Below are 113,684 nucleotides of genomic sequence, written 5' to 3' on the forward strand. Positions count from 1 at the left end.
CCGCCGATGGTGACACCGACATTGTCGATCAGGCGCGCCGGGCCGAGTCGAGCGGCGACGAGGAGCCGTCCCGGCCCCTTGACCGGGGGCTCCTCCAGATTGCGACCGCGCAGCACGAGATACTCGACCTCGATCTCCGGCACGGTGTCCAGAACCGCCTGCGCGGCGGCGACGATCGCGTCCCGGCCGCCCTCCGCGGCATGCGCACCGGCGACGAGCGCCGCCGACAGCGTCGTGGCGAGCGCCCGCTGCTCCTGCGAAAGGTAACGGTTGCGCGAACTCATGGCCAGGCCGTCGGCCTCGCGCACCGTCGGCACGCCGACGATCTCGACGTCGAGGTTGAGGTCGGTGACCATCTGGTTGATGAGGATGAGCTGCTGGTAGTCCTTCTCACCGAAGTACGCCGCATTCGGTCCGACGATGTTGAGGAGTTTGAGGACCACGGTGAGCATCCCGGCGAAATGGCCGGGGCGTGAGACGCCGTCGAGGATCTCGCCGGTGTCGCCCGGGTGCACCATCGTGCGGCGGCCGTTGGGATACATCTCGGCCGCGGACGGTGCGAAGACGAGTTCGACGCCCTGCGGTTCGAGCAGGGCGAGGTCGGCCTCGAGGGTGCGCGGATAGGCGTCGAGATCCTCGTTCGGGCCGAACTGCAGCGGGTTGACGAAGATCGACACCACCACCACCGTGTTGGCCTTCGCCTTGGCCATCTTGACCAGTTGCAGATGCCCCTGGTGCAGCGCGCCCATGGTCGGGACCAGCACGACCCGCTTGCCCGCGGACCGCAGGGCTCGGGTGACCCGCGACAGCGTCGCCGGGTCGTGGTGCACGGTCAGCCGACCGGGCTTGTAGGAGGGCGCCTCCTCGGACGGGACACTCACGGCATCTCCTTCGATCGCTGGTGTCATCACGGGGTTGGTCATCACGGGGTTGGTCGTCACGCCGACCGTCCTTCGAGGAGGTCGAGCAGGGCACGTGGGGCATCGGTGGCGTCGGCGGCGCGGCGCGCCATCATCCGGTAGGACTCGGCGATCCCGTGCTCGCCGTCGCCGCCGCGAATGGCCCGCAGGGCCGCGAGATGGCGCCGGACCGCCTCGGCGTCGCCGCGCGCGACCGGCCCGGTCAGCGCCGACGGACCGAGGTCGAGGACGTTGTTGAGCGACGCCCGCACGAGCGGGGCCAGGATGCGTTCGGCGAGCCGCCCGGCGTTCCCGTCGACGGTCGCGGCATCGCGCCCGGAGTGGTCGATCGCGGCATTCAGCGCGGCCACCGCATCGGAGATGAGGGCGATCAGATGGTTGGCCCCGTGTGCGAGGGCGGCGTGGTAGAGAGTGCGGTCGGACTCGGCGATCCGGACCGGCTCGCCACCCATCTCCAGGACCAGCGACGAGGCGATCGCCTCGCCCACCGGGTCGTCGGCGGTGACGGCGAAGCACGCGTTGGTGAGGCGGGCGGTGTCCTCGGCGGTGCCGACGAAGGTCATCGCGGGATGAAGCGCGAGCCCCAGGGCGCCACGCGCGGTGACCGGGGCGAGGATTCCGACGCCGTGCGCGCCCGCGGTGTGGGCGACGATCGTGCCCGGGCGCATCGCGCCGGAGTCCGCGACCTGCGCGACCACGCCCGGCAACTCGGTGTCGGGCACGCTGACCAGCAGCAACTCCGATCGTGCGATGACGGCGTCGAGGTCGCGGATCTCCGAGTCGGGCAGCCGCTCGGCGGCACGGGCACGCGACGCCGACGAACGGGCGACGACGGCGCCGACGACGTGGCCCGCCTTCTCCAGCGCCTCGCCGAGCGCGGTACCGACACGGCCGGCCGACACGATGCCGACGGTCAGGCGCGCGGGAGTGGGCAGATTCGACGTCCCGGGAAACGGGTCGACCCGTCGGCGCAGAGTGGCGCCGGAGTCGAGGTGCACGTCATCACCGAACGCGTCTCCGGCGTCGCTGCCGAAGGCGTCGTCGCCACCGGGGCGCCGAGCGAACGGCACGCCGGGATCGCCGGTCGGTGAGGTCACCGCTGTCCTCCGTGGGTTCGTTCCAGTCCCGCCTTCACCGGACCGCGTCACGGGGTCGATCTCTCCGCAGCGGCGCCGGCACGGGTACCAGACGTTGCAGAGCAAGGGTAGGACTCACCGCACCCGGTGCGGCAATTCTGTGACAGGTGTCACTGGCCGGTCCCTGCTCGTGGACGCCGAGGGGAGGCCGGTCCCGCCCCAACGCCATACCGCGCGGTCGCGATGACACAACCCGACGATCGAGGAGCCGGTTCGGCCCGGGGATGCCTGCTGTCCGGCGTACGCTGGGTCCGACAGCGATCCCCTCGCCGAACATCGAGCACAGGGAGCTGCAGATGAGCCTGGAACCGGGTACTCAGTTCGCCGGCTACACGATCGTGCGCAGGATCGGGGCGGGCGGGATGGGAACGGTGTACCTGGCCGAGCACCCGCGTCTCCCCCGGTTCGACGTGATCAAGGTGCTGGCCGAGCACGTCTCCAACGATCCGACGTTCCGCGCCCGCTTCACCCGCGAGGCCGACCTCGCCGCCCAGCTCGATCATCCGTGCGTCGTCAGCGTCTACGATCGCGGCGAGGTCGACGGACTGCTGTGGATCTCGATGCAATACGTCCCGGGCACCGACGCCGCCGAACTCCTCGAGGCCAATCCCGGTGGGCTCCCGGTCGACGATGCGGTGGCGGTGGGCGATTCGATCGGCGCCGCCCTCGATCACGCCCACCGGCATGGACTGCTCCATCGCGACGTGAAGCCGGCCAACATCCTGATCAGCTCGCCACAGACCACCGTCCCGGGTGCCCGCGGCACCGACGACGAACGCCGGATCCGATTGGCCGACTTCGGGATCGCGCGGCAGACCGACGGCGGCACGGCGCTCACGTCGGCGAATCTGGTGATCGGCTCGTTCCCGTATTCCTCACCGGAGCAGCTGTCGGCCGAACCGCTCGACGCCCGCAGCGACGTCTACTCCCTCGCCTGCACGGTGTTCGAATTACTCACCGGCACAGTGCCCTTCACCGCACGCACGCCGATGATGATGATCCATCACCATCTCTCCACCCCACCGCCCGATGCCGCGGCACTGCGCCGGGGCCTGCCGCGCGGGGTGTCCGACGCGATCCGCCACGGTCTCGCGAAGCGACCCGACGACCGCCCGTCGACCGCGGGGGCGTTCGCCGCCGAACTGCGCGCCGCGGCGGCCGCCACCGGATACCTCCCGGCCCCGTCGGGACTTCTCGCGGCCGGGGCGGCACCCCCGGTGACGGAGACCTTGCGGGCCCGCTCTCCCGTCACACCACCCACACAGGTGGCGCGGACCGAACAGGTCCCAACCGCACCCGCCTCCCGCCCCACCACCGTCCACCGGCCACCGACCCCGGCCGGGCCCGTCGGGTTCCCCACCGCGACGGCCTATTCCGCGCTGCCCGGGCACAGCGGCGGCGTCGCCGACCCCGGGTCGACGATGATCCGCGCGTCAGGCGATCTCCCGCTGGGCGGCCTCCCCTCCGGGGCTCACCCGTCGAGTACCCGACCGGCAAGCGCCCACCCGACAAGTGCCCGCCCCACCGGAGCCGAGGCGGCCCGCCTGACCACGGCATCGCTGGCCTGCGGTATCGCCGCGGTGCCCCTGAGCATCGTCGGCGGGTTCGGCCTGCCGGTGGGCGTGGCCGGGTGGTATCTGGCCGGACGCGGCCGGCATTCGTCGGCGGCCGTCCTCGCCCGCACATTGTGCGTCGTCGGCATGATTCTCAGCCTCGGCATCCTGTGTTTCGCGATCGGCCGTGCGGAGGCATTGCAGTTCTGAGCCGGCCCTGCCCGCGAGGCCCTACCGGCCGAACAGTCCGGAGGAGCCCCCGTACGACGGCTCGTCGTCGCCCTTGCCCTGCCGCGCCATCACTCGCAGCACGGCATCGACGAGCCACAGCGTGAGCACGCCCGCGATGATGTCGACGACATCGTCGAATGGCGACCGGAAACGCGGCGAGAACGGATCGAGGACCTCCGTCGCCGGGACCCCGAGCAATTGCCCGGTGCCGTTGACGATGGTGTCGACCGGATTCGCGGCCCAGCCCTCGTAGGCATTGACCGCGAGCAGGGCGATGACCGGAACCGCGAGAATCCACCAGAATTGGCGACGCCGCGCGATGGACCACGCGACGATCAACAGCACGACGAATGCGGGCATGTGGTCGGAACAGAAGTTGAGGATGCCGAACTCACCCGAGCGCACCAGGACGGGAACCTGTCCGCCCCAGAATCCCAGTGCGCCGACCGCACCGATGGGAACGGCGAAGGCCGCGCGGGTGACGCTTCGCGACCAGAATGCCAGTACCAGCACCATGTAGATCGGCATCAGGGCGGTGAGCGTCCAGATCAGGATGAGGCTCGTCGCCGGCCCGTTGGCGACGTAGTTCGCGTGGTACTCGGGGAACGGGGTCTCGTTCAACGGGTCGAAGGTGAAGAGCCACAACACCATTGGCCACCATGCGAGCACCGGCAGGAAGAACGCCGCACTGATGAGGGTGCGAGTGAGAGGCGTGCCCCGCTCGGTGTAACGGATCGCTGCGCGTGGTGAGCCCGCCCGGTCGGAGAGACCGGGAACACCGCCCGCCAACGCTCCGCTCATGAATGGCAGTGTAGGGCGATCGTCCCAGTCGCACGACTCGATTTCGAAAGCAACGTCACGGAACTGGTCCGAACGGATGACGAATCGATACGAATTCGAAGAATTCGTCGTAGACACGTCCGATTTCACGGCGCGGCTGTGGTATTCGGGCCCCGACCACGACGACACAATGCCGTACGCCGACCGCATAATTCGCAGGCAGAAATCGCAACCGGAAGACGATCCGAATGCAATCCGAGCGTGATTCCCCAGTGGTACCGGAACAGTGGTATCGGAACGGTGGTATCGGAACGCTGGATATCGAGGCCACTCGATCGCACCCGTGAAGCCCCGGTCACGCTCCGGGCATCGCCCCGGCGGGAATCCGACCGGGCGGCCGTTCAGCGGGTCAGTCTGCCCGACGCCGGCGTCTGCCGCCGGAGTTCTCGGATTCCTGGCGCAACTGGTTCAACAGTTCGGAGACCGGGAGGCCCGCCGAATGCGCCGATTCCTTGGACTCTGCCGCACGGCGCCGGCGGCCACCGCTGTAGGGGCTCGTCGGACGACCGGCCTCGTGCCGACCCTTGGCGCTCAGGAACGGCGGGGGTTCGACGTCGGCGTCGTCGGTCGACGGCACGTCGCTCCTCGCCGGCCCGCCGACCGGAGCTCCCTCGCCGCGCGATTCGGCGGAGCCCGTCGCGGTCGCCCACTCGTCGGTCGGGGTGTCGTCGGTGAAGTCCGTCGATGCGCCGGCGCCGTGCTCGGGGGTCTCCACGACCTCGGCATCGGACACGTCCTCGGACTCCGCCGGCGACGCGGCGGTCTCCCCGCCGGCCTCGGTGGCCGGGACATAGGGCGTCGGGCCGGCGCCCGGACGGTCCACGTCGTGCAGCGGGACCTCGGTCGCGATGCGGCCGGAGATCGGATCGTCGGTGACGACGGGGATGACCTCGGTCATCTCGTTGGGGTCGACCGAGTCGGAGTGACGGCCGTCGTCGGCGACGGGAGCGGTGGCCGCGAAGTCGCGTGCGGCGAGCACGCCGTCGTCGTCGTAACCGGGGCCGTACGGCGGCACCCCGCCGAACGCGCCCGCATGGGAGCCGGCGCCCGACCCGGACAGCCCCGAGGCGAGCTCGCGCAGCTTCTCGTTCGACAGCGCCGCCCGCTGATCCGGGAGCGGCTCGCCGAGCAGCATCTCCAGGCTCGACCGCAGCGCGAGAACCTGGGCCTTGAGTTCGGAGAGCTCCTCGTTGGCCTCCGCGGTGATCTCCTTGCGGATGGTGGTCTCGACGTCGAGCTCGTACTGGCGGCGGGCGGCGATCTCCCGCTCGAGCTGGAGTTCGTAGACGAGGCGCAGATCGCGGCTCTTCGCCTCGGCGCTCTCGGCCTGGCGGCGGAACTTGGTGACGAGGATCGCGCCGATGACCGCAGCCCACAGCGCCGAGATGACCGCCAGCGATCCGGTGATCGACAGGCGGTCGGTGAACACCATCAGCACACTCGCGGCCAGCGAGAGCACGATCAACAATCCGAGCAGCCACTGCGCCGCCGACCGCCTGGAGCGTCGCGTGTCGGCGGAACGGCCGTTCGAGGTCGTCATGATCGTGAACTTACCCGCTGTGAGTGCATTCGGACGCCAACCGGGTGCGGAGTTTTGCATATCGGCAACGTGTTATGCACTGCATTCGGACCGATCGGAGGGTGATTCAGGCCCCTTCGACCGGGGGTGGGTCGTCCGGTGCGCGACAGCAGTATTCGAGCCACATCGCGGCAGCGACGAGAATCACCCCGCCGACGAGGCCGACGATGGCGCCCGGGCGGTCGTGATCGGCGGCGGCGACATCGTGCTGGGAGAGCAGGAAGACCAGCAGCCCCGTCCACACGCCGACGGCGATGGCGCCGAGGATCGCGGATGCCTTGGCCAGGGCGAGGACTCGCGCCGCGGTGAGCGGATGCAGCTGGCCACGTGCTCGCCCGATCTGGCGGGATTCGACACGGGCGCGGACGACGAACGCGATGACGACCTCGAGCGCGGCGAGCACGTAGAGCACGACGCCGGCCAACAGTGGCAGCGGCGGGAAATCGGAGTAGTTGTAGCGCACCAGAATCCACGCGGCGATCGCGGTCACCACGGCGATCAGCAGCAGATCGCGCAGACGCGTGGGCCCGAGACCCGACTCCTCCTCGTCGTCCTGGCCGGGCTTGTGCGGATCCGGAAGTGTCATGCGCATCCTTCCCCGTCGAGACGCTCCACCACGCGCACCGCGTCACGCTCGGCCGGGTCGAGCGCGGCCACGAGGTCCCGCACCGGACGCTGTCCCGCCGGGGTCCACAGCTCGGCGTCGGAATCGATCTCCAGCCACGGCACGAGGACGAAGGCACGCTCGCCGGCCCGCGGATGCGGCAGGGTCAGGGTCGGGTCGTCGTCCACCACGACCCGACCACCGTCCTCGACGCTGATCACATCGACGTCGAGAGTGCGTGGCCCCCAACGGATGTCACGGGTGCGCCGGGCGGCTTGCTCGAGTTCGACGCCGCGCTCGAACCAGTCGCGCGCGGTCTGCGGGCCGTCGACGATCAGGGTGATGTTGAGGAAGTCGTCCTGCTGCACCCCACCCCACGGCGGAGTCGCGTAGACGGACGAGACGGCGACGAGTTCGCCGGCGAAGGCGTCGACCACCGAGCGCAGGTGCCCCAGGGAGTCACCCACGTTCGATCCGGCCGACAGCACCGCACGACTCATCGCATGCCCTCGCGTGTCATCGCATGCCCTTCCGCGACCGCCGGGTCACCACCGCGACGTCCTCGAACGTCAGCGGGATGGGCGCGGACGGTTTGTGCACCACCACCTCACAGGCGTTGATGCGCTCGTCGTCCATGATCTTCTCCGCGATCTCGGCTCCCACGGTCTCGATGAGATTGCGCGGCGGCCCGCCGACGATCTCGGCGGCCTGCTGCGCGAGGGCGCCGTAGTCGACGGTGTCGGCGAGGTCGTCCGACGCCGCGGCGGCCCGCAGGTCGAGCCACAGGGTGATGTCGATGAAGAAGTCCTGGCCGTCGGCACGCTCGTGGTCGAAGACCCCGTGATTGCCACGGACCCTCAGGCCGCGCAGTTCGATCCGGTCAGCCATGCGTTCCTCCTGACGGGGTGGTCGCGCGGGAGCCGCCGGTCCGCCACGCCGCCGCGACGGCCACCGCGTCGAAGCTGCCGGCCACGTCGTGCACGCGGACGCCCCATGCGCCCGCGGCCGCGGAGAGCGCGGAGATCGCCGCGGTGGCGACGTCGCGATCGGACGGCGGCCGGTCCACACCGTCGCGGGCCAGCAGGGTGCCGAGGAAGCGCTTGCGCGACGCTCCGACGAGCACCGGGAAACCGAGCCCGATGAGGGTGGGCAGCGCGTGCAGCAGCGCCCAGTTGTGGTCGGCGGTCTTCGCGAAACCCAGCCCGGGGTCGAGGATGAGGCGGTCCGGATCGACGCCCGCCGACACCGCGGCGTCGACCTGGGCGAGCAACTCCCCGCTCACCTCGGCGACCACGTCGCGGTAACCGCCGACGTCACCGATCCGATGGGTGAAGCGACGGTCGTCGCTGTCCCCTGTGGGACGCCAGTGCATGAGGATCCACGGCAGGCCGGCGTCGGCGACGACCCGGGCCATGTCCGCGTCGGCACGCCCGCCGGAGACGTCGTTGATGATGGCCGCGCCCGCCTCGATCGCCGCCGACGCCACGCAAGCTCGCATCGTGTCGACGGAGACGACGACCCCCTGATCGGCGAGGGCGCGGATGACCGGGGCGACTCGGGCCGCCTCGACCTCGGGGTCGACGCGGATCGCGCCCGGACGGGTCGACTCCCCGCCGACGTCGATGAGATCGGCGCCCTGCGCGACGAGTTCGAGACCGTGCGCGACCGCCGCCTCGGTGTCGAGATACCGCCCGCCGTCGGAGAAGGAATCGGCGGTGACGTTGAGGACACCCATCACGAGCGTCCGGTGGTCACCACCGCCGACCGGGATCGCCTTGTCCGGACTCACCGGGTGATCAGGTCGAGGGCTTCGCCGCGGGACACCGCACTGGTCTTGAAGATGCCGCGGACGGCCGACGTCGTCGTGGTCGCACCCGGCTTCCGGATGCCGCGCATCGCCATGCACAGGTGTTCGGCCTCGATGACGACGATGACGCCGCGCGGCTCGAGCTTGCGCATGATCGCATCGGCGATCTGGGTGGTGAGACGCTCCTGGACCTGGGGGCGCTTGGCGTACAGGTCCACCAGACGCGCGAGCTTGGAGAGGCCGGTCACGCGGCCCGACGCCCCCGGGATGTAACCGACGTGCGCCACACCGTGGAACGAGACCAGGTGGTGTTCGCAGGTCGAATACATCGGGATGTCCTTCACGAGGACCATCTCGTCGTGGTCCTCGTCGAAGGTGGTCGCGAGGACCTCGTCGGGGTCGGTGTAGAGACCGGCGAACATCTCACGGTAGGCGTTGGCCACGCGCGTGGGGGTGCGTCGCAGGCCCTCACGGTCGGGGTCCTCCCCGACGGCGAGCAACAGTTCCCGCACCGCGGCCTCGGCACGGGCCTGGTCGAACGTCGATCGGTGCCCATCCACTACGGCGTCCTGCCGCTCACTGATCGTCATCAGTCAACCTTACGAGCTTCGTCCGTTCTGACCGTCACCGGCACCTTCACCGTTCCCGCGGCCGTTCTCCCCGTGGTGGCCCCAGCCGTTGGCCCCGTTGCCGTTGGCGGCGGGACGATCGGCGGGCTGCTGCTCGGGCGGCCATCCGGGTGCCGACCAGTCGCGCGGCGCACCGTAGTCGGGACGGGTGCTCCCGGTGTAGGGGCCACCGGGCGGCGGGGTCTGATGCCCCGGGGCAGGGTACGGCCGGGACTCATACGGCGGCTGCGGGCCCGGGTACGGGGTCGGATACTGCGCAGGCGGGTACTGCGGGCTCGGGTATTGCGGGCTCGGATACTGATGGCCCGTGTACGGGGCCGCCGGCTTACCCATCGGGACCCCGCCGGTGTGGCCCGCCTCCGGGGCGGAGGGTCGGTCGGCGACCTGCGCGGTCTGGCTCGCGCCCACCGGCTCGGGAACCTTCGATTCCTCCGGCGGCCACGGCTCGCCGCGCTCGGCGGCCAGTTCGCCCGGGGTCTTCACCGGCGGCTTGTCGCTCGGGGTGCGCTCGCCGAAATCGTTGAACGCCGTGATGCGCGGGCGCTTCTCGACGTCGACGAAGATCTTCTCCAGGTCCTTGCGGGTCAGCGTCTCCTTCTCGAGCAGCTGGCTGGCCAGCACGTCGAGCGTGTCGCGGTACTCGGTGAGGATGGCCCACGCCTCGGTGTGCGCGGCCTCGATGAGACGGCGGACCTCGTCGTCGATCTCGCGGGCGATCTCGGCGGAGTACGCCGACTGGGTGCCCATCGAGCGCCCCAGGAACGGATCGCCCTGCTCCTGGCCGTAGCGGACCGCGCCGAGCTTGGCGCTCATGCCGTACTCGGTGACCATCGCACGCGCGATCTTGGTGGCCTGGTCGATGTCCGACGATGCACCGGTGGTCGGCTCGTGGAACACCAGTTCCTCGGCCGCCCGGCCACCCATCGCCATGACCAGGCGCGCGATCATCTCCGACCGCGTCATCAGGTCCTTGTCCTGCTCGGGCACGGCCAGCGCATGGCCGCCGGTTCGGCCGCGGGCGAGGATGGTGACCTTGTAGATCGGGTCGAGGTCGGGCATCGCCCACGCGGCGAGCGTGTGACCACCCTCGTGATAGGCGACGACCTTGCGCTCGTGCTCGCTGATGATGCGGCTCTTGCGGCGCGGGCCGCCGATGACGCGATCGACCGCCTCTTCCAGGGCCTCGGCGGTGATCACCTGCTTGTTCTCGCGCGCGGTCAGCAGCGCGGCCTCGTTGATGACGTTCGCCAGGTCGGCGCCGGACATGCCCGGCGTGCGCTTGGCCAGACCGTCGAGGTCGACGTCGGGGCCGATCGGCTTGCCCTTGGCGTGCACGCGCAGGATGGCGCGGCGGCCGGCCATGTCGGGGTTGCCGACCGGGATCTGACGGTCGAAGCGACCCGGGCGCAGCAGCGCGGGGTCGAGGATGTCGGGACGGTTGGTGGCCGCGATGACGATGATCCCGGAGCGGTCGCCGAAGCCGTCCATCTCGACGAGCAGCTGGTTCAGCGTCTGCTCGCGCTCGTCGTGCCCGCCGCCGAGTCCGGCGCCGCGCTGACGGCCGACGGCGTCGATCTCGTCGACGAAGATGATGCACGGCGCACTGTTCTTGGCCTGCTCGAACAGGTCGCGAACGCGGGAGGCGCCGACGCCGACGAACATCTCGACGAAGTCCGAGCCGGAGATGGTGAAGAACGGGACCCCGGCCTCACCCGCGACCGCGCGCGCCAGCAGGGTCTTGCCGGTTCCGGGCGGGCCGAACAGGAGGACGCCCTTGGGGATCTTCGCGCCGAGCGCCTGGTAGCGGGCCGGGTTCTGCAGGAAGTCCTTGATCTCGTAGAGCTCCTCGACCGCCTCGTCGGCGCCGGCGACGTCGGCGAAGGTGGTCTTGGGCATGTCCTTGGTGAGCTGCTTGGCGCGGGACTTGCCGAAGCCCATCACGCCGCCGCGGCCGCCGCCCTGCATGCGGCTCATCACGAAGAAGAACAGACCGAACAGCAGGATCATCGGCAGGACGAAGATCAGGATCTGCCAGAGGATCGACTGCTCGTTGACGTTGGTGGTGTACGGTGCGCCGGTCTTCTCGACCGCCTCGAAGATCTGCTCACCGGCCTGCGCGGGGTACTTGGCGCTGATCTTGCCGACGTCGGCGTCGTCGACCTTGACCGGGGTCTTCAGCTCGATGCGCAGCTGCTGCTCACGGTCGTCGATGCTGATGAACTTGGTGTTCTTCTTGTCCAGCTGCTCCAGCGCGACAGAGGTGTCGACGCCGCGGTACTCGCGGTTGGAGTCGCTCATCACGCTCCAGCCCCACAGGGCGAGCAGGACGAGCGCCAGGATGGCGAGGTTGCGGAAGACTGTCTTACGGTTCATGCCAGTTGGTGGGGGCCGATCCGGCACGCGAGAGGTCTTCCTGCGCGCCTACGCCGTTCCCATGTCCTTCCCATCGACGTACACATTGAGGCTACCGGTCAACGATCGCGCAGGTGAAACCGTTCCCGGCCGGTCAGGGCAGGTGTGGGTCAGCTGGAGTACACCGACGGCTTGAGCCGGCCGATGTAGGGCAGGTCGCGGTAACGCTCGGCGTAGTCGAGGCCGTATCCGACGACGAACTCGTTGGGGATGTCGAAGCCCACGTCGGCGACCCGGACCGGGGCCTTGACGGCCTCGGGCTTGCGCAGCAGGGTGCACACCTCGAGGCTGCGCGGTGAACGCGTGGCCAGGTTCTTCAGCAGCCACGACAGGGTGAGGCCGGAGTCGATGATGTCCTCGACGATCAGCACGTCGCGGCCCTCGATGTCGCGGTCGAGATCCTTGAGGATCCGCACGACGCCCGAGGACGAGGTCGACGACCCGTAGCTCGAGACCGCCATGAACTCCAGCTGCGACGGGATGGGCAGCGCCCGCGCGAAATCGGTCATGAACATCACCGCCCCCTTGAGGACGCCGATCAGGACCAGGTCCTCTTCGATGTCGGCGTAGCGGGAGGCGACGGACGCGGCGAGCTCGGCGGTGCGCTGCCGAATCTGCTCCTGGGTGATCAGAACAGCGTCGATGTCAGCGGCATAGGGGTCTGCGGACTGCACTGTTACAGCTTGTCATGCCCGGCGGCCCTCGTGGCCGACGGGTGCGAGATGGGGGTCGCGGACACGTCACGAATCTGTCGTTTGAACGAACTAGCCGCAGGTCGCGGGTCAGTAAGGTGGGTCACAGTGGCGTAACGAACAACAACTCGCGTCACTCCTGCAACAATTTCATACAACCGACTGCATTCTTTTGTGAACGTGGTTATTGCCCGGGTGATCCCGTGGCGCCGGGGGCGAATCCTTCTCCCCCGATCACGTTCCACCCCGATTCCCCAAATCCCTCTTGGGGAATACCCCTCCACGGAAAGAAATCCCCTCGATGACACTTGACCGACAGGACGGGGCATGGGCGCGGACTCGTACGCGCACATTGGTCACCGTAGTGTTTTCCCTTGCCGCAGTGGCGATTACGACACTTGCCGGAATCGCGCAGGCGGCCCCCAGGCCACAGTCGGCTGCGCCCACCTACGACGCGTCATGGAATGCGTCGTCGCTGACCCTCAACCTGCACAATGCGTCGGCGACAACCGAGAATGGCACACTGACAATTCGGGACAATTCGGGCAAGACGTTGTTCCAGATGCCGCTTCTGTACCGATCGGAATATCTGCAATTCCCCATCGACGTGCAGAATTCCGGCAGCCGGGTGACCCTCATCCCGTCGAAGAACGTCGCCCGGGCCGTGCCGGTGGACCCGGTGGAGGCGGAGAACCTCCGCGCCATCGCCCGCCATCAGGTGGCGGCGCCGGAGACCCGGCAGGAACGCGATGATCAGGCCCTCGAGCGCTTCAATTCGCAGTTGCGGACGGGCATGACGGTCTCGTCACTGATCGGGACCGTCGTGGGCGGCATCATCGGCGGGATCGTCGGCTGTGCACTCGGTGTGCCGGCCGCCGGAATCGGCTGCCTCGCGGCCATCCCCCTGGGCACCGCTGCCGGCGCTCTCATCGGCCTCACCCTCGGCGGTGGCGGCACGCTGATCGGCGCGGCGATCCACTACTTCCAGACGATCAACTCGCCGTTCGTCCCGCCCAAGAAGTAGTCGGCAGACAACGCACTCGGAAGACGGTCCGCCTCACCTCACGGTGGGGCGGACCGTCAGCTTTCCGTCGACTCGTTCGACGACCGTCCGCACCTGCGGGTCGCCGCCGATGGCGACCTGGGTGCCGGTCGGCGCCCCCACGACGAGCCGATCGACCGCCGCGATGACCCGCTGGGTCGGTTCGGTCGCACCGACCCCGCGTAGCCAGAGCCGGATGACCCGGGTGCGGATCGCGACCGGCGCGTCGTGCAGTGGAACGCACTCGAGGCCGTCGGGTCCGATCGCGGTCGCCGCGACGTCGTCGGCCCACCCGTCGAGAGCGTCGAGATCGTCCTGCAGCGCCACCGCGGTCCGGCCCAGCGCCTCGACGACCCCGCCCTGCAGGACCTCGTCGAGCAGCGGCAGCACCTCCGAGCGCAGGCGGACGCGGGTGAAGCGCGGATCCCGGTTGTGCGGGTCGTGGTGCACCTCCAGCCCGAGTTCGGTGCACACGGCCAGGGTCTGCACCCGGCGGATGCCGAGCAGTGGTCTCCCCCACGGCGCGCGCCACGCGCGCATGCCCGCGATCGACCGCGCCCCCGATCCTCGGGCGAGCCCGAGCAGGACGGTCTCGGCCTGGTCGTCGGCGGTGTGGCCGAGCAACACCGGACGCCCCGCGCGAGCGGAGTCCAGCGCGGCGTAGCGCGCCTCGCGGGCCGCGGCCTCGAGTCCCCCGCGCGACCCGACCTCGACCGTCAGGACGTGGGCGTCGGCACCGAGGCGTCGTGCGGCGTCGGCGGCGCGGGCGGCCACCGCCGCCGACCCCTGCTGCAAACCGTGATCGACGACGAGGGCGGTGACGTCGAGTCCCGCGCGCACCGCGCAGGCGGTCAGGGCGAGCGAGTCCGGACCTCCGGAGAGTCCGACACAGACCGGTGTCGCCGGTCCGTCGTCGAGACAGGCGGCCGCGAAGTCCGCGACCGCCCGGGTCACAGCACTCGTCGAATCCATGCCTGCGGGCTGTCGATCTCCTCGGGCAGCGGCATCGTCTCCGGCGAGGTCCACACGGTGTTGAACCGCTCCATCCCGACGGTGGCGACCACCTCGTCGACGAACGCCTTGCCCCGGATGTACTGCGCGATCTTGGCGTCCATGCCGATCAGCGCCCGGATGATGCGCTGCACCGGGTTCTGGGGAGCCTTGCGTCGCTTGTCGAATGCCGCTCGGATGGTGGCGACGGTCGGGACGTGTACGGGACCGACCGCGTCCATAACATGGTCGGCGTGCCCCTCGAGCAGGGTGCCGAGCACCATCATCCGCTGGAACGCCTGGTGCTGCTCGGGGCTCTGCAGCAACTGCACCGCGCCGAGGATGCCCTTCTCCCGGGGCTCGTCGCTCTTGAGCGCCCTGGTCAACCGGGCCACGATCTCGGACGTCGATTCCCCGGTCTCGGAGGTGAGCACGGCGACGTTGTCCCGCATGTAGTCGCGCAGCCACGGGTTGGCCGAGAACTGCACCCGGTGGGTCACCTCGTGCAGGCACACCCACAGGCGGAAGTCCGACGGGACGACCTTGAGCTGGCGTTCGACGTTGATGATGTTCGGGGTCACGACCATCAGCACGCCGGGTTCACCGGTCTCCGGATCGGGTGTGAACGGGTCGTACTGTCCGAGGATCGCGGTGGAGAGGAAGGCGAGCAGACCACCCGCCTGCACACCGCCGACCTTCGCACCGAACCTCGACGCGACGGGCGCGGTCGTCGCCTCGTCGCCCCCGAGCATCGACCGCATCGAGTCGGCGGCCGCGTCGATCCAGCCCGGACGGTCCAGCACCCGGGTGGTCGGGATGCGCAGTCCGTCGGCGAGGCCGGTGACCTCCCGGACCGGCGCCTCCGCACGCGTGGCGGCGTCGGCGAGTTCGGCCCGCGCGGCGTCGTAGGTGTACGCGGTGGTCTTCGGGCCCGGGCGCGCCAGGCGCTTGGCGGTCGACGCCGCGAGCGACCAGTCGATCTGCGACCCGATGGAGACGCGGTCGTCTCGCCGGGCCCCTGTTCCCGCGGTCTCGTCGACCTGTGTGGTCCCGGCGGTCTCGTCGACCAGTGTGGTCCCGGCGGTCTCGTCGACCGGTGTCGTCCCGGCGGTCTCGTCGACCGGTGTGCTGTCGGTTCCTGGCATGGTCATCGGCACCCGCATTCTCTGAGTTGCCCCGCCACCGCGTCGAGGGCGGGCCGGGCGTCCGCCGGCGAGGTGCCGCCGGACATCAGCGCGAACGACAGCACCCGACCGTCGATCGTCTGCACTATGCCCGTCAACGAACTGACCCCGGTCAGTGTTCCGGTCTTCGCCCGGACCCATCCGGCGCCGGGGTTGGTCGCGACCGGGAACCGGTCGGCGAGGGTGCCGGTGCCGGCCGCGATGGGGAGCCCTTCCAGCATCGGGCGGAGCCGGGGGTTCGACGGCCCGGCCGCCGCGTTCATCACCGCGTCGAGCAGCGCGGGCGTGGTGCGGTTGGCGTAGGAGATGCCGGAGGCGTCGGCGAGGGTGGTGCCCGTCCACTGGTCCGGGAAGGTCGACGACAGCACCTCTTCGACGGCGTCGACGCCGCCGGTGAGGGTCGCCGGACCTCCGCGGTACACAGACAGCTCGATGGAGAGCGTCTCGGCGAGGACATTGTCGCTGTGGCGCAGCATGTCGTTGACGCGGGTCACCAGCGGTGCGGATTCGACCTTCGCGATCACGCGGTCGCCCGCGGGTGCGGTGACCTCGGTGACCGGGGCGTCGACGCCCAGCGCCCTGGCCAGGGCCTCGCCGGCCATGATCCCGGGGGTCGCCGACCGCGGGGAGTACTCGTCGAGCGGATCGATCCGCGCGCCGTCGACCATCAGCGACTCGATCGGCGCGATGTCGCCGCCCGCGATGTCACGACGATCCCACGTGCGGTCCATCCTCGGCCCGCCGAACGCGCTCAGGTCGACCGCGACCGAGGTGACCGGGACCCCCGCCTGCTTGATCTGCTCGGCGAGATCGGCGATGCGCGCGGGCTCGGTGTAGAAGGTCTCGGCGTCCTCCGGCTGCGCCGACAGCGTCGGATCGCCGGCGCCCTTCAGGATCACCTGTCCATCGGCACCCGCGACGACCGTCGTCGTCAGCCGGGCGTCGTGCGGCATCGCCTGCAGGAGCGCCGCGGCCGTGAGCACCTTGTCGTTCGACGCCGGGATGCGTGGCCGGGTGGGGTTGGACGACCACAGCACCTCGCCGGTCAGCGGGTCGGAGATCTTGCCGGTCAGCTCGCCGAGTGCGGGGTTGCGGACCGCGGCGGCGATCGCCCGCCGCACGCCTTCCGGCGTCGGGGCGGGCGCGCTCGCGGCCACCGGGTCGATCTCCGGGTCGACCGCCACGGCGGCCGGCTGCGGCGGGATTCCCGGCGGCAACTCGGCCTCGGAGTCGAGCCGCAGCGCGACGACGACCGCGGCGGTGGACGCGAGCGCGAGGATCACGACCGCGGCGATCGTCCACCAGAGGAGCCTGCGGCTCCGTGTCCGTCCACGACCGGGTCTGGCGGATGCGCCCACGAAGCCTCCGGATCTCTCGCGCTGCACTGGCTCTGTCACGACCTGTCACACGACGCCGCTGGTCACGCGCCCGTGGCCGAAATGTCGGGTATGGGCGTCGCACCCCGTCGAACTGCGGGGGTACGAACTCCGAGGTCGTCGGACTAACAGTATCGTTGTTGCGGCGTGCGGCCGTCTCGGCCCGGCGCTGCAACCCCGATCCAGACTGCCAGGAGGAACAGTGGAATTCGATGTGACCATCGAGATCCCCAAAGGTGGCCGTAACAAGTACGAGGTCGACCACGAGACGGGGAAGGTCTACCTCGACCGCTACCTGTACACCTCGATGGGCTACCCGGCCGACTACGGCTACATCGACGGCACCCTCGGCGAGGACGGTGACCCGCTGGACGCGATGGTCCTGCTGCCCGAGCCCGTGTTCCCCGGCGTCATCGTGCGCGCCCGGGTCGTCGGCATGTACACCATGACCGACGAGGCCGGCGGCGACGACAAGCTGCTGTGCGTGCCCGCCGGCGACGTCCGCTGGGATCACATCCAGGACATCACCGACGTCTCCGAGTACGAGCTCGGCCCGATCGCCCACTTCTTCGAGCACTACAAGGATCTCGAGCCGGGCAAGGAGGTCCAGCCCGGCGGTTGGGTCGGCCGTGAGGAGGCCGAGAAGATCGCCAAGGCCGCCGTCGAGCGGCTCGCCCAGCACGCCGACGAGGCCAACGAGCCCTCGCGCGGCTGACACCCGGACGCAACGGACCGCCGACGACACCCGACGTCGGCGGTCCGCTTGTCTTCCGGGCACTTTCACTTCGCCACAGGCCGTTGCGACCCTGCCCCTCAGGCTTTCGCGGACGCACGGCCGCAAGCCCGGACTGCACGAATCGCACGCGCCGATAGGATCGGTTGTCGTGACCCCGATGCCGCCGCCGAACTCAGGTAACCGCCCGCACTTCATGTCGATGCCCGACCTGGCCCTGCGGGATCTCGGCGGCGCGGTCGTCTGGACCAACGACGAGCTGTTCGCCGAGTCGCAGAATCTCATCAAGACGCCACCGGCCGAATACCAGCCCGCGACCTTCGGCCACAAGGGACAGGTCTACGACGGGTGGGAGACCCGCCGCCGCCGCGAACCCGGGGTCGACCAGGCGATCATCCGACTCGGCGCCCCGGGCGTCATCTACGGCGTCGTCGTGGACACGTCGTGGTTCAAGGGCAACTACCCGCCGTTCATCTCGGTGGAGGCCGCCGCAGTCGAGGGCATCGTCCCGGCCGACGAGCTCGCCCACGAGACCGAGTGGGTGACCATCGTCGAGAAGAGCCCGGTCGACGGCGACACCCGCAACCCGTTCAAGGTCGACGCCAAGAACCGCTTCACGCACGTGCGCCTGACGATGTACCCGGACGGCGGTGTGGCACGGTTCCGCGTGCACGGGCGCGGCGTTCCGAACCCGCACTTCTTCCGCTACGGTCACTTCGACCTCGCGGCGCTGGAGAACGGCGGCCTCATCACGGCCTGCTCCAACATGTTCTACAGCTCCCCCAACAACCTGCTGATGCCCGGACGGGCGCGCAACATGGGCGAGGGCTGGGAGACCTCACGACGCCGCGACGACGGCAACGACTGGGTGCAGGTCCGCCTCGCCGGACAGGCGCGGGTCAGTCTCGTCGAACTCGACACCAGTTACTTCATCGGCAACGCGCCGGGCTCGGCGATGGTGCGCGGACGCGACGGCGACGGCGAGTGGTTCGAGGTGCTGCCCCGCACCCCGTTGCAGCCCGACACCCGCCACCGCTACGTCATCGACCTGGACCGTCCGATGACCGAGGCGCGCCTGGACATCTTCCCGGACGGCGGCATGGCACGACTGCGGCTCTACGGTCAGCTGACCGAGCAGGCCGAGGCGGAACTCATCGAGCAGTGGGAGCGCGGCGAGGCGTAGTCGCCCACGCGAACGCGGCCCGCTCGCCTCGTCCCGGCCGTCAGGCCACGCGGTGCCGCAGGTCTCCGCTCGCGTCGCCGTCGGCACCGAAGTGCGGCAGCACCTGTTCGCGGATACGGCTCTCGGTGGCCGGACCGTCGAGCGGGACGAGGATGACCGCGTCGGCGACCTCGGCGGCGTAGACGTCGCGCAGCAAGGTGATCAGGCCGTGCGTGGTGCCGATGTAGCGGATGGTGTCCGACTCGGTCCCCGCGACCTCGGCGACGGCGGCACGGGCCGTGGCCGCCTGCGGCGCGATCGCCACCTCGATCTCGAGGGCGACGACGAACCGCGCCTGATCGTGGGCGCCGGCCCGCAGCAGAGAGCGTGCACGCTGCGCCTCACGCAGCGTCTCCCGGCGGACGACGATCGGGAAGGTCTGGGCCACGGCATCCCCCGCGACGGCGACCCGGAAGGCGGGGCGTCCGATGCTCACGGTGCCCTGCGGGGCCGGGATCCGGGTGTCGGTGCGTGCTGTGTCGAGTTCGATGGTCATGCCGGGTACCCCTCGTCGAGGTCTGGTCGGGAAGTGGTGGAGCGGGCGGTCCGGCGACACAGCCGGCCGAGTGCGTCGAGCAGACGGTCGACGTCGTCCGAGGTGGTGCCGGCACCGAAGCTCGCCCGCACCGCGCCCTCGGGACGTCCGAGTCGCTTGAGCAGCGGGTGCGCACAGAACCTGCCGTCCCGCACTCCGATCCCGTGTTCCTCGCTGAGGTACTCGGCGACGGTCCGCGGGGCGACCCCGTCGACGGTGAAGCCGGCGATGCCGACGCGATCGGCCGAGTCGGAGAAGATCCGCAGCGGCTGCACACCGTCGATCTCGACCAGGCCTGCGTCGAGGCGCTCGCACAGCGCGGCCTCGTGGTGGCCGATGGCCTCTGGACCGAGCTCGGCGAGGGCCTCACACGCCTTCGCGATGGACAGCGCGCCCAGCACGTTCGGCGACCCGGCCTCGTGGCGCGCGGCTCCCGAATGCCAGGTGGTGCCCGACTCACCGAGGTCGACGTCGGCGGTCGCTCCCCCACCGGCCAGGTACGGCTCGGCGGCGTCGAACCAGTCCGAGCGTCCGATCAGCACACCGGCGCCGAACGGCGCGTAGGCCTTGTGCCCGGAGAACGCCAGGTAGTCGATGCCGTGGCTGACGATCGAGATCGGCCGGTGGGCGACGAGCTGCGCGGCGTCGACGAGGATGCGGGCGCCGTGGCGGTGCGCGATCGAGGCGAGCCTGCCGATCGGCAGGACCTCGCCGGTGACGTTCGACGCGGCGGTCACCGCGAGCAGCGATGCGGGTCTCGACGCGAGTTCGGCCTCGAGCGCGGCGAGGGTGTCCTCGATGGTGTCGCACGCGGTGACGATCCGAGCCCGGCTGCGACCGTCGCGCGGCGCGCACCAGGGCAGCAGGTTGGCATGGTGCTCGATGTCGAGGACCACGACGTCGCCCGGGGTGATGTGGGCGGCGAGGTTGATCGCGTCGGTGGTGTTGCGGGTGAAGACGACGGTGTCGTCGGTGCGGCCGCGGAGGAAGGCGCGCACGGTCTCGCGGGCCGCTTCGTAGCGGCGGGTGGTGACCTGGGACAGATGGCCCGCGCCACGGTGCACGCTCGCGTACTCGGCGAGGGCGCCCGCGACGTCGGTGGCCACCGAGCTCAGCGCCGGCGCACTCGCCGCGTAGTCGAGATTCGCGTAGGTGACGGTGCCGCCACCGGCGACCGGGACGCACGCGTCGGCGCCGACGACCGGCGCGAGGGCCGGGATGAAAAGCCCGCGATCAGCAACGGCGGAGACGTTGCAGACGGCGGGACGGACGGACTGGGAGACGGGTGCCGAGAGCACAGCAGTCATCGAAAGAAACTCCTCGAGAATCCACACTTGCCGCGTTCGGGTTCGAACTCGGCCAGGTCGTCACCCGGAGCACCCCACCGTGGAGGAGGGTTGCCGACCAGCTAGCCGGGGCTTGTCGCTGGCACTCATGACCTGCGTCAAGAGTCGCCGAAACCCTCAGGGGGTGTCAATTTGAAATCAGCGTGATTCGAAGTTAGGGCAGGCTTACCTGTACGCTGATCCCCGTGTCTTCGATCAGCGAGGTCTTCGTGTTGTCACGCCCGCACGGCACCGTGCGCGGCGAGGGGGTAGTCGAGGCGTTCACCGATGTCGACGAGGCGTCGGCGGCGTTGCGCGCGGGCAAGGTCACCGCGCTGACCGGAGCGATCCCCTTCGACCGGCGCGACCGCGCGGCGCTCGTCGCACCCGCCCGCCTCGACGTCAGCCCGACCCCACTGGTCGGCGGCCCCCCAACGGCACGACGCGCGATCTCGACGGTCTTCCATCCCGACACCGAGGAGCATCGCGAGCGCATCGCCCACGCGGTGAAGCGGATCGTGGCCGGCGACGTCGACAAGGTCGTCCTGGCGCGAAGCGTCGAGATGCTCCTCGACGAGAAGGTCGACCCGCTCGAACTGCTCGACGCGTTCGCCGGCGGCAACGTCGAGCACAACGCCTTCGGTGTGGACCTCGACGCCGCAACGGGATCCGGCTCCTGGCTCCTGGGCGCGAGTCCCGAAGTGCTGCTACGGAAATCCGGGGCCACGGTGACCTGCCACCCGTATGCGGGATCGGCGCCGCGCTCGGCCGACCCGGTCACCGACCGCGCCACCGCCGAACGGTTGACGGCCTCGACGAAGGATCTCGCCGAGCACGCGTTCGTCGTCGGCCATATCCGCGAACGACTCTCCCATCTCTGCGACGACGTCGACGCGCCATCCACGCCGCGGCTGCAGTCGACCGGCGAGGTGTGGCACCTGGCCACCCCGATCCACGCGACCCTGCGCGACCCGTCGACCACCGCCCTCGACCTGGCACTGCTGCTCGGGCCGACGCCTGCGGTGTGCGGAACCCCGAGTGACGTTGCGGCACAGATCATCCGCGACGTGGAGGGGGAACGCGGCTTCTACGCCGGATCGGTCGGATGGTGCAACGCCGACGGCGACGGGGAGTGGATGGTCGCCATCCGCTGCCTCGAACTCGCCGCGGACCGCCGAAACGTGCGCACCTGGGCCGGCGGCGGCATCGTCGAGCATTCGGACCCGCAGGCCGAACTGGAGGAGACCACGTTCAAGCTGCGGACCGTCCTGAATGCCCTGGGTCTCGGTGGTGACTGACGACTTCCTGATCGCCCGTCGCGGCGCGTCGCCACGATCGGGAGCACGGCCGGGAGAACCGAAGGGACGCATTCCGGCCTCGGTACGAGAGGCCGGGCAACGCCGCAACGGCTGACGGGTCAGCCCAGGGCCTGGTCGAGGTCCCCGAGCAGGTCGTCGATGCCCTCGAGACCGACCGACAGCCGCACCACCGAGTCGCTCAGGCCGATGGCCTCGCGACCCTCGGGTCCCATCGCGCGGTGGGTGGTGGTCGCCGGATGCGTGATGAGCGACTTCGAATCCCCGAGGTTGTTGGAGATGTCGATGACGCGCAGCGAGTTGAGCACCTCGAAGGCGCGCTTCTTGCCGTCGACGCCGTCGCGGTCGTTGAGCTCGAAGGTCACCACGGTTCCGCCGCCGGACATCTGGCTCGTGGCCAGGTCGTACTGCGGATGCGACTTCAGGAACGGGTACTTCACCCAGCGGACGCGCGGATCGGCCTCGAGGAACTCGGCGATGCGCATCGCCGAGTTCACCGAGGCATCGACGCGCAGGCGCAGCGTCTCGAGCCCCTTGACCAGCGTCCAGGCGTTGAACGGGCTCAGCGCCGGACCGGTATGGCGCATGAGCTGCTGCACCGGGCCGTCGATGTACTCCTTGGTGCCGAGCACCGCGCCGCCCATCACCCGGCCCTGGCCGTCGATGTGCTTGGTGCCCGAGTAGACGATGACGTCGGCGCCGAGGTCCAGACCGCGCTGCAGCAGCGGGGTGGCGAAGACGTTGTCGAGCACGACCTGCGCGCCGGCGGCGTGGGCCAGCTCGGACACCTTGCGGACGTCGACGAGGGTCTGCATCGGGTTCGACGGGGTCTCGAAGAACACCGCGGTGGCGGGCCTGGAGAGCGCGCGCTCCCACTGCTCGAGGTCCTCACCGTCGACGAACTCGGTCTCCACCCCCCAGCGGGGCAGGATCTCGTTGCACACGACGAAGCACGAGCCGAAGAGGCTGCGAGCCGCGACGAGCCGGTCGCCGGCCTTCAGCAGCGCGCCGAGTGCGACGAACACCGCGGCCATGCCGCTGGCGGTCGCGAAGCATGCCTCCGCACCCTCGAGTTGGCGCAGGCGCTCCTGGAACATGTGCACGGTCGGGTTGCCGTAGCGGGAGTAGACGAACCGCTCGTCCTCACCGGTGAACGCGCGCTCGGCCGCCTCGGCCGAGTCGTAGACGTAGCCGCTGGTCAGATACAGCGCCTCGGCGGTCTCGTAGAAACCCGAACGGGCCAGGCCGCCGCGCACTGCGATGGTGTCGGGCGAGACACCCTCCGGCAGTTCGCGACTCACGGGCACCTCAATACTCACGATTGCCTCCACGGCAGGTTCTCGGCACGCCATCCGGACGCACCACGATGGTCGTTCTCGTCGAGGGCACCCTCGAATCCGTCGAGCACGTTGTAGGCCTTCTTGATGCCGGCCGCGGTCGCCGCCTCGGCGGCGCCCATCGACCGGTGGCCCGAGCGACAGATGAAGATGACCTCGGTGTCGTCGGTGACACCGGCGTCACGGATCTGGGACAGGAAGTCCGGGTTGCGCTGCCCGTCCGGGTAGGTCGTCCACTCGGCGAAGATGGTCCGCTTGCCGAGGATCTCGAGATCGGGGACCCCCACGAACGACCACTCGGCCTGCGTCCGACAGTCCACCAGGACCGCGTCCGGGTTGTTCTCGAGCTTCTCCCACGCTTGACGCGGGGTCAGGTCGCCGGCATAGCTCATTCGGAACACACCTTCCATTCGCCGTTCTCGCGGACCACGATCGTGTCGGCGACCTGCTCGTCGCCGGACGATTTCTCATGGTGCCAATGAACCTTCGCGGTCGCCCGGTCGCCGTTCACCACCAGATCGGTGATCTCGGGGATCTCGATCTGGCCGTTCTTCTCCACCGAGGCCTTGCTGTCGGCCACGAAGTCCGCCTCCGACGGGAAATCGGGCTTCGCGAGGTCGGCGGCGCACGTGGCGCCGCGGAACTTCGCGTAGTCCGCACCGTTGCGGGCGCTGTAGAGGTCGTTGATCGCGTACTGGACCTTCGCGTCGTCGCTGACGCGTTCCTCGGCGGGACGCGAGATGTTCGACAGCACGATCCCGAGCACGAACAACGCGACGAGCCCGAACGCCACGAAGAACGGCCACGCCTTCGACCAATTCGAAGGTCCGTCCTCGACGAGGGCGGCGTTCACGTCGTCATTCGACACGTTCGCCTTCGACGATACGCCGCGCGCAGGCTTGTTCGATGCCGCGCCCCGGGACGCGGCGTTCTTCCCGCCGGGCTTGCCCTCGGGGCTCCCGCCTGCAGCTTTGGCCATGGCGCGAAGTGTATCGACCGCCCCAGTGTGACTTCCGTCCGGCCGCGAAGCGGACGGCGCAACAGTACCGTCCGGCCGCGAAGCGGACGGCGCAACAGTACCGTCCGGACGGCGCAACAGTACCGTCCGGCCGCGAAGCGGACGGCGCAACAATACCGTCCGGCCGCGGCGGGAGCCGTCGCATCAACCGGGACTGTCGCATCAACCGGGACTGGGGTCTCAGATGATCCGTAGGGTGGTTTCGACAGTGCTGTCCACCGGCGAGGACTCCCATGCGACTGCGAAACCCTCGGCTGTCGGGCGTGCTGCTGACCGTGTCGGCCGCCGCCCTGATCGCCACATCCTGCTCTGCTCCCGCGGAGGACTCCCATGACGATGCCGCGCGGGTCCCCGCCCCCGAGGCCGGTGCGATCCCGGTGACGGTGCAGCAGGTCTATGCGCCCGCCGTCGTCGAGCGCGCGCCGACGCGGATCGCCGCGATGGGCGTCGGCGACGGTGACACCCTCCTTGCCCTGGGCGTCGTCCCGACGACGATCGCGCCGTTCGCCGACCCGGATCAGGCGACCGCCCCGTGGAATGCGGAGCTCATCGGCGACAGCGAGCCGGTGGTGCTGCCGAACACCGCGTCGGCGTTCGGCGACGAGATCCCGAAGGCGCTGGCCACCGGCCCGGACCTGATCACCGCGGTGGGCGCCGATCCGACGCGCGACCAGTTCGACCTGCTCGGCAAGACCGCGCCGACGATCCTGCGGCCCGCGCAGTATCGGCCGTGGCAGGTGCCGTGGGATGCGCAGACGATCCAGATCGGTACCGCGATCGGGCAGCCGGCGAACGCAAAACGCAAGGTCGACGAGACGAACGACTTCCTCGCCGGGGTTCGCGCGGAGAACCCGATGCTGGCCGGCAAGACGGCCGTCGTGGTCACCGCGAGTCCGACCGGCGGGGTCTCGGTCTACGGTCCCGAGGACGGTCGCGGGCAGACCGTCGCCGGGTACGGTCTGCAGTTCCCGCCGGCGTTGAACGACGTGATCACCAATGGCTTCTACGGAGATCTCCCGGCCGAGAGCCTGAACCGGCTCGACGCCGCCGACCTGGTGATCGCGGTCGACTGGGAGGGCGCCAACGACAAGCTGCGCGCAAGTCCCGCCTTCCAACGGTTGGAGGTCGCACGTTCGGGCCGTGTCGTGTACCTGCCCCAGGATGTCGGGACCGCGATGTCGGTGCCCACCGTCCTCACCATCCCGTGGGTCGCGGATGCCGCGGTCGGCCCCATCGCGGAGGCCGCGACAAAACGCTGAAAACGCGCAGGGGCCGTCCTGAACCGCCCCGATCACGCCGAACTCGGAAAGTGAGGATTACCTCACAGGCAATTTTGGCCGGGGACACCGAACGCCTACCGTAGAAGAGATAGGCCACACCCAAGCGTGCCGACTTGCGAATCCGTCGAGTTTCGTGTCTGCGCGCGCCGACAACGGAAGACACCTACTCCATGAGCGACAACAGCCGCCCGCTTCGGGTTGCGATCGTCGGTGCGGGTCCCGCGGGGATCTACGCCGCCGACGCGTTGATGAAGTCCGACACCGCGAAGGATCGCGGCGTCAGCATCGACCTTTTCGAGCGTATGCCGGCTCCGTTCGGGCTGATCCGTTACGGCGTCGCACCCGACCACCCGCGCATCAAGGGCATCATCACCGCCCTGCACAAGGTCCTCGACAAGCCGCAGGTCCGCTTGCTCGGCAATGTCGATTACGGCACCGACATCACCCTCGATGAGCTCAAGCAGCACTACGACGCGATCATCTTCTCCACCGGCGCCACCGACGACCGCGCCCTGAACATCCCCGGCATCGACCTCGAGGGCAGCTACGGCGCCGCCCAGTTCGTCGCCTGGTACGACGGGCATCCCGACTTCCCGCGCACCTGGCCGCTGGACGCCGAGAAGGTCGCCGTCATCGGCGTGGGCAACGTCGCCCTCGACGTCGCGCGCGTGCTGGCCAAGACCGGTGACGAACTGCTGCCGACGGAGATCCCGCACAACGTCTACGAGGGACTCAAGGCCAACAAGGCCGTCGAGGTCCACGTATTCGGTCGGCGCGGCCCCGCCCAGGCGAAGTTCACCCCGCTCGAGCTCAAGGAGCTCGACCACTCGCCGAACATCGAGGTCATCGTCAACCCCGAGGACATCGAGTACGACGAGGGCTCGGTCGTCGCCCGGCGCGGCTCGAAGATCACCGACCAGGTCGCCACGATCATCGAGAACTACGCCATCCGCGAGCCCAAGCAGGGTGCGATCCACAAGCTGTTCCTGCACTTCTTCGAGAGCCCGGTGGAGATCCTCGGCGAGAACGGCAAGGTCGTCGGCCTGCGCACCGAACGCACCGAGCTCGACGGCACCGGCAACGTCAAGCCGACCGGCAAGTACACCGACTGGGAGGTCGGCGCGGTCTACCGTGCGGTCGGCTACCTGTCGGACAACCTGCCCGAGATCCCGTTCGACGCCCAGGCCGGCGTCATCCCCAACGAGGCGGGACGTGTCTTCGACGAAGGCGAGCAACTGACCGGCATCTACACCACCGGCTGGATCAAGCGCGGCCCGGTCGGCCTCATCGGCCACACCAAGGGCGACGCCAACGAGACCGTCGACTGCATCCTCAAGGACATGGAGGCCGGCAGGCTCCTCGAGCCCGCCGACCCCTCCGAGGACTCGGTCGTCGAGCTGCTCGAGGCCAAGAACATCCCGTTCACCACCTGGGACGGCTGGTACCGCCTCGACGAGCACGAGCGCGCTCTCGGCGCGGCCGAAGGCCGCGAGCGCATCAAGGTCGTCGAACGCGAGGAGATGCTCGCCGCATCGGAGCCGCACAAGGTCGCGCGCCCGACCGGCTAGTCCGACGGATCCGACAACAGAAGAGGGCGACCGGTTTTCGACCGGTCGCCCTCTTCGCGTATGTGCGTTGTCGGTGCGTCTTCGGCTCGAGGTCGTCGAGCCGTGCGCATGTCAGCGAGCCGGGATCTCCGGCGTCCCTGCGACATTCACGCCGCCACCCGACTGCGAGCCGGGCGAGAAGCGATTGAACGGATTGTCGATGCGGCGAACGTTCCACCAGAACCCTGCGTTGTCGAGCAGGTTCTCGGCGTAGTCGGAGATCGTGTAGCCGGAGATCGATGACGGGAAGCAGCCGAACCAGGTGGTCTTGATGGTCATCGACTTGTCCTTCTCCAGCTTCCTGGTGAACTTGGTCGCGCCGCCGATCTCCTGGAGCGTGACGTTCGGGAAGTCGGCGCCACGCGCGGTGACCGTCATGAAGCGGGTCATGCTCCATGCGTTCTTCCACTCGGTGCCCGGCTGTGCGAACTGGCAGTAGACGCCACCGGTCAACACGAGGTTGGGCGTTGCGGCCCGGGCCTCGGACACGCCCACGAGCGATCCAGCTGCCACACCTGCCGCGGCCAGCACCCCGACGACGGCTCGCTTGAACGATTTCATCGATCCTCCTTGTGTTGGAAGCCCCAGTGCGTGAAGCCCTGACGTCATCCGGACTATCGACCCGCACCGACCGCAGTGTTACCGCAGACACAGTCGCGGCCCGGCGACCACGGGTCTTTCGTTATGCGAACTTTATAACCGAGTGGGTGCCGAAGCCGCGATGACCTCGATTGGTAAGGTGACCCTTCGTGCGCCAACCCCTCCGTGTTCTCGGCATTCCCGTGCTGATCGCGGCACTCCTCGGGTTGGTCATCGCGTCGGTCATGTTCGGCACCCGCCCGGTGCCCCTGGGCGCGGTCTGGTCGAGCTTCTCCACCGGCCTCGGCGAGGTCTGGGACTCCGTCATCGGCCTTCGGATGCCGCACGTCCCCAAGGACACCGACATCGACGGCATCGTCTGGGACCTCCGCATCCCCCGCACCCTCCTCGGTCTCGCCGCCGGTCTCGCGGTCGGCGCGGCGGGCGCCATCACGCAGGGCCACACGCGCAACCCGATCGCCGACCCCGGCATGCTCGGTGTGAACGCCGGCGCTGCGTGCGCGGTCGTGAGCGGCATCTACCTGCTCGGGATCACCAGCCCGGTCGCCTTCATGTTCTTCGGGCTCCTCGGTGCGATCATCGCGGCGACCGTCGTGTTCGGGCTGTCCGCGCTGAGCGGTTCGAGTCCGCTCACCCTCGTCCTCGCCGGCACGGGGCTGACCGCGATGCTCACCGCCGTGACGTCGTCGATCGTGCTGGTCGACACCGCGTCGCTCGACCAGTGGCGGTTCTGGAGCGTCGGTTCGACGGCCGGGCGCGGCATCGACGTGTTCTGGGCGAGCCTGCCGTTCATCGCCATCGGCCTGATCCTGGCACTGGCCAGCGGGTTCTTCCTCAACGTCCTGAGCCTCGGCGACGACATGACCAAGGCGCTCGGCTCGCGCGTGATGCTCATCCGCGGCCTCGGCATCCTGACGATCACCCTGCTGATCGGCGCCGCGACCGCGGCATGCGGTCCCATCGTGTTCCTCGGGCTGGTGGTCCCGCACATCGCCCGGGCCATCGTCGGCGCCGACTACCGCTGGATCATCCCCTACTCGGCACTGTTGGGCGCCATCCTGCTGGTCGGCTGCGACATCCTCGGCCGGATCGTCGCACGCCCGGGCGAGGTCCAGGTGGGAGTGATGTTGGCGGTCGTGGGCGCGCCGTTCCTGATCGCGATGGTCCGCCGGCGGAGGTTGGCATCGGTATGAGCGCACTGAAGACCCCTGCCGTCGCACCGCACCCCGGCGGGTTCCGGATCGCCGGCGGGCCTGCGTCGTTCGTCGTCCGTCCGCGGATGCTCGTCGTCGCGCTGGTCGCGGCGATCGCCGCCGTCGTGCTGTTCCTCACCGGTGTCGGCGTCAGCGACTTCCCCCTCACCCCGGTCGACGTCGCACGGATCCTCCTCGGCGGCGGCACCCGGGTCGAGAACGTGGTGGTCTTCGACGTCGCGCTGCCGCGCGCCCTCGTCGGCCTGCTGGTCGGCATCGGGCTCGGGATGTCGGGCTCGCTCACCCAGCTCATCTCGCAGAACCCGCTGGCCACCCCGGACATCCTGGGCATCACCGCCGGGGCAAGCGCTGCGGCGGTCGCGGCCATCGCCTTCTCCACGACCGGCTGGGGCGGATGGCTCGGCGACCTCGGCGTCGCCACGTCGGCGCTGCTCGGCGGTCTCCTGACGGCAGTGGTGATGTACGTCCTCGCATGGCCGGGCCGCAAGGCCAACAGCGGCATCAACCCGTTCCGGCTGGTGCTGATCGGCGTCGGCATGACCTGGTTGCTGCAGGCCATGACGAACTTCCTGCTCACCCGCGCCGACATCCGCGACGTGGGCCGCGCCCAGGTCTGGCTGGTCGGCTCGGTCGCCAACGTCGGATGGTCCAACGTGTGGCCCGTGGTGGGCGCGGTCGTGGTCGGCGTCGTCGTGGTGGTGGTGCTGTCCCGGCAGATCGGGATGTTGAGTCTCGGACCGGATCTCGCCCGCGGGCTCGGCGTGCGTACCGGCGCGGTGTCGACGACCCTGCTGCTGACCGCGGTCGCGGTCAGCGCGCTCTGCGTGTCCGCGGCCGGTCCGATCGCCTTCGTCGCGCTGCTCGCCCCGCAGATCGCGCTGCGCCTGGCCGGGACCGCGGTGCCGACCCCGTTGCTGTCCGGGCTCGTCGGCGCGTCGCTGGTCCTCGGCGGTGACCTGCTGTGCCGCACGGTCCTGCCGGGTGGTCTCCCGGTCGGCATCGTGACCGCGGCGATCGGCGGCCCGTTCCTCATCTACCTGATGATCATGATGTCCCGGAAGGCGACCGTATGACCCTGCCCCGCACCGATGCGACCGGCTCGCCGGCCTCCCGCCTGCGCGGCGTCGGCCTGACCGTCGGCTACGACCAGCGTGTGGTGATCGACGGCCTGGACATCGAGATCCCCGACGGCAAGGTCACCACCATCATCGGCTCCAATGGCTGCGGCAAGTCGACGCTGCTGCGCTGCCTCGCACGCCTGCTGCCTCCGCGGTCCGGCACCGTCTACCTCGACGGCGAGGACATCACCCGCCTCCGGCCCAGGCAGGTCGCCCGGACCCTGGCGATCCTGCCGCAGAACCCCGTGGCACCCGAGGGCCTGACGGTCGCCGACCTGGTCGCCCGGGGCCGGCATCCGCATCAGCGCTGGTATCAGCAGGCCACCGCCGCCGACGAGGCCGCCGTCGCCGAGGCCATGGAGATGACCGACACCCTCGGCCTGGCCGACCGCACCCTCGACGCGCTGTCGGGTGGCCAGCGGCAGCGGGTGTGGATCGCGCTGACCCTCGCACAGGGCACCAACCTCATCCTGCTCGACGAACCGACCACCTACCTCGACCTCGCGCACTCCATCGACGTCCTCGACCTCGTTCGCAGGCTGCGCGACCGGCACGGCAAGACCGTGGTGATGGTGCTGCACGACCTCAACCTCGCGGCGCGCTACAGCGACTCGCTGGTCGTGATGAAGAACGGAGCGATCGTGACCTCCGGCGCCCCCTCGGACGTCATCGGCCCGGAGCTGCTCGACGAGGCGTTCGGCCTGCGCGCGCACGTCATGACCGACCCGGTGTCGGGTGGCCCGCTCATCGTCCCGTTGGACGCTCACACACGCGGCCTGTGACTCAGGGGGCGGCGCCCTCCCCGGAATCCCCCTTCCGCCGGGCATCGTCCGCGAGCATCAGTTCCCGCAGCGAGTCGTAGACCGGCGGCGTACCCGCCAGGTGCGCGACGAGCACCGCGGCCGCCGTCGCGGCGAGCATGGGGATCGCGACGGTGGTGGTCGCGCTCATCTCCATCACCACGACGATGCCGGTGAGGGGCGCCCGGACGACCGCGCCGAACAACGCCGCCATCCCGGTGAGGACCAGCGCGTCGCGCAGCGTCGAATCCGGTTGCGGGATCAGCGCATCGAAGCCCGCCGCGAACAACACACCCCACAGCGCACCGAGCGCGAGCATCGGTGCGAACAGTCCGCCGGGTGTACCCGCCGCATACGACAGCGGCCCCGCGAAGAACCGCACCACGAGCAGCAGCGCGACGACCGGGAGCACGATCGAACCGTCGAAGATCTTCTGTGCGAGGCCTTCTCCGCCGCCGGCCGCACCCGAGTCCATCACCATCAGGGCGCCGACCACAGCCCCGATGAGCGCGGCCTTCACGATCTGCGGGACGTGCGCGAACCTGCGGACCAGCGCGATCGCCGCGAGGACCGCGCGGCTGTAGACGATTCCCATCGCCCCGGTGACGAGGCCGAACACCGCGAAGACCGGCAGCAGCGTGATCGAGGGCGTGGACACCGGGCCGACGACGAAGTCCGGCCGGTCACCGAGGATCATGCGGGAGAAGGCCACCGCGACGGCGACCGCGAAGACGGTGGGGATGACCAACCGCATGCGGAAGGACTTGGCGACCTCCTCGAAGGCGAACAGCGCGCCGGCCAGCGGCGCGGTGAAGGCGACCGCGAGACCGGCCCCGGACAGCGCGGTCTGCATGACCCGCACGTCGTGTTCGTCGAGGTCGGCGCGCTTGGCCGTCTCGGAGCCGACGGCGGCGCCCATGTGGACCGTCGGCCCCTCACGTCCCAGGATGAGGCCGGAGCCGATCGCGACCAGGCCGCCGGCGAACCGCGCCGGGATCACCCGCAGCGGCGCCGGCCGCGCCTCGCCGCGCTCCACCGCCTCGACATGCTGGATGCCGCTGCCCGCCGACATCGGCACGAGGCGCGAGATGAACGCGCCGATGGCCGCCCCGGCCGCGGTGACCGCGACAGGGATGAGCCAGCCCGGAGCGCCGAGTCCGAGCGCCCAGTCGAGCATCTCGAGCCGCCACCGGTCGACGTGGTCGAGGCACCAGCGGAAGGCGCCGCCGAGCACGCCGGTCACGCAGCCCGCGACGACGGCCAGGACACACAGGCCGATCAGGTCGCGGTCGCCGGACTTCGGTGAGGTCACAGATGGAAAGCTACCGCGTCCGAGGGGCCTTAGGATGTGTCCACACCGAGAGGAGCGGCTGTGGCACAGAACCGTCCACCGGCCCCTCCCGCCGAACCGGATCACTGGCGACCCTCGGTCTGGTTGAGGGCGCTCGTGGCCACGGAACCCAGCCCGTGGCCGATCGGTGCGGGCGGGGGTCACACTCGCCGGTCCGCTCGTCGTCGGGGTGGCCGTCGACGAGCTGGTGATCGGCCTCTGGATCAGTCTGGGTGCGCTGATGCTCGCCGCCGGCGAGAAGCCTGCGACCTACCGGACGCGCTTCATGCAGTGCGCGGTCATCACACCGCTCGGGTCATCGGCGGTGCTGCTCGGCGCGCTGTCGGAGGTGCCCAGCCTGGTCGCCGTCGCGGTGATGACCGCGGTCGCGTTCGTCGCCGGCATCCTCAGCGGGTACTCGGCTGCGTTGTCGATGGGCAGCATGCAGGCGATGATCCTGTCGGCGGTCTCGATCGGGGTGCCCGCCGCGGACCCCTACTGGCGCTCGGCACTGCTGGTCGCGGCCGGCGGTGTGCTCTACACGGCGGTGCTGGGCATCGAGGCGCTCACCGATCGTCGACGCCCCGTCCGCGCTGCACTGGCGGACATCATGTCCGCTCTCACCGCACTGGCGGAGGCGCGGGCCGCCGGCTCCGACGATCTCTCCGAGCTGCGTGCGGCGGCGATGGAATCCATCGACGAGCTCACCTCGATGGCGGTGACGCACCGCGCGACGGCGTCCGGCCCGTCCGCCGACAGCTATCGTGCAGGCGCCGTCATCCGCACCGCCGACGCACTCATGGCACGACTGATGTCGACGGCGACCACGCCGCAGCAGGCCCGGCACGCAGCGGCCCGGTTGGCCGAGTTCGGGCAGGCCGTCGCGGCCGACCGCCGGCCGGGTCCCCGAACGGTAGGGCCCGACACCGACGAGACCCTGCACCGGGTCGATGCGCTGGAGGCGGCGATCTGGGGCGGGACGGTGGCCGGCACGGGAATGCCCGATCCCGGTCGACGTCGACTCACCTGGCCCGGCAACGAACTCCTCGGGTCCGCCGGACGTTTCGCGTTGTGCATCTGCGTCGCGTACGTCGTCTGCTTCTCCACGCCGGTCGGCCATCCGTACTGGGTTCCGCTGACCGTCGCCATGGTGATGAAACCGGATCTCGGATCGATCTTCTCGCGGGCGGTCAACCGGTGCATCGGGACGATCCTCGCCGCGCTCGGGGTGACCGTACTCGGCGTCGTCATCGACCGTCCGATCGAGATCGCATGCGCGGTGGGGGTTTTCGCCGCGTGTATGCCCTGGGCGATGGGGCGCTCCTACCTCTACCAGACGCTCTTCCTCACCCCGGTCATCCTGTTCACGCTCGACCTGGTGCGCAGCCACGACACGACGGTCCTCGACCTGGCGGCCGAGCGCATGATCAACACGTCCGCCGGCGCGCTCATCGTCGTCGTGCTCGGTTATCTCCCGTGGCCCTCGACGCGGCACGCGCGGATCGGCCCGACCTTCGTCTCCGTGCTGGGGTCGTTGGCGGAGTATGCCCGTGAGGTCGGGGCGCAGGCGCCCGAGGAGACCATCTCCGCGCACCGGTTGCAGACCTACCACCAGTTGTCCGATGCCCGGGTGACGCTGCAACGCACGCTGTCCGAGCCACCACCCGCGGGCGTCGAGTCGTGGGCGTGGATTCCCGTGGTGGCGACGGCGGAGAGCATCGCCGACGCCATCACCGCAGCATCGGCGACGTCGCTGGATTCCGCAGCAGCGGAGCGGTTTTCGGAGCTCGCCGGGGAACTCGAAGAGCTGAGTCGTGGGGAATCCACGCGCGCCGGTGTCGGGGAGCGGCACCTGCACGCCCCCGCCGACCCCTCTTCCCTCTCGGACGACCCGGCGGTGAACCGCCTCGACGACGCGATCCGGCACCTGCGTTCGATGCTGCGGCCCACCGAGACCGAGCAGTCGTCGACCGCCGGGTAGGCGGCAGGAATCAGGTGAGCTCCGCCACGACGTCCGCAGCCCGGCGGAGCTGGTCGAGGTCCGAACTGGTCGGGATGAGATGCACCTCGTCGGTGCCGATGTCGGCGAAGCGGCGCAGCACCTCGGCGAGTTCGGTCTCGGTACCCGCCCACCCGGTGGTGGGCGCGATGGCGTCGACGATCTCGCGCGGGATCCAGTTCATGTAGTGACGCAGGTGCCGGGTCACCTGGGCGCGCGGGGCGTCTCCCTCCCCGAGGGCGAACCAGAACGACGTCGCCAGGTGCGGAGCGTCCCGCCCCGCCTCGGCCCACGCCGACCGCGCGACGTCGAACAGTTCCGACTGCTTGCGCAGGTCGAGGTCCAGGGTGACGCCGGCGAGGCCGTCGGCCCACCGTGCGGCGCTGCGGATCGTCTTGGGCCCGGTGGTGCCTACGTGCAACGACGGACCGCCCTTCCGGTGCGGTGCGGGCCCGACCGGCAGCACCGACTCGGTGAGCTTCTCCCCCGCCCACACCCGCTTCATCGTCTCGGCGCGTTCGGCGAGCTGCCGCATGGTCTGCGTCGACGGGTCGGCGCCGACGGCGAGGTAGTCCTCGTGGCGTCCGCCGACGCCGAGCGCGACGGTGAGCCGTCCCTCCGCGAGCAGGTCGCCGGTGGCGAGGGACTTCGCGAGCATCACCGGGTCGTGGAGCTGCGGCACGACGACCGTCATGACCAGCGGGACCCGTCGCGTCCACGCGGCCGCGGCACCGAGGAAGGTCAGGCATTCCGGATTGTCGAAGGCGATGCGCTCACCCCAGCAGAGGGAGCTGAACGGGCCGTTGTCGATGGTGGTGGCCCATGAGCGGAGCGTGTCGGCGTCGAGGTCCGGCTCCATCACGGGCATCGTCATCCCGATGCGCACGGCCGCCATTCTCACACGAATCCCGCTGTGGCGAGCCCGTTTTCACGCAATCCGAGACAACCGGCGTCACCAGGCGAAAGCGCCGCCGATCCAGATGGCGGTCGCAACCAGCGCGAAGAGCAGTTCGATGCCGACGGTCTTCACCGCCGCCCGGAGTGCGGCGACCGCACCGCGCCACGCGCGGTCGAGGCTCTGGGTGCGGACGAGCTCCGACGCCATCGCCCCGACGACGAAGCCGAGGAGCAGACCGAGGACGGGCACCACGAAGAACCCGATGATGCCGACGAGCCCGCCGGCCACCACCGTCCGGTTCGGGATGCCGTCCGATCGCAGCGAACGCCCGGCGACGAGGTACTTGACGACCTCACCGACGGCCAGCGCGAACGACGCGGCCGCGAACACCGACCACGCCCAGCCGCCGACGGCCAGCGCCCACCCGAACAGGGCGACCGCGATCAGCAGGGTGCCCGGCAGGACGGGGACGACGATCCCGATCAGGCCGACGAGAACGACGGCCGCGACGAGCAGCTCCCCCCAGAACGGCACCGGTGCAGGTGCCCGTCAGCTGTGGGTGCCGGGCGCGCCGGCGTCGTCGGGGTCCCCGGACTTGGACAGCGAGGTCATCACCGGAGCCGGGCGCGGCGGGCCGGCCGGACGGGGCGGGACCCCGGGACGCGGCCCCGGGGGCACGGGGCCGCCGGCCGGTCCGGGGCGTGGCCCGGCGGCAGGACGGGGACCGGGCTGGGCCGGACCGGGAGGCGGCGGCACCGGACGCCCCGGCGGAGGAGGCGGCACGGGCCGCCCGGGTGGCGGCGGGACCGGTGGACCGGCGACGGGCGCGGGCGGCGGGCCGGCCGGGGCCACCGGGGGCGGACCCGGTCGGCGCGGCGGCACCGGCGGGGGCAGCACCGTGGCCCTGCGGACCGCGGGACGCCCCGACACCGGCTGCACCAGCGATGCGGCGCGCACCGCGCGCTCGCGGGCGGTCGGCACGTCGTCGGCCGTCGCGGTCACCACGCCCATCCGGCGGCGGTGGAAGCTCTCGGGCTTGCCGAAGAGACGGATGTCGGTCTCCGGCACCGCGAGTGCCGCGGCGACGTTCTCGAAACCGATCGCCTTCTCGTTCAGCTGGCCGTAGATCACCGCGGACGCGCCGGGCGACGCCAGGGTGACGTCGACCGGGAGGCCCAGAATGGCACGGGCGTGCATCTCGAACTCGCTCAGGCGCTGCGTCGCCATCGTGACCAGGCCGGTGTCGTGCGGGCGCGGGCTGACCTCGGAGAAGTAGACGTCGTCTCCCTTGACGAACAGCTCGACACCGAAAATGCCACGGCCGGCGAGCTTTCCGTCACCGAGCGCGGTCGCGATACGCGCGGCGATGGAGGTCGCCGAAGCGTGTGCATCGGGGCTCATCTCGTGCGGCTGCCAGCTCTCGACGTAGTCGCCGTCGACCTGACGGTGGCCGATCGGCGCACAGAAGTGCGACGTCAGCAGACCGGTCCGCGGGTCGATCGCGCGCACCGTGAGAAGGGTGATCTCGTAGTCGAATTCGATGAAGCCCTCGACGATGACGCGGGTGCCCTTGACGCGTCCGCCGGTGTTGGCGGTCTCCCAGGCGGTCGCGACGTCCTCGGGGCCGCGGACCACGGACTGCCCCTTGCCCGACGACGACATGACCGGCTTGACCACGCAGGGGAACCCGATCTGGCGGGCCGCGACGGTCAGCTCCTCGAGGGAGTCGGCGAACAGGTAGGGCGAGGTGGGCAGGCCGAGTTCTTCGTCGGCGAGGCGTCGGATGCCCTCGCGGTTCATCGTCGCGACGACCGCGGCCGCGGTCGGGATGACCTCCGCGACACCGCTTTCGGCGACCTCGACGAGAGCCTCGGTGGCGATCGCCTCGATCTCGGGCACCACGTAGGCGGGCTTGTGCTTGTCGATGACCGCGAGCAGCGCCTCCTTGTCGGTCATGTCGATGACCTCGGCGTGATGGGCGACCTGCTGGCCCGGCGCGTCGGCATAGCGGTCGACGGCGACGACCTCGACCCCGAGGCGCTGGAATGCGATGACGACCTCTTTGCCGAGCTCACCCGCGCCGAGCACCATCACCTTGGTCGCGGTCGGACTCAGCGGCGTCCCGATGATGTCCGGCGGGCCGATCAGGGGCGCCGGCTGATCTGCGCTGGTCACGCTCTCGCTGTTCGACGTCATTCCCAAATCCTACTTGTCGTCAGTACATGTTCTTTCACGCCTCACACCACCGAGCCGGACGGTGTGACCGACTCAACCGATCAGCTCGTGGACATAGCACCAGCGCCAGCTCTCCCCCGGTTCGGCCGACCGCATCACCGGGTGCCCGGTGTCATGGAAATGGGCGGTCGCGTGTTTGCGCGGACTGGAGTCACAACAACCCATGTAGCCGCAGCTCAGGCACATCCGCAGGTGCGCCCAGTGATCCTCTCCGAGGGCCGCGCACCCCTCACAGGAGAGCTTCTCCCCCGGCGGCGGCACGGGGACCGGCCGGAGATTGGCCGCCGCCTCGGCGAGTTCGGGACAGGGCGCCGACGGGTCCACGACGGTGTCGGGTTCGGGCCGTGAGCGGCGCGTCAGCCGTCGGAGGATCTGCATGTTCCCCATTATCAACGGGCCTTTCGGGGATTACAGTCGCACGGATGAGTGCATCGCTTCTGCTCGTCGCGGTGGTCGCGATCGCGGTGTCCGCGCTCTGTCGGCGATACGGACTGTCCGCACCCCTGGTCCTGGTGACCGTGGGCCTGGCCATCGGCTGGATTCCCGGCCTGCCCACCCCGGAACTGGACCCCGAGCTCGTCCTCTTCCTCATCCTGCCGCCCCTGCTCTACTCGGCCGCGCAGGAGAGCTCGTATCAGGCGATCCGGGCACGGTGGCGCGGCATCGCCACCCTCGCGGTGGGACTCCCGCTGGCGACGACGGCCGTGGTGGGATTCGTCGCCTACCAGACCGTGCCCGGCCTCACCGTGCCCGCGGCGCTCGTCCTCGGCGCTGTGGTGGCCCCGCCCGACGCGGTGTCGGCGCAGGCGATCGGGCGGCGCCTCGGCCTCCCGCGGCCGGTGATGACGCTGCTCGGCGGCGAGAGCCTGCTGAACGACGCGACCGCGCTCACCGCCTACCGGATCGCGCTGAGTGCCGCGATCGGCGTGACGACGTCCCTGGGCGAGGGGCTGTTGACCTTCGCCCTCGCCGCGGTGGGCGGCCTGGTGATCGGGCTGGTTATCGGCGTCGTCGTGTCCTGGGTGCGTGTGTGGCTGACCGACCCGCCGATGGAGACCGCGATCGGCATGCTCGTGCCCTTCGCCACCTATTTCATCGCCGAGACGGCGCACGCCTCGGGCGTCATCGGCGTCGTCACGGCCGGGTTGTTCCTGGGCCAGCGTTCGGTGCGTCTCGGCTACGCCACCCGCCTGCAGGACGAGGCGGTGCGCAAATCCATCGACGTCATCCTCGAGGCATTCGTGTTCCTGCTGATCGGCGTGCAGATGCCGTTCCTCATCGAGGGCGTCAAGACCGAGTCCTGGGTGCAGTTGGCGATGGACGCCGCGGCGGTCCTCACCGCGACCATCGTGGTGCGGTTCCTGTGGGTCTACGCGTCCGCGTTCCTCGCCCGGCGGCTGGTTCCACGGGCCCGGGCGCGGGAACCGGCCCCGAGCGCGGCGTCGGTGTTCGTGGTCTCCCGGGCCGGGATGCGCGGCGTGGTCTCCCTGGCCGCCGCGTTCGGCATCCCACTGACCACCGACGGCGGCGAACCGTTCCCGGCCCGCCCCGAGATCCTGTTCCTCACCTTCGTCGTGGTGGTGGGCACGCTCCTCGTCCAGGGCACGACGCTGCCGTGGGTGATCCGGGCGCTCGGCGTCACGGGCGACGACCGCGCCCGGGACCGGCTGGCCTACGCCGCAGCCCAGGACCGGGCGGCCCGGGAGGCGACGAGGCGACTCGACGAGATCGCCGCGCAGTACGGCGACGACGACCCGATGCGGATGCAGGTGGCACTCATGCGCAAGTGGATCACCACGCAACGCAACGTGGCCTGGGAGGAACTGGGCCGCGGCCCGGAGACGATCGGCGAGAGCCCCACCGCCATGGGCTCCCGAATCCGCAAGGAACTCCTGCAATTGCAGCGCTCGGTGTTCATCGAGGAACGCGACGCCGGGCGCATCGACGACGAGGTCCTCCGGATGGCCCTGCGGCGGCTCGACTTCGCCGAGGGACAGGGCGACCGGGAGTAGGCACCCCACACCCGCACAACCGGTCACCGCGGGAGCGACCGCCACCGGGTCATCCGCCCGAACGAGGGCGGGGAGTTCTGCCCATGGTGCGGCGGAGAACTCCCTCCTAGCTTGGGTTCTCATGACGAAGACGACACTCCGCCTGGCCACCGCCGGCGCATCCCTGGCCATCGCCGCCGGCGCGTTCGCCGTCGCCGGTACCTCGACCGCCTCCGCCGCTTCGCTCGCGCCGTCGTGCGACGCGAACCAGCGCCACGTGACCTCGGTCGTCACCGCGAACTCCGCGGCGACGATCTGCGCCCACGGCGACGGCGACCTCGAGTACCGCGGTCTGGCACGCAGCACCGGCAACACTCTCTGCATACCGGTGACCGAGGTCCACCGGCAGGAGAACGGCAGCGGCCGCCACTACTACGTCGCCCACAACAACGGCCACAAGTACATGGTCTTCGACGGTCTCGGCCTGAGCATCGTCGGGCCCGACGGCATCCTCATCAGCTCCGAAGACGCGATCTGACCGGCACTACGAGGTGGCCGGCCCCGAATCCCCCTCGGCCACAGCCGCATAGATCACCGTCTCGGCCTTGCGCCCTCGCAAGGGCAGCCGCTCCAGCCGCTCCCAGTGCCTCGCCTCGGAGGCCGACGCGGCCTCGACCGCTCGCTCCGAGGCGAGCGGTCGCGACGGATCGCGCTTGGCCAACTCCGACAACCGCGCGCTCTCGTTGACCGGGTCGCCGATCACGGTGTACTCGAATCGTTCGATGGCGCCGACGTTCCCGGCCACCACCGCTCCGTGGCTCACGCCCACGCCCGCCCGCAGCTCGGGCACCTCGTCGGCCAGTCCGGCCACGATCTGCCGGGCCGCGGCCAGCGCCGCACCGGCCGGATCGTCGAGATCGATCGGCGCCCCGAAGATCGCCAGCACCGCGTCGCCCTCGAACTTGTTGACCAGCCCGTCGTGCTCCTCCACGGCCTTGACCACGACGCCGAAGAACTTGTTGAGGATCTCCACGACCTCGGTCGGTCGGCGTTGCGAGGCGAGGGTCGTCGAACCGATCACGTCGACGAAGAGCGCGGCGGTGACACGTTCGCTCCCGCCGAGTTCGGGATGCGACGCCAGCGCCGCCTCGGCGACCTCGCGGCCGACGTGGCGCCCGAAGAGATCACGCATGCGTTCCCGCTCGCGCAACCCGTCGACCATCGCATTGAACCCGACCTGCAGATCGCCGAGCTCTGTGCCGTCGTAGACGACGAGGTCGGTCTCGAGGTCGCCTCGGCGCACTCGGTTCATCCCCTCGCGCACCGAGCGGATCGGCCCGGTGATGCTCATCGACGACAGCAGTGTCAGCAGCAGTCCGGTGAACAGCGCGGTCGCCGCGAGCACGGTGACGCCGATGAAGAGATCGAGCTTCGACGTCTCGTCGCGCGCCAGGCCGAACGCCACCACGAGCAGGATGCCGATGATCGGGATCGCCGAGCCCGCGATCCACGACACCACCGACCGCGACATCACGCCGGTGCGTTTCCGGCGCCGGTAGCCGGCCGAGATCAGTTCCGCGACAACCGGTCGCAGGGTGAACTCGATGAACAGGTACGAGATCGCCACCACGACAACACCACTCAGCCCCACGACGAACAGTGTCTTCGGGATCAGCTCGGGCTCGACGACGCCGTACATGATGGTCAGCATCACGGTGGCCCCGCCCCACAGCAGACCCTGGACCAACGACAGCCGCCACGGCAGCCGCATCGTCCGCCGCGCATCGCGTTTCGTCGGCTCGACATCCCGGATCGCCCAACGCAGCACCCGGACTCCGACGAGGGTTCCCCAGCCGATGCCCACCGCGAACGCGGCGACGATGTAGACCGGCACCACGATGAAGTTGACCCACCACAACTCGGAGGTGAACACGGTGGGCTGGGGGATGCCGACGGCGGCGAGGGCGGTGGCGACCAGCGCGCCGAAGATGTTCGCCACGACGATCGACGCGGTCAGCAACGTCTGGATGCGCACCCGCTGCTTGACCGAACTCTCCCCGGCGGAGCCGAGCAGGATCGACCCGTAGTCGCGACTCCCCCATCTCGCAAGCATGCCCAATCCAATCACGACCGAGGCGTCGCGCGCGGCAACCCCCTCGGTCCGAATTCCCCTGCCGGTCGCCGGAACACTGCACGTGACCTGCGCATTCGCCGTAACCTGGAGCCACGATCGCGTCCCGACCCCGCCACCCGCATCCCTCCGGCACCCGAAGGCCACGCCATGACAGCTTCCGAACTCCCCGCCCGTCCGGCCCCCGTCGACACGCACACCCACCCGTTCCTCAGCGGGGTGTTCGCACCGCAACGCGAGGAGGTCGACGTCGCCGGCCTGCCCGTCACCGGCGAGATCCCCGCCGGCCTGGCGGGCAGTTACCTGCGCAACGGCCCCAACCTCCGGTTCGACCCCATCGGGTCCTACGTCTACCCGCTCGACGGCGACGCCATGGTGCACCGCATCAGCTTCGACGACGGCCGGGTGTCGTATTCCAACCGTTTCGTCCGGACCCCGATGGTGATCGCCGAAGAGGCTGCGGGACACGCGATCTGGTCGGGCATCACCGACGGGTACACGCCGCCGGCGTCGGAGGTGGGCGACGAACTGGCCGGCACCATGCGCGAACTGCCCGACATCAACATCGTCCGGCACGGCGGCAGGCTGCTCGCGATGGCGGAGGCCGCCCAGCCGTACGAGATCTCGCCCGTCGACCTCGCGACGATCGGGAAGACCGACTGCGACGGCGCGATGCTGGTCGGCAGCACCGCCCACCCCAAGATCGATCCGACAACCGGCGAGATGGTGCTGTTCAACTACGCCCTGGAGGCGCCCTACCTGACCTGGGCGGTGGTCGGCCCGGACGGTCGCACCACCCGCACGCCCACCCCGGTCGACGGCATCGACGTCCCGATCATGATCCACGACATGGCGCTGACGTCGCGCTACATCGTCCTGTTCGTCTGCCCGCTGGTCTTCGACATCGCCGCCATGCTCGGCGGCGGTTCGCTGCTGGCGTGGAAACCCGAGCGCGGCACCAGGATCGCGCTGATCCCCCGCAACGGGGACCCGGTGCGCTGGGTCGACACCGACCCGTTCTGGGTGTGGCATTTCGCCAACGCCTTCGACAATCCCGACGGCACCGTGACCGTCGACTACGTCGAGTGGTCCCATCCCGGCGGTTTCGCCGACGAGCCGACGCCCGCGACGTCGAACCTGATCCGCGCGGTCGTCGATCCCGACGCGGGGATCACGAGATCCGGGCTCAACGATTCGGTCGTCGACATGGAGTTCCCCCGGGTCGACGATCGCCTGCTGACCCGCGACCACCGGCGCATCGCCAGCGTGGCCCGGGCTCCGCGGGACACCGGCCAGCGCGAGAGCCTGTGGTTCCACGACCTCGCGACCGGCACCGAGGCCGTGTGGACGCCGGGGGTGGCGGTCGGCGAACCGATCTACATCCCGGGCATCGACCACGACCACTGGGGGACGATCGGCACCGACCCGGACGACCTGACCTCACGGTTCTACCTGCTCGACGCCGATGCTCCCGCAGACGGGCCGATCGCGACCGTGGACCTACCGATCCGCGTGCCCGCGGGGTTGCACGGGGCCTGGATACCCGCTTCCACCTGACGGCCCACGGAGTGCGGAGGGGCTCATCGATCGGAGCCCCTGCGCTGTCGTCTCAGACGATCGCCCGCCGCACGATCGTCTGATCGCGGCCCGGCCCCACACCGATGCACGAGATGTGGGCGCCGGAGAGCTCCTCGAGCCGCAGGATGTAGTCCTGCGCGGTCTTCGGGAGCTCCTCGAAGGTCTTGCATCCGGAGATGTCCTCGGACCAGCCGGGCATCTCCTCGTAGATGGGCTTGGCGTGGTGGAAGCCGGTCTGGGTCATCGGCATCTCCTCGACCCGCTCGCCGTCGACCTCGTAGGCCACGCAGATCGGCACGGTCTCGAGGCTCGACAGCACGTCGAGCTTGGTGAGGAAGTAGTCGGTGATGCCGTTGACGCGGGTCGCGTAGCGCGCGATCACGGCGTCGAACCAGCCGCAGCGACGGGCACGGCCGGTGGTCACGCCGACCTCGCCGCCGGTCTGGGCCAGATAGTCGCCCCACTGGTCGAACAACTCGGTCGGGAACGGCCCGGAGCCCACGCGGGTGGTGTAGGCCTTCAGGATGCCGAGAACCGTGGTGATCTTGTTGGGGCCGATGCCCGCACCCACCGCGGCGCCGCCGGCGGTCGGGTTCGACGAGGTCACATACGGATAGGTGCCGTGGTCGACGTCGAGGAGGGTTCCCTGTGAACCCTCGAGGAGCACGGTCTCGCCGCGCTCGAGCGCCTGGTTGAGCAGCAGCCGGGTGTCGGCGATGCGGTGCTTGAAGCCCTCCGCCTGGCCGAGCACCTCGTCGACGACCTGCGCCGGCTCGAGGGCGCGGCGATTGTAGATCTTGACCAGGATCTGGTTCTTCAGCTCGAGTGCGGCCTCGACCTTCTGGGTGAGGATCTTCTCGTCGAGCACATCGGCGACACGCACACCGACGCGCGCGATCTTGTCCTGATAGCAGGGGCCGATGCCGCGTCCGGTGGTCCCGATCTTCTTGTTGCCCAGGAAGCGCTCGGTGACCTTGTCGATGGCCACGTGGTACGGCATCAGCAGGTGGGCGTCCGCGGAGATGAGCAGGCCGGAGGTGTCGACCCCACGATCCTCGAGCCCGCCGAGCTCGGTGAGCAGCACGCCCGGGTCGACGACGACACCGTTGCCGATCACGTTCTGCACGCCAGGGGTGAGGATGCCCGACGGGATGAGGTGCAGGGCGAACTTCTCACCGTTCGGGAGTACGACGGTGTGGCCGGCGTTGTTGCCGCCCTGATACCGGACAACCCAGTTGATCTGGCCGCCGAGCAGGTCGGTGGCCTTTCCCTTGCCCTCGTCGCCCCACTGGGCGCCGATAAGCACGATCGCGGCCATGATTCGGGTACTCCTTCGGTGTGGCGCGCTTGTACTGATCAGAACAAACCTCACCAACACTACTGTGTTCCGGGCCCCGATACGCTATCCGCGTGTCTTTCGCCCTGATTGCCCAAGCAAGTCGTGCCGACGACAAGAAGGCCGCACGCGCCGCGGTCACCGATGCCCTGTCCGACCCCGCCGTCACCCGGCTGATCGTCGAACCCCGTGTCGCGGAACGGTTCGCGCCGACCGTCGCGGAGGAGAACGACACCTTCCTGGGGACGGTCGTGGCCGCCCTGATGGCGGCCGAGCGGCTCGACGTCGAAGTGGCGTATGTCTCGCCCGAGGCGACGCCCGCGACACGCCGCTACCGTCTCCCGCACGGCCCGGCGGCGCGTGAGCTGGCGGAGACCGGCACCGCGGCACCGGTACCGCTGATCCGCGACGACGCCGCGACCGTCATCTTCGGCAGCGCCCGCCACCTGGGTGCGGAGGGCAAGAAGCTGCACGGCGAGTCCTACTGTGACAACGAGCGCCTCTTCGACGGCGAGGTGCGTTCGATCCTGATCGAACCGACCCTCGAGGCCCCTGGCCTGCGCGCACAGGTCGAGCGGTGGCTGTTGCCGGGCAAGTGGTTCCACGGCCGGGCCGTGCAGACCGGCGGCACCAACATCGTCGTCGAGCGCGAGGGGGTCGTGACCGAACGCGTGCTGAAGCGGTCGACGTTCTACCGCCACGTCACCGACCTGTTGCTCGTCCGTCCGTAGCGGGGCGCCGCGCCCGTCAGCCGACGGGCGCCGGTTCCGGCGTCGACGGCTTTGCCTCGTCGGCCGCGTCGAGGTCTTCCACGCCGGTCGCGTCGAGGGCTTCCACGCCGGTCGCCAGGTGCAGGTCGTCGCGGCGGATGAGGCCGGTCGCGACCACGCTGATCAGCGCCGTCAGCGCGAGGTAGCCGGCGGCGAGCCACGGGGACCCCGACGCCGCGCCGATGAGCGCGGTGAGGATCAGCGGGGTCAGGCCCGAGGCGTAGATCCCGGAGAACTGATACACCACCGACAGGCCCGTGTAGCGCACACGCGTCGGGTAGAGGCTGGCGAAGAGCGTGCCCTGCGCGCCGTAGAACAGCGCGTGGACCACGCCGAACACGATGATCAGCGCGACGGTGAACCAGATGAGGTTCTCGGTGCCGAACAGCGCGAACACCGGATACACCGAGAGGCCGTACGCGATCATGCCGGCGAGATAGACGGGCTTGGCACCGAACCGGTCGGTGACGATGCCCGACACCGGCAGCAACACGGCCATCACCAGCGACGCGATGGTCACCGCGACCAGCACCGGGACCTTCTCCATGTCGAGTTCAGCGGTTGCGTAGGCGATCGCGAACACGCCCCACGTGTTGAAGGCCGATCCCTCGCCCCAGCGGGCGAGCAGACCGAGCACGGTGTTGCGCGTGTTGGGCGGCAGCACCACCTCGCGGATCGGGGCGGACGACTGCTGCGCGAGTTCGGTCACCTCGGCAAAGGCGGGGGTCTCGTCGACCTTGAGCCGGACGACGAAGCCGATGACCACCAGCACGATGCTCACCAGGAAGGCGATGCGCCAGCCGTAGGTGAGGAACGCGTCGTCGTCGAGGGCCACCTGCAGCAGGGCGAACACCCCGGTGCCGAGCGCGAGACCGAGGGCGAGGCCGATCTGCGGGATCGAGCCGAACAGGCCGCGCTTGCGCTCCGGGCTGTGCTCGACGGCCAGCAGCACCGCGCCGGCCCATTCGCCACCGAGCGCGAAGCCCTGCACGATGCGCAGCAGGAGCAGCAGGATCGGCGCGATCACACCGACCGAGGCGGCGGTCGGCAGCACACCCATCAGAGCGGTGGCGACGCCCATCATCACCATCGTGATCGCAAGGGTGCGCTTGCGGCCGATCCGGTCGCCGATGTGCCCGAAGATCACGCCGCCGATGGGGCGCACCACGAAGCCGACGGCGAAGGTCGCGAACGACAGCAGCGTGCCCACGAACGAGCTCTGGTCCGGGAAGAACAGCGTGTTGAACACCAGGCTCGCGGCGGTGGCGTAGAGGAAGAAGTCGTACCACTCGACCGTGGTGCCGAGCAGGCTCGCGGCGACGACGGTGCGCAACCGCTTGGGACGTTCGGCGTCGGACTCGGTCGCGACGGATGCTCGGCGGACGGCGGATTCGGGAGTCTGCAGGGATGTGGCCATGACCGGGCCACGGTATCGACGCCGCGCGGTGTGACGCGCGATAGAAATCAGCGTGAGCGAAATCCCGGACGCGAGTTGCGTTCCGGGCGGTCTATGCGCTCCGGAAGTAGTCGTCGAGGGTCACCATCCGCAGCTTCCGCCGCTTGATGATCTCGACGAGTCTTGGATATACCCGCGTCACCGGGTCGTGGTTGGCGTGCCCGATCACCACCGACTGCGGCTGGAAGTACTTGCGCGCACACTGCAGCAGGTACTTCTCGGTGATGAGTCCGGAGTCCGACAGCGAGCCGTACCAGAGCGTCGGCATCGTGTACCCGAGGTCGGCGGCCACGGCGTCGACGGCCGCGTTGTGGTAGCCGAACGGCGGCCGGTAGTACGGGGTCCCGTCGACGCCGTAGTTCTTCTTCAGGAACCGTTTGGTCCGGCCGAGTTCGTCGGCGATCTCCTTCGACGACAGCTGCGTCAGCGCCGGATGCGTCCAGGTGTGGTTGCCGAGCTGGACCTGACCGGATTCGACGAGGGGCCGCAGGTCGTCTCGATGATCGGTCCAGCCGTCGAACGAGCCGGTCACGAAGAACGTGAACCGCGCACCGGTGTCCTGCGCGAACCTCACGTACGCCCCGACGACCTCGGAACTCGCACCGTCGTCGACGGTCAGCGCGATGTGCCGACCCTTCCCCGGCAACGCCGTGATCGGCTCGTCGGGCAGCGGATGCCGGGTCCCGACGGCGGGCGGCAGCAGGCCCGCGGGAGAGGCCGAGGGACTCGGCGAGGTGATCACGGGCGGCGGAGGCGGACTGGACGGCGGGGTCGGGGTGACCTCGGCGGCCGGTACCTCGGAGGCGCAACCGGCGAGCGGACCTGCGGTCAGCGCCCCCACCGTTCCCGCGGCGAGCACCGTGAGGAAGTCGCGGCGATCCATGCGGGCAATCTAAGGCATAAGAGACATTCCCGGCGCGCTGACCCGCCGCCACCGGGTCGGTACGACCTCACCAGGTCAGCTCGTCACGGCATCGCTTCTCGTCGCCCTCCGGGTCCACCTGGACGGTGGCGTGTTCCAACCCGTGTTTGGCGAGGACGGCCTGCGCGGCGGGCAGCACCTCGGAGTTCGGGTGCCGACTGCCGAGGTGGACGGTCGCCACGTCCATGCCGGTGGTGAGGGTCCAGACGTGCAGGTCGTGGACGTCGTCGACGATCGGGATGTCGGCGAGATCCGCGCGCAGCGCCTCGACATCGATGTGCGCGGGTGCCTGCTGGTTGAGGATGCGCAGGGCGTCGACGGCCAGCCGCAACGCGCGTGGCACCACCCAGAGCGCGATGAGGACCGCGGCGATCACGTCGGCGTAGCCCCATCCGGTGGTCAGTGCGACGATGCCCGCGACCAGGACGCCGACGCTGCCGACGGCGTCGGCGAGCACCTCGAGGTAGGCACCGCGGACCGCGATGGATTCCTTGGCGTCGGCACGCAGCAGGAACATGACGAGCAGGTTCACGAGGAGACCGAGCAGCGCGACGACGATCAGCGTCAGACCCGGGACCTCCGGGTCCTCGCCGATCCGCTCGACCGCCTCGATGAAGACGAACACCGCGACCCCGATGAGCAGGACCGCGTTCGCGACGGCGGTGAACACCTCGGCGCGGTACCACCCGAAGCTGCGGGTGTCGGTGGTGCGCCCGTGCCGGCCGAGCAGCAGGGCGATCAGGCCCATGATCAGTGCGACGACGTCGGTGAGCATGTGCCCGGCGTCGGCGATGAGCGCCAGCGAGCCGACCAGGATGCCGGTGACCAGTTCGACGACGAAGAAGCCGCCGATCAGGACCACCGCGAGGGTCATGGGCCACAGGCGTCGCTGCCCGGCGCCCCCGGCGGTGGGGGTGTGCGAGTGCGCGTGTGAGTGCGAGTGGCCCATGGTCGCGTCAATATATGCGTGATTCCGCATATGTGGCAACCGTCCAGGTCACTGCTCGATCCCGCGAGCGGCGATCCGCCGCTCAGCTGCGCAGGGTGGCCAGTGCGGAGGACCGTCGCAGTCCGGCGACCATGAGGAGGTCGACGAGCAGCGACCGGATCTCGGCGAGCAGGGCGGCCTCGGACAGGTCGCTGTTGCGGGCCAGGTCGGTGCGTGCCTTGCGCACGATGGACCGGATCACCCGGGCGGCCTCGACCGGGTCGGGATCCTCGCCGGGGTCGGCCAGCATCATCTGCCGCAGCACCTCGAAGGCGTTCCCGATGTCGTCGATGATCTCGATGATCTCGGGGCGCACCCGCTCGCCCCGCTGCGTGATGGCCAGCGAACGCCGGGCGATGATCCGAAAGTTCCGGACGGCGTTGTCGATGGGGTCGGCGGTTCGCATCAGCCGGTCGAGCCGGTCCCGCGAACTCCAGTAGAGCGGCGAGATCCGGGTGACCTCCCGCCCGCCCGTCATGTCCGAGCGCATCTTGTTGATGGCCGCCTGCGTGCCACGCGCCGTCTCGAGTGCGTTGGCGATCCTGTCCGCGTCGCCGGCGCGCAGGCCCTCGACCACCGTGCGCGCCGCACTCCGGACCGTCTGCAGCACCCCGGCGGCATCGGCCCGGGCCCGATGTGCGGGATTGACCGGGAACAACGCCGCGACCAGGATGCCGACCACTCCGCCGATCAGCGCGTCGAGCGCGCGGTGGAATCCCGCCACGCCGCCCGGCGGCAGGAGGGTCGCGACGAGAACCGCCGACGACGCGGCCTGCATCGGGATCAGCAACCCGTCGTCGAGGATGACCGCCAGCGACATCGCCAGGATGACGACGACCATGATCTGCCAGGCACCCTCGCCGACCGCCCCGATGAACAGGTCACCGACGAAGATGCCGATGGCGACGCCGCCGACGAGCTCGACCGACCTGCGCCAGCGTCGTCCCAGGCCGAGGCCCAGGGAGATGACCGCCGCGATGGGCGCGAAGAACGGGTCCGGATGTGAAAAGACGTGCGTCGCGATCCACCACGCGATTCCGGCCGCCAGCGCACACTGGACGATCGGGACCGCCGAGATCTTCAGCCGGCGCAGCCGCCGCTTGACCCCGTCGGGCAGGGCGTCGAACACGCGGCGTGGAAGAGAACCGATCGCCGATGCCATTCGACGAGGGACTCCGGATTACGCGAGGCCGAGCTCGGCCGCGGCCCGCGGGTCGGAGTCGTTGAGCAGATCCAGGCAGCGCAGGTGCTCGTCCTCCTCACCGATGAGCTCCGCGGCACGTGCGAGGGCGCCGACGCAGCGCAGGAAGCCGCGGTTGGGCTCGTGGCTCCACGGAACGGGACCGAATCCCTTCCAACCGTGCCGGCGCAGCTGGTCGAGACCGCGGTGGTACCCGGTCCGGGCGTAGGCATATGCGGCGACGACGCCGGAGATGTCGGGGGCGTCTCCCGCGGTCGCCTCGTCCAGCGCGGCCTCGGCCAGATGTGCCCAGGCGATCGAGGCGGTCGGATGAGCGGCCGCGACCTCGGCGGGGACAGCACCGTTGAGCAGATCCGATTCCGCTTCGTCGTCACCGGTGAGCAGTACCGGCTGCGGTCCGAGGAGATCTCCGAAAGACGTCATGCACCCATTCAAGCATCGACGCCTTATCCGTCGAACGCCCTAGTGCTGGACCTTCGGGCGATTCGCTAGGGTGAATGGCGCAATCGGTCCGGTCACCGCCGGCTCTGGTGGCCGGACCGAACACATGCGATGGGCGGAAATGCGGGGGTGATCGTCGATGGCTCGATCCGAGGGGCCGAGGACGGCGGTCACCACGGCACTGAGGTCGCTGCGCCGGGTCCGTGACGAACGTCGCGTCCGACAGGCCGCCGCTCGGGGCCTCGACACCGGGAGGACCGCCGGACCGCCGGCGGATTCCGGCCGTGTTCCCGACTCCCGGCCGGACATCGCAGACCAGACCCCGGATACTGTTCCGACCGGCACCGACGCCGTGACCGAGAGCACCAGCAGAGAGGGCCACGAGCCAGCTGTGGACGATCGCACCCGCAACGACACCACCGAGGACCGGGCGACGGATCCTGTCGACGCCGGCACCGAGACGCCTGCCGCCCCCGAGACCCCGAAGGCCCCGATCCCCAGGGGCGGCCGCGGCATCGACGGCGCCACGCAGGTGATCAGCCGCGACAACCTGCCCTCACTCGAGGACCTCGACGATCTCGACTCGATCGATCCGCTCGGCGCGGACGAGACCGACGAGGCGGCCGGAGCCGAGGCGCCTGCCGCGGAGGACACGCCGAAGCGCCTGGGACCGAGCGACTCCAAGACCACCGTGATCCGTCGCGAGGACCTGCCCGACGCCGGTGAACTCGAGGATCTCGAGGACATCGATCCGACGGCACCGGCCGAGGAGACGGAGGAATCGACCGAAGCCGCCGGCGCGGATGCCGCCGGCGACGACCAGGGCGGCGGCGCGGACTCCGCCGAGGGCGGCGGCGCGTACTCCGCCGAGAGCGGCGGCGCGGACTCCGCCGCGGGCGGCAACGTCGACTCCGCCGCGGGCGGCAACGTGGACTCCGCCGAGGCCGACGACAAGGGTGCCGTGACGGCCGCGGTCGCCGGTGTTGCCGCCGCAACGGCCGCTGCCGAGACGACGAGCGACGACACCTCACCCGAGGGCGCCGAAACTGATTCGGCCGCAACCGAATCCGAGGACGAACGGGCCGAGGCCGACGAGACCTCCGGACCGGAGACCGACGATGCCGAGGCGGCGGCCGCCGACGCGGAGAACACCCGGGCCGAGGACACCCAGGCCGAGGACGTGGCAGCGGGCGAGGAATCCGGATCCGAAGAGGCGCCGGAAGCCGGGGCCGGCGAAGCGGCAGCGGACGACGACACCGTGACCGAGACCGACGGCGAGACCGGGATAGCCGAACCCGCAGCGGCCGCCACCGCAGAGGCCGCCACCGAGGATGTCGCCACCGAGGATGTCGCCACCCAGGAGGCTCCCGAGTCCGCGGCAACCGACGCCGCCGACGACGCCGAGGAACACGGCACCGAGGAACACGACACCGAGGCCGACGGGGCCGCGACGGACGACGCCGGGCCGGCTGCGGCCGAGCCCGCCACCGAGGCCATCGCGACGCCTTCGGAGGACCTCACCGAGGACGGCGCCGAGCAGATCACCGAGGAGGTCACGGCAGACGCACCGACCGAGCAGGTCCGGACCGACGACACCGCCGACACGACGACCAAGGTGATCCCGGCCGCCGCAGCAGGCGCTGCCGCCGCGGCCGCAGGCGCGCCGGCCGGCTCTGCCGGTGAACGCGCCGACACCATGCCCGAGCCCGCGGTCACCGATCCGGCGACCGGTGCCGGCGAGTGGACCACGGTCCCGCACCAGCCGCAGGTCATCCCCGGCGACAAGCCGACCAAGAAGCGCGGCAAGGGCATGCTCATCGCCGCGGTCGCGGTCGTCGTGGCGATCCTCGCCGTCGTCGGTGGCGTCCTCGCCTACACCATGCGGTCGCCCGCGGCCGCCGACGAGGCCGCCGACGTCGCCCTCGAGTACACGACGGCGTTGTACGAGGGTGACCTCACGACGCTGCGCGAGGTCACCTGCGGCGAACTCAACACCTTCTACAACGACTTCGACGACGCGGCCTACCAGAAGACCTACGACGCGCAGAAGGCCCGCAACGAGCTGGTCCAGACGCAGGCCATCAACGCCGTGCGCGTGGTCGAGGGAGGCAACCAGGCGGTGGTCGAGGTCGTGGCCGTGCACACCAGCACGCCGGACCAACCGGAGACGGTGACGCTCAACCTGCAGCGCGAGGGTGATTCCTGGAAGGTGTGCAACCCGACGTGACCCCCGCTCCTGGGCAGGGTTGCCGCGCGCCGGACCAGCAGACCCCGGCGTACTTCACTCCCCCGCCGCGGCCGGTTCCGCCGCCCATGTCGCCTCCGGCGGCGCGGCCGCGCCGCCCGGTGACGCCGCCGCGCCGCATCCGGGACACGCACCTGCGGTCGGCGCACGGTTCGGGCCGGGGTCGGGTCGACCCGGCCGTGGTCGTCTCGGCCCTCGTCATGATCGGGCTCGCGGTCGCCGTGATGGTCGGGCTGCTCACCAACTGATCGCGCGCGGTCCGCCGTTTCACGCCCCGGGCCGCGGGTACCCGCCCGGTGATCCGATCATCGACGACGGGAGCGACGAATGCCGAGATGTCTGGCCGAACAGACCGAGGAAGAACTGGGCGGACCCAAGAGCGTGCTGACCCGTCAGAGGCGGGACCACGTCGAGCTGGACCGGCTCATCACCGCCGCCGAGGCGGCGTCGGGGCCCGAGCGCGAAACCGTACTCGACGACCTGTGCCGTCTCGTGTTCCCGCATGCGTTCGCCGAGGAGGCCGTCCTGTGGCCGGCCATCCGCCGGCGCCTGGCCGACGGCGAGCAACTCACGCTCGAGATCGAGAAGGAGCACCAGGCGATCAACGAACTCTTCACCTCGCTGGAGAAGCTCGACGTGGACTCCGCCGAACACCACCGGCTCTTCACCGAGATCGTCCGACTGCTGCGTGAGGATGTCCGCGACGAGGAGGACGTCCTCCTCCCGCGTCTGCAGGACGCGGCCACCCGCGACGACCTCATCCGCCTCGGTGCCTTCTGGCAGGTCGTGCGGTCCACCGCGCCGACCCGTCCGCACCCGGTCGTCGCCCGACGTCCACCAGGCAATGCCCTCGCCGCGCTCCCCCTCACCGCGCTCGACCGGTCACGGGATCTCCTCGACGCCGCGGCACGCACCGGCGGCCGCTGGTCGGCGCCTGCGCGCTCGGTGAGCGGCGTGGTCGCAACCGTCGCCGGCGCGATCGAGCACCTCCCGCCCCTCACCCGCGGTGAACGGGCCGCGACCCGGACCGGAAGGCGCTGACCGGCCCGCGAGACGACGACGGCCCGCACCCGTCTGGGGGTGCGGGCCGAATCGGTTCGGATCGGCAGATCAGGCAGTCAGCGACTTGCCGGCCGACTTGAGGTCGTTGCACGCCTCGACGACGCGCTCGGACATGCTGGCCTCGGCCTTCTTGGTCCAGCTACGCGGGTCGTAGACCTTCTTGTTGCCCACCTCGCCGTCGACCTTCAGGACACCGTCGTAGTTGGTGAACATGTGGCCGGCGACCGGACGGGTGTAGGCGTACTGGGTGTCGGTGTCGACGTTCATCTTGACGACGCCGTAGCTCAGGGCCTCGTCGATCTCGCTCTTCAGCGAGCCCGAACCGCCGTGGAAGACGAAGTCGAACGGCTTGGCGCCCTCGGGCAGGCCCAGCTTCTTCGCGGCGGCCTCCTGGCCCTCCTTCAGCACGGACGGACGCAGCTTGACGTTGCCCGGCTTGTATACGCCGTGGACGTTGCCGAAGGTCGCGGCCAGCAGGTAGCGGCTGCCCGAGTCGCTGGCACCAAGGGCCTCGATGGTCTTCTCGAAGTCCTCGACGCTGGTGAACAGCTTCTCGTTGATCTCGTTCTCGACGCCGTCCTCTTCACCGCCGACGACACCGATCTCGATCTCCAGGATGATGTTGGCGGCAGCGGCCTTGGCCAGCAGCTCCTTGGCGATCTCGAGGTTCTCGTCGATCGGCACGGCGCTGCCGTCCCACATGTGCGACTGGAACAGCGGGTTGCGGCCGGCGTCGACGCGGGCCTGCGAGATCTCGATCAGCGGACGCACGTAGGTGTCCAGCTTGTCCTTCGGGCAGTGGTCGGTGTGCAGGCCGATGAGGACGTCGTACTTCTCGGCGACGACGTGCGCGAACTCGGCGAGCGCGACCGCGCCGGTGACCATGTCCTTGACACCCTGGCCGGAGCCGAACTCTGCGCCGCCGGTCGAGAACTGGATGATGCCGTCGCTACCGGCGTCGGCGAAACCCTTGATCGCGGCGTTGATGGTCGACGACGAGGTGCAGTTGATCGCGGGGAACGCGTAACCACCCTTCTTCGCCTTGTCGAACATCTCGGCGTACTGCTCCGGGGTTGCAATGGGCATTCGACGAATCCTCCAGGGTGTTGATGTGCTCTGGTGTTCGGGTTTTCTCGCCCTCTGGTGGTGTTCAGTGGCGAGCAGCCGGACTTCCCGCGGCCGGACTCCCCTCAGTATGGCAGGTGGCACACCGCCCGGTGCGCCCGCCATTGGGCCCCGGACCTGCACCGTCCCCGGCTCAGGCGCGGGTCAGCAGCAACGGCGCGGCCAGGGGCGCAGACCACCGGCCACCGGCGAAGGTCAGCCCGAGCAACCGACGGTCGTCGAGCGCCCGGAACTCGTCCCGGACCCAGCGCCACGGCACCGGCCCGCCCTGCCCGTACGAGCAGACGATCGCCGGCCGGCCGTCGCGCCACGACGCCTCGAGCGTCACCTGCATCGGCATCACCTCGCGCAGCGCCCCGTCGACCGCATCGTCGGCGACGAGGTTGACCGCGTCGCCTGCGGGCCCGAACCGCTTCCCGCGCCAGTGCGGCATCCCGCCGAGCGCGATCGCCCGCGGCGCCACCACTCTCAGCGGGGCCGGTCCCACGTAGGTGACGAGGTAGTCGCCCGGTTCGGGCAGCGAGGCCGGGGGCGCCGTCTCCGAGAACAGGGTGCGCAGGGACCCCAGGGATGTGGGCATGTCGGTGGTCACGAGGCTCCGATGGTCGAGGTCCGCTCGGGTGCCGCGGCCCGGCGTGCACGGTAACGGGCGGCGAATCGCTCCGCCATCGCGGTGATGGTCAAACTCGGGTTGACACCCACGTTCGCCGGGATCGACGAGCCGTCCACCACGTACAGGCCGGGGTGCCCGAACACCTGGTGGTCGGTGTCGATCACGCCGTCGGAGGCGTCGGCTCCCATCGCGGCACCACCGAGCACGTGCGCGGTGATGGACTTGCCGCCCACGCTCTCGAGCAGCAGGTTGAGCGGACGCCCGCCCACCGACTCGGCGAACCTCCGGGCGACCTCGTTGGCCTGCGGCAGATAACTCGGGGCCGGCGGACCCCCACCGGGACGGGACCGCAGGACACGCCGCCACGGCCTGACCGGGGAGCGGTCCATCACCAGGCGGATCTCGTTCTCCGCGTTCTGCATCACGGTGAACGCGCTCAGACGTTCGACGAAGTTGGGCGCGGTCATCAGCCGGAGCTGCCGGATCGGGTGGCGGGCCAGCTCCGCCAGCGTCGCGCGCCGGCGCCGGGCGGGATCGTCACCGTCGACCAGCGGACCGAGCTGCAGGCGCATGTGCCATCCGCCCACGTACCGGTTCTGCGTCACGTGTGTGGCCTCGTCCGGGTAGAACTCGCTGGAGATCGTAGGGCCGCGGGTGAGATCGGCGGCGGGGTCGTCCGCCAGGACCGCGGTGATGGCCTCCGAGTTGGTTCGCACCCCGTGCCCCAATCGGGGCGAGACGTGCGGCAGCAGCCCCATCTCGCGGGAGCGGAACAGCAGCTCGACCGTGCCCAGCACCCCCGCGGCCAGCACCACCTCGGCCGCGCGCAGGACCCGACCGTCGGCGGTGCGGACCTCGTACCCGCCGCCGGGCACGGCGGCCACGGTCTCGACGCGCGTGTCCGGGACGATACGGGCTCCCCGACGCTCGGCCAGCCACAGGTAGTTCAGGTCCAGGGTGTTCTTGCTGCCGTACGGGCAGCCGACCAGGCACGCCCCGCAGAGCCGGCACCCGGTGCGATCCGGCCCCTCCCCGCCGAAGAAGGGGTCGGGGACGGTGACCCCCTCCACCCCGAACCAGATCGCCATGGGAGTGGGGCCGAACGTATCGGCCGCGCCCATGGCCTCCGCAGCGGCGCGCAGGTGCCGGTCCATCGCACCGACGAACCGGGTCGTCTCGCGGCCGAGCATTCGCGCCGCGGTGCGATAGTGCTCGGCCAGCTGGGCGCGCCACCCGCCGGTCACCTCGGGCCAGGACGGGTCGGTGAAGAACTGGTCCTTGGGCTCCAGCAGCACGCCCGCCCACACGATGCTGCCGCCGCCCACGCCCGCGCCGCCGATGATGCCCACGTGCCTCAGCACCCGTTGCCAGAAGAAGCCCTTGAGCCCCAACTCCGGCATCCACAGGTACTTGCGCGGGTCGGTGCGGGCCGCGAGGAGGTCGTCCGGGGTGTGCCGACGCCCCTGTTCGAGGACCAGCACGCGGCGCCCCTGCTCGGCCAATCGCAACGCTGCGACCGAGCCCCCGAAACCGCTGCCCACCACGATCACGTCGACAGCGTCGTCGTGAACTGCCGAAACACGCCGGGAGCCGTCGTCTGACGAGCAGAAGATCATGCGAGGAGTCTAGGTCGGCCACCATGTGGCCGCCGACAACATTTCGGGACGTGAGGTGAGCGCCGTCGCCGCAGCGGCGACGTTCGGGGATGTCCTCGCCGACGCGTCGTTGCCCGTTCGATCGTGCGGTGCCGGCTCCGCGAGATTCTGCCCAGGTCGCCTCGATGGGTACTCTGGGTTTCCGTGATCGACTCCGCACTCGCCCAGACCACGACGACCGTCGCCCTCATGCCGGGTTTCCTCGACCCGGTCACGCTGCTCGGATACTTCGGCGCCTGGGCTTTCTGGGGATTGCTCCTGGTCATCCTCATCGAGTCCGGAGTCCTCTTCCCCGTCCTGCCGGGCGACTCGCTGCTGTTCGTCGCCGGCATGGTCGTCGCGGCCGGCGGCAAGGACGGCATCGACAAGTTCGCCTCGCTGTGGCAGCTGCTGATCTTCATCCCCATCGCCGCGATCATCGGTGGCCAGATCGGTTACTGGATCGGCCGGTACATCGGGACCAGCATGTTCAAGCCCGATGCCCGCTTCCTCAAGGAGCGCTACCTCCTCGAGGCGCACGAGTTCTTCGAGCAGCGCGGCCCGATCACCATCTTCCTGGCCCGATTCGTGCCGATCGTCCGCACCCTCGCCCCGATCGTGGCCGGCGCGGCGCGCATGAAGTATCCGATCTTCTTCGTCTACAACGTGGTCGGCGCCATCGTCTGGGGAGCGGGCATCACGCTGCTCGGCTACTGGTTGGGCCGCTTCGAGTTCGTGCAGAAGCTCATCGAGCCGATCTTCATCGCGATCGTCCTGGTCTCGGTGCTGCCGATGTTCATCGAGTGGTACCGGCGTCGGCGCGCCGCCAAGGAGGCCGCTGCCGCCGTCGACGCCGCCGCCCCCACCGAGGCGACCGACTCGCTCTGAATCGCTCGTCGGCGAGCGCACGCGCCATTTGCGCTCGTCGACGCGGCAGCCATCAAGCGGCGGCCATCGTGCGGCGGGACGCGATTCGCAGCGGCCCTTGCCCGCCGCAGGACGCGTGGACGACGCACCGGTCGCGTGTGAACGGATCACCATCCAGCGAACCGGGCCGGACGACTCCGGACCGGATCTACCAGGCCCGGTCGAGATCCGCGTGTTGCCGGATCCACGCGTGCATCGCGATTCCCGCGGCCACGCCGGCGTTGATGCTGCGGGTCGAGCCGAACTGCGCGATCGACACCGTCATGTCCGCCCGGCGCTGCGCGTCGTCGCTGACGCCCGGGCCCTCCTGACCGAACAACAGGACGCATTCGCGCGGTAGCTCCACCGTCTCCAGCGGGACCGATCCCGGTGTGTTGTCGACGGCGACCACGGCCAGCCCCTGCTCCCGCGCCCAGTCGATGAGCCCGGCGACCGTGTCGTGATGCATGAGGTGCTGGTAGCGGTCGGTCACCATCGCGCCGCGCCGGTTCCAGCGTCGTCGTCCGACGATGTGGACCGCCGCGACCGCGAAGGCGTTGGCCGTGCGGACGACGGTGCCGATGTTGGCGTCGTGCGCGAAGTTCTCGATCGCCACGTGCAGCGGATGACGCCTGGTGTCGATGTCGGCGACGATCGCCTCCCGCTTCCAGTAGCGGTAGGCGTCGACGACGTTGCGGGTGTCCCCCTCGGCGAGCAGTTCGGGGTCGAACCGGTCGTCGTCCGGGACCGGCTCACCGGGGTGCTCGACGTGCCAGGGGCCGACGCCCACCGGCGGGCCGGTCACCCATTCGGTGGGACCGGGACCGTGCTCGCGTGCGTCAGGCAAGGCCGAGATCGGAGAGTCCGAGCAGGTACCGGTACGGCACCCCCAACCCGGTGATGACCTCGTCGGCGCCGGTCGCCCGGTCGACGACGGTCGCGACGCCGATGACGTTGGCGCCGGCCTCACGCGCGGCCTCGACCGCGGTCGACGGCGAGGCGCCGGTGGTGCTGGTGTCCTCGACGATGAGCACGTTGCGCCCGGCGATGTCGGGTCCCTCGATGCGGCGCTGCATGCCGTGGGTCTTGGCGGCCTTGCGCACCACGAACGCGTCGATGGGGCGACCGTCGGCGTGCATGATCGACGTCGCGACGGGGTCGGCGCCGAGGGTCAGGCCGCCCACCGAGTCGTACTGCCAGTCGGCGGTGAGCTCGCGCATGAGGCGGCCGATCAGCGGCGACGCCTCGTGGTGCAGGGTCGCGCGGCGGAGGTCGACGTAGTAGTCGGCCTCTTTGCCCGACGACAGCGTCACCTTGCCGAAGACGACGGCGAGCTCTCGGACGAGCTCGGCGAGCCGTGTCCTCGCATCCGCATCGACCTGCGGCGGCGTGGCGTCGGATACCGGCGATGACGAGGACATGGGACCACTCACTCTCGAACTCTGCGGCTCACGGCCTGCGGTTGTGGACGACTGACTACCCTACCGAGCCGCGGAACCGGCGAATCCGCGTGTCAGCTGCGATGCCGGTTGGGACGCTCGCCGGGTTCGGGCGCACGGCGCGGCGTCTCCTCGTCGACGGGTTTGCGCGATGCCGTTCCGCGGACCGGCATCGGGGACATGCCGCGTCCGGCGGTCGACGCGGGCTTCACCGTGGTGGGCGGGGTCGCGGTGGGAGCGGCCGGGGCCGGCTTGCGCGTCGAGGTCGGCGGGACGCCGGCCCGGGTGGCCGGCGCGGGTTCACCGGCCGCGGCGGCGGCCTGCCGGCGACGGCGCTCCTTGTCGCGCATCGACTCGGTCTTCTCGTCGGCGAGCTCGGCGCGGGTCGGACCGTGCGGGTCGCGCGGATCGGGAGTGTCCTCCGGGTCGCGCAGCGGCGGCAGCACGCGCAGCAGGTCGGCGAAGCGACGAACGACCTCGAGGCCGGTGTTGAGCCTGGCGGGATCATTGGTCAGCGGCATCGAACCGAGCGCCCAGTTGCCCTCGTTCCACAGCACCTCGATGAACGCGGGCGCCTTGTTGGCCAGCGCGACCATCCGGCGGTCGCAGACGCGGCGCGCGACATCGAGGTTGTTGGAGAACATGACGCGCGGACCCATCGCGCCGAGGAGTTCGACGTCCTCTTCGGCCGGCGCGAGCACGTCCTCGTGGCGCAGGTCGACGACGACCGGAGACGGCGAGGAACGGCGGACCGCGATGACGGTCGCGGTCTCGGCGAGGTCGAAGACCACGGCCTCGGCACCCGCGAAGTGGCCATAGGCCACGTCTCGGACCTCGACGTGGTCGGGGACGTTCATCGTCGCCCGGCGGAACACCTTGCGTAGCTTGGTGTCCGTCTCGCGGAACTTGAACTCGTGCTCATCCCCCCAGATCGCACGCTGGTGCCGCGCAACGCTGGAACGTCTCCGGTCGAGCCATAGCAACAGACCCGCACCGGCGAGTGCCACGGCGGCGATGAGGAAATAGACGGTGGCCATCGCGCTACAGCCTACTATCGGCATGCCCACGACGACGTCATCCGCCTCCGGTTCGGTATCCGCGTTCCTTGTCCACGACGTTGACCAGCGAATCGGCGAGATCCCGACCCTCCGCGGCCACGTATCGGCGCAGGTTGTCGAGGACCTGATCGGCCAGCGCATCGCGCCACCCGACGGCGTCTCCGCTCATGTGCGCCGAGATGGCGACGCCGGGCAGGTCCCACAGCGGACTGTCGGCGGGCAGCGGCTCGGTCTCGAAGACGTCGAGCGACGCGGCCCCGAGGTGTCCGCTGCGCAGGGCGTCGACGAGTGCCGACTCGTCGACCAGTTCGCCGCGCCCGACGTTGATCAGGTGCGCCCCGGGTTTCATGGCCGCGAGCACCCGGGCGTCGATCATCTGCCGGGTCTGCGGGGTCAGCGGCGCGATGGACACCACGTTGTCGAACGCCCCGACGTGGTCGACGAGTTCGGCGGTCGGGATCACCCGACCGAAGTCATCGTCGGTCTCCCGCACGGTCCGCCCCGCGCCGACGACCCGCATGCCCACCGCGCGCAGCAGGCGCGCCGTGGCCCGCCCGATGCCGCCGGTGCCGATGACCAGCGCCGAGGTCCGTGACGTGCCAACGGTCTCGCGATGCTTCCAGACGTGGTCGCGCTGCAGTGCCATCGACTCGTGTAATCGCTTGTCCCGAGCCAGGATCGAGGCGAGGACGAACTCCGCGATGGGACGGTCGAAGACGCCGTGCGCATTGGTCACCACGACATCCGACGCCGTCAGCTCGTCGAACAGCAACGAGTCGACGCCTGCGGCGCAGACATGGACCCACCGCAGCGCCGAGGTCGCCTCACCCCAGTGGTCGGCGAGCGCGCGAGAAAAGAAGTCCCACAACACCAGAACGTCGGCACCGGGCAGCTCCTGCGCGAGATCGTCTGCGACACAATGCCGCAGCTCGGCGAGCTCGGCGAGCTGAGCGAGATTGTGGGGCTGCGGCACACCGGGGGCGCCGAGGAGCGCGAGGACCGGGCGGCGGGTGCTCATGTCGCCACCGTAACCCCGCGCCGCCCCCGGCGCGAGGAACACGGGCGACGACCCACGAAGCCCCCGCGACGCACCCCGCGACATGCGCGTCCACCCGCCCACCATTGACAGGGAGCAGGCACTGACCGCACTGCATCGCCTGAGCTCCGCACTCGAAGCACCCGAGGGTTGACCTGCGCTTTCTCCGTCGATGGCGGACGCAACTGTCGAATTGTTGACAATCAGACGATCGACCGTCACGGTGTACCCATGACCACGAGCGTTGACCCCCCGATCCGCACCGACCAGACGGCCACGCTGAGCCCGGTGCTGAAGCAGGCCACGCCCGTGGTCGTGGACCACGCCCAGGGCTCGTGGATTCACGGCACCGACGGCCGCGACTACCTCGACTTCACCACCGGCATCGGCGTCACCAGCACCGGCCACTGCCACCCGCACGTCGTCGCGGCCGCACAGGCCCAGTGCGCCAAGGTGATCCACGCGCAGTACACGACGGTGATGCATCCACCCCTGCTCGAGCTGACCAGGCGTCTCGGAGGTGTCCTCCCCCTCGGCCTGGACTCGGTCTTCTACGCCAACTCCGGTTCGGAGGCCGTCGAGGCCGCGATCCGCCTGGCGCGCATGGCCACCGGAAAGCCGAACATCGTGGTCTTCCAGGGCGGCTTCCACGGGCGCACCGTCGCCGCCGCGAGCCTGACCACCGCGGGCACCCGCTTCTCCGCCGGGTTCTCCCCGCTGATGAGCGGCGTGCACATGGCGCCGTTCCCCTACGCGTTCCGCTACGGCTGGGACACCGACACCGCCGTCGACTTCGCCCTGCGCGAGCTCGACTACCTACTGCAGTCACGCGTCGCCCCGAACGACACCGCAGCGTTCCTCATCGAACCCGTCCTCGGCGACGGCGGTTACCTGCCGACGCCGCCACGCTTCCTGCAGGGCCTGCGCGAACGCGCCGACCGGCACGGCATCCTGCTCATCCTGGACGAGGTGCAGGCCGGGTTCGGGCGCACCGGAAGGTTCTGGGGGCACCAGCACGCCGAGGGCCTGATCCCCGACATCCTCATCACCGCCAAGGGTCTCGCGTCCGGCTTCCCCATCTCGGCGATCGCCGCTCCGACCGAACTGATGGGCAAGGCGTGGCCCGGATCCCAGGGCGGAACCTACGGCGGGAACGCCGTGGCCGCCGCCGCCGCGATCGCCACACTCGAGGTCATCGAGAACGAGGACCTCGTCGAGAACGCCCGTGTGCGGGGCGAGCAACTCCTCGCCGGCCTGCGTGAGGTCTGCGCGCGGCACCCGCGCGTCGGCGACGTCCGCGGCCTGGGGCTCATGGCGGGTGTCGAGTTCGTCACGACGGACGAGTCCGGCAACCGGACGCCCGACGCCGCGGCGGCCGTCGCCGTCCAGCAGGCCACCACCGACCAGGGCCTGTTGACCCTGACCTGCGGTCCGGCCGGCAACGTGGTGCGCCTCATCCCGGCGCTGGTCGTGACCGCCGAGGAGATCGATCTGGGTGTGGCCCGATTCGGGGCTGCGCTCGACACCGCACTAGGTTAGGCCGGTGGACATCGCAGTCGAACTCGCCTCACTCGGCATCGATGCCGACGCGTCGCCGCGCCGGATCGCCGAATACTCCTACGACGCTTCCAACTACCGCATCCCGCCGCTGGCGGTGACGTTCCCGCGCTCGGCACACGAGGTCGCGACGATCGTCCGGAGGTGCCGGGCGGCAGGTATCCCGATCGTCGCGCGCGGCGGCGGAACATCCATGGCGGGCAACGCGATCGGACCGGGCGTCGTCATCGACCTGTCACGCCACATGAACCGGGTGATGTCGGTCGACGCCGGGTCCGCCACCGCGGTCGCCGGTGCGGGCATCGTGCTCACCTCGCTCGCCGCCGAGGCCCGGCGCGCAACGGATGGACAACTCACCTTCGCGCCCGATCCATCGTCGGCATCCCGTGCGACGCTGGGCGGCGCGATCGGCAACGACGCGTGCGGAAACCACTCGGTCCGCTACGGGCGCACCAGCGATCACGTCGTCGAACTGCACGTCGTCACCGCCGAGGGACTGCTGCTCACCGCCACCCGCGACGGTCTGTACCCCACCGTCCCAGACGATCGCGACGCCGCGGCGCGCGCGGCCGAGATCACTGCCGAGCTGCGCGAACTCGCAGCGGAGAACCTCGCCATCCTGCGCACCGAACTCGAGACCATCCCGCGCCAGGTGTCGGGGTATCACCTCGCACGACTGTTGCCGGAGAACGGGTTCGACGTCGCCCGCGCACTGGTCGGCAGCGAGGGCACCTGCGCGATCGTCGTGTCCGCGAAGGTGCGACTCGTCCCGGTGTCGACCTCGCAGCTGCTGATCTGCGTCGGTTACCGCTCCCCCTCCGACGCCGCACGGGACGTGCCGGCGATCCTGCCGTTCGCCCCCTCCGCGATCGAGGGCATCGACGAGAAGATCGTCGCCACCATGGCCGCCCGGCGGGGTCGCGACACCGTCGCCGGACTGCCTGAGGGAGCGGCCTGGCTGTTCATCGACGTCGACTCCGAAAGTGCCGCGGCCCAAGGCGAATCCGATGCCCCGACGACGGCCGAACGGCTCCTCGACCATCTGCGCGCGCAGGGCCGCATGATCGACGCGACGATCGTCGACGACCCGTCCCGCCGCAAGGCGCTGTGGCGGGTCCGCGAGGACGGCGCCGGACTCTCCTCGCGTCTCGCCGATCCCGACGACGAGAACGCCGGCAGCGGGTACGAGTCCTGGCCGGGCTGGGAGGACGCCGCCGTCGCCCCCGAACGCCTGGCGGACTACCTCGACGAATTCGCCGCACTCCTCGACCGTCACGGCCTGACCGGTGTCATGTACGGCCACTTCGGCGCCGGTTGCATGCACGTCCGCATCACCTTCGACCTGCGCACTCCCGAGGGCCGTGCGGTGATGGCGCGTTTCTGTACGGACGCCGCGGAACTCGTTGTCCGGCACGGTGGTTCACTGTCCGGTGAGCACGGCGACGGCCGCGCCCGGTCTTCGTTGCTGCCCATCATGTACTCACCGGCGATGCTGACGGCGTTCGCCCGCTTCAAGACGATCTGGGACCCGTCGGGCGTCCTCAACCCGGGCAGCATCGTCGATCCGCCGCCGATCTCCGCCGACCTCGCGCTGGCCGACGTGCCGCGGCGCGACTGGCCGACCGCCTTCGCCCTCGGCCGGTCCCACCGCAATGCGCCCCGGGGGACCGCCCCCGGCGGCGGGGCCGACGACACGATGTCGGCGGCGGCCCCGTCAGGGGTGGATTCCGGGGGCGGTTCGGAGTTGCCGTTCGTCGATCCCTTCGTCCACGCGGTGCAGGGTTGCATCGGCGTCGGACGTTGCCGCGCCGACACGACCGGTGTGATGTGCCCCAGTTACCGGGCCACGCGCGATGAGAAGGACTCGACGCGCGGCCGTGCGCGTGTCCTGCAGGACATGGTGCGCACCGCCCCGTCGATCGACGAGGGCTGGCGCTCACCCGCGGTCCGCGAGGCCCTGGACCTGTGCCTGTCCTGCAAGGCATGCTCCACCGACTGCCCGACCGGCGTCGACATGGCGACCTACAAGTCGGAGTTCTTCCACCACCACTATCGGCGCCGGTTGCGTCCGCTGTCGCACTACTCCCTGGGCTGGATGCCGGCCTGGCTGTCCGCGGCGGGTGTGGCCGCGCCGCTGATCAACCTGGCCCTGTCCTCGAAACTCGGTGGCCTGGCCGCCCGGGTCGGCGGCATCGACCCCCGCCGCACGATGCCCGCCTTCGCCACGCGCCGCGCCCGCAAGGAGCATCTCGACGGCCTGCCGGGAGTGTCGGCGGACTCGCAGGTCATCCTGTTCGTCGACTCGTTCACCAAGGCATTCCGTCCGCAGGTCGCGTCCGCCGCCGCCGAGGTCCTCGGCGCCACCGGGGACCGGGTGGGTTGCACCGCGGAGAACTGCTGCGGCCTGACGTGGATCTCCACCGGCCAGCTGAACAAGGCCTCACGCACCCTGCGGCGCACCGCGGAGAGCCTCGACGACGGCACCGACCGACCCATCGTCCTGCCCGAGCCCAGCTGCGCCGCCGCCCTGGCCGAGGACCTGCCCGAGCTCGTCCCCACCGACGCCGCACGACGCGTCGCAGCCCGCGTCCGCAGCTTCGCGTCGTACCTCCCGACCCTGCTCGACGCCGGTTGGCGGCCACCGCACCTCCCCGACGAGGTGACCCTGCAGACCCATTGCCACGAGTACGCGGTCTTCGGCGCCCGCACCGGCACCGCCGCGCTCGAGTGGCTCGGCGTGACCGTCCACGCCGCCGAGGGATGCTGCGGCGTGGCGGGCAACTTCGGCTTCGAAAAGGGCCATTACGAGGTCAGCATGGCCGTCGCCGAGAACGCCCTGGCACCTGCACTCCGCGACGATCCGCACCGGCCCGTCGTCACCGACGGGTTCAGTTGCGCGATGGCGGTCGACCATCTCGCCGCGGTCGACGACGACCTCGCCGGCGCAGGTGACGTGCGTGGCGTCCACCTGGCCGAACTGCTCACACCCCCGACCGACAACCCCCCAGCGCAGCACACCACACCCCGTTCGAGGAGCGCCCGATCATGACCGCAGTAGCGAATTCCCCAGTCCGTGAGATCATCTCGTCCATCCACACCGACCTCTTCATCGACGGCCGGTGGTCGCCGGCCGCATCGGGTGATCGCTTCGACGTCCTCAACCCCGCCACCGGTGAACGACTCGCGCAGGTCGCCGACGCCGATACCGCGGACGCGCGACGCGCCATCGAGACGGCCGCGGCGCATCAGGCCGGATGGGCTGCGACCTCGCCGCGCAACCGCAGCGAGATCCTCTACCGCGCATACCAACTCATCATCGATCGGGCCGACGAGATCGCCTCGGTGATGACCGCCGAGATGGGCAAGCCCTTCGCGGAGGCCAGGGGCGAGGTCGCCTACGGCGCCGAGTTCTTCCGCTGGTTCGCCGAGGAGGCCGTTCGCATCGGCGGCGACCACACCACCACCGGCGACGGCGGGCACCGCATCGTGGTGAGCAGGCAGCCGGTCGGCCCGTGCATCCTCATCACGCCGTGGAACTTTCCGCTCGCCATGGGAACCCGCAAGATCGGGCCCGCGGTCGCCGCCGGCTGCACGATGGTGCTCAAGCCCGCCGAACTCACCCCGCTCACCACGCTGTTGCTCGCCGACATCCTCGTCGAGGCCGGACTGCCGGCCGGCGTGCTGAACGTGGTCACCACGTCGGATCCGTCGACCGTGGTCACCGAGTGGATGGACAGCGGGCTGGCCCGCAAGATCAGCTTCACCGGTTCCACCGAGGTCGGGAAGATCCTGCTGCGTCAGGCCGCCGGCACCGTGATGCGGACGTCGATGGAGCTCGGCGGCAACGCCCCGTTCATCGTGTGCGCCGATGCCGACATCCCCCGCGCCGTCGACGGCCTGATGGTCGCCAAGATGCGCAACACCGGGCAGGCCTGCACCGCCGCCAACCGGGTCTTCGTGCACCGCAGCGTGATCGACGAGTTCACCGAGGCGTTCGCCGCGAAGATGTCGGCGCTGAAGGTCGGCGACGGCGCAGCCGAGGGCACCCAGGTCGGCCCCCTCGTCGAGCCGAAGGCGGTCGGCAAGGTCGCCGCGCTGGTCGACGACGCGGTGGCCAAGGGCGCGCAGATCGTCTGCGGCGGCTCACCGATCGAGGGCCCGGGCTCCTTCTACCCGCCGACCGTGCTGACCGGCGTCGGCCTCGACGCCGACCTCGTGCACACCGAGATCTTCGGGCCGGTCGCCGCGATCATCCCGTTCGGCGACGCGCAGAACCCGCTCGATCCCGCCGCCGACGACGAGGTCGTGACGCTCGCCAACGACACCCAGTGGGGTCTGGTGGCCTACCTGTTCAGCCAGGACGTCGATCGTTGCGCTCGCCTGTCGGCGGCGCTGGAAGCCGGTATGGTCGGGGTCAACACCGGACTCGTCTCGAATCCGGCTGCTCCCTTCGGCGGGGTCAAGGAGTCCGGCCTCGGCCGCGAGGGCGGCCGCGTGGGTATCGAGGAGTTCCTCGACATGAAGTACACGGCCTCGCCCATCCGGCCCTGACAGACCGGCCCCGGCACGTCCCGGCACCGGACCCGACAAGCCCCGACGCCGCCAGGATCCGGCCCAGAAAGATCCGGCCCAGAAGGATCCGGCCCCGAGAAGTTCCGCCACCAACCAGAATCCGCAGGACAGACCGCCGACAACCCTTGAACCGGTGAGGAGCAGCGCATGTACCTCGGCACCCAGCTGTTCACCGACAGCGAGTACGAACAGCGCCTGACGCGGGTCCGCGAACGGATGGACCGGCAGGGGCTGACGGCGATCATCGTCACCGATCCGGCGAACATCTTCTACCTGATCGGATACAACGCCTGGTCGTTCTACACCCCGCAGATGCTGTTCGTGCCGATCGAGGGCGACATGGTGTTCTACGCGCGGGAGATGGACGCCCGCGGCGCCCATCGCACGACCTGGTTGCCCGACGACCAGATCGTCGGCTACCCGGAGAGCTACGTGCACCGCCCCCACGTCCATCCGTTCGACTGGGTCGCCTGGTCGCTGCGCCAGCGGCACCTGATAGCCCCGGCATCACGCGGCGGGTGCGTCGGACTGGAGATGGACTCGCACTTCTTCTCCCCCAAGGCGTATCGCGCGCTCGTCAACGCCATCCCGGAGTGGAAGCTCGTCGACTGCTTCGAACTGGTCAACTGGGTGCGATCGGTGAAGTCGGAGGCCGAGGTCGAGCTGATGCGGCACGCCGGCGAGGTGTGCACAGAGGCGATGCAGGCGGCCATCGACACCATCGATGTCGGTGTGCGGCAATGCGATGCCGCCGCGGCGATCTCGCAGGCGCAGATCACCGGCACCCCCGACTACGGCGGTGACTACCCGGCGATCGTGCCGATGATGCCGACCGGCGCGGCCGCCGACACCCCGCATCTCACCTGGCACCAGGGCACTTTCGTCTCCGACGAGGCCGTCGTCATCGAGCTCACCGGCGCACACAACCGCTATCACTGTCCGCTGGCGCGCACCGTGTCGCTGGGCACGCCGCACAAGGATCTCGACTACGTGGCGAATGCGACCGCCGAGGGCCTGGAGAACGTGCTCGAGGCGATCCGGCCCGGTGTCGCCACCAAGGAGCTGGCGTCCACCTGGAATTGGACGCTGGCCAAGTACGGTCTCGAAAAGCCCTCGAGGCTGGGCTATTCCATCGGCATCGGCTATCCCCCGGACTGGGGTGAGCGCACCATCAGCATCCGCAGCGAGGACGAGACGATCCTCGAGACCAACATGACCTTCCACATCGTCTGCGGCATGTGGATGGACAACTACGGATTCGAACTCTCCGAGTCGGTGCGGGTGAGCCCCACCGGCGTCGAGTGTTTCACGTCCTTCCCGCGGAAGCTGATCCGGAAATGAGGTGCGCGACATGACCACAACCGCAAACGACTCCCTCCACGACGTGCGCAACTCCGCCCCCACCCTGCCGCTGGCGGGCCGCGCGAAGGACCTCGTCGGGTCGATGATCGATTCCTCGACCTCCCTGCTGGCCGCCCAGTCCCACGACATCGTGCGTTTCGCGATGGGTGCCCCGGCCGACGAGGCGGTCCCCGCCCACGAGTTCCGCCAGATCGCCGGCGAGATCCTCGACAACACCTCGTTCACCTACGGCGCAACCGAGGGGGAACCGCGGCTGCTCCAACTGCTGGTCGACTACCTGGCGACCACCCCGGATCCGTCGTCGCACGATCGGCTGGTCATCACCACCGGCGGTATGCAGGGCCTCGACCTCGCCTGCAAGCTCTTCGTCGACCCCGGCGACCTGGTCGTCGTCGAATCCCCCACCTACACCAACGGCAGCGCGACCGCGCTCTCCTATGGCGCTCAGCTCCTCGAGGTCCCCGTCGACGACGACGGCATGCAGGTCGACCAGCTCGAGGACCTCGTCGCGCGCACCCGGCAGACGCCGAAGGCGATCTACACGATCCCGACCTTCCAGAACCCGTCCGGGGTGACGCTCTCCGAGGAGCGCCGCCGCGAACTGCTGCGCCTGGCCCACACCTGGGGTGCGGTCATCATCGATGACGACCCGTACGGCCTGTTGCGTTTCGCCGGCACCGACATCCCGACCTTCCAGACCCTCAGCCCCGGCGACCCGCTCGTCTTCTCCGTGCGGACGTTCTCCAAGATCCTGGCGCCCGGGTGGCGCGTCGGCTGGGTCGACGCGGATCCGTCGCTGCGCCAGCTGCTGATCAACGGCAAGCAGGCCATGGACACCTGCACCAACGTCCCCAACCAGCACATCGTCGCCGAGTACATCGCCCGCGGCGGGCTGGAAGACCATCTCGCCAGCATACGCAGGCTCTACCGCGAACGCAAGGACGCGATGCTCGACGCCATCGCACGTCACCTCGGCGACCGGGTCACCACCACGGACCCCGAAGGCGGCTTCTTCCTGTGGGTCACCCTGCAGGATGAGTTCGCCGAGATCGACACCCGCGAGCTCTTCGAGGTCGCGCTGGCCGACGGCGTCGCCTTCATCCCGGGCCCCGCGCTCTCGCCGGGCGGGCGCTTCCGCAACTCGATGCGACTGTGCTTCGCGTCGAGCACCCCGGACCGGATCGACGAAGGCGTTCGACGCCTCACCTCGAGTCTTGAGAAGATGGCACGGTGAGCGATGCATCGGAACCCGACCTGAGCCGAGCCGAGCGGGGCGTTCTCGATCTGATCGACGAGACCGCGATCGTCGCGTTGACGACGGCGCTGGTCGAGGCGCCGAGCGAGAATCCCGGCGGCACCGAGGCAGCCGCCGTCGATGTGCTGGAGAAGGCATGTCTGTCCCTCGGTCTGGCCGTCGAAACCCACGAGGTCGCGCCCGCGCGGCCCAACCTGGTCGCGACCCTGCCCGCAGGTGGCGGCCCCGGGCTGATGTTCCTCGGGCATTCCGACGTCGTGCCCGCGGGCCCCAACTGGACCGGCGATCCGTATCGGGTCCGCAACCACGACGGCCTGCTCATCGGGCGCGGCACCACCGACATGAAGGGCGGACTCGCCTCGGTCGTCGCCGCGATGAGCGCTCTCTCGCGGGCCGGTGACTTCGGCGTCGAGCTGTCCGGGCCGGTTCGCCTGGTCTGCACGGTCGACGAGGAGGAACACGGCATCGGGGTGCGCGATCACGTGTCCCGGCCCGCCGATCACGAGTTCCTGGGCTGCGTGGTGGCGGAGCCGACGAACATGCAGGTGGTGCGCGGCTGCCGCGGGGCGTCGTACATCGAGATCGACGTGACCGGCCGGGCCGCGCACTCCGGCCGTCCCGCCGACGGCCGGTCGGCCATCAACGCGGCCGCGGCGATCGTCGAGATCATCCGCGCCGATCAGGAGCGCCTGGCCGGGTCCGCCGACGACCTGCTCGGGTACGGCACCTGGAACGTCGGGACCATCGCCGGCGGCCAGGGGATCTCGGTGGTCGCCCCGAACTGCTCCCTCGGGATCGACCGCCGTCTCATGCCCGACGAGGACCCGCACGCCATCGCCGAACAGTTGCGGAAGACGATCCGGGACAGGCAGATCGACACCGACGGGATCACCGTCGACGTCCGCGTGACGATGGAGATGCCCGGCTTCGCCACCGCCGCCGACCATCCGCTCGTCACCACCGCGGTCGGCGCGGTCACCGATGCCGGTGCCGCCACCTCGGTCGGCGGTTGGAGTGCTGCGTGCGACGGCGGTTTCGTCAGCCGCGACCTCGGCATCCCGTCGATCGTGCTGGGGCCGGGCAACATCAACACCGAGGCCCATCAGCCCGACGAGTCGGTCGCCGTCGCCGATCTGGTCACGGCGGCAAAGGCGTACGCGCTCGCCGGGCTGAGGATGCTGGGCCGGCCCTAGCCGTTCGACCCTAGGCCTTCGCCTCCGCCAGCCGCTTCTGCAGCTCGCGGAAGTCGTTCTCCTTGCTGGGGATCTCGGTGCCCCGGATCGAGCATCCCGCGGTCTCCTTCAGGAACAGCAGGGCGATCATGCCGATCGCACAGGCGCCCATCATGTAGGCGGCCGGGAAGAGGCTCCAGCCGGTTCCCTCCACCACGGCGTCGTTGACCAGCGGGGCGGTGCCGCCGAAGGCCGCGGTCGCGACGTTGTAGGAGATCGCGAAGCCTGCGTAGCGGACCTGGGTCGGGAACATCGCCGGGAAGGTCGCCGAGATGGTGGCCAGCTGCGGGATGTACAACGCCCCGAGGATCACGAAGGCGACGATGGCCCAGGCGAATCCTTGTCCCATCAACCAGTAGAGCGGGATCGCGAGCACGAAGAGTCCGACGAGCGAACCCCACCACATCGGCTTGCGCCCGGTCGAATCCGACCACCACCCGAAGAACGGGATCAGAGCCATCATCGCGAGCTGCCCGATCAGGTTCACCACACTGGCCGACGACTCGGTGAGCCCGATCGTGTTCTGCAGGTAGGTCGGCTGATACGCCAGCAGCGTGTAGTTCGCGACGTTGAGCGCGATCACCATGCCGAACATGATCAGGATCGGCTGCCAGTAGTGCAGCATCAGGTCCTTGAAGCGCGTCCACGGGGTGCCGGTGATCTCGTCTTCCTGCTCGAGTTCCTGGAACACCGGCGTGTCGTCCATCTGCGACCGCAGGTACAGGCCGATGAGGCCGAGCGGCAGGGCGAACAGGAACGGGATTCGCCAACCCCACTGGTCCATCTGCGAATCCGACAGTCCGAGTTGGAGGAACAGCACGAACGCGGTGCCGCCGCAGAAGCCGCCGAGGGTTCCGAACTCGAGGAAGGAGCCGTACTTGCCGCGCTTGTTGTCGGGTGCGTACTCGGCCATGAATGTTGCGGCGCCGCCGTATTCGCCGCCGGTGGAGAAGCCCTGGACGACGCGGAGCAGGATCAGCAGGATCGGCGCCCAGATACCGATCGACGCGTGCGTCGGCAGGAGGCCGATGAGTGCGGTGGCCCCGGAGATCAGCAGGATCGTCATCGCCAACACGGACTTGCGGCCGATGCGGTCGCCGATCGGGCCCCACACCATGCCGCCGAGGGGCCGGAGGACGAAGGAGACGGCGAAACCGAGCATGGTGCCGATGGTTCCGTAGTCTCCGGGGAAGAACGCCTGGGTCAGATAGACCGACGCGGCGGCGTAGACGCCGTAGTCGAACCATTCGGTGGCGTTACCGATGGCCGAGGCCCCGATGGCCTTGTGGAGGAGCTTTCTGCCTTCCGGCGATTCTGGATCTGGTGCGAGCTCGTCAAACGTGTCTACCGGTTTCGTATCGCTCATCTGCGCTTCCTGGGTTCGTCGGGCCGCCAGCGGGCCCGAGAGGTCGACGCGACCCTGGACAATGCTGCGACGGCGGACCCCGCTCACGGTGGCGGCTCCTTCACCACCCGCGAACATGAAGCGCTCGAGGCTGTTTCAGCTCCCGGCGGCTGCGAGGTCTCCGGCTTCGGGCCCGTCACCGATCAATCTGCGCAGCCCATCGGCCATGTGCGCGATCATCAGCTCGTCCGCCCTGCCGGCGTCCCCCGCAGCGATGGCGTCCACCAACGCCTGGTGTTCGTCGATTCGTTCCTTTCCCGAGGAATAAGTTCCCCGCATGGCTCGCAGGCACATTCGCGTCTCCACGAGTATGGTCTCGTGCAGGCGCGAAAGCCGTTGGCTTTCGGCATGTTCCACCAGGGTTTGATGGAATCTCATGTCGGCTTCGGCCATTCCCACGCTGTTCGGCTCGTCGATGAACTCGCGCATGGCCTCCACGGCCTCTCCGAGGGCGTCGACGGCGGCGGGATCGCCGTGCGCGATCACCTGCTCGACGGCGGCGCGTTCGACCGCCGTGCGTGCGACGTACATGTCGCGGATGTCGTCCTCCTCCATCGACACCACGAACAGACCGCGGTTGCGATGACTCACCAGCAGGCCCTCTGCCGTGAGTCGTTGCATGGCCTCACGCAGAGGCCCGCGACTCACCCCCAGGTCCGCGGCGAGGCCGGACTCGGTCAACTGCGACCCGGGCGGGAAGTCTCCGTTCGCGATTGCATCGTGCAACTTACGCGCGATGATCGCCGGTGTCGACTCCTGCACCAGCGGCGTGAGGACGCGACGACGTGTGGTACCGGCGCGTTTCCGCTGGCCGGACGCGTTGCGGCGACGTCCCGGTTCCTCTGCGCCCGGGGTCTGCCCATCCACCTTCGTCGTCACCGTCTACCTCTTTCTCACCGCTGAAGGCGCGCGTAGGTGAGCGTCTCGCCCCTCGCGCCGCCCATCCAGACGTCGTTGCAGGCAGCAGCAAAGTCTTCCAGACCATCGGTGATGGTCGCGAACACGTTGCCGGGAACCCACCCCACGTCGCCGTTGACCAGCAGATTGTTCCTTCCGTAGAACACTGCCAGATCGACGAGCAGGCGGTGCTCGGCCGGTGCGGCGGAAGGGTCATACCCATATGCCGGGTTGTCCAAAACCCCGTCGAACGTGAAATAGCAGAGGTCGCCGGGGATCGGGGTGATCGTGGTGTTCTCCGGCCCCGGTTCGGCGGGCGCGAACGCCGGGAGCAGGGTGTAGACCTCGTTGCGGGCGAACTTGCCGTGGAACACCTGCCCGCCGAGCGGGAGGGCGTCCCACACCGCCTGCGCGGTGCGCGGGGCCTCGGCGTCGAGCAGGCGCGCGACCGCGGTCACGCCTCGCTTCTCCAGCTTCACGGTGATGAAGCGACCCTCGGTCATGCCCTGTCTCCCAACGTGGCGAATCCGGCGGCGGCCTCATAGGCCGCGGCCACCCGGAGCACGATGATGTCCCGGTGCCGCGCGCCGACGAACTGCACACCCGTCGGCAGGCCGTCGACGAGTCCGCTGGGCACGGTGATCGCCGGTTGTCCGGTGAGGTTGAACGGGTAGGTGTAGGGCGTCCACGACGTCCAGTCCGGCGACGCCGAGCCCTCGGGCACGGTACGGCCGGCCTCGAACGCGACGGTGGGCATCGCCGGGGTCACCAGGATGTCGAACTCCCGGTGGAACAGGCCCATCTGGGTGCCCATCTCCATCCGCAACGCGGTGGCGCCGACGAAGTCGCTCGCCGTGAAGTCCCGGTGGCGTTCCAGCGCCTCCAGCAGCAGCGGGTCCACCTTGTCCTCGGCGCCGTCGCCGAGTGCACGCACCACGACGTCGGCGCCGGCGAACCAGATCACGTGATAGGCCCACACCGGATCGTCCCAGCCGAGATCGACCTTCTCGACGGTGGCGCCGAGTTGCTCGAGCACCGAGACCGCGCGGTCGGTGTTCGCCTGCACGCCGGCGTCGTTGGTCCCGAAGCCGAGATCCGTGCTGTACCCGATACGCAGGCCGGACAGGTCATGGACGTCCGCGATGGCCTCGACCGCGGTCTGCGCGGGCGGCGGCAGCGCCGACCAGTCACGGGGATCAGGGCCGCTCAGCACGTCGAGGAGCACGGCGCAGTCGGCGACGGTGCGGGTCATCGGCCCCACGTGCGCGACCGGGGCGAACGGACTCGGCGGATACATCGGGACGCGACCGAGTGTCGGCTTGAGCCCGACGATGCCGCAGTAGGCCGCGGGTATCCGGATGGAACCGCCGCCGTCGGTGCCGACCGACAGGGGCCCGAGCCCCGCCGCGACGGCCGCCGCGCTGCCCCCGCTCGACCCGCCCGACGTCCGCTCGGTGTTCCAGGGATTGCGGGTCACGCCGGTCCGCGGGCTGTCAGTGACGCCCTTCCAGCCGAACTCGGGGGTGGTGACCTTGCCGAGCAGCACCGCCCCGGCCTCGCGCAGTCGCGCGACGGCCGGGGCGTCGGTGTCCCACTCCATCTGATCGGGTCGGATCATCAGCGAGCCGCGCAGCGTCGGCCACCCCTTGGTGAGCAGCAGATCCTTGATGCTGACCGGCACCCCGTCGAGTGGCCCGAGGGGCGCACCCGCTCGGAATCGCTCCCCCGACTCCCGCGCCTGTGCGATCGTGGTGTCCCGGTCCAGCAGACAGAACGCGTTGATCGACGGGTCGACCTCGTCGATGGCGTCGAGCAGCTCGGCGGCCACCGTCTCCGGCGTGAGCTCACCGCTTCGGTAGGCGTCGGCCAACTCCGTCGCACTGAGCCGGCGGGCCGTGTCGGACATGTACCCCCTCGATCGGTTTGGTAGATTGTTGACAATCTACCTTGGAGGTGTTCGGGTGACAACCACCGTCGCGATGCTCTACCCGGGCCACGCCGCCGAAGACGACTACTCGCTCATCGAGTCCGCGGTCTCGACCTCCGCGGCCGGCATCCGCTTGCCGGTGGTGATCACCGATGTCGACTCCGACGACCACACCGTGGAGGCCATGGCGGCGGTCGGTGAACCGGACCGTCTCGCCGACGGCGTGCGCAGGGCCGGGCACCACGATCCCGCCGCCGTCATGTGGGCCTGCACCAGTGGGAGTTTCGTCTACGGATACCACGGCGCCCGCCGGCAGGCAGACGGCGTGGCCGCCCTGTCCGGGGTCCCCACCTCGTCGACGTCGCTGGCCTTCGTCGACGCGTGCCTGAGCCTGGGTGTCACGCGCGTCGCAATCGCGGCCACCTACCCCGAACCCCTGGCATCCCGGTTCATCGGGTTTCTCGCCGACGGTGGCGTCCACGTGGTCTCGTTGCGCGCCAACGACATCGAGACCGCCACCGAGGCCGGCGCCCTCGACGGCGACGGACTGTTCGGGATGATCCATGCGGCCGATCACCCCGACGCACAGGCGATCCTGGTCCCCGACACCGCGCTGCACACCGCCACCTGGATCACCGGCCTGGAACAGGAGGCCGGCAAACCCGTCCTCACCGCCAACCAGGTCACCGCCTGGCAGGGCCTGCGGCTGGCGGGCCTGTCACCGACGACACCCGACCTGGGGGTGCTGTTCCGGCAGCGACGCTCTTCGACGAACCGGTAAGCGTTCCGCGCAACGTTCAGTCCAGAACCGCCTTCGCGACCGTGATGCACGTGGTGATCCACTCCCGGTCGCCCATGGTCAGTCCACGAGATGCGTTCTGCGCGTCCATGATCGACCAGTGCGCGTTGAGGATCATCCGCATCACGACCCAGTCGCGGGCACGGTCGGGATCGAGCCCGGCCGCGTCGACGATGAGGTGAAACCGACGACGGATCACGGCACGAAGATCCCTGCCTCCGCCCGGCGGGGGATCCAGCCGATTCCAGAGCATGGGCGCCGGCTCATAGTGCGGATCCCCCGACACCGGGCTCGGATCGATGACCGCCCAGGCCCTCTCGCCTCCGGACCGGTCGACGAGGACGTTCTCGTGGTGCAGGTCGCCGTGCACGATCACCCCCACGCCCCCCTCGTCGGTGACGAGGTCCCGCCCGAGCGAGAGCGCCTGCTCGACAAAGCGTCTCGGCATCGGCGCGTCGCGCGGCATGCGCGAGAGCCCGTCGAGCCAACGCCCGAGACGCGTGCTGAGCGTCGTCATCCGTCCGGGCGCCGGGATGTGCAGGGTCCGGTACAGATCCGCGACCGTCGAGCACGCCGTGTCGTCGTCGACGGTGGTGAGGTCTCGGCGTTCGAGGCGCTCGAGCAGCAGGGCGCGCCGTCGAGGGTCGGCGCGCAGCATCCGCACCGCACCCCGGCCGGCCCAGTGCTGCAGCGCAAGGGCTTCCTGCGCACCGTCGTCGTCGCCGTCGAAGGCGACCTTGAGGACCGCGGCACGTCCGTCACCGCCCACGACCGGCACCACCAGCGACTCGAAGCCGTGCCAGAGTTCATCCCCGTCGCGGCGGAGATCCCACTCGTCGAGGAGCGCCGACGCGGTGGAGGGCAACCGGCGCAGCCAGTCCGACCAGGCCGGGCCGAGCGAGACCTGCGACGCCAGCCCCGGCGGGATGTCGGAATGGGTGATCATCGGCCGATGCGCCGGGCAGGACCCGCCGACCGCGACCACCGCATCCGCTACTCCCCGGCCGTGATCGCGATGCCGATCGTGCCGTCGGAGCCGCGCCGAATCCTGCTGAGAAAGGTCAGGACGCGGGCCTGGATTCCGTACTTCTCGATGAGCTTCTTGCGGACGTGCTCGGTACCCGCCGAGTCGAGGACGGCGGCCGTACCGGACACGGGCTCGCCGGAGAGGTTGCCGCCGCGCACGTCGCACGCCTGGACGACGACCTTCGGATTCCGCTTGATCCGCTTGACCTTCCACGACTCGGTCTCGGTCCACACGAGCAACCGATCTCCGTCCAGAACCGCCCACACCGGCGAGGAGAGGGGCGTGCCGTCCTTGCGGTAGGTCGTCAGTTGCACATACTTCGCAGTGCCCGCCTCACCGAAGGGCGTCGAGTTCGCAGGGGTCATGCCGCAATGCTACGGGCGAACAGGGATTGGGCGAACAACGACTGGGCATGGCACGGCGCCCACTCGGCGGGGCCGGCGCCGAGCACACCCGCGTCCCACAGCGTCGCCCAGGCGGTCACCTGGTTGGCCGACAGGATCGGCTTGCCGAGCTCGGCCTCGAGGTCGCCGAGGATGTCGTAGGTCCAGAGGTAGGTGCAGGAGACGAAGATCGCCTCGGCGTCGGGGTGGTCGGCCGCACGGATGAGGTCTGCCGTCACGGCGTACGGGATGGTCCAGATCTCGTGGTCACGGCCGAGCCCCGCCTGGGCGGCGACGGTCCGGCCGGACTCGGCGAGGAAGTCGCACAGCAGCCCGGTGAGCGCGGCGGTGTACGGAGTCGCCACCGAGAGGGTGCCGACGTTCATCAGATCGAGCGCTCGGATCAGCGCCTCGGAGGTCGTCACGGCGTGCTGGGCGCCGTTGGCGAGCATGCACTTCGAGATCTCCACCGCCCCGGCCAAGCCGTACACGAAACTCCCCGACGCGCAGGCATAGCCGAAGGCCTTGGGACCGATCGACGAGACGGCACGGACCGCGGCGGCGATCTCCGCGTGGTTGTTCAGGTCACGGCACAGTTCGACGTCGACCGGCGCGTCGATGAAACCGGTCCGCGTGAAGTGGAGCGACACCGAGTCGGGCATCCACCGCCACAGTTCGCGGTCCAGCGCCATGTCGAACGGGACCACCATCCCGATGCCGATCTGCGGTGTCATGCAGGGATGATGGCATATTGTCAGATTGTCTACAATTGTTGCCGACGGGCGTCCTCCACCGCATCGCGGCTCACGCAGTCGTAGGCGTGGTCGTTGACGATCCCGGTCGCCTGCATCAGCGCGAACATGGTCGTCGGGCCGACGAACCGCCATCCCCTCTTCTTGAGGTCCTTCGACATCGCGATCGACTCCGGCGAGGTCGTCATCGAGTTCGGTTCATGGTCACGGTCGGGTGCGTATCGCCAGAAGTACGACGCCAGCGATCCCTGCTCGTCGATCAGTTCCACGGCCCGGCGGGCGTTGTTCACCGCGGCCTCGATCTTGCCGCGGTGGCGGACGATCCCCGCATCCTGCAGCAGGCGTTCGACGTCGGCGTCGGTGTATCGCGCCACCTTCTCAACCTCGAATCCCGCGAATGCACTCCTGAAGTTCTCGCGCTTGAGCAGAATGGTCCGCCAGGACAACCCCGACTGGAACCCCTCCAGGCAGACCCGCTCGAACAGGGCGGCGTCCTCGGTGACCGGGAATCCCCACTCGGTGTCGTGGTACGTCGTCTCGGGCTCCTGACCTGCCCAGAAGCAGCGCAACCGACCGTCGGCGGCCATCACCGTGTTCTCGGACATGGGCATCCTCCTCCACTCCGGTGCGAGCAGGTTACGCCACGGCCACGACAGAACGGCGCCGTTATCGTTCCGTTACCAAAGATTGCGAATCCATCCCGTTGTCCGTGCCGGCAGTGGCTTTTCGGCCCCCGGCCCATAGCGTTGGAGACATCGCACCGAAGAGCACCCCGTCACCCGACGCAAGATCCCGCTCCGGAAGCGAAAAATCCACTGCCGGCAAGGAGTTCGTCATGCGTGAAACCGATCTGAACACACTCCTTTCCCGCGTGGCGGCCGGTGACATGGATGCCTTCGCCCAGTTCTACGACGCCACCTGTGACCGGGTGTACGGGATGATCCTGCGGGTCCTGCGCGACCAGGGTTACAGCGAAGAGGCGACCCAGGAGACCTTCCTCGCCGTGTGGCGAGGCGCCGCCGGTTTCGATCCGGCATCGGGCACCGCGCTCTCGTGGGTCCTGACCCTCGCCCACCGTCGCGCGGTCGATCGCGTGCGCTCGGAGACCGCCGCGACCCGTCGCACCGTCGCTTACGGCATCGCCGACACCGGCCGTGAGATCGACGAGGTCAGCGAATCCGTGGAGCGCCGCGAGATCGCCCGCCTGATCCACACCGGCCTCGAGACCCTGACTCCGCTGCAGCGTCAGGCCATCGAACTGGCCTACTTCCACGGTCTGACCTATCGCGAGGTTGCCGAGCACCTCGGTGTCGCGCTGCCGACGATCAAGTCGCGCATCCGCGACGGCCTGATCCGGTTGCGGCAGACCGTGCCGGGTTTCGCGGTCTCCGCCTGAGTCGTCACCGACAGGGGGCCTCAGACCTGCCCGTACGGATGCCACCCGGTGGGATTCCACTTCCCACCGCGGCGTTCCCGCACCTCGCGCAGGCTGGTTCCGACGTACCGCTGTTCCAACTCCACGTCCGGCGCCCCGGTGTACACCCAGCGCTTCGGGTCGAGGTTTCCCTCGGCGTCCCGGAACGTCTCCCAGAAGTCGACGCGGTGCACGGCGCGCACGATGTCGTCGGCGAACACCAGCACCGGTAGGTCGGGCACCGTGCGATGCGGACCCGCCCGCCAGCCGCTGCGCGCCCACTCGTAGATCTGCTCAGCACTCGCATCGGGGCGCGCCGCATCGTCGACCTTGACGAGAACGCAGAGCTCTGGTAGCGCCGGGGCGAGCGGCGCGGCGTGACGCAGGATGAGCTCGTCCAGCGGGATCGGGACATCGTCCACCGTTCCCGCGAGATCGGGGGCGTTGGTCAGCTCCAGCCCGGACAACCCGGCGAGGTCGCCGGCGAACCGGGCCGCGAAATCCGCCGTCTCCTCGACGGATTCGACACCGGCGGCGCCGTAGCGCAGCACCCAGTGCTCCACCCCGAACCCGTCGGCGTCGATGTCGCCGATCCGGTCGAGCGTCGCCTCCAACACCTCCGGAGAATCCCCCTGCCCGATCACCTCACTCGGGTCCGGGACGGCGCCGGCGAGCGCCGCGCCGGTCTGATGGCGAATCCGGTTTCCGCGTCCGGCACCGACGTAGAACACCGACGAATCGCGGGGATCGACGAGCGCGTAGACGTAGACGCCGAGTACCGTCTGCACCTCCAACGGAACGGGTTTCGGGGGTCCCGGAACCGGGACCCCCACGGGCCGCAAGAGATCGAGCACCGCGTCGACGACGGTCGGCCGGACCCCGAATCCGCCGCCCCGCAGCCCGCCGATGATGGCCTCCCCGGCGCGTTCCCGGTCGACGAAACGCCGCCCGGCGTGCGCATCGACGGCGCGCAGGACGTCGACGATCTCCGCTCGCCGGGTCGCCGGGCCGCGCGGCGCCGACCGTTCCGCGTCGACGTCGAGCATCTCGGCGAAGGCCGCCGACTCGAGGAACTCGTCGAGCGCGGTCACCGGCAGCTCGACGGCATCCATGCTGCTCATGACCGCGATGATGCCAGGGCCGGGCCCGGCTCGCGGGTCCGACTCGCGCGCGACGGCGGTTCCGTCCCACGCTCGACGCGCCCCCGGCACGATGAAGGCCCCACCCTCGATCGAGAGTGGGGCCTTCGTGGCTGGTCGTCAGCGCATCAGCCGAGCACGAGCGATTCGCCGTCGGGGCTGACGTTGACCGGCACGACGTCCCCGTCGCGGACCTCGCCCTTGAGCAGCAGCTTGGCCAGCTGGTCGCCGATGGCCTTCTGCACCAGCCGGCGCAGCGGACGGGCGCCGTACACCGGGTCGAAGCCCCGGTGGGCCAGCCATTCCTTGGCCTTCGGCGACACCTCGAGGTCGAGGCGGCGCTGTGCCAACCGCTTCTCCAGCTGGCCCAGCTGGATGTCGACGATCCGGACCAGTTCCTCCTCCGTCAGGGCGTCGAAGATGACCACGTCGTCCAGGCGGTTGATGAACTCCGGCTTGAACGCTGAGCGCACCGCGGCCATGACCTGTTCGCGGTCGCCGCCGGCGCCTAGGTTCGAGGTGAGGATCAGGATGGTGTTGCGGAAGTCCACCGTCCGGCCCTGGCCGTCGGTGAGACGACCCTCGTCGAGCACCTGCAGCAGCACGTCGAACACGTCCGGGTGGGCCTTCTCGATCTCGTCGAACAGGACCACCGTGTACGGCCGACGCCGCACCGCCTCGGTCAGCTGGCCGCCGGCCTCGTACCCGACATACCCGGGCGGAGCACCGACGAGCCGTGCGACGCTGTGCTTCTCGCCGTACTCGCTCATGTCGATGCGGACCATCGCGTGCTCGTCGTCGAACAGGAACTCGGCGAGCGCCTTGGCGAGCTCGGTCTTGCCGACGCCGGTCGGGCCGAGGAACATGAACGAGCCCAACGGCCGGTTCGGGTCGGCGACGCCGGCCCGTGCACGACGCACCGCGTCCGACACCGCCTCGACCGCGGCCTTCTGGCCGACGACCCGCTTGCCGAGTTCGTCCTCCATGCGCAGCAGCTTGGCGGTCTCGCCCTCGAGCATGCGGCCCGCGGGGATACCGGTCCACGACGACACGACCTCGGCCACGTCGTCCGGCCCGACCTCCTCCTTGAGCATCACCTGCTGTCCGGCGTCGGCACCGGTCCGCTCCTGGGCGGCCTCGAGTTCCTTCTCCAGAGCCGGGATCCGGCCGTACCGCAATTCTGCGGCCCGTCCGAGGTCACCGTCGCGCTCGGCGCGATCGGCCTCGCCACGCAGATTCTCCAACTGCTCCTTGAGGTCTCGGACCGCGTCGATGGCGGTCTTCTCCTGCTGCCAGCGCGCGGAGAGTTCGCTGAGCTTCTCCTTCTGGTCGGCCAGTTCGGCGCGGAGCTTCTCCAGCCGCTCCTTCGACGCCTCGTCGGTCTCCTTCTCCAGGGCGAGTTCCTCGACCTCGAGCCGGCGGACAACACGCTCGACCTCGTCGATCTCGACGGGGCGCGAGTCGATCTCCATCCGGAGCCGCGACGCGGCCTCGTCGACGAGGTCGATGGCCTTGTCCGGCAGGAACCGGGAGGTGATGTAGCGATCGGAAAGCGTTGCGGCGGCGACCAATGCGGAGTCGGTGATGCGCACGCCGTGGTGCACCTCGTACCGGTCCTTGAGGCCGCGGAGGATGCCGATGGCGTCCTCGACCGACGGCTCGCCGACGTACACCTGCTGGAAGCGACGCTCGAGTGCGGCGTCCTTCTCGATGTACTTGCGGTACTCCTCGAGCGTGGTGGCGCCGACCAGCCGCAGCTCGCCGCGGGCCAGCATCGGCTTGATCATGTTGCCCGCGTCCATCGCCGAGTCACCGGTGGCACCGGCGCCGACGATGGTGTGCAGCTCGTCGATGAACGTGATGATCTGGCCTTCGGAGGCCTTGATCTCGTCGAGCACCGCCTTGAGGCGTTCCTCGAATTCACCGCGGTACTTCGCACCGGCGACCATCGAACCCATGTCGAGGGAGATGACGGTCTTGTCGCGCAACGATTCCGGCACGTCGCCGGCGACGATGCGCTGGGCCAGGCCCTCGACGATCGCCGTCTTGCCGACGCCGGGCTCGCCGATGAGGACCGGGTTGTTCTTGGTCCGGCGGCTGAGCACCTGCACGACGCGACGAATCTCGGTGTCGCGACCGATGACCGGGTCGAGCTTGCCTTCTCGTGCGGCCTTGGTGAGGTCGGTCGAGTACTTCTCGAGCGCCTGGTAGGTCGACTCCGGGTCCTCCGAGGTCACCTTCCGGGTGCCTCGAACGGCGACGAACGCCTCCCGCAGCGCCTGCGGGGTGGCACCTGCGTTGTGCAGGAGCTTGGCGACGTCGGAATCGCCGGTCGCCAGACCGACCATGACGTGCTCGGTCGAGACGTACTCGTCACCGAGTTCGACCGCCAGCTGCTGGGCAGCGGTGATCGCCGCGATCGACTCGCGGGAAAGCTGAGGGGTCGAGCTGGCCTGGGCAACCGTCGGCATGCGGTCGACCAGCGCCTGTGCCTGTGCGCGAACGTTCGACGGGTCGACGCCCACCGCCTTGAGCAGCGGGGACGCAATGCCGTCGGACTGATCGAGCAATGCCACGAGGATGTGGGCGGGCCGCACGTCAGGGTTGCCAGCGCCGGCCGCCGCCTGCACAGCAGCGCTGAGTGCCTGCTGCGTCTTCGTGGTGGGGGTGAAGCTGTCCACTAGCGTGCACCTTTCTCTTTAGTCCAACAGGCTCAAGTATGAGCCATTCGGCAGATGTAACGCCACCAAAGTTGAGTCCATTCCACTCAGGTCTATCTATTTTGTGATCTGCATCACTCTCATGGTGCTCCGATGCGCCTGCCCGCGCACGGGATCGCGGGCACGCGGCACGATCGCGTGCCGGAACGTGCGCGACACCGGCACCCGACGACCGCTCTGCGGTCCCGCGCCGAACCCGAGCCGGCGTCGGACCCTCCAACCCCTTCCTCGAGCACGCGGCCTCCGGCCCGTCGCGACGGCAGCCCGACCCGGGCCCGCCCACGCGACAGGCCTTTGCGCGAGAAGACCTCACGGCCACACCCAGCAGCACGTGACCAAACGCACGACTGTTCACCGCCGATCACCATCTCACTGGCAAGAACACGCGTCCGTGCAGGAAATGCACCCGAGGACTCAGTGGACATACGTACACTGAACCGATGCCCCCTGAACCCGCATCCCATCGCGAACTACCGGCGCTCGCCGCCCTGGCCCGCGAGGAGCTGACCAAGGCGGTGGGGGGCATCGCCACCGTCCACGCGTCCGTGACCGATACCGTCTTCGCCGGTCTACGAGCAGTCGGGGGCTCACGTGTCCGCACGGCGCAGAAGACGCACGACGTCATCAGGACATCCATCTACACGGCAGTCGCGTCGACCGTCGATGTGGCCGGCGACCTGGCCGAGTCGCTGGCGGCATTCAGTGACACCGTCCCCTCCGAGACCAGGCGAGGCGCCGAGACCCTCGGCTTTCTCGACGGGTTGATCGGGGACCAACTGACTGCCGAGGGTTCGCCGCTGGCCCCGGACATCTCGGTTCGCGTCGACGGCGCTGCCGTGCCGATCACGCCCGATGGTCTGGCGACCGCGTTCCCCGCGGCATCCGGGCACCTGACGGTGTTCGTGCACGGACTGATGGGGTCCGAATACACGTGGAGCCTCGGAGGCCGACCCACCTACGGTTCACGGCTCGCCGACGACCTGGGCAGCACCGAGGTCCTGGTCCGCTACAACACGGGCCGGCACATCAGCGACAACGGTCGTGACCTCGCACGACTGCTCACCGAACTCACACTCTTGTGGCCGGTCCCCGTCACCGGCCTCACGCTCATCGGCCATTCGATGGGAGGCCTGGTGATCCGCAGCGCGTGCCACCAGGCCGTCGCCGAGGACGCGTTCTGGCCCGCGCTCGTTCGACACACGGTGTACCTCGGCACCCCTCACCTCGGAGCGCCGTTGGCGCGAGGAGTCCACCGGGCGTCGGCCGCCCTGCGCCTGTGGCGGACGACCCGGCCGATCGCCACGCTCCTCGGTCGCCGCAGCGCCGGGGTACGAGACCTGTTCCGCGGCGCGGTCATCGACGAGCACTGGCGCGACACCGACCCGGAGGCCTTCTGGCAGCCCGCCGTCGACTACCCGCCTCTCATGCAGGGGGTGCGACACCTCTATGTGACGGCGACGGTCACCCGGCGACCCGACCATCCGTTCGGCCGCATCGTCGGCGACGGTTTGGTGATGACCAGCAGCGGCGGGGGCCGAAGCCGGAAGCAGCATCTCGGATTCGAGCTCGACGACGGTTTCCACGTCGGCGGCGTCGGTCACATGGCCCTGCTGAACAACGACGCGGTCTACGAATGGATGCTCCCCCACTTGACCCCTCGTCGCGCATTGCCGCCCGGGCGGGGCTGAGCGACACGGCGATCCCACCCACGGGCGACAAACCATGACACGTGGTGTCCCGGGGCCCGTCGAATTCGCCAATCCACCGTCCCGGCAGCCACACGTATCGGACACTCGAACCACGATCCCGGATGGAAGGACGTGTCGCGTGACCAGCACGATGGACGATGCCGCCGCCGTCTTCGCCGACCCGACCGCCTACGCCGACGAGGCCCGCCTGCACGCCGCGATGACGTATCTGCGGGCGAACAAGCCGGCGGCCTACGTCGACCGGAAGCCGTACCGCCCGTTCTACGCGGTAACCAAGCACGCCGACATCATGGAGATCGAGCGCAACAACGCCCTGTGGCTGAGCGAGCCGCGCCCGGTGTTGACCACGGCGGCAGCCGACGACGCGGCGAGGGCCCAGCTCGAAGCAGGCGGCGGGCTGCGCACCCTGATCCACATGGACGACCCGCACCACAAGAAGGTGCGTGCGATCGGCCAAGACTGGTTCCGCCCGAAGGCATTGCGCGACCTCGAGGTTCGCGTCGACGAGCTGGCCCGGCGCTACGTCGACCGGATGGCCGAGATCGGCCCCGAATGCGATTTCGTCGAGGACATCGCGGTCCACTTCCAGCTCTATGTGATCCTCTCGCTGCTCGGCCTGCCCGAAGAGGACTTCCCGCGGATGCACCAGCTCACCCAGGAACTCTTCGGCGCCGACGACGAGGAGTACCGCCGCGGCACCACCCTCGAGGAGCAGATGTCCACGCTCCTCGACTTCTTCGACTACTTCAGCGAGCTGACCGCGTCACGGCGGGCGAACCCCACCGACGACCTCGCCTCGGCGATCGCCAACGGCCGCGTCGACGGCGAGCCGCTCTCCGACGGCGACACCGCGTCGTACTACGTCATCGTCGCGACCGCCGGCCACGACACCACCAAGGACGCGATCTCCGGTGGCCTGCGCGCCCTCGTCGAGAATCCCGACCAGCTCGACCGCCTCCGCCGGGACCCCGAACTCATCGGCACCGCCGTCGAGGAGATGATCCGCTGGTCCACGCCGGTCAAGGAGTTCATGCGCACCGCCGCCGAGGACACCGAGGTGCGCGGTGTCCCGATCGCCGCAGGCGAATCCGTCTATCTCGCCTATACCTCCGGCAACCGCGACGAAGAGGTCTTCGACGACCCGCACACCTTCGACGTCGGCCGGTTCCCCAACCAGCATCTGGCCTTCGGTTACGGCATCCACTTCTGTCTCGGGGCAGCCCTCGCCCGCATGGAGATGAGAAGCCTGTTCAGCGAGCTGATCCCGCGACTGGAGTCCATCGAACTCGCCGGACCGCCCGTGTTGGCCGCGACCACCTTCGTGGGCGGGCTCAAGCACCTGCCGATCCGGTACTCACTGCGCTGAAACGGATTTCGCGCCGGACGGATCAGGCCAGCGCGAGGAACAGCCTCTCGAGCTCTTCCTCGGTGAGCGGCGGGGCGTCCTCGCCGTCGCGGGCCTCGATGCACTGCCGCATCCCGGAGGCGACGATCTTGAAGCCCGCACGGTCGAGGGCGCGGGACACCGCGGCGAGCTGGGTCACGACGTCTTTGCAGCCCCGGCCGTCCTCGATCATCGCGATGACGCCGGCCAGCTGCCCCTGAGCACGCTTCAACCGGTTCAGCACTGCGGCGCACGTCTCGTCGTCGATCGGTGCCCGGGTCCCGTCACCTGCCGCCATCTGCACTCTCCTCGTGTCGTTGCGCCGCGACGCCCGCCTTCGGGCGATCACTGCCGCTTGACGACAAGATACCCCCCTGGGTATGTTCGGCGCCAGCATGAATACCCCCGGGGGTATATCTGGGTCTACGAGAGGATCGACGATGGCGCCGACATCGGCACTGTCCACGGACGAACAGACAGGTGCGACGACCCGCCCCAGGGCCGGACTCCTCGGCCGCTGGGGAGAGGCGATGGTCGGCAGGGCACGCTGGGTCTTCGGCGTCTGGGTGCTACTCCTGCTCGTCTTGGGTGCGGCGGCACCCACGGTGTTCTCCTCGCTCGCCGGTGCGGGCTGGCAGGCCGACGGGTCCGAGTCGGTGCGCGTCCGAGAGCTCACGCAAGAGCACTTCGGCGGCAACTCCTCGGCCGCCGTCCAGGTCGTCGTCCACTCCGACCGCAACGACGTCCAGAGCCCGGCCGTGCAGGAGGTCGTGCGTCGGATCAGCGATCTCGTCGCCTCCGACGACCGTTTCGCCGAGGTCGTCCCGCCTCAGCCCGGCATGTCGATCAGCCCCGACGGCCACACCGGGATCGTCCTCATCGGCGCGGCAGCCGACACCGACGACATGGTCCGCGCCGTCGATGAGCACAAGGATGCGCTGACGGACCTCGCCGGCGACGGCGTCGAGGTCTACCCGACCGGCTCCTCCGCGCTGTGGAGCGACTTCAACAAGGCCAACCACGACGCGATGATCAAGGCCGAACTGTTCTCCTGGCCGGTCACGCTGACGATCATGGTGCTCGCGTTCGGGTCGCTCGTCGCCGCCGGACTCCCGCTGCTGCTCACCATCGCGGGCCTCGTCGCATCTGCGGGCGGACTGGTCCTGCTCAACCAGGTCACGCCGATCTCGGTGTGGGCCATCAACTTCGCGATGATGTTCGCGCTGGCACTGGGCATCGACTACGCGCTGTTCATCGTGTCGCGCTTCCGCGATGCCATCCGGGAGAACGCCGACGACCTGCGGGCGGCGGTCGCACAGACCATGGACACCGCCGGAAAGGCCGTGTTGCTGTCGGGACTGACCGTGCTCGTGAGCCTTTCGGCCGTGTTGTTGGTCCCCGCGCCCGCGGTGCGCACGATGGCGGTGGGCATCATGCTGGCCGTCGTGTTCGTCCTCGCCGCGACGCTCTCGCTCCTGCCGGCGTCACTGGGCAGGATCGGCGCCAAGGTGAACGCGCTGGCGCTGCCGTATGCCCGCCGCCAACAGCATCGTTCGACGGTGTTCGCCCGGTGGGGCGAGTACCTGCACCGGCACCCTTGGTCGGTGGCGGCCGGGTCCCTCGCGGTCCTGATCGCCTTGGCGATCCCGGTCTTCGGCCTGAAGGTCGCGATGCCGTCTATCAACGTCGTGCCCTCCGACGCCCCGGTTCGCCAGGGCTACGAACTCGTCCGGTCCCAGATGGGCGAGGGCGCGCCGGGCATGCTGCAGATCATCGCCCCCGCCGCCGAGGCGGATGCCATCGTCGTGGCCGCCGGGAAGACCCCGGGCATCGAGATGGTCACGCCCCCGATGCCCGCAGCCGATGGGTCGGACCACGTTCTGCTTCAGGCGCTTCCGTCTGTCGACCCGTCGGACGAGCGGATGACGACGATCGTCGGCGATCTGCGCGCACACCTGCCGGACGGGGCTCTGGTGGGCGGCGCACCGGCCGAGAACCTCGACCTCCAACAGGCACTGAACGACTACTTCCCGCTCGTGGTCGCGGTCATCCTGGTGCTGGGCTTCCTCCTGTTGCTCGTCTCGCTGCAGGCACCGCTCATCGCCCTGATCGGCACGGTGGTCAGCCTGTTGTCGACGGCCGCCGCCTTCGGGGTCGCGAAGCTCGTCTTCCAAGACGGTCACCTCGCCGACCTGCTGGGCTTCACACCGCAGGGCTTTCTCGACGGCTGGGGTCCGGTGTTCTTCTTCGCGATGATCTTCGCGATCGCGATGGACTACACCGTCTTCCTGCTGGCGACCGCCAAGGAGCATTTCGAGCGGTCGGGCGACCCCGCGACCGCGCAGGTCGACGGCATGGCCCATTCCGGACGCATCATCTTCGCCGCGGCCGCGGTCATGGTGGCGGTGTTCTTCACCTTCGCTCTGGCAGAACCGCTTCCGCCGAAGGAGATGGGAATCATCCTGGGCGTCGCCGTTCTCCTCGACGCCGTCCTGATCCGGCTCACGCTGCTGCCCGCGCTGCTCCGGATCACCGGGCGTGCGGCCTGGTGGGCGCCGGCGTGGCTCCGACGCGTCCTCCCCTCGATCAGCTTCGGCCACTGACACGTAGATCGCATGCACACGAAAGGAATCACCATGTCACTCGCCATCTCCACCTCTCTGTCCATCCCGTTCACCGAAGCCGTCGCACGCACCCGCGCCGCTCTGGCCGAGCAGGGCTTCGGTGTCCTCACCGAGATCGACGTCCAGGCGACGATGAAGGCCAAGCTCGGCGAGGAGATGGAGGACTACCTGATCCTCGGCGCCTGCAACCCGCCGCTCGCCCATCGCGCACTGGGCGTCCAGCGGATGATCGGATTGCTGCTGCCGTGCAACGTCGTCGTCCGAACCGATCCCGCAAGTCCGTCACGGACCCTCGTCGAGGCGATGAATCCGGACCTCATGGTCCAGGTCACGGGCGAGCCCGATCTCGAACCGGTCGCCCGCGAGGCCGCGGCGAAGCTGCGCGCCGCCATCGAGAAGCTGTCGCAGTCATGACCGAGATCGACTACTACTTCGACCCCGTCTGCCCGTTCGCCTGGGCCGCGTCGCGCTGGCTCACCGACCAGGCCGCCAGGAACGACGTCCGGGTCGACTGGCACGTGATGAGCCTCGCCGTGCTGAACGAGGGCCGAGAACTCTCGTCCGACAAGCAGAGACGCCAGATCGAGCGCTCCCGCCGTCTCGGCCGGGTCTTCATGGCGGCCGTTGCCGAAGTCGGTGACGGATCGATCGGACCGCTGTACGACGCGGTCGGTCGGCGGTTGCACCACGACGGCGCGGTCATGACCCACGAGGTCGTCGCGCAGGCGCTGAGCGACGCCGGGCTCCCCGCGGAACTGGCCGCTGCGATGGACGACGAGTCCTTCGACGGCTCGCTGGGCGAGCACCATCGACGCAGCCAGGACGCGCTCGGTGAGACCGGCGGCAGTCCGATCATCGGCATCGACGGCCGACACTTCTTCGGGCCGGTCCTGTCCGCCATCCCGGTCGGCGACGAGGCCGATGCCCTGTTCTCGTCGCTCGTCACGCTCGCACGCATCCCGGCGTTCGCACAGCTGAGGCGCCCCGCAGACGGGCATCCGGTCTTCTCGTGACCGGCTTCCCCGGCCGCCGACGCGCTCAGCCGACCGTGACCTCGACCCGCTCGTCGTAGAAGCAGATCAGGTCGCGCACGGGTTCGGCCTCGGTCAACGGGTCGGTGTAGGTCCAGGCCACGTCGGGGACGATCTCGTCCCCGACGACCGCCGACCAGTAGGTGGCCTGCCCCTTGTAGGCGCACACGGTCACGGTGTCGGACCGCTGCAGCGCCTCCATCCGCACGTCCGCGCGCGGGATGTAGTGGCGTGGCGGGAGGTGCGTCTCCAACAGCAGTGTCGGACGGTCGCTTTCGGCGAGCAGTGTGTCCCCGATCCGCACGGCCACGTGCCGGCTGGTCGGCAGGCAGTCGATCCGCTTGAACGGATCGTGGGGATGCCCCATCACGATCTGCTCCTCCTCACGCCACTCGTCGAAGGCATTCCAGTCCAGCAGGACGTACCCGGCGAGGTCGGGATCGTCTGGCCGGAACGCGGCACCCGCGAGCACCCGGGGCCCGGCGGACACGTCGCAGCTCGAACCGGCGGCGGTGTGCATCGAGAACGGATGCTCCGGCGTCAGGATCGGCGGGTGATCGTCGACGGGGCTCACCGGAGTGGGGTGGTCCAGCGGCACCGCGACATCCGCAGCCGGAACCGCATAGCTCCCGACGACGCGATGCGGTTCCCACACCTCGATCGCGTCGGTCGAATCGACGATCACCCGCCCGTCGACGAACGCCCGCACCCGCCGGTACATGGGCGTCCACCGCAACTGGGAGAGCTTCGCGAGCGAGGCTTGTTCCAGTGACAGGGCCATGAGCCGATGGTCCTCTTGTCTGCCGATGCACGCCAGACCCGTGCGGACGTCAGGCCGTTGACACCGACCTCCGACGGCAGGTACTCAGACCAGATGACGACCGCCCGGAGCTTCACCGAGACCCGCTACGACGAAGTGACCGTCCTCGCCTCCGGAAACGGCGGCGCGTTCCCCTACGGCAACACCGTCGTCGCCCGCGGATCGGAGGGAACCCTCGTGGTCGATCCGTCCGTCGAGGTCGACCACGACCCGGTGGGTGCCGACGCGGTCATGATCAGTCACGCCCACGAGGACCACATCGCAGGTCTCCGCCATTTCCACGCGACGAAGTGGGCCCATCGGGAGGACGTCGCAGGCGTGCGGTCCCTCCAGGCCCTGCTCGACGGCTACGGGCTCTCACCCGACGAGCGCGACGCCGTGGACGCGATGATCGGCGACACCTTCGCGCTCACGCCCGGTTTCCCGGATGCGAAGGACGTCGAGGACGGCCACGTCTTCGACCTCGGGGACATCACCGCGACGGTTATCCATCTCCCCGGTCACACGCGCGGGCACTGCGGGGTCCTCGTCGAGCCCACCGGGTTCTTCTACATCGCCGACATCGACCTCACCTCCTTCGGCCCGATGTACGGCGACCTCGGCAGCAGCGTCGACGACTATCTCGCCTCCATCGCCCGCGTCCGCGAGATCGAGGCCCGCTGGTACGGGACCTTCCATCAGAAGGGCGTCGTGGAGGGAGTAGGCGAATTCCGTTCGCGCCTGGCCGAATACGAAGCCGTCATCCACCGGCGGGAAGAACGGCTGCTCGAGTTCCTCGAGCGACCCCGGACGCTGGAGGAGATCGCCGACCGCCGCCTGGTCTATCGACCTCACGTCCAGATGCCCTTCGTCGACGCCGTCGAGCGCCGCACCGCCGAACTCCACCTCGACCGTCTCATCCGGCACGGCCAGGTCGGCGAGACCGACGAGGGCGCCTACCACCGACTGTGATCGGACACCTTGTGGACAACCACCCCGCGCGATGGGCACCGGGTGCGAAGATCACCCCATGCTGACTCCTGACGACGTCCATCACGTCGCCTTCGGTAAACCCCCGATCGGCCGCCGCGGTTACAACGAGGACCAGGTCGACGCGTTCCTCGACGACGTGGAGGCCACCCTTCGCGCCCTTTATGAGCGCATCGCGTACCTCGAAGGCCGTTCGACGACCTGACATCGGATTCACCTGCGCGTTCACCCGACCTCACCTGAGCCGAGCCCGACCGACGTACTACCGTTTGTCCTGTAACTCGACTCGGAGGTTTAACTGTGCAGAAGATCGGCGTCATCGGCGGCGGCACCATGGGTGCGGGCATCGCGGAGGTGTGCGCGAAGTCCGGCAGCAACGTCGTCGTCATCGAGGTCAAGCAGGAGTTCGCCGACGCGGCGCGTGCGCGTATCGAGAAGTCCCTCGGCCGCGCCGTCTCCAAGAACAAGCTGAGCCAGGAAGACGCCGACGCCGCGCTCGGCCGTCTGCGTGTCAGCCTGGACTACGCCGACCTCGCCGACCGCGACCTGGTCATCGAGGCGGCACCCGAGAACGAGCAGCTCAAGCGCGACATCTTCGCCCGCCTGGACGAGGCCGTCGGCGAGAACACCATCCTCGCCACCAACACCTCGTCGATCCCGATCATCAAGGTTGCGACCGCCACCAAGCGTCCCGAGCGTGTGGTGGGCGTCCACTTCTTCAACCCGGTTCCGGTGATGCCGCTGGTCGAGATCATCTCGACCCTGGTCACCGACCCGCAGGTCGCCGACGCCGTCGCCGGCTACGTCAAGGACACCCTGGGCAAGAACCCGGTCCGCGCGGGCGACCGGTCGGGCTTCATCGTCAACGCCCTGCTGATCCCGTACCTGTGCCAGGCCATCCGGATGTACGACTCCGGCTACGCCTCGGCCGAGGACATCGACACCGCGATGAAGGGCGGCTGCGGCTACCCGATGGGTCCGCTGACGCTGATCGACACCATCGGCCTCGACATCACACTCGCCGCCGCGGAGTCGCTCTACGCCGAGTTCGCCGAGCCGCACTTCGCGCCGCCGGCCCTGCTGCGCCGCATGGTCGACGCCGGACACCTCGGCAAGAAGTCCGGACGCGGCTTCTACACTTACAGCTGACCGAAAGCGGGCATAGCGCCCCAACCCGACACGATGTCGGGTTGGGGCGCTTTGCCTTTCCCGGCCATCCTGCTGTGACTCACTTCACGATCTCCTGAACACGTAGCGCCACAGCATCTCTCGGTGACGCAATGCTGCGAATCCGAAAACGCGCGTTACAAGACGGCGCATCGTGGCAACCCTCGAGGTGTACGCGTCCCCACCCAAGAGAAAGGGAGCGAGCATGACTGTTTCCACCACCACCGTCCAGCAGCAGCTTCGCGCGATCCTCGCGCTCACCCACACCGAGATCCAGGTCGCCGAGACCCGGCACGCCCAGGCCAGGACCGACGCCATCCGCAAGGAACTGGCACAGAACGCCGAGAACGCCCGCAAGCGGGCCGACCTCATCGAGGGCGCCCTCCGTGAACGCGGCGGCCTCGTCGACGTCATCCGCCCCGTGCTCGGACGCGTCGGCGCCGTCACCAAGACCCTCCTCGAACAGGCACAGCCGCTCGACGAGGCACTGCTCGACGACCTCGCCCTCGAGCAGCGACTCCTCGCCCGGGCGACCTACCTGAAGGCGCTGGCCACCGGCCAGGAGGATGCCCACCTCGTCGAGCTGGCCGACGGTCTCGTCACCGCCCACACCGCGACCGTGGAATGGCTGACCACCGTGCTCGCCGAAGAAGCGCTGGGAGGTCCGACCGCCTTGCGACGCGGTCCGAGCCAGTGGGTCAGCGGACTGGCCGCGCGGGCACTCACCGCACCCGCAGTGGGCGCCTCGTGGGCGCTCGACCGCACGGCCGAGATCGCCCGTCAGATTCCGGACCCGATCACCTTGGTGCGCAATCGTTTTGCCACCGCCGTCGACGAGGCCGCCGAGGCCGCGTCGCGCGCCGGTGACGCGCTCGGCAACGCCGGCACCGCGGTCTCCAAGACCGTCGCCGCCGGACGTGACGCCGCCCTCGAGGCCGTCGAGGAGAGCGCACGCGAGAACGGCGCCGACGGAGCGGCCGATGCGCTGCATGAGCTCCGCGAGTTCACCGGCACCGTCGACGCCGAGGATCTCCCGATCGAGGGCTACGCGGATCTCAACGTCAACGATGCGATCGCGGCGGTGAAGGAGCTCGACACCCCGCAGGACCTTCGCGTCACCCTCGCCTACGAAGAGACCCACAAGAACCGGCAGCGGGTCGTCTCGGCCATCGAGATCCGCTTCGCCGATCTGGCCAAGGAACTGGTCGGCATCGACAGCTGACACATCACGCACACGACGGCGGTCGCCACCACCCGGTGGCGGCCGCCGTCCGCTCGTCGCGCCCTATCTGTTGACGCCCGCCGCACCGATCTGCACGGGCGACAACAGCTCGGTTTTCGCCTTCTCCTCTGGGATGTGCGAGTGCGATGCCGATTCGGCCGACCGTTGGTCTGAGCAGACGAAGATCGAGACCTCTTCACCACAACCGCAGGTCACGGCTGCCGCAGCGCCGTATCTTCTCAGCATGACCCGCATCCTCCGCACCTCGGCGGCTGCCGCGATCGCCGCGGCCGCCGCACTCACCCCCATGTTCATCGGCACCACGGCCGCCGACGCGACCCCCTCGTCCGGGGTCTCGGCGGTCACACTGGCACACACCGACATCCCGGCCGGCCTCCTGCCGTTCGTCCCCAAGGGGGCGCATGTCGAGGTCCGCCAGATCAAGATCGAGCCGGGCGGGACCACCGGCTGGCACTACCACGACGCCGACATCTACGCCCTGGTCCGTCAAGGCACTCTCACCCACCCGTTTGCGAACTGCAAGCCGGTCGTCTACAAGACCGGTGACATCATCGTCGAACCGGGCGGCAAGTCCAACGTCCACGAGGGCACCAACCTCGGGAAGGTCCCGGTCATCCTCGATGTCGTGTACGTGACGCCGTTCGGCAAGCCGCTGTCCGAGGACTCTCCCGCCCCGTCCTGCGCCTAGGGCTGCGCACCGGCGACCCCCGCCCGCGGTCGCCGCGGGACACGTCATCGACTCCGCCGTGCTCGGTCCTCTCGAGTACGCCGTCGAGGGGCCTCCGGGTCGGCCCGTCGCCCCAGGTCGGGCGCGCCACGCCCTGATGAGGCACATCACCGACGCGACTGCCGTCGTGTACGCGAGGTGCCGGGGCGAACCCGACCGATCGTGGTCTCCCGGGACCTACACTTCTCGACATGCGCCGTCGCCTCGTCGTGGTCCTGTCGATTCTGCTGACCCTCGCCGGGCTCGCCGTTCCGCAGGCCGCGACCGCGCACGCCGACGCCACCCTGGTCGCGGCGCGGTCAGCGGTGTTCGGAGAACACAACGTCGACCAGACGACCGGCGCCCTGCGCGCCGACCGCATCGTCTTCTCGTGGTTCGGGGTGTCGGGCTTCGCGGTCGCCATGGCCGGCCACGTCTTCCTCACCGACGCGTGGGTGCCGAACGTCTACACCGGACACGTCCCCACGAGCAGGGCCCAGATCGCGGCGATCAAGCCCTCCCACATCTTCATCGGACACGGTCACTTCGACCACGCCGCCGATGCCGCCGAGATCGCGCGGGCGTCCGGAGCACGGATCGTCGGCTCGGCCGCGCACTGCGCCCACTTCCGCACGGCCGCGCCCGGTGTGTCCTGCGATGCCGCGGTTCCCTCCGGCGCACGCCCCGGCAGCCTGCACCTCTACCAGGGACTACCCGGGATCACGGTGCGGGCCCTGCCGCACCTGCATTCGACGATGAAGGCCCCCACAGGCGAACATGCCCCGCTTCTTCCGATCCCGCCGAGTGGTCGACTCCTCGTCCAGCCGCCGCGTCCCGAGGAACTCCGCCGACTGGCCGGCCATCTGAACGACCCCGAGGGCGGCGCGGTCCTCTACGCCTTCGAGGTCGGCGGGCGCACGGTCGTGTGGAACGACTCCGTCGGGCCGCTCGGCCAGGACCCCGCCGGCCCCGACATCGTCGCCGCGCTTCGCCGCCTTCGGCCGGTGGATCTCCATGTCGGATCCATCCAGGGCTTCAACGAGATCACCAACGGCCTCGGGGACGCGGTGGGCTACATCGACGCACTGCAACCGAGGATCTTCGTGCCCAACCACCACGACGACTGGTTCCCGGTCATCGCCACGCCGGCCGTCAGCCGCGAACGCGCCTTCCTCGACGCGCTGTCGTCGGTCGACGCTGCCCCCGAGGTCCGCTACCTGCGCGACCCCGAAGACTACCTGCGCCCCGACAGGGTCACGCTCCCGATCGGCGGCTGACGCGAACCCCGAAGCGCCGCAATGGAAAACTGAGATCCCCCCGGGTCGGCGGGGCATGTCTGCATGCGGAGCGCGCAGGATACCGGTTTCCCCGAACGGACACATCAGCACAACGGAGGTCGACCCGGATCGTCGGTGAGCCGTCGCGATCACGCAGCGGCACCGCGAATTCGGGGACGAGTTTTGATCAGATCCAGAAAAACGACGCACAGCCCCGGACGCGCTCCTATGGTGGGTTCCGTGGCATCGACACCGGACTATGCCCAGCAACTCCGGGCCGCGGACCTCAGGGTCACGCAGCCCCGGGTCGCGGTCATGCGTGCGGTCGCCGATCACCCACATGCCGACACCGACACCGTTTTCGGCGTGGTCCGCCAGACCCTGCCGAATGTGTCCCGCCAGGCCGTCTACGACGTCCTGCGGGCGCTCACCGACGCCGGACTCCTCCGCCGTTTTCAACCGTCAGGGTCGTTGTCGCGCTACGAATGCCGCACCGGAGACAATCACCATCACCTCGTGTGCCGCGCCTGCGGCGCCATCGAGGACGTCGACTGCGCGGTGGGCGAGGCCCCATGCCTGGCCGCTTCGGAGGACCACGGCTTCCTGCTCGACGAAGCCGAGGTCATCTTCTGGGGACTCTGCCCGGAGTGTGTCAGTTCAGCCCCGACCTGATCACGCCTGTGATCGCAGCCCGATCGAGTTCACCATCGAAAGGAATCTCGTGACATCCGACAGCCGCCCACCCCATTCCGACGCCGGCACCGACAGCACCAGTGAGAGCGAGAACCCGGCGATCCCGTCGCCGAAGCCGAAAGCACATGCGCCGCTGACCAACAAGGACTGGTGGCCCGAGCAGATCGACCTGTCGAGGCTGCACGTGCATTCACCGCTGTCCAATCCGCTGGGACCGGATTTCGACTACGCGAAGGAGTTCGCGAAGCTCGACGTCGACGCCCTCAAGGCGGACCTGGTCTCGCTGATGACCCAGTCGCAGGACTGGTGGCCGGCCGACTACGGCCACTACGGCGGCCTGTTCATCCGCATGAGCTGGCATTCGGCCGGCACCTACCGCATCTTCGACGGCCGGGGCGGTGGCGGCCAAGGCGCGCAACGCTTTGCGCCGCTCAACAGCTGGCCGGACAACGCCAACCTCGACAAGGCCCGCCGCCTGCTGTGGCCGATCAAGCAGAAGTACGGCAACAAGATCTCCTGGGCCGACCTGCTGGTCCTCGCCGGCAACGTCGCCCTGGAGTCGATGGGCTTCAAGACCTTCGGCTTCGGCTTCGGCCGCGAGGACATCTGGGAGCCGGAGGAGGTGTTCTGGGGCCAGGAGGACGAGTGGCTCGGCACCGACAAGCGCTATTCGGGCGAGGGTGAGCGCGAACTCGCCAAGCCGTTCGGCGCCACGACCATGGGTCTCATCTACGTCAACCCCGAAGGCCCCGAGGGCAAGCCGGATCCGATCGCCGCGGCCTACGACATCCGCGAGACCTTCGCGCGGATGGCGATGAACGACGAGGAGACCGCCGCCCTCATCGTCGGCGGTCACAGCTTCGGCAAGACCCACGGCGCCGGCGACGCCGACCTGGTCGGCCCCGAGCCCGAGGCGGCCCCGATCGAGCAGCAGGGCCTGGGCTGGAAGTCCAGTTACGGCAAGGGCAAGGCCGAGGACACCATCACCAGCGGCCTCGAGGTCGTCTGGACCCCGACGCCGACCCGGTGGGACAACAGTTTCCTCGAGACCCTGTACGGCTACGAGTGGGAGCTGACCAAGAGCCCGGCCGGCGCCTGGCAGTACGTCGCCAAGGACGGCGCCGGCGCCGGGACGATCCCCGATCCGTTCGGCGGCCCGGGTCGTGCGCCCACCATGCTCGTCACCGACATCTCGATGCGTGAGTCGCCGATCTACCGCGACATCACCCGGCGCTGGCTGGACCACCCGGAGGAGCTGGAAGAGGCCTTCGCCAAGGCCTGGTACAAGCTGCTCCACCGCGACATGGGCCCGATCGAGCGCTACCTGGGACCGTGGGTCCCGGAGCCCCAGATCTGGCAGGACCCGGTGCCGAAGGTCGACCACGAGCTCATCGACGACGCCGACATCGCGTCGCTGAAGGGCACGCTCCTCGAGTCGCTCTCGCAGCAGCAGCTGATCAAGACGGCCTGGGCGTCGTTGGCGAGTTTCCGCGGCACCGACAAGCGCGGCGGCGCCAACGGCGCGCGCATCCGCCTGGAGCCGCAGAAGAACTGGGAGGTCAACGAGCCGGGCGAGCTGGCGAAGGTCCTGCCGGTCTACGAGCAGATCCAGAAGGACTTCAACGACTCGGCCACCGGCGGCAAGAAGGTGTCGGTCGCCGATCTGATCATCCTGGGCGGCGCGGCCGCGATCGAGAAGGCCGCCGAGGCCGCGGGACACCCGGTCACCGTGCCGTTCCACCCGGGCCGCACCGACGCCTCGCAGGAGAGCACCGACGTCGAGTCCTTCGAGGTCCTGGAACCGCCGGCCGACGGTTTCCGCAACTACCAGAAGGCCGGCGACAAGGGCCGTCCCGAGGATCATCTCCTCGAGCGCGCCTACTTCCTCAAGCTCACGGCTCCCGAGCTCACCGTCCTCCTGGGCGGTCTGCGCGTGCTCGACGTGAACTACGCCGGTTCCAAGCACGGCGTGTTCACCGAGCGTCCCGGCGTGCTGAGCACCGACTTCTTCCGCACCGTCACCGACATGAAGTACGAGTGGAAGTCGGGCACCGAGGAGAACGTCTACGAGGTCGTCGACCGCGCGACCGGTGAGACCAAGTGGACGGCGACGGCCGCCGACCTGGTGTTCGGCTCGCATTCGCAGCTGCGCGCCCTCTCCGAGGTCTACGCCCAGGACGACAACACCGAGAAGTTCGTCAAGGACTTCGTCGACGCGTGGGTGAAGGTCTCCGAGAACGATCGGTTCGACCTCCACCGGTAGTCCCCCCGACGCCGATACCCGGCACCTCAGCGCACCCCGCGGGCACCGTCCGCGGGGTGCGTTGCCGTGTGCGCTACAGTGGATTGAGCATTTTCGCAATCCATCAATCCGTCAACTCGTGACGCCGATCGCACCAGGAGCGAGCCGTGCCCGATCCCGGCCCAGACGCGCCGCTGTACGAGATCAAGGCCAACCTCTTCAAGGCGCTCGCGCATCCGGCCCGGATCCGGGCCCTCGAGGTGCTCAGCGCGAACGGCGAGCCGACACCGGTGAGCGAACTGCTGGCGGCGACGGATCTCGAACCGACACTGCTGTCGCAACACCTCGGCGTCCTCAAACGCCACCGCGTCGTGACCGCCAACCGCGTCGGGAACGCGGTCTATTACGAACTCGCGCACCCCAAGATCTCCGACCTCCTGGTCATCGCCCGCACGTTCCTCGTCGACACGCTCGACGCCCAACGCGAGCAGCTCGACGCCATTTCCTCACTCCCACCGGTGACACGCTCGTGAGCACATCATCAGCACTGACCGACACCCTCACCCGCCTCAAGGGCTTCGTCCCCCGTCGCAGCGACTACACGGGCCTACGGCGCAGCTGGCGCACCGACATCCTCTCCGGCGTGACCGTCGGCATCGTCGCGCTTCCGCTCGCCCTCGCCTTCGGCATCAGTTCCGGCGTCGGGGCCGCCGCCGGTCTCATCACCGCGGTGGTGGCCGGCCTCGTCGCCGCGATCTTCGGCGGCTCCCACGTCCAGGTGTCCGGGCCGACGGGCGCGATGGCCGTGATTCTCGCGCCGATCGTCGCCCAGCACGGCCTGGGCAGCATCGCGATGGTCACGGTCCTGGCAGGCCTGCTGGTCCTGCTCGCCGGCGTCTTCGGGCTCGGGCGCGCGGTCACCTTCATCCCGTGGCCGGTGATCGAGGGTTTCACCCTCGGCATCGCGGCGATCATCTTCCTGCAGCAGGTGCCCGCGGCGTTCAACACCACCGCGCCGTCGGGCCAGCGCACCCTCAACGCGGCGATCGACATCGTCGCGCATGCCGACTGGTCCAAGGCGTGGGCCACCCTCGCCGTCGTCGCCATGGTCGCGGTGATCATGGTGGTCCTGCCCCGCGTCCACCAGGCCATCCCCGAGTCGCTGACCGCGGTCATCGTCGTCACGCTGATCGTCTACTTCACCGACGTCTTCGACGTGGCGACCATCGGCCAGCTGCCGTCGTCGCTGCCCGCCCCGTCGATCCCGCACGTCGACGCCGAGGCACTCAAGGACATGTCCGGCGCGGCCGTCGCGATCGCCGCCCTCGCCGCGATCGAGTCGCTGCTGTCCGCGCGCGTCGCCGCGACGATGTCTCCGACCGGCCCCTACGACCCCGACCGCGAGCTGTCCGGCCAGGGTCTCGCCTCGATCGCCTCCGGCCTGTTCGGCGGCATGCCCGCCACCGGCGCGATCGCCCGCACCGCGGTCAACGTCCGGTCCGGGGCCCGCACCCGAGTCGCCGCGATCACCCACTCGCTGCTGCTGCTCGGCGTCGTGTACCTCGCCACCGGACCGGTGTCGGAGATCCCGCTCGCCGCACTCGCCGGCGTGCTGATGGTGACGTCGTTTCGGATGGTGTCGGTCGGCACGGTCCGCTCGATCCTGCGCTCCACCCGCTCGGATGCCCTGATCTTCGTCGTCACCGCGATCATCACGATCACCCTCGACCTCATCGAGGCGGTCGAGATCGGCATCGTCGTCGCGGCGTTCTTCGCGCTGCGTCAGGTCGCCAAGCGCGCGAGCGTCACCCGCGAACCGCTGCCCGGGCCCACCCGGCCCGGTGACGAGCGCATCGCCCTGCTCCGCCTCGACGGCGCGATGTTCTTCGGCGCGGCCGAGCGCATCACCTCGGCCATCTCCGAGGGAGCCGAGCGCAACGAGTCGGTCTCGGTGGTGATCATCCGCATGTCCCACCTCGGCATGCTCGACGCCACCGGCGCCCGGTCCCTCGCCGAGATCGTCGCCGACCTCGAGAAACGGGGGATCACCGTCATCATCAAGGGCGTTCAGCCCGAGCACCTCAAACTGCTCGACGGGGTCGGCGTCATCGACGAGTTGCGCCACGAGAACCATCTCGTCGACACCCTCGACGAGGCGATCGCCCACGCACGCAGCCACGTCGAGCGCGAGGCCGCGTGACGGTCATGCGCTGCCACCGGGTATGGAGTGGAGGGATGAAGACCCAGCGTGCCGACCGCTCCGAACGCCAGACCCGAGGCCCCTGAACGCGAGGCTCATCACAGGGGGCAGAATCAGGGGGTAGTTGTCACACGAGCACACCGCAAGCGTGGTAACGGTGAAGCCTGACTCACAAGGTCGCCGGCGACACCGGAAATTACAGACAGAATCGAGATCATCAGGCATGAGCACCCAGAAGCCGACCATCATCTACACGTTGACCGACGAAGCACCCATGCTCGCCACGCACGCCTTCCTGCCGGTGGTGCGTACGTTCGCCGGAGCGGCCGGCGTCGACGTCGAAACGAGTGACATCTCGGTCGCGGCCCGAATCCTGGCCGAGTTCTCCGATCTGCTGCCCGAAGACCAGCGGGTTCCCAACAACCTCGCACGCCTGGGTGAGCTCACCCAGAAGCCGGACACCAACATCATCAAGCTCCCCAACATCAGCGCCTCGGTCCCCCAGCTGCTGGCCGCGATCAAGGAGCTGCGGGAGAAGGGCTACGACCTCCCCGACTTCCCGGAGAACCCGAAGACCGACGAAGAGAAGGACATCCGCGAGCGCTACAGCAAGGTGCTCGGCAGCGCGGTGAACCCGGTTCTGCGCATGGGCAACTCCGACCGCCGCGCGCCGAAGGCCGTCAAGGAGTACGCCCGCAAGCACCCGCACAGCATGGGCGAGTGGTCGATGGCCTCGCGTACCCACGTCGCGCACATGCGCGGCGGCGACTTCTACCACAACGAGAAGTCGATGACCGTCGAGGGCGACCGCAAGGTCAAGATGGAGCTCATCACCGACTCCGGCAAGACCCTGGTGCTCAAGCCGGAGGTCGAGCTCACCGACGGTGACGTGATCGACAGCATGTTCATGAGCAAGAAGGCGCTCATCAAGTTCTACGAGGAGCAGATCGACGACGCCTACAAGACCGGCGTCATGTTCTCGCTCCACGTCAAGGCGACGATGATGCGCGTCTCGCACCCGATCGTCTTCGGCCACGCCATCAAGGTCTTCTACCGGGATGCCTTCGAGAAGCACGGCAAGCTCTTCGACGAGCTCGGCGTCAACGTCAACAACGGCCTCTCGGACCTGTACGCCAAGATCGAGTCCCTTCCTGCTTCGCAGAAGGAAGAGATCATCGACGACCTGCACAAGTGCCACGAGCATCGCCCCGAGCTGGCGATGGTGGACTCGGCCCGCGGCATCACCAACTTCCACTCCCCCAGCGACGTCATCGTCGACGCCTCGATGCCGGCCATGATCCGCGCGGGCGGCAAGATGTACGGCGCCGACGGCCGTCTCAAGGACACCAAGGCCGTCATGCCGGAGTCGACGTTCGCCCGCATCTACCAGGAGATCATCAACTTCTGTAAGACCAACGGCCAGTTCGACCCGCGGACCATGGGCACCGTGCCGAACGTCGGCCTGATGGCGGAGAAGGCCGAGGAGTACGGTTCGCACGACAAGACCTTCGAGATCCCCGAGGGCGGCACCGCCAACATCACCGACCTCGAGACCGGCGAGGTGCTGCTCACGCAGACCGTCGAAGAGGGCGACATCTGGCGTCTGTGCATCGTCAAGGACGCCCCGATCCAGGACTGGATCAAGTTGGCCGTGGAGCGCTGCCGCGACTCGGGCATGCCCGCGGTCTTCTGGCTCGACCCGTACCGCCCGCACGAGAACGAGCTCATCAAGAAGGTCCACAAGTACCTTCCCGAGCACGACACCGAGGGCCTCGACATCCAGATCATGTCGCAGGTCCGCGCGATGCGGTACACCCTCGAGCGCGTCGTGCGCGGCCTCGACACCATCTCGGTCACCGGCAACATCCTGCGCGACTACCTGACCGACCTGTTCCCGATCCTGGAGCTCGGCACCAGCGCCAAGATGCTGTCGATCGTTCCGCTGATGGCCGGCGGCGGCCTGTACGAGACCGGTGCGGGCGGTTCGGCGCCGAAGCACGTCAAGCAGCTCATCGAGGAGAACCACCTCCGCTGGGACTCGCTGGGTGAGTTCCTCGCCCTCGCGGTCAGCCTCGAGGACGTGGGCAAGAAGTTCGACCAGCCGCAGGCCAAGATCCTGGCCAAGGCACTCGACGCTGCCACCGGCCAGCTGCTCGAGAACGACAAGAGCCCGTCACGCAAGACCGGCGAGCTCGACAACCGCGGCAGCCAGTTCTACCTGGCCCTCTACTGGGCCCAGGAGCTGGCCAACCAGACCGAGGATGCCGAGCTGGCCGAGAAGTTCAAGCCGCTTGCGAAGACCCTCGCCGACAACGAGGACAAGATCGTCGACGAGCTGAACTCGGTGCAGGGCAAGCACGTCGACATCGGCGGCTACTACTACCCCGACAACGAGAAGACCGACGCCGTCATGCGTCCGAGCAAGACGTTCAACGAGGCACTCGCCTCGGTGGGTGTCGAGGTCTGATCCGGCACACGCCGACACCGAAGCGCCTCGGGCTTTCCGCCCGGGGCGCTTCGTCGTACCGGGAGGAATCTCCGAGCACGGCACCTCCGGACGAGGTCGTCAGAAGTGGACGCAGCGCAGCCAGGACCGGCCGCCGATCCGATCGAGGAGCTCGCGTTCGAACTCCTCGGTCAGCGACCAGGAATTCACGAAGGCCGGCGTCGCGTGGGCGCAGCACCCGAACCGCACGCGCTCGAAAGTGGTTCCCCGCGTGACTCCACAGCCGACTCGACTACCGTCGACGCCATGGCCGATGCCGATATCCACTTCTACTTCGACCCCGTCTGCCCGTTTGCGTACATGACGAGCAAATGGGTGCGGAAGGTCCGGGCCCAGCGGGAGTACGCCGTCGAGTGGCGCTTCATCTCGCTTCGGGTCCTCAACGCGCACATCGACTATGCGAAGCACTTTCCGCCCGAGTACGAGGCCGGGCACACCGCGGGCCTGCGCCTGCTCCGGGTGGCCGCGAGCGTCCGCCGCGAGCACGGACCCGACGCGATCGATCCGCTCTACGCCGCATGGGGCCGACGCTTCTTCGACGAGCACCCCGGCGGTTCGTATGCGGCGGACGGCACGGATTTCCGCGGCACCGCGGAGTACGTGACCGCCGTTCTCGACGACCTCGGTTTGCACACCCACCACGCGGCCGCGCTGGACGACACCGGTTTCGACGAGGAGATCAAGGCCGAGACCGAGGAGGCGCTGGCTCTCACGGGTCGCGATGTGGGCACCCCGATCGTCCATTTCCAGCCACCGAACGGCGTCGCCTTCTTCGGGCCCGTGATCAGTCGCCTGCCGAGCGACGAGGACGCGGTCAGGCTGTGGGATCACGTCATAGGCCTGGCGGGCTTTCCCGGCTTCGCCGAGCTCAAGCGCAGCCTGCGCGAGAAGCCGCAGCTACGGTCGTTCGGCGTCTCCGACGCCGAGGTCGGCGAGCAGGAGGACTGGCACGGCGGCAGCCGTCGCACCCAGAAGGGATAGACGACCCCGCCAACCGGTCCAGGCCCGGTGGCGACCGGTTCAGCCCAGTACCGGCCTCCACCGCTCGACGTAGTCGGTGATCCGGGTGTCCTCGGTATAGGTCGAGTCGATCAGGTACAGGCCGGGCAGCGGGCACGTGGCACCGAGTTCGACCAGGACCGGCTTCAGCAGCAGGTCCGGAGCCATCGCGTGGGCCGGCCCCGCGCCGAGCATCAGCGGGACCGCGGTGACGCCCTTGAGCCCTTCCCCAGTGGCGAACTGGTCGAGGAACAGCTTCAGCACGCCGGTGTAGGTCGCCTTGAACGTGGGGCTCGCGAAGACGACGAGGTCCGACGAGGCGACGGTGTCGACGGCCGCCGTGACCTTCTCGTCGCCCCAACCGAGGAGACCCGCGCCCAATTCGATGACGTCGACGACGTGATCGGGTGCGCTGCCGGTCAGCGCCTCGGCGAGTCGGGTGGCGGCGTCGAGCGTCCGCGAACCGGGCTTCGGGTTGCCGGCCACGACGGTGGTGGTCATGAGTGGTGTCCTCCTGAGGTGTCGGCCGTCATCGGGCGGCCGCGGTCAACTGCCCGAGGTACTCCTGGGCGCGCGCGAACGGCCAGACCTCGGCCATCTTCAGTTGCATGTCAAAGAGGTTGGCGTGACAGATCGCCCGGTCGCGATCCCCCCACCGCGTCTTCGACGACGATCGGGATGAAGCCGTGTGCATCGTATCGATCGTCGTCGCGCGAACGCAGCCGCTCGTCGACAACCCGCCAGGATCACCCGTATCGACCCGCAACGGATAAGAGCCCCGGCTCTCGAATCCCGATGCGTAGTCCCGCGGCCCACTCTTGTCGGCAAGGGCTAAAGACGCTGTCTGTCATGCGTTTTCATTCATCGTGATCGGAGACCGTTGACTCGGGCTCGCCGACTGGCCCACCTGGGTGGGCGCCCCCTTGCCGCTGAGCGTGGCGGTGCCCGCCGCCTTTGTCGCCCCTGCACTCCGCCTCGATCGCCGGATCACCAGGCCGATGGCGATCACGGCGATCGCGGCATACACCGCCGCCGTCGTGACCGCACCGCCGATGGTGCCGCCGAGTTGCCCGGCGACACCGTCGAATACCACCATCACCCCGGCCCCGGCGTAGGCGAACGCCGAGAACCTCGACGCCACACGTCCCTGCTGGATCGCCGAGAGCCCCACCGTGATGTACGCCAGCGCAACGCGGTACCCACCGGCCTGGCCGATCCCGCCGATGACCGTGCCCAACACGATGATCCCGAGGTGGCCGGTGACGAGACCCGCGATCGCCACCGACCATCCCACCATCAGAAGCAGGCCGACGGAGGGAAGAGTGGTCAGAGCCCGCAACCCGACCCCGGCCAGGTTCGCGATCATCGACACGAGCAGGCACCCACCCCCGACGCATTGTGCGACGAGGAGCGAGTCGCTGGCACCGGTGGCCAGGATCGCGTTGGGCATCGCCCCGACCGCGAGGGCGCCGATCGCCCAGGCGAGCGCCCCGATCAGGAATGCGCCCGGATCTCGCGAACGCGAGGGATCGGCGACGATCTCGATGTCGCAGGTCCGGTCCGACGGCACCTCGGCGGGTTCCTCGTCGCCGACCGGCATCGGGTCGCTGCCCGGCGCCAGCAGGTCGGGCGCGGCGCGCAGGCCGGCGAACAGGAACCCGAGGCAGATCGCCATCACGACGGCGTGGATGGCGTACACCGTGACCAGGTGCCAGGGCAGGTAGACGGCGATGAGGATCGCGGCCATCAGTCCGGCGCCGGCACCGATGAGCGAGCCTCTCGCGATGAACGCGCGTCCCTGCTCCCCCTTCGCGGCGACCATCATCGCCGCCGCGGCCCCGGTGCTCAGCGCCACCGAGGCTCCGGTCATCAGGCGTCCGGGGAAGAGCACCAACGGAATCCACGCGCCCGCGATCTCGACGAGATCACCGGCGATCGCGGTCAGGAACGCGATCGGCAGAACCTTGCGGGAGTGGCGGATCAGGGGCCCGCGGGCGGAGATGATCAGGATGACGATGATCGCGACGAAGTACATCGCGAACAGCACCGCGGCGGCGGCGGGTCCGAATCCGTGACGGTCCATGTACCCGGGCAGCAGCGGCGTCATCGCATTCGATCCGCAGATCGCGAGGATGAAGCCGACCCCCGAAGCCCCTGCGAGCAAACGGGTTCCGGAGTCAGAGGACATGAACGTCCTCGCGGAACGCCGAACGGCGGGTCCCGGTCGGGTTGGATGTGCGACGCCCGCCTCGCGGTGGGGCCGCCATGACCGTCGGTGTCATGAATCCTGCCTTCCGTGCCGCCGACGCCTCCCGGGCGGGAGGGTGTTGCCGCCATCGACGCACAGCAAGGACCCAATCCGATGTCTGTGACCGATCGGCAACCTGACCGTGGCGTGTGGATTGCGCAACTCGTCCGCGTCGGCGGATGGCGCTGACCTGCCGTGATTCACAGCTCCGGACGAAGCGCGCCGGTGACGGTCGTCTCCGAACCGGTGCCGGGCCACCGTAGACGACTACCCTGTGGTCGCAACTGACAGAGAGGAGTTCGGGTGAGCGGCAGGGTTCTCGCTCTGGTTCACGGTGTCCGGCCGGAATGGCGCGAAGCCGTACTCGGCACATTGCTCCCGGCGTTCCGGAACCGGGCGTTCTCGGTCGAGATCCGCGATGTCGAGGACGGACCGCTCGCAGATCCCGCCGGTTTCGACGTCGTGTGCGTGACCGGCTCGCCGGACTCCGCATACGACGAATCGCTCCCCTGGCTCCGGCCGGAACTGACCTACCTCGAGGACGCGATCGCGAGGGGCGTCCCGATCCTCGGCGTGTGTTTCGGGTCGCAGATCCTGGCGCGCGCGCTCGGCGGTTCGGTCGCGCCGAGCGCCCGGCCCGAGCACGGATTCACGACGGTCGACACCATTCGACCCGATCTGGTCGAGGCCGGCCCGTGGATGGAGTACCACCACGACACGGTCTCTGTGTCAGGCGTCGCAGAAGTGGTCGCGCGCAACGACGCCGGGGTTCAGGCGTATGTCTCGGGCCCTCACCTCGGGGTCCAGTTCCACCCGGAGATCACCCCCGACGTCTTCCGCGCCTGGCGTGAGGGTTTCACGAGCCCGAGGTCGGGCATCGACGACGGCGAGGTCGACACGAAGGGCATTGTCGCCGACATCGAGAACTCGTCCGCCGACGCCGAGGCCAGGTGCGACCGCCTCGTCGAGCGGTTCCTCGCCCACGCGGGCGTGAGGGTGCCGGCGGCGGGCTGACCGCCGCCGCCCGTCACCTGCCTCAGACCGCCGACTTGAATCCCGCGTAGCGGGCCGCCACCGGCGCGTCGAGTTCCCAGTCGACGAAGTCGTAGAGGTCGGATGCGACCTCGGTGATGACGTCCCGCAGTTCGAGCGGCTCGAGCCACCGTTCGGGGATGACACCCGACCCGTCCCGCGCACCGAGAAGGTTGCCCGTGATCGAGCCGGTGGAGTCGGAGTCGCCGCCATGGTTCACCGCGAGCACGACGCCGTGTTCGAAGTCGTCGGCGACGAGCGCGCAGTAGATCGAGATCGCGAGCGCCTCCTCACCGACCCAGCCTCCGCCGATCCGCGAGATGGCCTCGTCCGCGGCGATGCCGTCGGAGGCGAGTTTCTCGGCCAGTTCGATCACGGCGAGGGTCTCTTCGTGCTCGCGCTTGGTGCGCAGCAGGTCCTTGGCGGCGGCGACCGCCGCGTCGAGCGTCGCACCCTCGACGCATTCGCGCACCATCACCGCGAGGACACCTCCGGGCAGCGATCCCGACGGGTGCCCGTGGGTGAGCGCGGCGATCGCGGTGCCCAGTTCGAACGTGCCCGTGGCCGACCATTCGGCTCGCGCGGCGAACAACCCGATCGGGGCGGCGCGCATCACGCCCCCACAGCCCTTGCTGTTGTTCGTCGCGGCGGTACCGGGCCTGGTGGTCGTGCGCAAGGCGCTGACGCAGGTGTTGCCGGGAGCTCGCCGGCTGTGGAGTTCACGGTGTGACGAGAGCCAGCTCGATCGCTCCGACATCGCGAGAACGCCGTGGCGCGGTTGCTCCCCCTGCGTGATCAACCAGCGCAGATACGCCCTCGCGGTGGACGCCGCGAAGCACGAGATCCCGCCGTCGCAGTCCCGCAGCCACGCCCGCAGGACCCCCTCCGCGGTGAACAGCGTCATCTGCGTGTCGTCGGTGATCGTGCCGATCCCGCCGTAGGCGGGGGCATACGAGGAGATCCCCGCCGGGCCGAACCGCTCGAGAATGGCGTCGCGCGACATGAACTCGACCGATCCCCCGAGGGCGTCGCCGGCCGCACCACCCAGAAGGCAACCAACAAAACGATCTTTCATCGCCTTCACCTGCACTTTCTTCAGTGATGCCATCAGTTTCACATGCGTCGGCAACCCTCGCACGCCACGGAACAGATTGAGGGATATGCCTCAACCGGCCGGAATCGTGGAGCCCGTCCACAGGCGTCGGGCACCAGCCTGCCGCGACTCGAACATACGTGCGAAACTGTGGTGGTGGGCATGAAGTGGATCGGCGGCGACACCGGCAGGCCTCACCGGCCGTCGTTCGTGCGCGTCGGGCACAAGGCCGTGCTCATCGACCTGGGTGCCCTCTTCCCGAACGCGCCCCACTTCGTGGGCGAGTACCACCCCGACGGCCTGCAGATCCGGTCGGTCCACCTCGGCGTCCTCACCGAGTGGGGCCGGGACGAGTGGGGTGCCTGGTACGGCAAGGTCACCTACACGATCACCGCGAAGGACCGCCAGGAGAAGGTCACCCATTGGGTCCCCGGATGGGCTCTCCGACCGGCAGGAGACCCGCCGATCACCCGGAGGCCGCAGTCCGACGGCCAGGTCCCCGGACAGAACCCGGACCGGCCGCCACGACCCGATCGACACCGGCACGGCGGCTGATCGCCGACGGTCGCCGCGGTTGCCGGCGACTCCGGCAGCGGGTCAGGGCAGGTCGACCTTGCTCGCCAGCCACCGTCCGTCGACCTTCTCCATGGTCATCACGACGCGGCTGCGGTCGACGCGGGGTTCCGGACTCGCGGTGTTGGTGATCGACTGATCCACGAACAGCATCACCTCGACCCTGCCCGGGGACGCCGACTTCACCCCCGCGTCGATGACGACACCCTTGCTGGTGGCCTTGTTGTCGACGAGCATCTGCTTGAGTTGGCTGCTCGACCTCGAGTACATGTCCTTGAACTCGCCCGTGGCGCCGGCGAGCACCTCGGCGAAGTTCTCGTCGATGCTGCCGGAGTCGATGCTGGTCAACGTCACCGCGTAGTCCTTCGCCGTCGCGACGGCCTGCTGTTCGGCCTGGTCGACGACGACAGCATCGCCACGCGCGGGCCCAAGGCACGGCGCGGATCTCGTTCTTGCGTCGAAAGCCGCCCTACCCATCCGGACCTACATCACCGTGAGGCATCGGGTGACCCGGATACGTGGCGATCGTGAGAACGTCGCCAGGAGAACAGTCCAGCGCCCGGCAGATCGCCGTCAAGGTTGTGAACCGGATTGCTCGTGCGTGGTTGTTCTTCAAGAGCGACAGATTGACTGTCGACACACCAGTCCTGCGTGAAAGCTCTTTGAGGGTCATCCCGCGTTCTCGCAGAACATGCTCCAACGTACAGATGATGGCGTGTGACTCTTCATCTGATGGCATCAGACCAGCCCGGCAGTATCTCGTCGTAGACGCGCGCCGACCGTGAAGGCGGAAGCGATGATGGCGATCAGGAAGATGCCGCCCGGGTCTACTGCATAGTCTGTCCAGCGCAGCGCGAATGGGACCAGTTCCGGGGACGAGGTCAACTCCGACGCCGCAGACCAATGCCCCAATGCGGAGATCATGACACCGACGGTGGCCGCCATGGCATATCCGGCCGCCACCAATGCGACGATGAAAGTCTGCCGGCGGCCGAACAGGCGGCGTCGATTCAGGGAGTAGATGCTGAAACCGGCGAACGCCGCAAGTGCAATATTGGCGCCACTGGTGAGCATTGCCCCCAACGCGAGAAGCCAACGCGTCGAGTCGGATAGATTCGCTGCGATCACACTCACCTGGGATGTAGACCCTTCGACCAATTCTGCTGTGCCGTCGCCAATCCCATCAGGAAGGGGCGCACTGGCCGGGAGCACAAGATCCACGCCGGTGTTACTGCGAAGTGTGTCCAACTGCGCGATGAGTACGAGCACCATCACGGCGGAGTAGAGAACAACCACGGCGAAGATGGCCCAGCCGAGCACGGCAAGAGTCGCGCGCCAAAGGTTCCGAGAAGGTGAATGTGTTGTCATAGACCTCACCATACATATCGATTATCGTTACTCGCAACGATACTCGTTATGCGCGCACCGGGACGGGACTCACACAAGGATGTCCACCAGCTGCGCCTCGCAACCAGGCACTGGGACCTCGCTTCCGCTTGAGTAGCGAATCAGGCCCGCCGGGGATCGGTCGGATCGGACTGAGCCTCCGCGATGAACGCATGCATCTGATCGAGTGCCGCACGCGCCTCGGGTGAGAACGGTGCCAACGCCTGGAAGACATGCGGCTGGTCCCGCCAGGCGTGCACCTCGACGTAAACACCGACCTGCGCCAGTAACTCCGCGAGTCGTTCATTGCCAGGACGAACCGGCTCGTCGGCTCCGAGTTGCAGCAGCGTCGGTGGGAACTCCACGAGTGCGCGCTCGAGCGGGCAGAGGTCCTCCGAACGTACGGCCAGGCGCGCGGCACGGTCGGCGAACCGAGTGGAGAAGAAGGCATCCCGCGGCGCACCCCGAGGCGGACGGTAGGAAGTATCGAGCCAGGCCGACATACCTACAGCAGCCGCAGGTAGCGGAAGATCGGGATGATCGGAAAGCTCTGCCATCAAGCTGACGAGAAGATTGCCGCCAGCCGAATCTCCAGATACTACGACCCGAGTATTGTTGCGGCGGTGGATAACCCAACGGTACACCGCGAGACAGTCGTCCAGACATTGCCGCGCAGTCACTTTGGGCAGCAGTCGATAGTCGAAAAGCACCACTTCTGCCTCACACGAGCGTGAGATCTGCATCGCGAGAAAGCGGTGGCTGCGGGTGCTGCCGAACACGAATCCGCCCCCGTGGATGTGCATAATGGTCGATTCCGGATCGACGACAGAAGGATGCCGAACCACGTCGACGCGGATCGCACCCAAGCGATGAGTCTCGACCACACCCCGCCACGACAGAGCCGCCATCGGCGCGCCCAGAATGATATTGACCAAGGTCATCGTGGCCGTGTTTATCGGAATTGCGTCGGCAATGACCCGGGCACACCGCAACACCCAGTTGGCCGCCAGCGTGAACACGCTTATGCGTGGATGTAACGCGACTTCAACGAGGCCCGGTTCACCACTTTCGTCTCGCGCAACTCTGGTACCCGTCAATGTTCATCCCCCCTGGATCGTGGTGGAGATCAAACCAGACGAACGCTCGGTACACAAGGGCGTGGGCAGCCCACGGTGACCGTCTGGCCACAGTGCTTGCGCGGCGCGCACATACACGCCGCACCGCTGGAACCGCTGTCGGCACACCTTGCTCGCAAAGTCCTTCGATCACGCCGCGTCACAGCGCTGGTGAATCGCCCCGGGTGTCGTGGAGGCCCGGTTGGTCAGATTGTGGTGAGGACCGGGTTCTTACGGTGCGCTCTTCGGTCTGGGATGCCCGGTGGTTGGGTTCGTTACCCGCGGCCGGGGCGAGCCCGATATCGCCGTGGAGCCTTCGGTGGTTGAAACAGTCGACGTATTCGGCGACGGCCATCTCGACGTCGCCGACCTTCTTCGAGTCACCCGCCGGCCGCATGTCCGGGTTGCGGATGCACTCGGCCTTGAACAAAGAGTTGAACGTCTCGGCCATGGCATTGCCATGGCTGTCACCCTACGACGCGGACGGACGCGACGGCCTCGGCGAGCCACTTGGGCTAGCGAATCGCTCGAGGCCGGACTCCTCTGTCGCGGTGGTGATCCTGCCCTCGGCTCGCGGCCCCGGCGCCGTCGCCGATGGTGGTCTTGCGGGTCTTCTCCCGGCCGATCCCACGCAGGCCCTCGACCCGCATCAGCCGCTCGACGGTGCAACCCGCAACCGTGACGCCCGCACGGTTGAGCTCAGCGCGGGTCGTGCCGCAAAGCCGACGACCG

General features: G+C 69.2%; 105 protein-coding genes, 3 pseudogenes and 1 riboswitch (1 of these 109 cut by a window edge). Of the genes and pseudogenes, 46 read left to right on the forward strand and 62 right to left on the reverse strand.

Annotation, left to right across the window (positions count from 1 at the left end; all coding sequences use genetic code 11):
- Positions 1-881, reverse strand: partial view of a pantoate--beta-alanine ligase gene (gene panC, locus ABFT43_RS08700; protein ID WP_457590121.1) — the 5' portion only. The gene continues 61 nt to the left of window position 1, outside the view; only the first 881 of its 942 coding nucleotides appear in the window; the start codon lies at positions 879-881; the stop codon falls past the left edge of the window.
- 56 nt (positions 882-937) lie between these two features.
- Positions 938-2,017: a Rossmann-like and DUF2520 domain-containing protein gene (locus ABFT43_RS08705; protein ID WP_347959967.1), complete on the reverse strand. Its 1,080-nt coding sequence runs from the start codon at positions 2,015-2,017 to the stop codon at positions 938-940.
- Positions 2,018-2,352: 335 nt separating this feature from the next.
- Here ABFT43_RS08705 and ABFT43_RS08710 point away from each other — a divergent pair, with 335 nt between their 5' ends.
- Positions 2,353-3,819, forward strand: coding sequence for a serine/threonine-protein kinase (locus ABFT43_RS08710; RefSeq protein ID WP_347959968.1), 1,467 nt, complete (start codon positions 2,353-2,355; stop codon positions 3,817-3,819).
- 21 nt (positions 3,820-3,840) lie between these two features.
- Here the strand turns inward: ABFT43_RS08710 and ABFT43_RS08715 are convergent, their stop codons facing one another.
- The 9 genes from ABFT43_RS08715 to hpt all read right to left on the reverse strand — a co-directional run bounded on the left by ABFT43_RS08715 (position 3,841) and on the right by hpt (position 12,385).
- Entirely contained in the window at positions 3,841-4,641 is an 801-nt protein-coding gene (locus tag ABFT43_RS08715) for a hypothetical protein (RefSeq protein ID WP_347959969.1), read from the reverse strand.
- Positions 4,642-5,029: 388 nt separating this feature from the next.
- Positions 5,030-6,220 carry a DUF6779 domain-containing protein gene (locus ABFT43_RS08720; protein WP_347959970.1) on the reverse strand — a complete coding sequence of 397 codons (1,191 nt, stop codon included), beginning with the start codon at positions 6,218-6,220 and terminating at the stop codon, positions 5,030-5,032.
- A gap of 106 nt (positions 6,221-6,326) precedes the next feature.
- The gene (locus ABFT43_RS08725) at positions 6,327-6,845 is read right to left on the reverse strand and encodes a DUF3180 domain-containing protein (protein WP_347959971.1); all 519 of its coding nucleotides are present in this window, start codon (positions 6,843-6,845) and stop codon (positions 6,327-6,329) included.
- Entirely contained in the window at positions 6,842-7,363 is a 522-nt protein-coding gene (gene folK / locus ABFT43_RS08730; RefSeq protein ID WP_347959972.1) for a 2-amino-4-hydroxy-6-hydroxymethyldihydropteridine diphosphokinase, read from the reverse strand. Before folK ends, ABFT43_RS08725 begins: the two co-directional genes overlap by 4 nt.
- A 16-nt stretch (positions 7,364-7,379) precedes the next feature.
- Complete coding sequence (folB, locus tag ABFT43_RS08735) at positions 7,380-7,751, reverse strand: dihydroneopterin aldolase (RefSeq protein ID WP_347959973.1); 372 nt, start codon at positions 7,749-7,751, stop codon at positions 7,380-7,382.
- Entirely contained in the window at positions 7,744-8,598 is an 855-nt protein-coding gene (gene folP, locus ABFT43_RS08740; protein WP_347960100.1) for a dihydropteroate synthase, read from the reverse strand. Before folP ends, folB begins: the two co-directional genes overlap by 8 nt.
- 50 nt (positions 8,599-8,648) lie before the next feature.
- Complete coding sequence (gene folE / locus ABFT43_RS08745) at positions 8,649-9,260, reverse strand: GTP cyclohydrolase I FolE (protein ID WP_347959974.1); 612 nt, start codon at positions 9,258-9,260, stop codon at positions 8,649-8,651.
- Between the two features lie 9 nt (positions 9,261-9,269).
- Positions 9,270-11,672, reverse strand: coding sequence for an ATP-dependent zinc metalloprotease FtsH (gene ftsH, locus ABFT43_RS08750; RefSeq protein ID WP_347959975.1), 2,403 nt, complete (start codon positions 11,670-11,672; stop codon positions 9,270-9,272).
- 149 nt (positions 11,673-11,821) lie between these two features.
- Positions 11,822-12,385, reverse strand: coding sequence for a hypoxanthine phosphoribosyltransferase (hpt, locus tag ABFT43_RS08755; protein ID WP_168702430.1), 564 nt, complete (start codon positions 12,383-12,385; stop codon positions 11,822-11,824).
- Between the two features lie 319 nt (positions 12,386-12,704).
- On the opposite strand from hpt, the gene ABFT43_RS08760 reads away from it, so the two are divergent.
- Positions 12,705-13,427, forward strand: a complete 723-nt coding sequence (locus tag ABFT43_RS08760; RefSeq protein ID WP_347960101.1) for a glycine zipper family protein — start codon at positions 12,705-12,707, stop codon at positions 13,425-13,427.
- Between the two features lie 33 nt (positions 13,428-13,460).
- Here ABFT43_RS08760 and tilS read toward each other — a convergent pair whose 3' ends face one another.
- From tilS to dacB, 3 genes are read right to left on the reverse strand one after another with little or no spacing between them, the layout of a single operon-like run.
- The gene (tilS, locus tag ABFT43_RS08765) at positions 13,461-14,417 is read right to left on the reverse strand and encodes a tRNA lysidine(34) synthetase TilS (protein ID WP_457590122.1); all 957 of its coding nucleotides are present in this window, start codon (positions 14,415-14,417) and stop codon (positions 13,461-13,463) included.
- Complete coding sequence (locus tag ABFT43_RS08770) at positions 14,396-15,580, reverse strand: zinc-dependent metalloprotease (RefSeq protein ID WP_457590127.1); 1,185 nt, start codon at positions 15,578-15,580, stop codon at positions 14,396-14,398. Before ABFT43_RS08770 ends, tilS begins: the two co-directional genes overlap by 22 nt.
- Before the next feature lie 2 nt (positions 15,581-15,582).
- The gene (gene dacB, locus ABFT43_RS08775) at positions 15,583-16,977 is read right to left on the reverse strand and encodes a D-alanyl-D-alanine carboxypeptidase/D-alanyl-D-alanine endopeptidase (RefSeq protein WP_457590123.1); all 1,395 of its coding nucleotides are present in this window, start codon (positions 16,975-16,977) and stop codon (positions 15,583-15,585) included.
- Positions 16,978-17,197: 220 nt separating this feature from the next.
- Here dacB and ABFT43_RS08780 point away from each other — a divergent pair, with 220 nt between their 5' ends.
- Together ABFT43_RS08780 and alc are read left to right on the forward strand one after the other, a co-directional pair.
- On the forward strand, positions 17,198-17,710 hold the full coding sequence (locus ABFT43_RS08780) for an inorganic diphosphatase (RefSeq protein WP_347959977.1): 513 nt from the start codon (positions 17,198-17,200) through the stop codon (positions 17,708-17,710).
- 178 nt (positions 17,711-17,888) lie between these two features.
- Positions 17,889-18,911, forward strand: a complete 1,023-nt coding sequence (gene alc / locus ABFT43_RS08785; protein WP_457590128.1) for an allantoicase — start codon at positions 17,889-17,891, stop codon at positions 18,909-18,911.
- Positions 18,912-18,951: 40 nt separating this feature from the next.
- On the opposite strand, the gene ABFT43_RS08790 is transcribed toward alc, so the two are convergent.
- Positions 18,952-19,446, reverse strand: coding sequence for a hypothetical protein (locus ABFT43_RS08790; protein WP_347959978.1), 495 nt, complete (start codon positions 19,444-19,446; stop codon positions 18,952-18,954).
- Entirely contained in the window at positions 19,443-20,792 is a 1,350-nt protein-coding gene (locus tag ABFT43_RS08795; RefSeq protein ID WP_347959979.1) for an aminotransferase class V-fold PLP-dependent enzyme, read from the reverse strand. The genes ABFT43_RS08790 and ABFT43_RS08795 overlap by 4 nt, the downstream gene beginning before the upstream one ends.
- Positions 20,793-20,810: 18 nt before the next feature.
- A riboswitch (SAM riboswitch) is annotated at positions 20,811-20,925 on the reverse strand.
- A 115-nt stretch (positions 20,926-21,040) separates the two neighbouring features.
- On the opposite strand from ABFT43_RS08795, the gene ABFT43_RS08800 reads away from it, so the two are divergent.
- Positions 21,041-22,108 (forward strand): isochorismate synthase, encoded by a 1,068-nt coding sequence (locus ABFT43_RS08800; RefSeq protein ID WP_347960105.1) that lies wholly within the window; start codon positions 21,041-21,043, stop codon positions 22,106-22,108.
- A gap of 119 nt (positions 22,109-22,227) precedes the next feature.
- Here ABFT43_RS08800 and ABFT43_RS08805 read toward each other — a convergent pair whose 3' ends face one another.
- From ABFT43_RS08805 to ABFT43_RS08815, 3 genes are read right to left on the reverse strand one after another with little or no spacing between them, the layout of a single operon-like run.
- Positions 22,228-23,478 carry an O-succinylhomoserine sulfhydrylase gene (locus ABFT43_RS08805; RefSeq protein ID WP_347959980.1) on the reverse strand — a complete coding sequence of 417 codons (1,251 nt, stop codon included), beginning with the start codon at positions 23,476-23,478 and terminating at the stop codon, positions 22,228-22,230.
- Positions 23,442-23,855 (reverse strand): rhodanese-like domain-containing protein, encoded by a 414-nt coding sequence (locus ABFT43_RS08810; RefSeq protein ID WP_347959981.1) that lies wholly within the window; start codon positions 23,853-23,855, stop codon positions 23,442-23,444. The genes ABFT43_RS08805 and ABFT43_RS08810 overlap by 37 nt, the downstream gene beginning before the upstream one ends.
- A complete protein-coding gene (locus tag ABFT43_RS08815) occupies positions 23,852-24,442 on the reverse strand; it encodes an Rv0361 family membrane protein (protein WP_347959982.1) in 591 nt (196 codons plus the stop codon). Before ABFT43_RS08815 ends, ABFT43_RS08810 begins: the two co-directional genes overlap by 4 nt.
- A 272-nt stretch (positions 24,443-24,714) precedes the next feature.
- Here ABFT43_RS08815 and ABFT43_RS08820 point away from each other — a divergent pair, with 272 nt between their 5' ends.
- Positions 24,715-25,740, forward strand: coding sequence for an ABC transporter substrate-binding protein (locus ABFT43_RS08820; protein ID WP_347959983.1), 1,026 nt, complete (start codon positions 24,715-24,717; stop codon positions 25,738-25,740).
- Between the two features lie 191 nt (positions 25,741-25,931).
- On the forward strand, positions 25,932-27,329 hold the full coding sequence (locus tag ABFT43_RS08825; RefSeq protein ID WP_347959984.1) for an FAD-dependent oxidoreductase: 1,398 nt from the start codon (positions 25,932-25,934) through the stop codon (positions 27,327-27,329).
- Positions 27,330-27,440: 111 nt separating this feature from the next.
- On the opposite strand, the gene ABFT43_RS08830 is transcribed toward ABFT43_RS08825, so the two are convergent.
- Positions 27,441-27,929 (reverse strand): hypothetical protein, encoded by a 489-nt coding sequence (locus ABFT43_RS08830; protein ID WP_347959985.1) that lies wholly within the window; start codon positions 27,927-27,929, stop codon positions 27,441-27,443.
- A 188-nt stretch (positions 27,930-28,117) separates the two neighbouring features.
- Here ABFT43_RS08830 and ABFT43_RS08835 point away from each other — a divergent pair, with 188 nt between their 5' ends.
- From ABFT43_RS08835 to ABFT43_RS08845, 3 genes are read left to right on the forward strand one after another with little or no spacing between them, the layout of a single operon-like run.
- Positions 28,118-29,161 carry a FecCD family ABC transporter permease gene (locus tag ABFT43_RS08835; protein ID WP_347959986.1) on the forward strand — a complete coding sequence of 348 codons (1,044 nt, stop codon included), beginning with the start codon at positions 28,118-28,120 and terminating at the stop codon, positions 29,159-29,161.
- Positions 29,158-30,255 carry a FecCD family ABC transporter permease gene (locus ABFT43_RS08840; protein ID WP_347959987.1) on the forward strand — a complete coding sequence of 366 codons (1,098 nt, stop codon included), beginning with the start codon at positions 29,158-29,160 and terminating at the stop codon, positions 30,253-30,255. Before ABFT43_RS08835 ends, ABFT43_RS08840 begins: the two co-directional genes overlap by 4 nt.
- Positions 30,252-31,082, forward strand: coding sequence for an ABC transporter ATP-binding protein (locus ABFT43_RS08845; protein ID WP_347959988.1), 831 nt, complete (start codon positions 30,252-30,254; stop codon positions 31,080-31,082). Before ABFT43_RS08840 ends, ABFT43_RS08845 begins: the two co-directional genes overlap by 4 nt.
- 1 nt (position 31,083) lies before the next feature.
- On the opposite strand, the gene ABFT43_RS08850 is transcribed toward ABFT43_RS08845, so the two are convergent.
- Positions 31,084-32,412 (reverse strand): ClC family H(+)/Cl(-) exchange transporter, encoded by a 1,329-nt coding sequence (locus tag ABFT43_RS08850; protein ID WP_347959989.1) that lies wholly within the window; start codon positions 32,410-32,412, stop codon positions 31,084-31,086.
- A 166-nt stretch (positions 32,413-32,578) separates the two neighbouring features.
- Here ABFT43_RS08850 and ABFT43_RS08855 point away from each other — a divergent pair, with 166 nt between their 5' ends.
- Positions 32,579-34,411, forward strand: coding sequence for an FUSC family protein (locus ABFT43_RS08855; RefSeq protein ID WP_347959990.1), 1,833 nt, complete (start codon positions 32,579-32,581; stop codon positions 34,409-34,411).
- Positions 34,412-34,421: 10 nt separating this feature from the next.
- Here the strand turns inward: ABFT43_RS08855 and ABFT43_RS08860 are convergent, their stop codons facing one another.
- The 4 genes from ABFT43_RS08860 to ABFT43_RS08875 form a co-directional block, all read right to left on the reverse strand.
- On the reverse strand, positions 34,422-35,324 hold the full coding sequence (locus ABFT43_RS08860; RefSeq protein ID WP_347959991.1) for an LLM class flavin-dependent oxidoreductase: 903 nt from the start codon (positions 35,322-35,324) through the stop codon (positions 34,422-34,424).
- Positions 35,325-35,381: 57 nt separating this feature from the next.
- Positions 35,382-35,861 (reverse strand): DUF456 domain-containing protein, encoded by a 480-nt coding sequence (locus ABFT43_RS08865; RefSeq protein ID WP_347959992.1) that lies wholly within the window; start codon positions 35,859-35,861, stop codon positions 35,382-35,384.
- Positions 35,862-35,876: 15 nt separating this feature from the next.
- Positions 35,877-37,523, reverse strand: coding sequence for a formate-dependent phosphoribosylglycinamide formyltransferase (gene purT, locus ABFT43_RS08870; protein WP_347959993.1), 1,647 nt, complete (start codon positions 37,521-37,523; stop codon positions 35,877-35,879).
- 72 nt (positions 37,524-37,595) lie between these two features.
- Positions 37,596-37,940 carry a UBP-type zinc finger domain-containing protein gene (locus ABFT43_RS08875; RefSeq protein WP_347959994.1) on the reverse strand — a complete coding sequence of 115 codons (345 nt, stop codon included), beginning with the start codon at positions 37,938-37,940 and terminating at the stop codon, positions 37,596-37,598.
- A 44-nt stretch (positions 37,941-37,984) separates the two neighbouring features.
- Here ABFT43_RS08875 and ABFT43_RS08880 point away from each other — a divergent pair, with 44 nt between their 5' ends.
- Positions 37,985-39,574: a Na+/H+ antiporter gene (locus ABFT43_RS08880; RefSeq protein ID WP_347959995.1), complete on the forward strand. Its 1,590-nt coding sequence runs from the start codon at positions 37,985-37,987 to the stop codon at positions 39,572-39,574.
- Positions 39,575-39,695: 121 nt separating this feature from the next.
- A complete protein-coding gene (locus ABFT43_RS08885) occupies positions 39,696-40,091 on the forward strand; it encodes a hypothetical protein (protein WP_347959996.1) in 396 nt (131 codons plus the stop codon).
- Positions 40,092-40,097: 6 nt separating this feature from the next.
- Here the strand turns inward: ABFT43_RS08885 and ABFT43_RS08890 are convergent, their stop codons facing one another.
- A complete protein-coding gene (locus ABFT43_RS08890) occupies positions 40,098-41,666 on the reverse strand; it encodes an adenylate/guanylate cyclase domain-containing protein (protein ID WP_347959997.1) in 1,569 nt (522 codons plus the stop codon).
- A 168-nt stretch (positions 41,667-41,834) separates the two neighbouring features.
- Between ABFT43_RS08890 and ABFT43_RS08895 the strand changes: the two genes are divergently transcribed.
- Entirely contained in the window at positions 41,835-43,241 is a 1,407-nt protein-coding gene (locus tag ABFT43_RS08895) for a carotenoid oxygenase family protein (protein WP_347959998.1), read from the forward strand.
- Between the two features lie 52 nt (positions 43,242-43,293).
- Here the strand turns inward: ABFT43_RS08895 and ABFT43_RS08900 are convergent, their stop codons facing one another.
- Positions 43,294-44,580 (reverse strand): adenylosuccinate synthase, encoded by a 1,287-nt coding sequence (locus ABFT43_RS08900; RefSeq protein WP_347959999.1) that lies wholly within the window; start codon positions 44,578-44,580, stop codon positions 43,294-43,296.
- A 92-nt stretch (positions 44,581-44,672) separates the two neighbouring features.
- Here ABFT43_RS08900 and ABFT43_RS08905 point away from each other — a divergent pair, with 92 nt between their 5' ends.
- A complete protein-coding gene (locus ABFT43_RS08905) occupies positions 44,673-45,329 on the forward strand; it encodes a hypothetical protein (RefSeq protein WP_347960000.1) in 657 nt (218 codons plus the stop codon).
- A gap of 16 nt (positions 45,330-45,345) precedes the next feature.
- On the opposite strand, the gene ABFT43_RS08910 is transcribed toward ABFT43_RS08905, so the two are convergent.
- From ABFT43_RS08910 to ABFT43_RS08930, 5 genes are all read right to left on the reverse strand, one after another.
- Positions 45,346-46,785 (reverse strand): MFS transporter, encoded by a 1,440-nt coding sequence (locus tag ABFT43_RS08910; protein ID WP_347960001.1) that lies wholly within the window; start codon positions 46,783-46,785, stop codon positions 45,346-45,348.
- Between the two features lie 91 nt (positions 46,786-46,876).
- Positions 46,877-47,707, reverse strand: a complete 831-nt coding sequence (locus ABFT43_RS08915) for a polysaccharide deacetylase family protein (protein WP_347960002.1) — start codon at positions 47,705-47,707, stop codon at positions 46,877-46,879.
- 67 nt (positions 47,708-47,774) lie between these two features.
- Positions 47,775-48,695, reverse strand: a complete 921-nt coding sequence (locus ABFT43_RS08920; protein WP_347960003.1) for a cation diffusion facilitator family transporter — start codon at positions 48,693-48,695, stop codon at positions 47,775-47,777.
- Positions 48,696-48,777: 82 nt separating this feature from the next.
- Positions 48,778-49,896: an FUSC family protein gene (locus ABFT43_RS08925; protein ID WP_347960004.1), complete on the reverse strand. Its 1,119-nt coding sequence runs from the start codon at positions 49,894-49,896 to the stop codon at positions 48,778-48,780.
- Positions 49,897-49,914: 18 nt separating this feature from the next.
- Positions 49,915-50,358: a DUF3151 domain-containing protein gene (locus tag ABFT43_RS08930; protein WP_347960005.1), complete on the reverse strand. Its 444-nt coding sequence runs from the start codon at positions 50,356-50,358 to the stop codon at positions 49,915-49,917.
- Positions 50,359-50,767: 409 nt separating this feature from the next.
- On the opposite strand from ABFT43_RS08930, the gene ABFT43_RS08935 reads away from it, so the two are divergent.
- The 3 genes from ABFT43_RS08935 (at position 50,768) to ABFT43_RS08945 (ending at position 53,662) form a co-directional block, all read left to right on the forward strand.
- Complete coding sequence (locus tag ABFT43_RS08935) at positions 50,768-52,603, forward strand: Rv0361 family membrane protein (protein ID WP_347960006.1); 1,836 nt, start codon at positions 50,768-50,770, stop codon at positions 52,601-52,603.
- Positions 52,600-52,869 carry a hypothetical protein gene (locus ABFT43_RS08940; protein ID WP_347960007.1) on the forward strand — a complete coding sequence of 90 codons (270 nt, stop codon included), beginning with the start codon at positions 52,600-52,602 and terminating at the stop codon, positions 52,867-52,869. The genes ABFT43_RS08935 and ABFT43_RS08940 overlap by 4 nt, the downstream gene beginning before the upstream one ends.
- 79 nt (positions 52,870-52,948) lie before the next feature.
- Complete coding sequence (locus tag ABFT43_RS08945; RefSeq protein ID WP_347960008.1) at positions 52,949-53,662, forward strand: hemerythrin domain-containing protein; 714 nt, start codon at positions 52,949-52,951, stop codon at positions 53,660-53,662.
- Between the two features lie 69 nt (positions 53,663-53,731).
- On the opposite strand, the gene fbaA is transcribed toward ABFT43_RS08945, so the two are convergent.
- The 3 genes from fbaA to ABFT43_RS08960 all read right to left on the reverse strand — a co-directional run bounded on the left by fbaA (position 53,732) and on the right by ABFT43_RS08960 (position 57,037).
- Positions 53,732-54,769 carry a class II fructose-bisphosphate aldolase gene (gene fbaA, locus ABFT43_RS08950; protein WP_347960009.1) on the reverse strand — a complete coding sequence of 346 codons (1,038 nt, stop codon included), beginning with the start codon at positions 54,767-54,769 and terminating at the stop codon, positions 53,732-53,734.
- A 172-nt stretch (positions 54,770-54,941) separates the two neighbouring features.
- Positions 54,942-55,388 carry a hypothetical protein gene (locus ABFT43_RS08955; protein WP_347960010.1) on the reverse strand — a complete coding sequence of 149 codons (447 nt, stop codon included), beginning with the start codon at positions 55,386-55,388 and terminating at the stop codon, positions 54,942-54,944.
- Positions 55,389-55,396: 8 nt separating this feature from the next.
- Entirely contained in the window at positions 55,397-57,037 is a 1,641-nt protein-coding gene (locus tag ABFT43_RS08960) for a GMC oxidoreductase (RefSeq protein ID WP_347960011.1), read from the reverse strand.
- Between the two features lie 183 nt (positions 57,038-57,220).
- On the opposite strand from ABFT43_RS08960, the gene ABFT43_RS08965 reads away from it, so the two are divergent.
- Positions 57,221-57,943 (forward strand): DedA family protein, encoded by a 723-nt coding sequence (locus tag ABFT43_RS08965; RefSeq protein ID WP_347960012.1) that lies wholly within the window; start codon positions 57,221-57,223, stop codon positions 57,941-57,943.
- A gap of 187 nt (positions 57,944-58,130) precedes the next feature.
- On the opposite strand, the gene ABFT43_RS08970 is transcribed toward ABFT43_RS08965, so the two are convergent.
- The 4 genes from ABFT43_RS08970 to ABFT43_RS08985 all read right to left on the reverse strand — a co-directional run bounded on the left by ABFT43_RS08970 (position 58,131) and on the right by ABFT43_RS08985 (position 61,476).
- Entirely contained in the window at positions 58,131-58,808 is a 678-nt protein-coding gene (locus ABFT43_RS08970) for a TrmH family RNA methyltransferase (RefSeq protein WP_347960013.1), read from the reverse strand.
- Entirely contained in the window at positions 58,801-59,382 is a 582-nt protein-coding gene (gene pyrE / locus ABFT43_RS08975; RefSeq protein WP_347960014.1) for an orotate phosphoribosyltransferase, read from the reverse strand. The genes ABFT43_RS08970 and pyrE overlap by 8 nt, the downstream gene beginning before the upstream one ends.
- A gap of 92 nt (positions 59,383-59,474) precedes the next feature.
- Positions 59,475-60,437: a type III secretion system chaperone family protein gene (locus ABFT43_RS08980; protein ID WP_347960015.1), complete on the reverse strand. Its 963-nt coding sequence runs from the start codon at positions 60,435-60,437 to the stop codon at positions 59,475-59,477.
- 37 nt (positions 60,438-60,474) lie between these two features.
- Positions 60,475-61,476, reverse strand: coding sequence for a D-2-hydroxyacid dehydrogenase (locus ABFT43_RS08985; protein WP_347960016.1), 1,002 nt, complete (start codon positions 61,474-61,476; stop codon positions 60,475-60,477).
- 249 nt (positions 61,477-61,725) lie between these two features.
- Here ABFT43_RS08985 and ABFT43_RS08990 point away from each other — a divergent pair, with 249 nt between their 5' ends.
- From ABFT43_RS08990 to ABFT43_RS09015, 6 genes are all read left to right on the forward strand, one after another.
- Positions 61,726-63,033: an aspartate aminotransferase family protein gene (locus ABFT43_RS08990; RefSeq protein WP_347960017.1), complete on the forward strand. Its 1,308-nt coding sequence runs from the start codon at positions 61,726-61,728 to the stop codon at positions 63,031-63,033.
- 4 nt (positions 63,034-63,037) lie between these two features.
- On the forward strand, positions 63,038-66,100 hold the full coding sequence (locus ABFT43_RS08995) for an FAD-binding and (Fe-S)-binding domain-containing protein (protein WP_347960018.1): 3,063 nt from the start codon (positions 63,038-63,040) through the stop codon (positions 66,098-66,100).
- Positions 66,097-67,602, forward strand: coding sequence for an NAD-dependent succinate-semialdehyde dehydrogenase (locus ABFT43_RS09000; protein WP_347960019.1), 1,506 nt, complete (start codon positions 66,097-66,099; stop codon positions 67,600-67,602). Before ABFT43_RS08995 ends, ABFT43_RS09000 begins: the two co-directional genes overlap by 4 nt.
- Positions 67,603-67,770: 168 nt before the next feature.
- On the forward strand, positions 67,771-68,964 hold the full coding sequence (locus ABFT43_RS09005; protein ID WP_347960020.1) for a M24 family metallopeptidase: 1,194 nt from the start codon (positions 67,771-67,773) through the stop codon (positions 68,962-68,964).
- Positions 68,965-68,974: 10 nt separating this feature from the next.
- Positions 68,975-70,219, forward strand: a complete 1,245-nt coding sequence (locus ABFT43_RS09010; protein ID WP_347960021.1) for an aminotransferase-like domain-containing protein — start codon at positions 68,975-68,977, stop codon at positions 70,217-70,219.
- The gene (locus ABFT43_RS09015; RefSeq protein ID WP_347960022.1) at positions 70,216-71,433 is read left to right on the forward strand and encodes a M20 family metallopeptidase; all 1,218 of its coding nucleotides are present in this window, start codon (positions 70,216-70,218) and stop codon (positions 71,431-71,433) included. Before ABFT43_RS09010 ends, ABFT43_RS09015 begins: the two co-directional genes overlap by 4 nt.
- A gap of 10 nt (positions 71,434-71,443) precedes the next feature.
- On the opposite strand, the gene ABFT43_RS09020 is transcribed toward ABFT43_RS09015, so the two are convergent.
- The 4 genes from ABFT43_RS09020 to ABFT43_RS09035 all read right to left on the reverse strand — a co-directional run bounded on the left by ABFT43_RS09020 (position 71,444) and on the right by ABFT43_RS09035 (position 75,680).
- On the reverse strand, positions 71,444-72,838 hold the full coding sequence (locus tag ABFT43_RS09020) for an MFS transporter (RefSeq protein WP_347960023.1): 1,395 nt from the start codon (positions 72,836-72,838) through the stop codon (positions 71,444-71,446).
- Between the two features lie 135 nt (positions 72,839-72,973).
- The gene (locus ABFT43_RS09025) at positions 72,974-73,756 is read right to left on the reverse strand and encodes a GntR family transcriptional regulator (protein ID WP_168703306.1); all 783 of its coding nucleotides are present in this window, start codon (positions 73,754-73,756) and stop codon (positions 72,974-72,976) included.
- 14 nt (positions 73,757-73,770) lie between these two features.
- Positions 73,771-74,277 carry a DUF3830 family protein gene (locus tag ABFT43_RS09030; RefSeq protein WP_347960024.1) on the reverse strand — a complete coding sequence of 169 codons (507 nt, stop codon included), beginning with the start codon at positions 74,275-74,277 and terminating at the stop codon, positions 73,771-73,773.
- Positions 74,274-75,680, reverse strand: a complete 1,407-nt coding sequence (locus ABFT43_RS09035; RefSeq protein ID WP_109238581.1) for an amidase — start codon at positions 75,678-75,680, stop codon at positions 74,274-74,276. The genes ABFT43_RS09030 and ABFT43_RS09035 overlap by 4 nt, the downstream gene beginning before the upstream one ends.
- A gap of 55 nt (positions 75,681-75,735) precedes the next feature.
- Between ABFT43_RS09035 and ABFT43_RS09040 the strand changes: the two genes are divergently transcribed.
- Positions 75,736-76,482: a maleate cis-trans isomerase family protein gene (locus ABFT43_RS09040; protein WP_347960025.1), complete on the forward strand. Its 747-nt coding sequence runs from the start codon at positions 75,736-75,738 to the stop codon at positions 76,480-76,482.
- A 16-nt stretch (positions 76,483-76,498) separates the two neighbouring features.
- Here ABFT43_RS09040 and ABFT43_RS09045 read toward each other — a convergent pair whose 3' ends face one another.
- Genes ABFT43_RS09045 through ABFT43_RS09060 form a run of 4 tightly spaced genes read right to left on the reverse strand, consistent with a single transcriptional unit; the run spans position 76,499 to position 79,267 of the window.
- Entirely contained in the window at positions 76,499-77,446 is a 948-nt protein-coding gene (locus tag ABFT43_RS09045; protein ID WP_347960026.1) for an aminoglycoside phosphotransferase family protein, read from the reverse strand.
- Positions 77,447-77,493: 47 nt separating this feature from the next.
- Positions 77,494-77,892 carry a PPOX class F420-dependent oxidoreductase gene (locus ABFT43_RS09050; RefSeq protein WP_347960027.1) on the reverse strand — a complete coding sequence of 133 codons (399 nt, stop codon included), beginning with the start codon at positions 77,890-77,892 and terminating at the stop codon, positions 77,494-77,496.
- On the reverse strand, positions 77,889-78,644 hold the full coding sequence (locus ABFT43_RS09055; RefSeq protein ID WP_347960028.1) for a maleate cis-trans isomerase family protein: 756 nt from the start codon (positions 78,642-78,644) through the stop codon (positions 77,889-77,891). The genes ABFT43_RS09050 and ABFT43_RS09055 overlap by 4 nt, the downstream gene beginning before the upstream one ends.
- 29 nt (positions 78,645-78,673) lie before the next feature.
- Positions 78,674-79,267, reverse strand: coding sequence for a DNA-3-methyladenine glycosylase I (locus tag ABFT43_RS09060; protein ID WP_109238577.1), 594 nt, complete (start codon positions 79,265-79,267; stop codon positions 78,674-78,676).
- Between the two features lie 230 nt (positions 79,268-79,497).
- Between ABFT43_RS09060 and sigK the strand changes: the two genes are divergently transcribed.
- Positions 79,498-80,058 carry an ECF RNA polymerase sigma factor SigK gene (sigK, locus tag ABFT43_RS09065; protein ID WP_006900381.1) on the forward strand — a complete coding sequence of 187 codons (561 nt, stop codon included), beginning with the start codon at positions 79,498-79,500 and terminating at the stop codon, positions 80,056-80,058.
- 20 nt (positions 80,059-80,078) lie between these two features.
- On the opposite strand, the gene ABFT43_RS09070 is transcribed toward sigK, so the two are convergent.
- Positions 80,079-81,188, reverse strand: coding sequence for a GIY-YIG nuclease family protein (locus tag ABFT43_RS09070; RefSeq protein ID WP_347960106.1), 1,110 nt, complete (start codon positions 81,186-81,188; stop codon positions 80,079-80,081).
- 155 nt (positions 81,189-81,343) lie between these two features.
- Positions 81,344-83,896 (reverse strand): ATP-dependent chaperone ClpB, encoded by a 2,553-nt coding sequence (gene clpB / locus ABFT43_RS09075; protein ID WP_109238576.1) that lies wholly within the window; start codon positions 83,894-83,896, stop codon positions 81,344-81,346.
- A 479-nt stretch (positions 83,897-84,375) separates the two neighbouring features.
- Between clpB and ABFT43_RS09080 the strand changes: the two genes are divergently transcribed.
- Both ABFT43_RS09080 and ABFT43_RS09085 read left to right on the forward strand, forming a co-directional pair.
- Positions 84,376-85,623, forward strand: coding sequence for an esterase/lipase family protein (locus ABFT43_RS09080; protein ID WP_347960029.1), 1,248 nt, complete (start codon positions 84,376-84,378; stop codon positions 85,621-85,623).
- A 151-nt stretch (positions 85,624-85,774) separates the two neighbouring features.
- Positions 85,775-87,010: a cytochrome P450 gene (locus ABFT43_RS09085; RefSeq protein WP_347960107.1), complete on the forward strand. Its 1,236-nt coding sequence runs from the start codon at positions 85,775-85,777 to the stop codon at positions 87,008-87,010.
- A 22-nt stretch (positions 87,011-87,032) separates the two neighbouring features.
- On the opposite strand, the gene ABFT43_RS09090 is transcribed toward ABFT43_RS09085, so the two are convergent.
- Positions 87,033-87,326 (reverse strand): metal-sensitive transcriptional regulator, encoded by a 294-nt coding sequence (locus tag ABFT43_RS09090; RefSeq protein ID WP_347960030.1) that lies wholly within the window; start codon positions 87,324-87,326, stop codon positions 87,033-87,035.
- Between the two features lie 142 nt (positions 87,327-87,468).
- On the opposite strand from ABFT43_RS09090, the gene ABFT43_RS09095 reads away from it, so the two are divergent.
- Genes ABFT43_RS09095 through ABFT43_RS09105 form a run of 3 tightly spaced genes read left to right on the forward strand, consistent with a single transcriptional unit; the run spans position 87,469 to position 90,665 of the window.
- Positions 87,469-89,631, forward strand: coding sequence for an MMPL family transporter (locus tag ABFT43_RS09095; RefSeq protein WP_347960031.1), 2,163 nt, complete (start codon positions 87,469-87,471; stop codon positions 89,629-89,631).
- Between the two features lie 33 nt (positions 89,632-89,664).
- On the forward strand, positions 89,665-90,066 hold the full coding sequence (locus tag ABFT43_RS09100) for a DUF302 domain-containing protein (RefSeq protein WP_006900374.1): 402 nt from the start codon (positions 89,665-89,667) through the stop codon (positions 90,064-90,066).
- Positions 90,063-90,665: a mycothiol-dependent nitroreductase Rv2466c family protein gene (locus ABFT43_RS09105; protein ID WP_168700722.1), complete on the forward strand. Its 603-nt coding sequence runs from the start codon at positions 90,063-90,065 to the stop codon at positions 90,663-90,665. Before ABFT43_RS09100 ends, ABFT43_RS09105 begins: the two co-directional genes overlap by 4 nt.
- Before the next feature lie 25 nt (positions 90,666-90,690).
- On the opposite strand, the gene ABFT43_RS09110 is transcribed toward ABFT43_RS09105, so the two are convergent.
- Complete coding sequence (locus ABFT43_RS09110; RefSeq protein ID WP_347960032.1) at positions 90,691-91,464, reverse strand: DUF427 domain-containing protein; 774 nt, start codon at positions 91,462-91,464, stop codon at positions 90,691-90,693.
- 93 nt (positions 91,465-91,557) lie between these two features.
- On the opposite strand from ABFT43_RS09110, the gene ABFT43_RS09115 reads away from it, so the two are divergent.
- From ABFT43_RS09115 to ABFT43_RS09130, 4 genes and pseudogenes are all read left to right on the forward strand, one after another.
- Entirely contained in the window at positions 91,558-92,454 is an 897-nt protein-coding gene (locus ABFT43_RS09115; RefSeq protein WP_347960033.1) for an MBL fold metallo-hydrolase, read from the forward strand.
- Positions 92,455-92,512: 58 nt separating this feature from the next.
- Positions 92,513-92,665: pseudogene (locus ABFT43_RS09120) on the forward strand (DivIVA domain-containing protein); the annotation flags it as partial.
- Positions 92,666-92,772: 107 nt separating this feature from the next.
- Positions 92,773-93,621, forward strand: a complete 849-nt coding sequence (locus ABFT43_RS09125; RefSeq protein ID WP_347960034.1) for a 3-hydroxybutyryl-CoA dehydrogenase — start codon at positions 92,773-92,775, stop codon at positions 93,619-93,621.
- Positions 93,622-93,844: 223 nt separating this feature from the next.
- Positions 93,845-94,861 carry a ferritin-like domain-containing protein gene (locus tag ABFT43_RS09130; RefSeq protein WP_347960035.1) on the forward strand — a complete coding sequence of 339 codons (1,017 nt, stop codon included), beginning with the start codon at positions 93,845-93,847 and terminating at the stop codon, positions 94,859-94,861.
- A gap of 63 nt (positions 94,862-94,924) precedes the next feature.
- On the opposite strand, the gene ABFT43_RS09135 is transcribed toward ABFT43_RS09130, so the two are convergent.
- The gene (locus ABFT43_RS09135) at positions 94,925-95,116 is read right to left on the reverse strand and encodes a hypothetical protein (protein ID WP_146194872.1); all 192 of its coding nucleotides are present in this window, start codon (positions 95,114-95,116) and stop codon (positions 94,925-94,927) included.
- Here ABFT43_RS09135 and ABFT43_RS09140 point away from each other — a divergent pair.
- The 8 genes from ABFT43_RS09140 (at position 95,106) to ABFT43_RS09175 (ending at position 105,487) form a co-directional block, all read left to right on the forward strand.
- Positions 95,106-95,570 carry a cupin domain-containing protein gene (locus ABFT43_RS09140; protein ID WP_109238727.1) on the forward strand — a complete coding sequence of 155 codons (465 nt, stop codon included), beginning with the start codon at positions 95,106-95,108 and terminating at the stop codon, positions 95,568-95,570. The two genes, ABFT43_RS09135 and ABFT43_RS09140, sit on opposite strands and share 11 nt — an antisense overlap.
- A gap of 230 nt (positions 95,571-95,800) precedes the next feature.
- Positions 95,801-96,865, forward strand: coding sequence for an MBL fold metallo-hydrolase (locus ABFT43_RS09145; RefSeq protein WP_109238568.1), 1,065 nt, complete (start codon positions 95,801-95,803; stop codon positions 96,863-96,865).
- A gap of 240 nt (positions 96,866-97,105) precedes the next feature.
- Positions 97,106-97,537: a Fur family transcriptional regulator gene (locus ABFT43_RS09150; RefSeq protein ID WP_109238726.1), complete on the forward strand. Its 432-nt coding sequence runs from the start codon at positions 97,106-97,108 to the stop codon at positions 97,535-97,537.
- 49 nt (positions 97,538-97,586) lie between these two features.
- Entirely contained in the window at positions 97,587-99,821 is a 2,235-nt protein-coding gene (katG, locus tag ABFT43_RS09155; RefSeq protein WP_109238567.1) for a catalase/peroxidase HPI, read from the forward strand.
- A 146-nt stretch (positions 99,822-99,967) separates the two neighbouring features.
- Positions 99,968-100,333: an ArsR/SmtB family transcription factor gene (locus tag ABFT43_RS09160; protein ID WP_109238566.1), complete on the forward strand. Its 366-nt coding sequence runs from the start codon at positions 99,968-99,970 to the stop codon at positions 100,331-100,333.
- Entirely contained in the window at positions 100,330-102,000 is a 1,671-nt protein-coding gene (locus ABFT43_RS09165) for a SulP family inorganic anion transporter (protein ID WP_181371761.1), read from the forward strand. Before ABFT43_RS09160 ends, ABFT43_RS09165 begins: the two co-directional genes overlap by 4 nt.
- A 223-nt stretch (positions 102,001-102,223) precedes the next feature.
- Positions 102,224-104,467 carry an NADP-dependent isocitrate dehydrogenase gene (locus ABFT43_RS09170; protein WP_109238565.1) on the forward strand — a complete coding sequence of 748 codons (2,244 nt, stop codon included), beginning with the start codon at positions 102,224-102,226 and terminating at the stop codon, positions 104,465-104,467.
- A 285-nt stretch (positions 104,468-104,752) separates the two neighbouring features.
- The gene (locus ABFT43_RS09175; RefSeq protein WP_347960036.1) at positions 104,753-105,487 is read left to right on the forward strand and encodes a mycothiol-dependent nitroreductase Rv2466c family protein; all 735 of its coding nucleotides are present in this window, start codon (positions 104,753-104,755) and stop codon (positions 105,485-105,487) included.
- A gap of 39 nt (positions 105,488-105,526) precedes the next feature.
- On the opposite strand, the gene ABFT43_RS09180 is transcribed toward ABFT43_RS09175, so the two are convergent.
- From ABFT43_RS09180 to ABFT43_RS09190, 3 genes are all read right to left on the reverse strand, one after another.
- Positions 105,527-106,006, reverse strand: a complete 480-nt coding sequence (locus ABFT43_RS09180; RefSeq protein ID WP_109238563.1) for an NADPH-dependent FMN reductase — start codon at positions 106,004-106,006, stop codon at positions 105,527-105,529.
- Positions 106,007-106,034: 28 nt separating this feature from the next.
- Positions 106,035-106,199, reverse strand: a complete 165-nt coding sequence (locus ABFT43_RS09185) for a hypothetical protein (protein WP_457590124.1) — start codon at positions 106,197-106,199, stop codon at positions 106,035-106,037.
- Positions 106,200-106,352: 153 nt separating this feature from the next.
- Positions 106,353-107,693, reverse strand: a complete 1,341-nt coding sequence (locus ABFT43_RS09190; protein WP_347960037.1) for an MFS transporter — start codon at positions 107,691-107,693, stop codon at positions 106,353-106,355.
- A 363-nt stretch (positions 107,694-108,056) separates the two neighbouring features.
- Between ABFT43_RS09190 and ABFT43_RS09195 the strand changes: the two genes are divergently transcribed.
- Entirely contained in the window at positions 108,057-108,767 is a 711-nt protein-coding gene (locus tag ABFT43_RS09195) for a type 1 glutamine amidotransferase (protein ID WP_347960038.1), read from the forward strand.
- A gap of 22 nt (positions 108,768-108,789) precedes the next feature.
- Here ABFT43_RS09195 and ABFT43_RS09200 read toward each other — a convergent pair whose 3' ends face one another.
- On the reverse strand, positions 108,790-109,860 hold the full coding sequence (locus ABFT43_RS09200; RefSeq protein WP_109238724.1) for an ADP-ribosylglycohydrolase family protein: 1,071 nt from the start codon (positions 109,858-109,860) through the stop codon (positions 108,790-108,792).
- A 180-nt stretch (positions 109,861-110,040) separates the two neighbouring features.
- Between ABFT43_RS09200 and ABFT43_RS09205 the strand changes: the two genes are divergently transcribed.
- Complete coding sequence (locus ABFT43_RS09205; protein ID WP_109238723.1) at positions 110,041-110,433, forward strand: hypothetical protein; 393 nt, start codon at positions 110,041-110,043, stop codon at positions 110,431-110,433.
- A 42-nt stretch (positions 110,434-110,475) separates the two neighbouring features.
- Here ABFT43_RS09205 and ABFT43_RS09210 read toward each other — a convergent pair.
- From ABFT43_RS09210 to ABFT43_RS22685, 6 genes and pseudogenes are all read right to left on the reverse strand, one after another.
- Positions 110,476-110,853, reverse strand: a pseudogene (locus tag ABFT43_RS09210) (hypothetical protein); the annotation flags it as partial.
- Positions 110,854-110,920: 67 nt separating this feature from the next.
- Positions 110,921-111,190 (reverse strand): helix-turn-helix domain-containing protein, encoded by a 270-nt coding sequence (locus tag ABFT43_RS09215; RefSeq protein ID WP_109238561.1) that lies wholly within the window; start codon positions 111,188-111,190, stop codon positions 110,921-110,923.
- Positions 111,190-111,819 (reverse strand): hypothetical protein, encoded by a 630-nt coding sequence (locus ABFT43_RS09220; protein WP_181371757.1) that lies wholly within the window; start codon positions 111,817-111,819, stop codon positions 111,190-111,192. The genes ABFT43_RS09215 and ABFT43_RS09220 overlap by 1 nt, the downstream gene beginning before the upstream one ends.
- 140 nt (positions 111,820-111,959) lie before the next feature.
- Positions 111,960-112,778 carry an alpha/beta hydrolase gene (locus ABFT43_RS09225; RefSeq protein WP_347960039.1) on the reverse strand — a complete coding sequence of 273 codons (819 nt, stop codon included), beginning with the start codon at positions 112,776-112,778 and terminating at the stop codon, positions 111,960-111,962.
- Positions 112,779-113,112: 334 nt separating this feature from the next.
- Entirely contained in the window at positions 113,113-113,403 is a 291-nt protein-coding gene (locus ABFT43_RS09230; protein WP_109238558.1) for an IS3 family transposase, read from the reverse strand.
- A gap of 64 nt (positions 113,404-113,467) precedes the next feature.
- Positions 113,468-113,614, reverse strand: a pseudogene (locus ABFT43_RS22685) (IS3 family transposase); the annotation flags it as partial.
- Positions 113,615-113,684: the final 70 nt, after the last annotated feature.

Origin of the sequence: Gordonia aurantiaca, from assembly GCF_039939235.1 — a bacterium.
In the GTDB taxonomy this organism is placed as follows: Bacteria; Actinomycetota; Actinomycetes; order Mycobacteriales; family Mycobacteriaceae; genus Gordonia.

Excerpts from the sequence above, each read along its gene's own strand:
- ABFT43_RS08710 (WP_347959968.1), top strand. The coding sequence starts at position 2,353 with ATGAGCCTGGAACCGGGTACTCAGTTCGCCGGCTACACGATCGTGCGC.
- ABFT43_RS08715 (WP_347959969.1), bottom strand. The coding sequence starts at position 4,641 with ATGAGCGGAGCGTTGGCGGGCGGTGTTCCCGGTCTCTCCGACCGGGCG.
- ABFT43_RS08720 (WP_347959970.1), bottom strand. The coding sequence starts at position 6,220 with ATGACGACCTCGAACGGCCGTTCCGCCGACACGCGACGCTCCAGGCGG.
- ABFT43_RS08725 (WP_347959971.1), bottom strand. The coding sequence starts at position 6,845 with ATGACACTTCCGGATCCGCACAAGCCCGGCCAGGACGACGAGGAGGAG.
- folK (WP_347959972.1), bottom strand. The coding sequence starts at position 7,363 with ATGAGTCGTGCGGTGCTGTCGGCCGGATCGAACGTGGGTGACTCCCTG.
- folB (WP_347959973.1), bottom strand. The coding sequence starts at position 7,751 with ATGGCTGACCGGATCGAACTGCGCGGCCTGAGGGTCCGTGGCAATCAC.
- folP (WP_347960100.1), bottom strand. The coding sequence starts at position 8,598 with ATGGGTGTCCTCAACGTCACCGCCGATTCCTTCTCCGACGGCGGGCGG.
- folE (WP_347959974.1), bottom strand. The coding sequence starts at position 9,260 with ATGACGATCAGTGAGCGGCAGGACGCCGTAGTGGATGGGCACCGATCG.
- ftsH (WP_347959975.1), bottom strand. The coding sequence starts at position 11,672 with ATGAACCGTAAGACAGTCTTCCGCAACCTCGCCATCCTGGCGCTCGTC.
- ABFT43_RS08760 (WP_347960101.1), top strand. The coding sequence starts at position 12,705 with ATGACACTTGACCGACAGGACGGGGCATGGGCGCGGACTCGTACGCGC.
- tilS (WP_457590122.1), bottom strand. The coding sequence starts at position 14,417 with ATGGATTCGACGAGTGCTGTGACCCGGGCGGTCGCGGACTTCGCGGCC.
- ABFT43_RS08770 (WP_457590127.1), bottom strand. The coding sequence starts at position 15,580 with ATGCCAGGAACCGACAGCACACCGGTCGACGAGACCGCCGGGACGACA.
- alc (WP_457590128.1), top strand. The coding sequence starts at position 17,889 with ATGCCGCCGCCGAACTCAGGTAACCGCCCGCACTTCATGTCGATGCCC.
- ABFT43_RS08790 (WP_347959978.1), bottom strand. The coding sequence starts at position 19,446 with ATGACCATCGAACTCGACACAGCACGCACCGACACCCGGATCCCGGCC.
- ABFT43_RS08795 (WP_347959979.1), bottom strand. The coding sequence starts at position 20,792 with ATGACTGCTGTGCTCTCGGCACCCGTCTCCCAGTCCGTCCGTCCCGCC.
- ABFT43_RS08805 (WP_347959980.1), bottom strand. The coding sequence starts at position 23,478 with ATGGCGTGCCGAGAACCTGCCGTGGAGGCAATCGTGAGTATTGAGGTG.
- ABFT43_RS08810 (WP_347959981.1), bottom strand. The coding sequence starts at position 23,855 with ATGAGCTATGCCGGCGACCTGACCCCGCGTCAAGCGTGGGAGAAGCTC.
- ABFT43_RS08815 (WP_347959982.1), bottom strand. The coding sequence starts at position 24,442 with ATGGCCAAAGCTGCAGGCGGGAGCCCCGAGGGCAAGCCCGGCGGGAAG.
- ABFT43_RS08820 (WP_347959983.1), top strand. The coding sequence starts at position 24,715 with ATGCGACTGCGAAACCCTCGGCTGTCGGGCGTGCTGCTGACCGTGTCG.
- ABFT43_RS08825 (WP_347959984.1), top strand. The coding sequence starts at position 25,932 with ATGAGCGACAACAGCCGCCCGCTTCGGGTTGCGATCGTCGGTGCGGGT.
- ABFT43_RS08830 (WP_347959985.1), bottom strand. The coding sequence starts at position 27,929 with ATGAAATCGTTCAAGCGAGCCGTCGTCGGGGTGCTGGCCGCGGCAGGT.
- ABFT43_RS08840 (WP_347959987.1), top strand. The coding sequence starts at position 29,158 with ATGAGCGCACTGAAGACCCCTGCCGTCGCACCGCACCCCGGCGGGTTC.
- ABFT43_RS08845 (WP_347959988.1), top strand. The coding sequence starts at position 30,252 with ATGACCCTGCCCCGCACCGATGCGACCGGCTCGCCGGCCTCCCGCCTG.
- ABFT43_RS08860 (WP_347959991.1), bottom strand. The coding sequence starts at position 35,324 with ATGGCGGCCGTGCGCATCGGGATGACGATGCCCGTGATGGAGCCGGAC.
- purT (WP_347959993.1), bottom strand. The coding sequence starts at position 37,523 with ATGACGTCGAACAGCGAGAGCGTGACCAGCGCAGATCAGCCGGCGCCC.
- ABFT43_RS08875 (WP_347959994.1), bottom strand. The coding sequence starts at position 37,940 with ATGCAGATCCTCCGACGGCTGACGCGCCGCTCACGGCCCGAACCCGAC.
- ABFT43_RS08880 (WP_347959995.1), top strand. The coding sequence starts at position 37,985 with ATGAGTGCATCGCTTCTGCTCGTCGCGGTGGTCGCGATCGCGGTGTCC.
- ABFT43_RS08885 (WP_347959996.1), top strand. The coding sequence starts at position 39,696 with ATGACGAAGACGACACTCCGCCTGGCCACCGCCGGCGCATCCCTGGCC.
- ABFT43_RS08890 (WP_347959997.1), bottom strand. The coding sequence starts at position 41,666 with ATGCTTGCGAGATGGGGGAGTCGCGACTACGGGTCGATCCTGCTCGGC.
- ABFT43_RS08895 (WP_347959998.1), top strand. The coding sequence starts at position 41,835 with ATGACAGCTTCCGAACTCCCCGCCCGTCCGGCCCCCGTCGACACGCAC.
- ABFT43_RS08900 (WP_347959999.1), bottom strand. The coding sequence starts at position 44,580 with ATGGCCGCGATCGTGCTTATCGGCGCCCAGTGGGGCGACGAGGGCAAG.
- ABFT43_RS08910 (WP_347960001.1), bottom strand. The coding sequence starts at position 46,785 with ATGGCCACATCCCTGCAGACTCCCGAATCCGCCGTCCGCCGAGCATCC.
- ABFT43_RS08915 (WP_347960002.1), bottom strand. The coding sequence starts at position 47,707 with ATGGATCGCCGCGACTTCCTCACGGTGCTCGCCGCGGGAACGGTGGGG.
- ABFT43_RS08920 (WP_347960003.1), bottom strand. The coding sequence starts at position 48,695 with ATGGGCCACTCGCACTCACACGCGCACTCGCACACCCCCACCGCCGGG.
- ABFT43_RS08925 (WP_347960004.1), bottom strand. The coding sequence starts at position 49,896 with ATGGCATCGGCGATCGGTTCTCTTCCACGCCGCGTGTTCGACGCCCTG.
- ABFT43_RS08930 (WP_347960005.1), bottom strand. The coding sequence starts at position 50,358 with ATGACGTCTTTCGGAGATCTCCTCGGACCGCAGCCGGTACTGCTCACC.
- ABFT43_RS08945 (WP_347960008.1), top strand. The coding sequence starts at position 52,949 with ATGCCGAGATGTCTGGCCGAACAGACCGAGGAAGAACTGGGCGGACCC.
- fbaA (WP_347960009.1), bottom strand. The coding sequence starts at position 54,769 with ATGCCCATTGCAACCCCGGAGCAGTACGCCGAGATGTTCGACAAGGCG.
- ABFT43_RS08955 (WP_347960010.1), bottom strand. The coding sequence starts at position 55,388 with ATGCCCACATCCCTGGGGTCCCTGCGCACCCTGTTCTCGGAGACGGCG.
- ABFT43_RS08960 (WP_347960011.1), bottom strand. The coding sequence starts at position 57,037 with ATGATCTTCTGCTCGTCAGACGACGGCTCCCGGCGTGTTTCGGCAGTT.
- pyrE (WP_347960014.1), bottom strand. The coding sequence starts at position 59,382 with ATGTCCTCGTCATCGCCGGTATCCGACGCCACGCCGCCGCAGGTCGAT.
- ABFT43_RS08980 (WP_347960015.1), bottom strand. The coding sequence starts at position 60,437 with ATGGCCACCGTCTATTTCCTCATCGCCGCCGTGGCACTCGCCGGTGCG.
- ABFT43_RS08985 (WP_347960016.1), bottom strand. The coding sequence starts at position 61,476 with ATGAGCACCCGCCGCCCGGTCCTCGCGCTCCTCGGCGCCCCCGGTGTG.
- ABFT43_RS08990 (WP_347960017.1), top strand. The coding sequence starts at position 61,726 with ATGACCACGAGCGTTGACCCCCCGATCCGCACCGACCAGACGGCCACG.
- ABFT43_RS09000 (WP_347960019.1), top strand. The coding sequence starts at position 66,097 with ATGACCGCAGTAGCGAATTCCCCAGTCCGTGAGATCATCTCGTCCATC.
- ABFT43_RS09005 (WP_347960020.1), top strand. The coding sequence starts at position 67,771 with ATGTACCTCGGCACCCAGCTGTTCACCGACAGCGAGTACGAACAGCGC.
- ABFT43_RS09010 (WP_347960021.1), top strand. The coding sequence starts at position 68,975 with ATGACCACAACCGCAAACGACTCCCTCCACGACGTGCGCAACTCCGCC.
- ABFT43_RS09020 (WP_347960023.1), bottom strand. The coding sequence starts at position 72,838 with ATGAGCGATACGAAACCGGTAGACACGTTTGACGAGCTCGCACCAGAT.
- ABFT43_RS09030 (WP_347960024.1), bottom strand. The coding sequence starts at position 74,277 with ATGACCGAGGGTCGCTTCATCACCGTGAAGCTGGAGAAGCGAGGCGTG.
- ABFT43_RS09035 (WP_109238581.1), bottom strand. The coding sequence starts at position 75,680 with ATGTCCGACACGGCCCGCCGGCTCAGTGCGACGGAGTTGGCCGACGCC.
- ABFT43_RS09045 (WP_347960026.1), bottom strand. The coding sequence starts at position 77,446 with ATGATCACCCATTCCGACATCCCGCCGGGGCTGGCGTCGCAGGTCTCG.
- ABFT43_RS09050 (WP_347960027.1), bottom strand. The coding sequence starts at position 77,892 with ATGACCCCTGCGAACTCGACGCCCTTCGGTGAGGCGGGCACTGCGAAG.
- ABFT43_RS09055 (WP_347960028.1), bottom strand. The coding sequence starts at position 78,644 with ATGACACCGCAGATCGGCATCGGGATGGTGGTCCCGTTCGACATGGCG.
- ABFT43_RS09060 (WP_109238577.1), bottom strand. The coding sequence starts at position 79,267 with ATGTCCGAGAACACGGTGATGGCCGCCGACGGTCGGTTGCGCTGCTTC.
- sigK (WP_006900381.1), top strand. The coding sequence starts at position 79,498 with ATGCGTGAAACCGATCTGAACACACTCCTTTCCCGCGTGGCGGCCGGT.
- ABFT43_RS09070 (WP_347960106.1), bottom strand. The coding sequence starts at position 81,188 with ATGGATGCCGTCGAGCTGCCGGTGACCGCGCTCGACGAGTTCCTCGAG.
- ABFT43_RS09080 (WP_347960029.1), top strand. The coding sequence starts at position 84,376 with ATGCCCCCTGAACCCGCATCCCATCGCGAACTACCGGCGCTCGCCGCC.
- ABFT43_RS09085 (WP_347960107.1), top strand. The coding sequence starts at position 85,775 with ATGGACGATGCCGCCGCCGTCTTCGCCGACCCGACCGCCTACGCCGAC.
- ABFT43_RS09090 (WP_347960030.1), bottom strand. The coding sequence starts at position 87,326 with ATGGCGGCAGGTGACGGGACCCGGGCACCGATCGACGACGAGACGTGC.
- ABFT43_RS09095 (WP_347960031.1), top strand. The coding sequence starts at position 87,469 with ATGGCGCCGACATCGGCACTGTCCACGGACGAACAGACAGGTGCGACG.
- ABFT43_RS09100 (WP_006900374.1), top strand. The coding sequence starts at position 89,665 with ATGTCACTCGCCATCTCCACCTCTCTGTCCATCCCGTTCACCGAAGCC.
- ABFT43_RS09105 (WP_168700722.1), top strand. The coding sequence starts at position 90,063 with ATGACCGAGATCGACTACTACTTCGACCCCGTCTGCCCGTTCGCCTGG.
- ABFT43_RS09110 (WP_347960032.1), bottom strand. The coding sequence starts at position 91,464 with ATGGCCCTGTCACTGGAACAAGCCTCGCTCGCGAAGCTCTCCCAGTTG.
- ABFT43_RS09115 (WP_347960033.1), top strand. The coding sequence starts at position 91,558 with ATGACGACCGCCCGGAGCTTCACCGAGACCCGCTACGACGAAGTGACC.
- ABFT43_RS09130 (WP_347960035.1), top strand. The coding sequence starts at position 93,845 with ATGACTGTTTCCACCACCACCGTCCAGCAGCAGCTTCGCGCGATCCTC.
- ABFT43_RS09140 (WP_109238727.1), top strand. The coding sequence starts at position 95,106 with ATGACCCGCATCCTCCGCACCTCGGCGGCTGCCGCGATCGCCGCGGCC.
- ABFT43_RS09135 (WP_146194872.1), bottom strand. The coding sequence starts at position 95,116 with ATGCGGGTCATGCTGAGAAGATACGGCGCTGCGGCAGCCGTGACCTGC.
- ABFT43_RS09145 (WP_109238568.1), top strand. The coding sequence starts at position 95,801 with ATGCGCCGTCGCCTCGTCGTGGTCCTGTCGATTCTGCTGACCCTCGCC.
- ABFT43_RS09170 (WP_109238565.1), top strand. The coding sequence starts at position 102,224 with ATGAGCACCCAGAAGCCGACCATCATCTACACGTTGACCGACGAAGCA.
- ABFT43_RS09175 (WP_347960036.1), top strand. The coding sequence starts at position 104,753 with ATGGCCGATGCCGATATCCACTTCTACTTCGACCCCGTCTGCCCGTTT.
- ABFT43_RS09180 (WP_109238563.1), bottom strand. The coding sequence starts at position 106,006 with ATGACCACCACCGTCGTGGCCGGCAACCCGAAGCCCGGTTCGCGGACG.
- ABFT43_RS09185 (WP_457590124.1), bottom strand. The coding sequence starts at position 106,199 with ATGCACACGGCTTCATCCCGATCGTCGTCGAAGACGCGGTGGGGGGAT.
- ABFT43_RS09190 (WP_347960037.1), bottom strand. The coding sequence starts at position 107,693 with ATGTCCTCTGACTCCGGAACCCGTTTGCTCGCAGGGGCTTCGGGGGTC.
- ABFT43_RS09200 (WP_109238724.1), bottom strand. The coding sequence starts at position 109,860 with ATGAAAGATCGTTTTGTTGGTTGCCTTCTGGGTGGTGCGGCCGGCGAC.
- ABFT43_RS09205 (WP_109238723.1), top strand. The coding sequence starts at position 110,041 with ATGAAGTGGATCGGCGGCGACACCGGCAGGCCTCACCGGCCGTCGTTC.
- ABFT43_RS09215 (WP_109238561.1), bottom strand. The coding sequence starts at position 111,190 with ATGCCATCAGATGAAGAGTCACACGCCATCATCTGTACGTTGGAGCAT.
- ABFT43_RS09220 (WP_181371757.1), bottom strand. The coding sequence starts at position 111,819 with ATGACAACACATTCACCTTCTCGGAACCTTTGGCGCGCGACTCTTGCC.
- ABFT43_RS09225 (WP_347960039.1), bottom strand. The coding sequence starts at position 112,778 with ATGACCTTGGTCAATATCATTCTGGGCGCGCCGATGGCGGCTCTGTCG.
- ABFT43_RS09230 (WP_109238558.1), bottom strand. The coding sequence starts at position 113,403 with ATGGCCGAGACGTTCAACTCTTTGTTCAAGGCCGAGTGCATCCGCAAC.